Here is a 113,032-nt window from a genome sequence, read left to right as displayed (position 1 = left end):
ACCGGGCCAAATCACGGCCCGTAGTCCGCCGAAAGGCGGTCGAATGCCCGTTTCATGGAGCCGTGAAACCTGCCGAAGATTGTCGCCGTCGCGTACCGCCGGGTACAGTCGCCGCACTGCTCCGCCCCTGCTGTCGAGGCGAAAGAGAAGTTGGTGGTGAACGACCGTCACCCGTCGGGAGACCCCGGCCCGACCGATACCGCTTCCGACTTCTCGTACGCGGCATACGACGCGAACTACGAGCAGGCGGCGTACGGCGCGTACGGCCAGCAGGAGGCACCGCACGGCCACACGGCCGTTTACGACGGTTACTCGACCGGCACTTTCGACGCCCTCGCCGCCTCCTACGGCGACGGCGATCCCCTCTTTGGTTCCCTCCCGGGCGCCGCCGAAAACAACGGCGACGGGAGCGCGGGGGCGTATGGAGCGGGTGCGTACGAGACCGGCTATGACACCGGGCACTACGACACCACCGCCTGGACCCAGGCCGGATACCAGGGCACGCCCGGCATTCCGGCCCAGCAGAGCGGCGAGCAGGCCAACTACGGCTATGCCGCCTCACATTGGGACACGGGCACCTTCGACGCCACGGCATTCGGCACCGGCGCCTACGACACCGGCCAGTGGGACGCCTCCCAGTGGGACACCGGCGCCGGCCAGCCCGCCACCGCCGCCTACGGCGGGCAGGACTACGACGCGACGGGCCAGTGGGACACCAGCGCCTACGCCGCCGAGACGTACGCGCAGCCCGAGCAGTACGCGTCCTACGAGCAGTACCCGCAATACGAGCAGTACGAGACGCCGCAGCACGACACGCCCGGGGCGTACGACACCGGAACATTCGAATCCGGCGCTTTCGACACCACCGGCGCGTTCGACGCGGGCACATTCGACACCGGGTCCTACGAGGCCACCGCCTTCGGCACCGGGACGCATGAGGCGTACGGCGCTTATGCCGCGTACGAGACCCACGAGTCCTACGAGCATCCGCACGATCCGCACGGCTACAGCTACAGCTACGACGACGGCACCGGTGACACCAGCCACAACCACGGTCATGGTCACGGTCACAGCCAGGCGGCCTCGCAGTCCGTGCCCGGTGCGCCCGAGCCCGAGCCGGATCCCGGCGCCGCGATGGACTCCACCGCGGCGATGCCGACCGTCGGCGCCTTCGACGCGTACGGCCACGAACACGAGCACGAGCACGAACCCGCGGGGACCGACGACGACGCGCCCACCCCGGCAGGCCACGGCGACGTCACCCCGCTCGCCTCCGCCGCCGTCCCCCACTCCCGCGGTCGCCGCCGCTCCGTCAAGCCCCGGCGCTCCGCGCTGCTGACGGTCGCGGTGCCCTCGGTCGCCGTGATGGGCGTCGCCGGTGTCGCCGCCGCCTCCGTGATGGGGAGCACGGGCGACAGCGAGGACACGACGGCGCAGTCGGCCTCGGACGCCTCCCCCGTCAAGCCGTCGGCCGCCAACGACAAGCTCGACACCCAGCTCGCCGGACTCTCAGCCGACGCCGACGACTTCGCCGACCGCGCCAACCGCACCCAGGAGCGCATCGACCTCAAGAAGCGTCAGGAGGAGGAGCGCAAGCGCAAGGCCGAGGAGGCCGCGCGCAAGGAGGCGGCACGCCCCAAGTTCGCGCTCCCCGTCGAGCAGCACGGGCTCAGCGCGCGTTACGGCTCGGCGGGCGTCAACTGGATGTCGATCCACACCGGCATCGACTTCCCCGTCAGCTACGGCACCCCCGTCAAGGCCGCCACCGACGGCACCGTCAGCACCAAGTGGGACATGTCCTACGGCAACATGGCCGTCGTCACGGCGAAGGACGGCACGGAGACCTGGTACTGCCACCTCAGCAGCACCAAGATCCGGTCCGGCGAGGTCAAGGCCGGTGAAACGATCGCCTACTCCGGCAACTCCGGCAACTCCACCGGGCCGCACCTCCACTTCGAGGTACGCCCCGGCGGCGGCTCCGCCGTGGACCCGCTGCCCTGGCTCCGCGCCAAGGGCCTCGACCCCACATAGACCTCACGCGCAGACCGCGCCCTGGCGGTGGCCGTCACGGAGAATCCCGTACGGCCGCGAGGGCGCCGTCCGTCGCCGACGACGCCCCCGCCGTCGCCGCTACAGCTTCTCGACCGGCGCGTACCGCAGCAGCAGCCGCTTGGGCTTCTCGCCGCCGAAGTCGACGGTGGCCTCGGCGCTGTCGCCGCTGCCCTTGACCTCGACCACCGTGCCCAGGCCGAAGCTGTCGTGCGTGACCCTGTCCCCCACCGCCAGCGAGACCGTGGGGCGGTCCTTGGCGCGGCGCGTCGCGAAGCCGCTCGGGCCGCCGCGCCGGGCCGCCGTGGACGACGAGAGCGAGGCGCCGACGCCCGAGCCGATCGCGGCGCCCGCGCCAGAGCCTGGGCCCATCGCCGCGCCCATGGAGGCGCCCGTGCGCTTCCAGTCCAGGAAGGAGTCCGGGATCTCCTCCAGGAAGCGGGACTGCGGGTTGTACGAGGGCTGGCCCCAGGCGCTGCGCATGGTGGAGCGCGTCAGATAGAGCCGTTCGCGGGCGCGCGTGATGCCCACGTAGGCGAGACGGCGCTCCTCCTCCAGCTCCTTGGTGTTGCCCAGGGCGCGCATGTGCGGGAAGACGCCGTCCTCCATGCCCGTCAGGAAGACGACGGGGAACTCCAGGCCCTTCGCCGTGTGCAGCGTCATCAGCGTGATGACGCCGGTGGCCTCGCCGTTCTCGCCTTCCTCGTCGTCCGGGATCTGGTCCGAGTCGGCGACGAGCGCGACCTGCTCCAGGAAGTCGGCCAGCGTGCCCGGCTCGTCCTCGCCGCGCTCCTGCTCGAACTCCAGGGCGACGGCGGCGAGTTCCTGGAGGTTCTCGATGCGGGTCTCGTCCTGCGGGTCCGTGGACGCTTGCAGCTCGGCCAGATAGCCCGTCTGCTCCAGCACCGCTTCCAGCACCGTGGCCGGGCCCGCGCCGGACTCGACGATGGTGCGCAGCTCCTCCATCAGCGTGTTGAACCGCTTCACGGCGTTCGCGGAGCGGGCCGCCATGCCGTACGCCTCGTCGACGCGGACCAGGGCCTGCGGGAAGGTGATCTTCTCGCGGAGCGCCAGCGCGTCGATCATCGCCTCGGCGCGGTCGCCGATGCCGCGCTTCGGGGTGTTGAGGATGCGGCGCATGGAGACCGAGTCCTCGGGGTTGGCGAGGACGCGCAGATAGGCCAGCACATCGCGGACCTCCCTGCGCTCGTAGAAGCGGACGCCGCCGACGACCTTGTACGGCAGGCCGACGCGGATGAAGACCTCTTCGAAGACACGGGACTGCGCGTTCGTGCGGTAGAAGACCGCGACATCGCCCGCGCGCGCGTCGCCCGCGTCCGTGAGGCGGTCGATCTCGTCCGCGATGAACTGTGCTTCGTCGTGCTCGGTGTCCGCGACGTAGCCCGTGATGCGGGCGCCCGCTCCGGCCTGGGTCCACAGGTTCTTGGGGCGCCGGTTCTCATTCCGCTCGATGACGGCGTTGGCGGCGCTGAGGATGGTCTGCGTGGAGCGGTAGTTCTGCTCCAGGAGGATGGTGGTGGCGTCCGGGTAGTCCTCCTCGAACTGGAGGATGTTGCGGATGGTGGCGCCGCGGAACGCGTAGATCGACTGGTCCGCGTCGCCGACGACGCACAGCTCGGCCCGCTCGACGGCGCCCGCGCCCACACCCGTATCCGTATCCGTGCCCGCGCCGGCACTGGCGCCCGTGCCCACGAGCTCGCGCACCAGCGTGTACTGCGCGTGGTTGGTGTCCTGATACTCGTCCACCAGCACGTGCCGGAAGCGGCGGTGATAGTGCTCCGCCACGTCAGGGAACGCTTGGAGGAGGTGGACGGTCGTCATGATGATGTCGTCAAAGTCCAGGGCGTTGGCCTCGCGCAGCCGTGCCTGGTACATCGCGTACGCCTCGGCGAGGGTCTTCTCGAAACCGTCCGTGGCCTGGGCCGCGAAGTCCTCCTCGTCGATCAGCTCGTTCTTCAGGTTCGAGACCTTGGCGCTGAACGACTTCGGCGGGAAACGCTTCGGGTCCAGGTCCAGATCGCGGCAGACCAGGGCCATGAGGCGCTTGGAGTCCGCCGCATCATAGATCGAGAAGGACGAGGTGAAGCCGAGCTTCTTGTGCTCGCGGCGCAGGATGCGCACGCACGCGCTGTGGAAGGTGGACACCCACATCGACTGCGCACGCGGCCCGACCAGCTCCGCGACGCGCTCCTTCATCTCGCCGGCGGCCTTGTTGGTGAAGGTGATCGCGAGGATCTGGCCCGGGTGGACCCCCCGCGCACCCAGCAGATGGGCGATGCGGTGGGTGAGCACCCGGGTCTTGCCCGAGCCCGCCCCGGCGACGATGAGCAGCGGGGAGCCGCTGTGCACGACGGCGGCGCGCTGCTGCTCGTTCATGCCCTCCAGCAGCGCGTCCGTGTCCACCACGGTGCGGGGCGAGCCGCCGCGGTGATACGCGTCACGCGCGGCTGCCGCGCCCCCGGCGAAGGTGCCCGCGAAGAGATCGTCCGGGATCTCCTCCTCCGGGTGCTGGTCCTCGGGGGGAGGCGGAGGCGGGTCCTCGGTCTTGGGATCGAGGTTCGCCAGGAAGCTGTCGTCGAAGAGGCTGCTCATCGTCGTCCGAGTCTAGGCGGCCCCACCGACAGACCTCCGCGCGTCCCGGGAATCGCCCCGGGAATCGCCCGGAAATCCGCGCCCCGGCGCGGGTACGCGGCCCGTCGACGAGCGCCTGGCGGCGACCCCGCGCCGGTCTCGTACGGACCCCCGCATGCCCATACCGGACGGATACCGCACCAATCCCGCACGGGTAACGAAGAGATATCGGACGTATCCCTCACCAGCCTTCACAGGAACGGCACACCTTCGCTACCGTGCCGTGCCAGGCAGCCCGCACCCCCGTCGGCGACAGCGTCGGCACGGGCGGCCACCGCCGAGTCCGGCCGCAGGGCCGGAGCCGGGGACCCACTCGCGTACGCCGCGCGACCACCGCGTGCCCGCGTGCCACCCGGGGTGAATCGGCCCGTACGCGCCGCGTGAGCGGAGCGCTCCGGTCCGTAGGGCAGCCTTCCGACGCCCGAACCCGTCAGCTAACCCGGTAGGCGGTTCACGGAAGGAGTCGTCGGCCTTGGCGTCGCATCGCAAGCCGCGCACCCGCGTACTGCACTCCGCAGCCTCCAAGCGGGGCGTCATCGGTGTCACCACCGCGGCCCTCGCGTCCGTCACCCTGCTCTCCCAGAGCGCGACCGCCTCGCCCTCGGACGACGGCGGGGGCGGCGGCGGACGGCAGTCGGTCGAAGAGGTCAAGCAGAAGGTCGACAAGCTCTACCAGCAGGCGGGCGCCTCGACGCAGAAGTACAACGCGGCCAAGGAGAAGACCGACGCACAGCGCGAGAAGACCGACGGCATGCTCGACGAGGTCGCCGAGCGCACCGACAAGCTGAACGAGTCGCGCCGCGTCCTCGGCAACTTCGCCGCCGCGCAGTACCGCACGGGCGGCATCTCGCAGACCGCGACGCTGCTGCTGACCGAGGACCCGCAGAGCTTCTTCGCGCAGACGCACCTGCTGGACCGCATGACCGGCCGCCAGAAGGAGGCCGTCGACGACTACGAGAAGCGGCAGAAGGCAGCCACCGAGAAGCGCGCCGAGGCGACGCGCGAGCTGGAATCGCTCTCCTCTTCACAGAAGGAGCTGAAGGAGAGCAAGCGCGAGGTGCAGTCGAAGCTGGCCGAGGCGCGGCAGTTGCTGTCGAAGCTGACCGCCAAGGAGAAGGCGCGGCTGGCGCAGATCGAGCGCGAGAAGCGGGCCGAGGCGCGGCGCGAGGCGGCCGAGCGGGCCGCGGCGGAGCGCCGTGAGGCGGCCGAGCGCCAGAAGCGGGAACAGGGCGACGGGTCGGGTTCCTCCGAGGGCTCGGGCTCAGGTTCCGGTTCTGGTTCCGGTTCGTCGGGCGGCTCGTACTCGGCCAAGGCCGCGAAGGTGATCGACTTCGCCAAGCAGCAGCTCGGCAAGCCCTACGTGTGGGGCGCCACGGGGCCCAACTCGTACGACTGCTCGGGGCTCACCCAGGACGCCTGGAAGAGCGCGGGGATATCCCTGCCCCGGACCACGTACGACCAGGTGAAGGTCGGCACGCGGGTCGCCAAGTCGGACCTGCGCCCCGGAGACCTGGTCTTCTTCTACGACGACGTCAGCCACGTCGGCATCTACGTGGGTGGCGGCCAGATGATCCACGCCTCGAAGCCGGGCGACGACGTGAAGTACGAGGCGATCGACTACATGCCGTTCCACTCGGGAGTCCGGCCCGCCTGACGCGGGGCGCTCGACGGGAGTACGTCGCGGGAGTACGTCGACGGGGCGCGGAGGCACCAGCGGGTGCGCCGCGCCCCTTCGCGCGCCCGGGGCGTCCCGGGGCCTCCGGGGCGCGCGGATCGAGGGACTACGCGCCGCCGTTCACGTCCACAGCACCGCGATGAAGATGTTGACGGTCGTCAGGGCGCCGACCGTGCCCAGCAGCGCTGACGGGACCTTCTCCTCGTCCCTCTTCACGTAGACCAGCCCCAGGATCACCACCAGCAGCGCCAGCTTGATCCCGATCTTGACGTTGTTCACGGGCTGGTCGTCCGCCTGATTGAGGCCGACGAGGACGATGCCCGTCGCGAGCATGGTCAGCGCGCCGTGCAGCATGCCCGGCAGCATCCGCGCCGTGCCGGAGCGCAGGGCACCCATCTGGAAGAAGAAGCCGCCCAGCAGGGCCGCGATGCCCACGATGTGCAGGCAGACGAAGAGGTTGATGAGGACGTCCATGGCCCGGAGCGTAGCCCGGCTCATAGGGGGTGTCTTCAACGTCCCGTCTGGCCTAACGGCCGGACGACGCTACGTTGAAGACACCCCCTAGCACCGCCCGACGGCCAGGGTGCGCCGATCGCCCGCATCGGTCACGGTCTCGCCGGTTCCCGTTCCGTAGCGGGCGCCCCCGCTCACGCCCGCACGCGCCGCATGGACGAAAGCGGACAGTCCCGGGCAGTCCCGGTCAACCCCACACCTCGCCGCACAGGGCAGGTTTAGCGTCCTCGTCCAGGTGGCCGGGTCCGCCCCGTGCGAGGCCCGGCCGCCCCGCCGAGATCCGGCGGCGGCTCGTCCCCCCTGTGCGGGTCCGCCGCCGGATCCCCACCTCGACGGACGTACAGGCGTCGCACGCGACGCCGCACGGTGTACGGCCGCGACGCGACGCGAAGGAAGTGACGGCCGCACCATGGCCTCGCACCGAAAGCCCAAGCCCCGCCCCCTCACCGGACCCGCAGCGCGCACGGCGCTCACCCTCGCGCTCGCCGCCGCCGCGAGCACCACCGCGTTCCAGGGCTCGGGCCACGCCGACCCCCGCCCCGGCTCCACCGCCCGGGTGAAGGCGAAGGTCGACAAGCTGCACCACGAGGCCGAGAAGGCCACCGAGGCGTACAACGGCGCGAAGGAGAAGGCCGACGAGGCGGCGGAGGAGCTGGAAAAACTGCGCGACCAGGCGGCGCGCAAGCAGGAGCGGCTGAACGCGACGCGGGACGCGCTGGGCGCGCACGCGGCGGCCGAGTACCGGAGTGGCGGCGTCGACCCGTCGCTCCAGCTCGCGCTCTCCTCCTCCCCCGAGAACTACCTGGAGCGTGCGGCCGTCGCCGAGCGCGCGGGTGCGCGGCAGGCCGACTCCGTGCGGCGCGTCGGCGAGCAGGCGCGCGGCGTGCGGCAGCTCCGGGAGGAGGCGGCCGGGACGGCCACCTCGCTCAAGAGCGCGGCCGACAGCGCGCGGCGCCACAAGCGCACCGTTCAGGGCAAGCTCAGGGAGGCGGAGAAGCTGCTGGACCGGCTGACGCCGGAGAAACGGGCCGAGGTGCTGGGCGACGACGGTCACGGCGGCGTGCCCGAAGGCCCTGACGGTTCCGACGGTTCCGACGGGACGGCGCGGGCCGACCGCTCGGGCGGCGGCTCGGGCGACGGCGCCCGTGAGGCCACGGCGCCTGCCACGGGCGTGGCCCCCGACTCGCGCGCCGCCCGTGCCGTCTCCTTCGCGCGGGGCGCGCTGGGCAAGCCGTACGTGTGGGGCGCCACGGGGCCCGACGCGTACGACTGCTCCGGGCTCACCCAGGCCGCGTGGAAGGCGGCCGGTGTCTCGCTGCCGCGCACCACGTACACGCAGATCGACGCGGGCCGCCACATCCCCCGGTCAGGGCTGGCGCCCGGTGACCTGGTCTTCTTCTATGGCAGCGTCAGCCACGTCGGGCTCTACATCGGCGACGGCCAGATGATCCACGCCCCGCGCCCCGGCGCGCCGGTACGGGTCGCCCCGATCGACGAAATGCCCTTCTCCGGAGCGACCCGCCCGGCATGAGCGGGACGGTCCCGCCCCGCCCGCCAGGGGCGCGGGGAACCGCGCGACCAGCCACCGCGCACCCGCAGCCCGCGAAACACACTCAAGCCCGCGAAGCACACTCAGGGGCACGCACTCACGCGCTCGGCGCTCCGAAGTACCCCTGCCCCTGCTGCTGCCCCTGAACGGGCTGCTGCCCGACAGGCGGTGCCCCGTACGCCTGCGGCGGCACGGGCGCCCCGCTGCCGAACGGGTTCGCGTGACCAGGGAGTTGCGCGCCCGGGGGGAGGTAGCGGCTGCGGCCGTTCTCGTCGCGTACGCGCGCGAAGCCCGCCGCCTCAAGGCGGGCCGCGAAGTTCGCGTTGCGCTGCCGCGTCCACAAGAAGCCCGCACCGAGGAGCAGCATCAGCAGGACGTAGCCGATGACGCCGTAGACGAGCGCGTCGTCCTGAAGCGCGTCCCGCACCAGCCCGAGCACCATCATCACGGTGAGCCCCGCCGCCCCGGCCAGCATCCGCTTCTCGGCGCTCTTGCCGGTCAGGTCGAAGTTGATGCGGGCCTTGAGGAGTTCGAGGTGGTCGGCCGCCTCGGGGAGGGGCTTGAGCTTGCCGCCGGGCTGCATGCCGGGCAGATCGCCTCCGTTGCCCGCCTGCGGAAACCGGGCCATGTTGGCCGCGGCGCGCTGCTGGGCCGCGGGACTGGGGTCGCGGTGCAGCAGCATCGCCGTGCTGCCGTTCTGGGCGCCGGTCTGCGCGGCGTCCCCGTACTGGAAGCCGAACTGCTCGGCGATCAACGCCAGCCTGGCGAGCTTCTTCACCGAGGACATGCGGCTGACGACCGTGACGTCGTCCTGCGTGGCGATCTGCTGGAGCATCTTGCTGATCTGGCGGCTGCTCACGAGCCGTCCCTCCCGTTGATGTGTGAGCGCCTGCCCCGGGGGCGGCGCGGAGCGCGCAGCATAGCGGGGACATGTCAGAGATCCGGGCGCACCCCTGGTCACTTGCGCTACCCCCAGGTAGCTTCCGCTCCCGTACGGCCCTGATCAGGAGGAGCAGCCGCATGACGCACCCCTCTCACCCCTCGCACCCTTCTCGCCCCTCACATCCCGACCACCACACCACCCGCCCCTTGGACTTCACGTCGTCGTCCACGCCCTCGACGCGCCCGACGCCGATACCCACCGACCAGCTCCACTTCGCGATGCCCCCGGAGCACCAGTCCGTCGCCGAGGAGCGGCGGCACCGCAAGGAACGGCTCGCGGCGGCGCTGCGCCTGTTCGGGCGGTTCGGGTACGACGAGGGCGTGGCGGGCCACATCACCGCCAGGGACCCGGAGTTCACGGACTGCTTCTGGGTCAACCCGTTCGGGATGCCGTTCCAGCACATCACCGTCAGCGATCTCGTCCTCGCCAACGAGGAGGGACAGGTCGTCGAGGGCCGCTACCACGTCAACCAGGCGGCGTTCGTCGTTCACTCACAGGTGCACCAGGCGCGCCCGGACGTCGTCGCCGTGGCCCACAGCCACTCCGCGCACGGCCGCGCCCTCTCCGCGCTCTGCGAGCTGCTCGATCCGATCACCCAGGACGCATGCGCCTTCTACGAGGATCACGCGCTCCTCAACGACTACACGGGCGTCGCCGTCGACGCCGAAGAGGGCCGCCGCATCGCCTCCGCGCTCGGCCCGTACAAGGGCGTCATCCTGCGCAATCACGGACTGCTGACGGTCGGGGACACGGTGGACGCGGCGGCGTGGTGGTTCCACCAGATGGAGCGGGCGTGCGGCATCCAGCTCGCGGCGAAGGCGGCGGGCAAGCCCGTGCTCATCGACCACAGGAACGCGGTGGCGACCCGCGAACAGATCGGCAGTGATCTCGTCGCGTGGATCAACTACCAATCCCTCTACACCGGCATCACTCGTGAAGAACCGGACCTGCTGAGCTGACGGCCCCGCCCGTAAGGCACAATCCCCTTTCATCGCAAGGCAGTTGAGAGGTTGGGTGGCGCAGTGGCCGTGGACTCGGCACGGGACGGCGCGAGGGGCGCGGGCGACGAAGGCCCCCGTCCAGGGGCGCACGAAGGCCCCGGCGGTACGGGCAGCGATAGGGGCGGTTCCGCTCGTACGGGTGGTTCGGGCGGCACGGGCGGTACCGGCAGCAGCGCCCGCACCGGTGCGGGCGGTTCGGGCGGCCCCAGCGGTCCCGGCGGTCCCGGCGGCCCGGGAGGCCACGGCGGCCCGCCCAAGGGCTACGGCGGCGGCGAAGCGCGCGACGACAGCGCCGACGGCGCCCACCACTCCAACTGCACCTGCGGCGACTGCCCCCACGGCGCCCGCGAGGGCCACCGCCGCGCCCTGGCCGCCTTCGCCCGGCGCCGCGACGCGCTCGCCTCCGGCGAGGGCGTGCCCGCCGCGCTCGCGCACTCCCCTGGCGCCTCGCGCCAGTGGGTCTCCGACGAACTGACCGAGTCGGCCCGCGCCGTCTCAGACCGCGCCCGCGAGGAGGGCGCCGCCTGGCTCGCGCGGCTGTGGCGGCACACGGTCATCGGCGTCTGGGCGGCCGTCGGCGTGCTGCTTCTCGGGCAGCTCCTCACCGCGATCGGCGCGGGCTGGTCCCTCGCGCGCGGCGCCTCCCTGCTCGCGGCCCTGGCGGCGGGCGGGCTGCTGACCGCCGCCGCGTATCTGCACCGCGCCCGCGGCGGCGCCCTCGCGCCCCTCATCGGCGAGGACAACCGACTGTCCACCTCGCGCACCGTGGCCGCCGCCTGGGTACTGCTGGTGGCCTTCGACGTCCTCGTCCTCGCACTCGAACTCGCGGGCACCGGCGGTGCCGCGGACCGGCGCGCCCTGCTCGAAGGGCTGGGCCTGGCGCGCGGCGCCGGACTGGTGACGGTGCTCGCGCTCACCTGCGCCGTGGCCGTCTTCGTGCGCAGGACCGTGACCGTCCGCGTGCAGGGCCAGCGGCTCCAGAAGGTGCGCGCCGACCGCCCCCGCGCGGCCGACCTCCTCACCGACGACGCGGGCCGCGGCTCCTTCTCCGATGTGCAGTACGTGCTGGTCAACGCCGTAGCGCTGCTCTTCACGGCCGTTCGGCTCGCCCGTCAGCCCGAGCGCCTCCCCGATCTTCCCTGGAGCCTGGCGCTGCTGGTCGTCGTCTCCACCGCGACGTATCTCGCGGGCAAGTACGCGGAGGGCGGGCGGCCCGTGGTGCTCTCGGTCGTGCGGGCGCGGGAGGTCGGCGATCTGCACGCGCCCATCCGTACCGGCGACGACATCGAGATCCGCGGCGCTGGCTTCGTCCCGCCGGGCGCGGGCGCGGCCGACCGCCTCTCCCGCATGGTCGTGCGCATCGGGCCCGTCCACGTCAACGTCCCGATGATTCCCGTCGCCGGGGGCTTCACGAGTCCCGCCGACGATGTGCTGACGGTTCCGGTTCCCGTGGAGGTCGAGCCGGGACGCGTCGACGTGCAGGTCGTCACGGCCGCGGGCGTGGAGACGAACCGCTACCCGATCGACGTCGTCGACTAGTCACCCGTCCAGGCCCGGCCCTACGGGGGGGGGCGTGCGGCGGGAGCGAGGGATGCCGCACGTGCTCCGGTCCGCCGTGAGCAATCGGTTTGAGTCGGACGACTCTCGGTTCCGTACTTGCCTTGGGTGGAGTCGGTACGGGAAGAATCGCCTCCGCACACCGAAACACCGAACGCACTTGCGGGCTTCGCGGAAGGCGGTACGTGTATGTCACTGGCGGATCGTAGGGGCGACGACGAGGGCCCCAGGACGCTCAGCGGCTTCGACGGACCGGTCGGGGGCGGGCCCATGGGGCTGCGGGCCACGGCGTCGCGCTACGCGCTGCTGCCTCTGCGGCTCTTCCTGGGCGTCACCTTCGTCTACGCGGGACTCGACAAGCTCACGGACTCCGCTTTCCTCTCCGGGGGCGGGCCCGGATCGCTGGCCGAGATGCTGGACTCCGTGCGGGACGCGGCGGCGGTGCCCGCGCTGGTCGATCTCGCGCAGCACAGTCCGGAGGGCTTCGGGACCGCCATCGCGGTGGGCGAGCTGACGGTGGGGCTCGGCACGCTGTTCGGGCTCTGGGCGCGGGTGGCCGCGCTGGGCGGCGCGCTGATCTCGCTCACGCTGTGGCTGACGGTGAGCTGGGCGAGCGACCCCTACTACTACGGCAACGACCTGCCGTACCTCATGGCCTGGATCCCCCTCATCATGGCCGGCGCCCCCATGTACTCCCTCGACACCCTCCTCGCCCTCCGGCGCCGGAGGAGAGGCCAGCAGATCTTCGGCTGACGGAGCGAGCCGACGGGGCCGTCGCCCGCCCGTTCTCGACGGGAGACTCAGCCGTCCCGCGCGCCCGCGTCCCGCGAGGAGCCGTAGCCCTCGCGGAGGGTGTCCATGGGCATCTGGCCCAGGGGCGGCGCCCCCTTGCCGCGCCTCCGCGCGCGGCGGCGGACCATCAGCGTGACCAGAGCCGTACACGCGGCCAGGACCAGCCCGAACGGCACCAGGACCAGCAGCACCCACAGGGGCACCGTCCACTCGCCGAGCGCGTCCATGACGTAGGCGAGCGCGGCGCCCAGCAGGACGAGCCCGAGCAGCAGCCGCGCCGGTTCGAACCGGTGCCGCACGAGGTGACGCGTCATCGCGCACCCTCCCACTGCCCGGCCCCGGGGACGACTTCCTGGGGCGCGCCGTCGGAGCGTTCGCCGGAGGGCAGCACGCGCACGACCTCTATCTGTCCGACGCCCAGGCGCAGGCTCAGATCGAGCGTGCCCTTGGCCTTGGTCTCGCCCTCCTCCCCGTTCTCGGCCCGGGCTCCGGACCCGTCGGACTCGGACTCGGCTTCGTCGAAGGGTTCCAGTGTCGTCTGGCGGTGCTTGGCGAGGCCGCCGGCGGAGTCGTAGCGGACGGGGCCGCCGTCGGGGTCGTAGCTCAGGGGCAGCCGTATCTCTCCGGCGCCCACGTGCGCGTCGAGCCGGACCTCGGCGCTCGCGGGGACGACGACCTTGAGCTGACCGGCCCCGGCCCGCACCCCCGTGCGTATCGTCTCGTCCTCCTTGAGCTTCAGTTCGCTGAGATCGAGTTCGGCCTCGCCACTGCTTGTGCGGTACTCCTGTCTGACCGCCGAGGCCGAGCCCGGCTTCCAGTGGCTGTCCCGCCAGTCCGTGCCGATGTCCTTGGGCAGCAGCGCCGCGCCCGCGAGCAGTACGGCCGTGAGGACGACCGAGAGGATCGTGCCGCCTCCGACGCGGCCGACGAACGCGCTGATCACCAGGCCCAGCGCGAAGACCGCGAGCGCGAGGCCGAGACCGAGGGTGAGGCTGCTGCTGAGGGAGCGGGTGCCCCACGTCGCCGATGTGCCTATCGCGCCCGCCAGCACGGCCAGGCACAGGACGAGCCCGCCGATCGACTGCCGGTCACCGCGCCTGCGCCGCACGAACGCGGTCGGATCCGAGTCGGTGTACGGGTCGCCGTCGGGACCCCAGAGATAGCCGGTGTCCCGCCAGTAGTCGAAGTTCCCCGTGCCGAACGGCCCCGAGTTCCTGCCCGAGCCGTCCTTCGTCAGCGGCTCGCGCCACCACGAGGGCAAGGAGGGGGCGGGCGGGGCCTGGGTCTCGGGGGGTGCGTCGGCGACGGCGTGCGCGGTCGTCGGATCGACGGGCGCGCCCTCGGCCTCGGCCGCCTCCGCCTGGCGCCTGTGCTGCGACCAGTACGCGGCGCCCGCGACCGCCGCCACCAGCATCAGGGAGAAGATGATGCTGCCGTTGCCGAGGGAGGCGAGGAAGAGGCCGCAGCCGACGAGCGCGACGAGCACGGCCGACAGCGACGTGCCCTCCACGCGCCCGGACAGCAGCCGCCGCGCCTCGTTCTCCTTCTCGCCCTCGGCGGGGATGAACAGCCAGGCGAAGCCGTAGAAGATGAGCCCGAGGCCGCCGACGACGGAGAGCACGACGAGCGGCACGCGGAAGATGACGGGATCGAGGTCGAAATAGCGGCCGAGGCCGCCGCACACGCCGCTGACGACCTTGTGCTTGCGCCCGCGGCGCAGCCTGCGCCGGGGCTCCTCCGGCTCCTCCCCCGCCGCTGCCGCGCCGGGCTCTCCCCAGCCGGGCCACCGGGTTCCGGCCGCGGTGCGCTCGGCACCCTCGGTGCCCTCGCCCCTCTCTTCACGCGAGGGCCCCGGGCCAGGGCGCGGCTGCTGGTCGTCGGTCATACGGCTATGTTCGCTCCCCGCACGCGCCCCTGACATCCGGGGCCGACCCGGACGCGTCCCTGAGATCCGCGTTCCGCTCGCGGGCCGACGCCCGTACGGGTCCGTACGCGCACGGACGGGCGAAAACCTAGGGGCCTCGTCAGGGGCCGACCCTGATGCCCCGACCCGCACACACGTGTGACGATCGATGCATGACCTCCCGCCCTTCGCCCGGCCTCCCCCACGGCCACAGTGCCGGGGAGTCCCCGACCTGCCGGAGGAGGCGCGATGCCCACCAGCCGTAACAGCACCGAAGCGCCGTCCTGGGGCGCCGCCCGCACGGCGGCGGCCGGGCCCACGGCGTTCCCCGAGGAGCCGCCGCTGCGCAAGCTCTACCGCAGCGCCGAGGGCCGGATGCTCGGCGGCGTCGCACGCGGGCTCGCCGGGCACCTCGGGCTGCCCGTCTCCTGGGTACGCATCGTCTTCATGGCGCTGTGCGTGGCCAACGGCCTTGGCGCGCTGCTCTACGCCGCCTTCTGGTTCGTCGTGCCGCTGGGCACCGGCGGCGTCGCGGGCGGCCGCACGCGTCCTGGCGGCGCGGGCGCGGGCGCGGCGGGATCGGGAGCCTTCGGGATAGCCGTAGAGGCCGACGGCAAGCGCAGACGGCGCGTGCGCAAGCCCGACAAGGGCCAGATATTCGCCATGCTGGCGCTGATCGCGGTCATGGTGATCGTCGGCGACAGCCTCCAGTTCGGGCGGGCCAACACCTATCTGTGGCCGCTGCTGCTGATCGGCCTCGGCGTCATCCTCGTCTGGCGCCAGGCGGACAACGCGCGGCGCGCGCACTGGGCGGAGGTCAGCCGCCGCAAGCGGCTGCTGCCGATCGCGCGCGGCGCGGCGGGCGTGCTGCTGGTGGCGGTCGGGGTCAGCGGCATCGTCGTCGTCCAGGGCTCGGCCCGGCACCTGGGGCCCGTGCTCCAGGCGGCGCTGGCGATCCTGGTCGGGGTCGCGCTGCTCGCGGGCCCGTATCTCGTACGGATGATGCAGGACCTGTCCGAGGAACGGCTGATGCGTATCCGCGCGCAGGAGCGTGCCGAAGTGGCCGCGCACGTGCACGACTCCGTGCTGCACACCCTCACCCTGATACAGCGCAACGCCGAGAACCCCCGCGAGGTCGCCCGCCTCGCGCGCGCCCAGGAGCGCGAGCTGCGCGCCTGGCTGTACCGCCCGGAGGGCACGGGCAAGGACGACGAGGACGAGGAGCCCTCGACACTGGCCGAGGCCGTACGCAAGACGGCGGCGGAGGTGGAGGATTACCACGGCGTCCCCGTGGAGGTCGTCTGCGTCGGCGACTGCCCCCTGGACGAGCGCCTCGGCGCCCAGATTCAGGCCGCGCGCGAGGCGATGGTGAACGCCGCCAAGTACGGTGGCGAGGGCGGCGCCGTCCAGGTCTTCGCGGAAGTGGAGGGCCGCACGGTCTTCGTCTCCGTACGGGACCGTGGCCCGGGCTTCGATCTCGACGCCGTGCCGGCGGACCGTATGGGCGTACGCGAGTCGGTCATCGGCCGCATGCAGCGCAACGGGGGCACAGCACGGGTGCGGTCGGCGCCGGGCGAGGGGACAGAGGTGGAGCTGGAGATGGAGAGGGCGACGGATTCGTGAGCGACGAGACAGCAGGCACCCCGGCGGGCACGTCCGGCGAGCCCGCCGGGGACGCGGCGGACGCGAGCGCGCCGGGTCCGGCGGCGGGGCGTCGCGTGCGGGTCGTCCTGGTGGACGACCACCGGATGTTCCGCGCGGGCGTCCAGGCCGAGATCGGGCGTACGGAGACGACGGGCGTCGATGTGGTCGGCGAGGCCGGGGACGTGGACCAGGCGGTCAGCGTCATCGGCGCCACCCGCCCGGACGTCGTCCTGCTCGACGTCCACCTCCCGGGCGGCGGGGGCGTCGAAGTGCTGCGCCGCTGCGCCCCGTTGATGGCCGCCGACGAGCCCGTCCGGTTCCTCGCGCTGTCGGTGTCCGACGCGGCCGAGGACGTCATCGGCGTCATCCGGGGCGGCGCGCGTGGCTACGTCACCAAGACCATCACGGGCACGGATCTCGTCGATGCGATCTTCCGCGTCTCCGAGAACGACGCCGTCTTCTCCCCGCGCCTGGCGGGCTTCGTCCTGGATGCCTTCGCCTCCACGGACGCCCCGCCCGTCGACGAGGACCTGGACCGCCTCACCCAGCGCGAACGCGAGGTCCTGCGGCTGATCGCACGGGGTTACGCGTACAAGGAGGTCGCGAAGCAGCTCTTCATCTCCGTCAAGACGGTCGAGTCCCACGTCTCGGCGGTCCTCCGCAAGCTCCAGCTCTCCAACCGCCACGAACTGACGCGGTGGGCGACGGCACGTCGGCTGGTGTAGCCCTCCGTGAACGGTTCCGCCTTGTGAACGGCTCCGTGCCCTGCTCCGTGCTTCGCCTCGCGGAGCCCTGATCACGCCGCTACTCTGTGCGCGGACGCACAGTGACGGGCGGAAACGGGCGGAAAGCGGAGAGGAGGGCGCATGCTGCTGAAGTTCCGCGTGGCCAATTTCCGGTCACTGCGTGACGAGCAGACGCTTGCCTTCGTCCCGCCACCCGATGAGCCGAGCGCCATGACGCGAGAACTGGGACTGTCCGACGGCAAGAGCCTCCCCGTCTTCCCCGTGCTCGGCATCTTCGGCGCCAACGCCTCCGGCAAGTCCAACGTGCTCGACGCCCTGGCCGACATGCGGGAGGCGGTCCTCACCTCGTACGCGAGCTGGACAGCGCACGAGCGCATCCCGCGCGAGCCGTTCCTGCTCGACCGGAAGCACGCGGCCGAGAGCACCTTCTACGAGGCGGACTTCGTCCTCTCCGGCACCGGCGTCCGTTGGACCTACGGCTTCGAACTGGGCGACCGCCGCGTGGAGTCGGAGTGGCTGCACGCCTACCCCAAGGGGCGGCGCCAGGTCTGGTTCGACCGCGACGCGGCCCGGGACCGGGAGTTCGACTTCCCCGGCGGACGGCTTCGCGACCGCGCCCGCCTGGCGGACACCACCCGCCCCGATGCCCTCCTCCTCACCCGCGCCGCCAACGACAACCACCCGCAGCTCACACCGGTCTTCCAGTGGTTCCAGCAGAACCTCCGGGACGTCGCCCCGGCGACGGAACACCATCAGCGCGAGGCGTACACGGCGGAACGACTGCTGGAGAGGCACGACCGCGAGCGCATCGAAGAACTGCTCCGCGTCGCCGATCTCGGCATCCGCGAGGCGAAGGTCGAGCGGAAACCCGGTGAGCGGCCGAGAGTCGAGCTGCTGCACAGTGGCGACAGCGGTGAGGCCGTCGCGATCGACTGGGCGCACGAGTCCTTCGGCACCCGCTCCTGGTTCGCGCTGATCGGCCCGATACTGCTCGCGCTGGACGACGGAGCGGTCCTCCTCATCGACGAACTGGACGCGAGCCTCCACCCGAAGATGGCCGCCGAGGTCGTCCGCCTCTTCCAGGCCCCCTCGGTGAACGTCAACGGTGCCCAACTCGTCTTCACCTCGCACGACGCCTCGTTGCTGAGCCTGCCCAGGGGCGGCCGGCTGCTCGATCCGGGACAGATCTGGCTGACGGAGAAGGCCGAGGACGGCAGCACGGAGCTGTACCCGGTGGCCGATGTGGAGCCGGGCGTGGAGGAAGACCTCACCGACTCCTACCTGGCGGGGGCCTTCGGCGGCGTCCCACGGCTCCCTCCGGGGAAGCTCGGCCGCAGCCTGCGCATGACGGAGGAAATCCAGCACGCGACGGGGGCCGACAACTCCTGATGGGCAGAAAACGGGGAGAGGACAACGCTCACCGACAGCGGCGGGAGCGGCGAGGGAAGCGCGCACGAGAGGTGTACGTCTTCGCCGAGGGCGAGGTGACGGAAGAGGAGTACGCCGAGATCGTCCGCGCCCACGGGACGCGCGGCACTCCGGGGCTCGACGTCATCTGCGAGTTCCGGACGCCCAGGGACCGCAAGCCGATACCGATGGTCGAGGATGCCGTTGCCTTCGCGCACGGGGTGCGACGTGAGGCGAGGAAGGCGAAGCTCACGGAGGACGACGACCGCTGGCCACAGGTGTGGTGCCTCTTCGACCGCGACGAGCACAAGTTCGTCAGAGAGGCCGTCGCCCTCGCTGAGCGGGAGCAGATCGGTGTGGCGTACTCACATCCCTGCTTTGAGCTGTGGCGGCTCCTCCACTACCAGAACTACACCAGCACCTTCGCAGGCGTGTGCAACGGTGCGCGGGACAAGCTGCGTGGGCAGAACGGCTTCCCGCAGACCTACGGTCCGACGATCGCCAAGGCCGACGACAACCTGGTGAAGCACGTACGCGCCGGTCAGGTGCTCGGTGGGTACCAGCAGGCCAAGAGCTACGCGAAACGCATCAACGCGCAGCACCAGCACCCCGATCCGTGCCGATGGGACCCGTACACGAATGTGTGGACGTTCGTGGAGAGCGCCCTCGACATCACGGACTACTGAGCAGCCGGAGTCTCCTCCGCCGTCGGGAAAGCGGCAGTTCAGGGGCGGGTTTTACGGTACGTGACCATGTGTCGCCACGGCCTCACGCGCCGTGTACTCTGCCGCTTGTCAGCTCGTCTCATTTCGTCAATGAGGCGGCCCCCGTCGGTGCTACCAACACCGGGTCGGGGGCCTTCATCACCAGGTTCAAGGAGGACCCTGGGATGCACCGGCATGTTATCGCGCCTACGCGCTTCTACTCCCAGTTGCCGAACGACATCATCCGGCACCCGCGCCTGTCCGCGAACGCCGTACGGCTTCTGGCCTGGCAACTCTCCCTCCCCGAAGGCTCCGACGAACCGCTGTGGAAGACGGCGGAACGCGCCGGGATCGGGAAGATCGCGTTCCAGCGGGCCAAGTCCCAGCTGCGCGCCGAGTGTTACCTGTACGAGTGGCGCTGCCAGGGTGAGGGCGGGCGGTGGACGACGGTGCAGCTCGTCGCGAACGTGCCGCTCTCGCCCGAGGAAGCGCACGCGGCGCGGTATCCGGCAGCCGTCACACCGGCCGCCGGTGCGCCGACCGGTCGGGAACCCGCCCCTCAACCCCGTAGAACACCCGAGGAGAACACCTCCCACCCCGACGTCGGACACGAAGCCGAGGCCGAGGCCGAAGCGCTGCTGCTCTCGCTCGGACGGGCCGCGCCGCACCTGGCGATGCCTGTCGCCAAGGCACGGCGCTGGGCCCCGCTCGTCGCGCCCTGGCTCGCGCTCGGCCTGCCCGCCGCCGAGTTACGTCGCACGCTCGTCTCCGGGCTGGAGCGGGCCCGTTCGCCGCTCGGGGCCCTGCGCTGGCGGCTGGAACACGCGCTGCCAGCGGTGCCGGACGGTGCGGCCGGGCCGCCGCCTCCGGAACCCCGCGTCGCCGCCATGCGGGAGTGCGCGGGCCCGCATACGCAGCCCCTCCTCTTCACACCCGTCGGCGACGAGGAACAGTGCCCCGGCTGCCGCACCGCGCGCGCCGAATCAGCCAGCGACCGGGGCAGCGGTGCCGGGCTCGCCGCCTTCCGGGCGGCGCGCGGCGCACGGAAGGTCCCGGTCACGACCAGCCCATGACCTCGCCGGTTCAGGCCGTCGCACCCTGGAACCCTTCGTACTCCTCGTCCTCGTACTCGCCCGCCTCGTCGGGCACCCGCAGCACCGCCACCCACAGCGGCGCCAGCCAGTGCAGCAGGAGCACGGCGAAGGACGTGACCGCGAGCGGGACGGAGAGGCCGTGGAACGGGACGTCGAGCAGCGTCGCGACGACGAAGAAGCCCAGCAGCGCCGTGGTCATCGCGCCCAGGGTGAGGCGGTGGGCGCGGGTGTGGACCTCGCCGCGTTCGGCGAGCTGACGTTCGTCGAGTGCGCGGGAGCGCAGCTCCAGCAGGCCGCGCGTGCTGGCGTTGAGCACCCCCGTCACCGGAATCCACGCCGCCATCGGTACGAGGACGGCCGCCGACCACCACGGCTCGTCGCTCAGGAAGAGCAGCACCGCGCCCGTGGCCGCGACCGCCGTCAGCGCGATGTGGCTCGCCACGAAGAAGCGGCGGCGGGCGCGGGTGGCGTGGGCGCGGCGGGTGCGCGGGTCGTTCATCGTCCGGTACAGCCACCTGTCGTGACGCGTGACGTTCATGGCGTATCTGTCCTCCCCGTTGACGGCTTCGCCGCCGTCTTCACAGACGGCTTCCTGCCGTAGACCTCGTCCGTGAGCGAGCGGAACGGCTCCAGCGAGAAGAGCGCCTCGACCGGCAGCTCGAAGTACGCGGCGATGCGCAGAGCCAGATCGAGGCTCGGGTTGTACTGGCCGCGCTCGATGTAGCCGATGGTCTGGTAGTGCGCGCCGACCGCCTCGGCGAGGCGCTGACGGCTCACCTTGCGCTCCGCCCGCACCACCGCCAGCCTGTTGTGCACCTGCTCGCCCATGTATAAGAAGTACTACATTCATGAGCACACCCACAAGCCCGCCTCCGCACAGGCGCTAACCTCGGCGCGTGCTGCTCCCCCGCCTCCGCGCCCTTCCGCGTCGTGCCCGACTCGCCCTGACCACAGGGACCGTGGCCCTCGCCGTGCTGGTCGTCGGCGGCGCCGTGGCGCTCGTGCCGGCGCTGAGCGGCGACGCCGACGCCGCGAGCGCCTGCCGCCAGGCCCCGGACTCGGCCCGTCGGCTCGCCGCCGACCCGCGACGGGCCACCGACGCGCTCGACCCTGGCGAGGACATGCGCCGCACGGAGCCGCTGCGCCGCCTGCTGCGTACGGGCGAAGTGCCGCTCTGCGAGGGCGCGAAGGGTACGGAGGCGGCGGGCCGCGCACTCGTCGCGGCGGCCACGGGCGCCCCGGACGGCGCGCGGGACACACGAGACGCGGGGGACGCGGGGGACGCGAGGGACGCGCAACCGCACACCGCCGCGCAGGCCCGCATCGTGCACGGCGCCGTGGTCCTCCTCGGAGAGGACCCGTACGACGAGGCCGACTTCCCCCTCGCGCTCGCCCCGTACATCGCCCGCGTGCTCGCCGCCTACATCGGCGACGTCCGGCGCGACATCGACTACCCCGCCGAACGCGACTGGCCCCGCCCCACCGCCACCCGGGACGAGGCCCGCTACGAGGACGGCAGCGGCAACTGGTCGGAGCCCTTCCCCAACGGGCGCGACGTGCACGCGGTCTTCAGCGTCGCGCAGGCGAGCCAGCGGCTCAAAGCCGTCGTCCACCACGCCGTCGCGGACCCCCACGCCTACGCGATCCTCTACGACGCCGAACGCGCCCACTTCGCGGCCTACTTGGAGCGCCTGGACGACGACGCCTCGGAGCCGGGCCACAGCGGGCCCGACGGGTTGATGGGCACGGAGGTCGAGTTCAGCCGCACCACCGGCTTCCTGGCCGTCCTCGCGCGATCCCGGACCTCGCACGTCGAGGACGGCACCGTCCCCGACCTCGCCGCCTTCGACCGCGCCGTACTCCGCCACACCCGGGGCACGTACCTCGCGGCGGACCACCGCGTCACCAGCCGCCCGCCCATGGCCACCGTCGCCCAGCGGCGCCCCGACGCCGGGCCGGGGCCGGGGACGGGGCCGGAGAAGGGCGAACGGGCGGTGGCGCGGCTGCTGGACACCAGGGTGCGGCTCTTCGAGACGTTCGACGCGTGGGCGAAGGACCGCGACGTGCCCGAGGGAACCGCGCAACGGCTGCGTACGGCGCTGGAGACGCGGTACACGCGGGCCCTCGCCTACTGATACGGGTCTGCGGACGGGTCCGGGATCAGCTCTGCGCGGTGGGGCGGACAACGACCTCGTTCACGTCGACGTCGGCGGGCCGCTCCACCGCGAAGGCGATGGCCCGCGCGACGGCCTCGGGCGGGATCGAGAACCGGTCACGCATGTCCCCGACCAGCGCCTTCGCCCCGGGGCTGGTCACCCCGTCGCCGAACTCGGTCGCGACGACGCCGGGCGAGACGGTCGTCACACGCAGGGAGTCGCCCGCCTCCTGGCGCAGCCCCTCGCACAGGGCGCGCACCGCGAACTTCGTCGCCGCGTAGACCGCCATGGTGGGCACGATCCGGAACGCGGCCGTGGAGGCGACGGTGACGAAGTGGCCGCCGCCTTGTGCGCGGAAGACCGGCAGCGCGGCGCCGATGCCGTGCAGCACGCCTTTGATGTTGACGTCGACCATCCGGTCCCAGTCGTCGACGCGCAGTTCGTCGAGCGGTGAGATGGGGCCGATCCCGGCGTTGCCGACCAGCACGTCGAGCCGTCCGAACCGCTCGCGGGCCAGGTCGACCAGGCCGTGCAGATCCGCGCGCCGGGTCACGTCCGTACGGGCGTGCACGGCCGTGCCGCCCGCCTCCTCGATGCGCCGCACCAGCTCCGCGAGCCGGTCGGTCCTGCGCGCCCCGAGCACGAGCCGCGCGCCGCGCCGGGCGAGCAGCAGCGCGGTCGCCTCGCCGATGCCGCTGCTGGCCCCGGTGACGGCCACGACCTTGCCGTCGATCCCCTCGATCCCCTCGGTCCTGGCCCCGCTCTGTTCCGTACCGGCTGCCGTCATGGTGGTGGTTCCCTCTTCCATCGCGTCGGCGGGAGCCATGCGCTCCGGATCCCGCCCGAAAGCAGTCTGCGACAGCCTTAGCCTGGTATACAGAGCGCGTTTATCCTGGAATAAGAGGTGCCATCCATCATGCCGAACCCGTCACACAGGCGCGACGAACTGGGCGCCTTTCTGCGCAGCCGCAGGGAGCGGATCTCCCCCGAGGAGGTCGGCCTGCCGCGCACAGGGCGGCGCCGGACGCCCGGCCTCCGCCGGGAAGAACTCGCGCTGCTCGCCGGGATCAGCGCCACTTGGTACACGTATCTCGAACAGGGCCGGGACATCCGCGCCTCCGACCAGGTGCTCGAAGCCCTCGCCTCGACGTTGCGGCTCGACCGGCACGAGCGCGGGCACCTCTTCCAGCTCGCCGGTCACGCGCCCGCGCCCGGGCCCGAGGCGGACGGACCCGAACCGCTCGACCCCGAGGTGGCGGCCGTCCCGCTGCTGCTCCAGCCGCACCCGGCGTACATCATCGACGGCACCTACGACGTGCTCAGCGCCAACCGCGCGGCGCGCGAGCTGTTCCCCGGCCTCACGGCGTCGGAGGACCGCCCGGCGAACTTCGCCCGCTGGACGTTCCTCGAACCGGTGGCCAAGGAGGTGGTCCTCGACTGGACGACGGAGGCCCGCGGCCTGCTCGCCCGCCTGCGCACCCTATCCGCCCGCCACCCTGGCGACCCCCGCTACGCCCGCCTGACCGACGAACTCCACGCGGGCAGCGCCGAGGTCCGCGCCTGGTGGCCGCGCTACGACGTCCAGGACAGACGAGGCGGCCGAAAGCGCCTGCGCCACCCGCGACACGGGTCGACCGTCTTCACGTACACGGCGTTCCACGTAGCCGGACAGCCTGACCACACCCTGGTGATCTACGCCGAGACGGACGGGGACGGGGACGGCTGAGACCTACAGGTACGCCTACAGGCGGTCGATCTCCGTGAGGTCGACGTTGATGGCGTAGGGGAGGTCGACGGAGAGCTGCTTCAGGTGGGTGCCCGTGGACTCGTAGACCTTCTTCACGGGGTCGAGCACATACGTGTGCACCACCGGGGTGTCCGCCGCGCCCGCCATCTCCACCAGCCAGAAGTTCGGGATGCCAGCGCGCGCGTACTTGTGGGGCTTGGTGTCGCGATCGCGCGACTCGGAATCGGGCGAGACCACCTCGACGGCCAGCTCGACATCCGCCACGTCATAGCGCGTCTGCCGCCTGCCGGTCACGGCCTCGGCCCTGACGACGAGCAGATCGGGCCTGGCCCCGTTCCGCACGTCGAGCACGACGGCCATCCCCCTCCGCACCCGCAGGTGGGCGGGAAGCGACCTGCGCAGGCCCTGCTCCAGCAGACAACGGACGACGCTGTGGAAGTCGTTCTGCGGACTCACGAAGATCAGGCTCCCGTCGATCAGCTCGGTGCGCGGCGGGAGGTCTTTCAGGGTCAGCAGATCGTCCACGGTGTAGCCCTCGGGCGGAGGCACCGGCCAGGAGTCCATGGGCGGGATCCTCGGCCGTACGTTCAGCACGGCAGGCGGAAACGCACGCGCCGCCACCCGAAAGAGCGAGTGGCGGCGCGTGGGTGACCGGTGACCGTGCACGGGCGCGGTCAGCGTCAGGGGTGGGGGACCAAGGGCGCGGCGGCCCCCAGGGTCACTCCCACTCGATGGTGCCCGGGGGCTTGCTCGTGATGTCCAGGGTCACGCGGTTGACCTCGGAGACCTCGTTGGTGATCCGCGTCGAGATGCGGGCCAGTACGTCGTAGGGCAGGCGCGACCAGTCCGCCGTCATCGCGTCCTCGGACGAGACGGGGCGCAGCACGATCGGGTGACCGTAGGTGCGGCCGTCGCCCTGGACGCCGACCGAGCGGACGTCGGCGAGGAGGACCACCGGGCACTGCCAGATGTCGCGGTCCAGACCGGCCGCCGTCAGCTCCTCGCGGGCGATGGCGTCGGCCTCCCGCAGGATGTCCAGGCGCTCCCTGGTGACCTCGCCGACGATGCGGATGCCGAGCCCGGGGCCTGGGAACGGCTGGCGCTGGACGATGTTGTCCGGCAGGCCGACCTCCTGGCCCACCATGCGGACCTCGTCCTTGAAGAGCTTGCGCAGCGGCTCGATCAGCTCGAACTCGATGTCCTCGGGGAGGCCGCCGACGTTGTGGTGCGACTTGATGTTCGCGGTGCCCGTGCCGCCGCCCGACTCGACGACATCCGGGTAGAGGGTGCCCTGCACCAGGAAGGCGACGTCCTCGCCCGCCTCGTCGGCCTCGGCGACCAGCTCGGCCTGGGCCTGCTCGAAGACGCGGATGAACTCCCGGCCGATGATCTTCCGCTTCTGCTCCGGGTCGGACACCCCGGCCAGCGCGTCCAGGAACCGCTCCGAGGCGTCCACGATCCGCAGTTGCGCGCCCGTGGCCGCGACGAAGTCCTTCTCGACCTGCTCCGTCTCGCCCTTGCGCATCAGCCCGTGGTCGACGTAGACGCAGGTGAGCTGGCTGCCGATGGCCTTGTTGACCAGCGCTGCCGCCACCGCCGAGTCCACCCCGCCGGACAGGCCGCAGATGGCGCGCTTGCCGCCGACGCGCTCGCGGATGGCCTCGACCTGCTCGTCCACGATGCTCGTCGTGGTCCAGGAGGGAGCGAGTCCGGCGCCGCGGTAGAGGAAGTGCTCCAGCACCTGCTGCCCGTAGGTGGAGTGCATGACCTCGGGGTGGTGCTGCACGCCGTACAGCTTCAGCTCGTCGTTCTCGAAGGCCGCCACCGGGACCATGCTGGTGGACGCGGTGACCGTGAAGCCCTCGGGCGCGGCGGAGCACGCGTCGCCGTGGGACATCCACACCTGCTGCTCGGCCGGGGTGCCCTCGAAGAGGGTCGAGGAGGGCTTGGAGACGCTGAGGTCGGTCCGCCCGTACTCGCGGCTGCCGGTGTTGTCGACGGTGCCGCCGAGGGCCTGCGCCATCAACTGGAAGCCGTAGCACATGCCGAAGACCGGAACCCCGGCCTCGAAGAGGGCGCGGTCCAGGGAGGGTGCGTTCTCCGCGTAGACGGACGAGGGGCCGCCCGAGAGGATGATCGCCTTGGGGTTCTTCGCGAGGATCTCGGACACCGGCATGGTGGACGGGACGATCTCGCTGTAGACCCTCGCCTCGCGCACACGGCGGGCGATGAGCTGGGCGTACTGCGCGCCGAAATCGACGACCAGGACGGTGTCGGGCGTTGCGCTGGGCGGGGTGGGAGCCACGGAGCTGCCTTTCGGCGGTGGAGCTGAGCTGGGTGTGGACCTCGATTCTAACGGGGCCCGGCGGGTCGCCCGCCTGCCCTCTCTCCCGCCTCGCCTCTGCCGGGTGCGCGCCACGACGTACGCGGCCGCGCGACGGCCCGCGGCGGCCCGTGACGGGGATCCCCGGCCCCGGTGGCCGTCCGTACACCCGGGGTCCACCCACGGTACCGATGCCGTTTACCTCCCGCTATTGCCGCTTCGGATCGCCTCTACCGGAATGCCCCGTTCTGGGCAACCGCGCCCCGTAGCAGGGGGTCATACGCGTCACACCACCCCGCACGGCACCGCACCCGGAACCCAGAACCCAGAGAGGAACCGCATGAGCGTGAGAGCGAGATCAAGAGGGACAAGAGGGAGAGGGAGAGCGCGCCCCTGGACGTGCACGACGTTCGCGAGGGCCGTCGCGCTGACGGCGGTCGCCGCCGCGACGGCCGTGGTCGCGCCCGCCACCGGCGCCGCCGCGACGGGCGGCCACGCCCCGGCCTGGGAGGTGTCCGAGGCGGGCGGCCTCTCGACCAACGCGCACCTCAGCTCCGTGTCAGCGGCGGGCCCGCGCGCCGCCTGGGCCGTCGGCCACCAGAGCTTCGACAGCGTGCCCGACGGCGTCATCCTGCGCTGGAAGGACGGCACCTGGCACCAGGACCGCACCGCGGGGCTGCCCCAGGTGAACTACTGGCACTCGGTGGACGCCGTCTCGCCCCGCGACGTGTGGGCCTACGGCTGGAGCCAGACCGAGAAGGTCGCCGCGCACTACGACGGCCGCAGGTGGCAGCGCGTCCCCCTGCCGGACGACGGCGCCGCGCCCCAGCAGGGCTTCGCCGAACTCGCCGCCGTACCCGGCCGCGCCTGGCTGGCCGGTGACCACGGCCTCAGCACCTGGTCGCGCGGCGCCTGGCGGACGACGGACCTGCCCACGGGCGTCAGCGCCGAGGACGTGGACGCGCGCACCGCCGACGACGCCTGGGCGGTGGGCGGCTTCTCGTACGCGGGCCAGGAGTCGCGGCCCGTCGCGCTGCACTGGGACGGCGAGGACTGGACCGAGGTCCCGGTGCCAGGCACCGGGCTGCGCCTCGCGCAGGTCTACGCCGAGTCGGCGCGCAGCGTCTACGCGACGGGCTACGCCTCCCCCGTCGGCGAGGAGGGCTACGAGCCCCGGGTGCTGCACTGGGACGGCCGCTCCTGGAAGGACGTCACGGGACCCGTCGGAGGGCTGATACCCCAGGCCGTGAACGGCGACGGGCGCGGCAACGTCTGGGTCAGCGGCGATCCCGACGGCTGGGAGGGCCCGCCGGTGTTCTGGCGGTACGACGGGAAGCGGTGGACCGAGGTCGACGGCGCGAAGGTGACGGGCGGCGCGACGCAGGCGTACAACATCACCGACCTCGCGCCACTCGGCCGCACGGGGCGGTTCTGGGCCGTCGGCTCGTACGAACTCCTCGTCGGCGAGAGCAGTTCGGAGGGCTACGAGCTGATCGAGCGCTCCACGCGCTGACACGGCCCGGGGCCGGAGGACCCGCCCGGTGGCCCGGTGCGGGGTGGCGGCCACCCCGCGCACGGGGGCATACTGTGCCGCATGTTCGAGCAGACCAGCTTCTGGTTTACCTATGGCACCGGCCCGTCCGGCTGCCATGGTCGAGCTGCTTGAGCCACCACAGACAAGCGACTTCCCAGGCGCCCCGGGCCACACAAGGCCCGGGGCGTCTGTCGTTCCCGCTCCCGGGCCGGGTGGGCTCCGGGGCTCCGACAGAGCCCGAGGAGACGGACCATGACGAACACCAGCAGCACCGGCACCGGAGCCAGCACGAGCGCCAGCGCCACGGCGGAGGAGATCATCAGCGGCGCGAGGGAGCGGATCGACGCGCTCGATACGAGGATCCTCGCGCTCGTACGGGAGCGGATGGCGGTCTCGGAGAGCATCCAGCGCGCCCGCGTCGAGTCCGGCGGACGGCGCGTCCACCTCGCCCGCGAGATGGAAGTCCTGGACCACTACAGGGCCGAACTGGGCCGCCCCGGCACCCAGCTCGCGATGACCCTCCTGGGGCTGTGCCGCGGCCAGTTGTGAGCCGGAGCGGGTCCGGCACCCCCTGCCGGGGCCCCGCGAGGCGGCCCCGTCGAGCGCACCGTAGAGCACCTTGTAGAGCACCCGCCGAGCGTGCCGCCGTCACGTCGCCGGTCGCCCGCGGTCACCCGTACGGCCCGTGACCGGCCCGGACGGGCTTCGTTGGACCCGGTGTCCCGATGTCGGCTGGGTGCCCGGCTGCACTGGGGCGGCGACACCGGAGCGTGAGACGCCCGTGTCTCCCGTGAGGCGGAGACGGCAGCGTCGTGGGACCTCGCTCCGGTGCTGTGACCGGACAGCAGGGGACAGCAGCCCGGTCACCCACCTCCCCGCCTCTGGCGGGGGGACAGCGGCCGGTCGCGGGGACGCCCGGGACCGGCCGCTCCGCGGATCCCGGCCCTCTCGCGACGCGGCGCTCCCGGCCCGTACGAGGGCGGCGACGGAGTCCGTCGAAACGGTTGCGCGGCACGCGGCGCATCCACCACGATGCACGGAAGGTGTCCCGCACCCCTCAACCGCTCGGCGGGCCACGGCGGTTCTCCGCCTCCGGCCGTACCGACCAGCGGCGCTACCCCCCGGCGCCGCCCTCAGCGCGGGCGCTGCCCTGAGCCCGCGCTGACCGCCAAGGGCCCCGAGGAAGCCGCCACCCACCCGGCGGCACCCGGGGCCCTTCGCTGTGCCGGTCACCGTGCCGGCCACCCAGGCCGTGCTGTGACATAGGACACATCAAAACCTGGTGAAGCGTGGGCAACTCTGCACCTTTGTCCCGCGATGCCCCCTTAAGCGGAACAAGGGCCTCCCACAGGCACTCCGCACACCCCTGCCGCGACGCGTGATCCGCCCGTACGCTGCTGCTCCAGCCGGACCGCGCCCCACCGTCGCGACGGCTGCGTCTCTTCTTCGTCTCTTCGCCACGTCGTTACGGATGAGGTCAGCCCCATGAGGATTCGCCGTGCTCTGGTGACCGCGGCAGCGACCGCCGCGATCGTTCCCGCCGCGCTGATGGCCGCGCCCACGGCTGCCGCCACTGACAGCGGCGGCAGCGGCGACCCCGCCGCTTCCACCACCTCCACCGGTTCGACGGGAACGGGCGGCTCGACCGCCACCGAGGGGTCCACCGGCTCGGCGGGCTCCACCGGAACGGGCGGTTCGACGGGCTCGGCCGGGACCGCGGGTTCGGCCGCGACAGGCGGCTCGACCGGCTCAACCGGCACGGCCGGAACAGGCGCGAACGGCGGCACCGGTGGCACCGGGAACACCGGCGGTACGGGCGGCACCAGCGCCGGATCCACCAGCACCGGGAGCACCGGAACGGGCGGCGGCGGCAACGGCGGCACGAGCGCCGGTACCGGCGGCCAGGAGCCCGGCGACAGCACCTCGGGAGGCGGCACCGGCGAACTGCCGGGCGACCTGTGCGAGGACGAGGACGACGAGGCGACGGAGGACGCCGACCTCACCACCACCCTGCACGGGCTGCCCGCCAAGGTCGTCGCGGGCAGCGGCTTCCACACGTTCACGTACCGCCTCACGAACAACTCCGACAAGGACTTCGAATCCGTCGAGTTCGGCCTGTTCGCCGCGACGGTCGCGGAGGACGCGCCGGACGACGAGGGCACCGGCGAGCACCTCACCCTCCAGCACAAGGACCGGGAGACCGGCGACTGGAAGGACATCTCCACGGACGCGGACGACGAGGAAGAGGGCCACATAGGCAGCACCCGCGTCGCCGCGAACGGGAAGACCGAGGTCGAGCTGCGGCTGAGCGTCGACAAGAAGGCGCCCGCGGGCACCGGTTACGCGATCAGCGTCGGCGCGTACCTCGACGAGGAGGACAACTGCGTCGTCTCGGCGGGCGAGTACTACGAGTTCGAGATCGTGGCCGCGGGCGCGGACGAGGAGTCGCCCGAGGCGAAGCCCCAGGGCGGCGCGAAGAAGCCCGCGAGCACGCCAGCGAAGTCCGGGTCCGGCGGCGGCAGCTCCACCGGCGAGCTGGCCTCGACCGGCTCCTCGGACACGCTGCCCGCGATCGGGCTCACCGGCGCCGCCGCGATGGTGGCCGGAGCGGGCGCGGTGCTCGTCTCCCGCCGTCGCGCCGCCGCCGGGCGACGCTGACGGGCGACGCTGACGGGGCGGAACGGATCGGTCTGCCCGACCCCTTCCTGACCAGCGGGCCGACGGCCGTGTCTTCCCGTGCCGGCCGTCGGCCCGCTTCCACGTCCACGCCCGCCGCGCCCGCACCCGCCGTCCCCGCCCGCGCCCGGCCCCGTCAGTCCGCCGGTGTCGGAGCGGAGGCCGAGGCCGGGGGCGACTCGGGCTCGGCGGCCGGGGCCGACTCGAAGGCGGCGGCCGAGTCGTCGGCCGACGTCGGGCGCGAGGCGGGCACGCTCGGCACCGGCAACAGTGGCAGCCGCAGCGCGCCGAAGGCGTCCTCGGGCACGGCCGGACTGCGCGGGGCGACGGGCGCGAGCCGCACGTACGCCTCGCCCTGCGCCGGACGCGCGTCCTCGTCGCCCTTGTTGGGCCACAGCGACATGGCGCGCTCGGCCTGCGCCGTGATCGTCAGCGACGGGTTCACACCGAGGTTCGCCGAGACGGCCGAGCCGTCGACGACGGAGATGCCCGGGTGCCCGTAGAGCCGGTGGTACGGGTCGATGACGCCGCTGTCCGCGTCCCCGCCGATCGGGCAGCCGCCCAGGAAGTGTGCGGTCAGCGGCGTGTTCATCAGCTCGCCGACGTTCGTCCCGGCGAAGCCGTTGATCTCGTCGGCCAGGTGCCTGGCGGCCTCCGCGCCCTCGGGTATGTGCACCGGATTGGGCGCCCCGTGCCCCTGGCGCGCGGTGAGCAAGCCCTTGCCCAGGCCCTTGTCCTTCCGGTACGTGGTCAGCGAGTTGTCGTGCGTCTGCATGACGAGCCCGATGATGATGCGCTCCGACCACTGGCGCGCCGAGAGCGAGCGCGCGAACAGCACGGGGTGCCGCAGACACGTCCCCACGTGCGCCAGCCCCTTGGGGAGACGGCTCGACGTGCGCACCTGGAGGGTGGTCAGCGCGCTCATCGCGTTGGAGCCCTTGCCGTAGCGCACCGGCTCGATGTGGGTGTGGTCGTTGGGGTGGACGGACGAGGTGATCGCGACGCCCTTGGTGAAGTCCAGCTCGCTGTCCTGACCCCACTTCTTGCGGTAGCGGCGCGCGACGGTCTGGGCGCCCACCAGGGCCTCGGAGTTGGTGCGGGTCAGCTCGCCGAGCCGCGCCGATATGCGGGGCAGGCCGCCGCTGTCCTTCATCCGGTGCAGAAGGGTCTGCGTCCCGTACGTACCGGCCGCGACCACCACCTTGCGGCAGCGCAGCACGCGGGGCGCGGCCTTGCGCTTGTCCGTGCGGACACAGGTGACGGCGAAGCCCTCGCCGCCGTCGATCTCCTGGAGCGCGCTGACCGTGGTCAGCGGGTGCACGACGGCGCCCGCCTTCTCGGCGAGGTAGAGGTAGTTCTCGTTGAGGGTGTTCTTCGCGCCGTGGCGGCAGCCCGTCATGCACTCGCCGCACTCGGTGCACCCCTTGCGCGAGGGGCCCGCGCCGCCGAAGTAGGGGTCGGGGACCTCGCCGCCCGGGGACTTCACGCGCTCGCCCCGCGCGTCCTCGCCGTCGCCGAAGAAGACCCCGACGGGCGCCATGTGGAAGGTGTCGCCCGCGCCCATCTTCTCGGCCGCCGCCTTCAGATGGACGTCGGAGGGCGTCATCGTCGGGTTGAGGCGGGCGCCGAGCATGCGCTGGGCCTGGTCGTAGAAGGGCTTCAGCTCCTCCTGCCAGTCGGTGATGTGGCCCCACTGGCGGTCCTGGAAGAACGGGGGCGGCGGCACGTAGAGGGTGTTGGCGTAGTTGAGGGAGCCGCCGCCCACCCCGGCGCCTGCCAGGATCATGACATTGCTGAGCAGGTGTATGCGCTGGATGCCGTAGAGGCCGAGCGCCGGTGCCCAGAGGTAGTTCTTGATGTCCCAGGAGTTCTTGGGCAGCGTCTCGCGCGTGAAGCGCCGCCCTGCCTCCAGCACGCCGACGCGGTAGCCCTTCTCGGTGAGGCGCAGCGCCGAGACCGAGCCGCCGAACCCGGACCCCACGATGAGGACGTCATAGTCGTACGAAGTACGCGAATCACCCTGTTTACGGGCAGACTTCTCCTGTGGCACGGGGGACCTCCGAAAAAACGGTGCGGCTCAGGTCGGCAATATTCGGCAATACAGGGAGCGGGCGGCGGGGTGCGGCGTCTCCGGGTCAGCGGGTCAGCGGGTCAGCGGGTCAGCGGGTCAGCGGGTCAGCGGAAGCGCAGCACCTTGAGCGCCTTGAGCGAGACGCTCATGAAGGCGGCGTACTTCTCGTCGTTCATGCCGAGGGACGGCGCCATGGGGAGCACCCGCTGGTGGGCCACGGTCTGCGGCTCGGTGTACTTGAGGATGCCCTCGGAACCGTGCCTGCGGCCGATCCCCGAGTCCCCCATCCCGCCCATGGGCGCCTGGGCACTGCCGTAGGCGGAGGCGTAACCCTCGTTCACGTTGACGGTGCCGGTGCGCAGCCGGGCCGCGAGGGCGCGGGCGCGGCGGCCGTCGCGGCTCCACACGCTGGAGTTGAGGCCGTACGGCGTCGCGTTGGCCAGCGAGACCGCCTCCTCCTCGTCGGAGAAGCGGTACACCGAGACGACGGGCCCGAACGTCTCCTCCTCGCACACGGCCATCGGCGCGCCGACCCCGTCGAGGATGGTCGGCTCGTAGAACAGCGGGCCGATGTCGGGGCGTGCCCTGCCGCCCGCGAGCACCGTGGCGCCCTTGTCGACGGCCTCGTCGACGTGGCGCGAGACGGTCTCCAGTTGCCGCTGCGAGACGAGGGAGCCCATGTCGGCGCCGTAGGCGAGCGCGGAACCCAGGCGCATCGCCTTCGTACGGGCGACGAACCGCTCCAGGAAGTCGTCGGCGACCGACTCGTGCACGTAGAGCCGCTCGATGGAGATGCAGAGCTGGCCGGCGGAGGAGAAGGCACCGCGCACGGCTCCGGCCGCGGCCTTGTCCAGGTCGGCGTCGGCGAGCACCAGCATGGCGTTCTTGCCGCCCAGCTCCAGCGAGCAGCCCACGAGCCTGGCGGCGGCGCGCTGCGCGACCTCGCGTCCGGTGCGGGTCGAGCCGGTGAAGGATATGTAGTCGCCGCGCTCGATGACCTCGGGGCCGACGACCGGGCCCTCGCCCAGCACGATCTGCCACACGTCCTCGGGCAGCCCGGCCTCGATCAGCAGCGCACGGGCCCACAGCGCGGTCAGCGCCGTCTCCGTGTCGGGCTTCGTGACGAGCGCGTTGCCCGCCACGAGCGCGGGCAGCGCGTCCCCGACGGACAGCTCGAAGGGGTAGTTCCAGGGCGATATCTGGCCGATCACGCCGCGCGGCTGCCGCAGCTCGGTGACCTTCGTCAGGGTGGGTATCGCGCCGGTGTGCCGCTTCGGGCGCAGATACGCGGACGCCTTGCGCCCGTAGTGCCGCGCGGCGACGGCGACCGCCTGCACCTCCTCGTGCGCGTGCAGGCGCGCCTTGCCCGTCTCCAGCTGGATGAGGTCGAGCACCTCGGACTGGCGGCTCAGCACCAGGTCGTGGAAGCGCAGGAGCACGGCGGCGCGCTGCCGCAGGGGCGTCGCGGCCCACGCGTGCTGCGCCTCGCGGGCCCGCGCGAAGGCGGCGGCGACGTCCTCCGGCGTGGACTCCGGCAGATCGGCCAGCTTCTCCCCGGTGGACGGGGTGTGGTTGGCCGTGCTGCCGCTGCCGGTGACACCGCGCGCGAGGCGGGCCACGAGGTCGGGGGTGACCACGTCGGCGGCTGTGCGCACCCCGGTGGGTACGGGGGCGAGAGGGTTACCGGGTGCGGCGTCGGCGCTGCCGCGCGCCTCCTGCGTGTCCGTCATGCGCCAGAGACTACGACCGCGGGCCAGCCCCCGCATACCCAGCGGTAACCACTTTTCACGGAATCTGCCAGTGATTGCTGGCGCGACGGAGGGTGGGCGCGGACCGGTGGGCGGGGGCGGCGAGCAGGGCCGGATGTCAGCCGAAGCCGGTCACGGCCGCGTCGAAGAGGCCCTTGCCGTCCGTCTCCGCGTCGTCCGCGTCCGGCACGGACACCCTGAGCTGGTACATGCCGCCGTCACCGTCCGGCACGACGAGGTTCCGCTGCACCACCAGCTTGCTGGCCTCGCCCGCACGGTCCAGGCTCTGGAGCCGCACCGTGTACCGGGCGGCCTCCTCTCCCCCGTGCTCCGTGCCGCTGAGCGCCCCCGAGCGGGTGCGCACGGTGCGCCGCCCGTCCTCCGGCGCGCCCTTGGCCAGCCACTCGATCTCCCGTTCCGCCCAGTCGCGGGGCGACGCTGAGGGGCCGTCCTGGTCGCGGTAGACCTCGACCCAGACCTGGTCGTCGTCGGGGTCCTCGTAGACGACCCGGTCGGCTCCCGGCTCGCGTACGAAGTGGTCGGGGACCGCGATCCGGTAGCCGAACCGGTCCTCCTCGTACGTCCGGGTGTCCTTGCCCCAGTCCGGCGCGGCGGAGCCGGAGGGGTCGGCGCCCGGGGAGGCGGAGCCGCCCGCGAGCGGTGGGCCGTCGCCCGTTCCGGTGCCCCCGTCGAACGCGCGCAGTACCAGCCACCCCGCGAGCGCGGCTGCCAGCACGGCGCCGGACACCGCCACGACGGTCCTCTTACGGGGGCCGCGCGCCGTGCGGGCCGTTTCCGCTTCCGCCTCCACCGCCGCCTCCGCTTTTGGCTCGCGGGGGCTGTGGCTGTCCGGGGTGGCCCGCACGGTGGTGGCGGTGGCGGAGTGCGCGGGCTCCGGTTCGGGATCTGCTTCGGGTTCCGCGAGCGCGGAGACGTCGAGTTCGGGGCCGATGAACTCCGGCTCCGGCTCCGGTTGGGGGTCCGGCTGAGGGTCCGGTTCGGGCTGGACGTCCGCCGCGTCGTCGCCGTCGGCGCCCTCCCCCGCGACCTCCCGCAGCACCGTCAACACCGCGTCCGCTTCCGGGCGTTCGCCAGGGTCCTGCGCCAGGAGGCACCCGACCAGGGGCCCGAGCCGCTCCGCGCGGGCAGGGGGCACGGCGGCGCCGGAGAGTACGGCGGCGACCGTGGCCTCCATGGTCTCCCTGCGGAAGGGCGACCAGCCCTCGACCGCCTCGTACAGCAGCACCCCGAACGACCACAGGTCGGACTCGGGTCCCGGACGGCGTCCCCCCATCCGCTCCGGCGCGCAGTAGCGCAGCGACCCGAAGAACTCGCCGCTGACCGTCAGCGAGGTCTCCCCCTCGATGCGCGCGATGCCGAAGTCCGTGAGCACCACGCGCCCGTCCCTGCCGAGGAGGACGTTGGCGGGCTTGACGTCCCTGTGCAGCACGCCGCGTTCGTGCGCCGCGCGCAGCCCCTCCAGCACGGGCAGCGCGATCCGCGCCGCCTCGCGCTCGGGCAGCGCGCCCTCGCGGTCCAGCAGGTCGGCCAGGGTCTCGCCGCGCACCAGCTCCATGACGATCCAGGGGCGGCGGCCGTGCACGACCACGTCGTGGATGGTGACCACGGACGGGTGGTCCACCCGGCCTGCGGCGCGCGCCTCGCGCCGCATCCGCTCCACGGCCGCCGAACGGGCCCCGGTGTCCGCGTCCGTGCCCGTGCCCGGGTCCGGGTCCGGGTCCGGGTCGGCGGCGAGCACCAGATGCGCGGGCACGTGCATCTCCTTGAGCGCGACCTCGCGCCCCGTCTCCACGTCCCGCGCCGCCCACACGGCACCCATGCCGCCTGCCGCGATCCGCTCCAGCAGCTCGTAACGGCCCGCTACCAGGCGGGCGTCGTCGTCCGTCACAGCCGGTGTACGTCGAAGTGCGCGACCAGGTCCTCGAACATCCGCTTTGCCTTCTCCCGTGAACCCGGGTCGCCGTCCGCTGCGAAGAGAGCCAGGTGCCACTCGTCGGCGGATCCCCCGTCGTTCGTCATGGCCCCATCATTATCGCGGAGAGTGCCGTGATTGCTACCGGCATCGCTCACCCGTGACCTCAGTGCGGCTTCGTGCGGACGAAGGTCTTCAGCGCGGTGTCGAAGTGCCGCTTCGCGTCGGGCCGACGGTCGCTCGGCGCGGAGACCCACAGGTCGTACATCTTCCCCGCCTCGTCCCAGCTCTGGTCGAAGGTGTGCCGGGGGCCGCCGTCCGCCGACTCGCCGTTCCATGTGAACTCCCACAGCGCGCCCGGGAATTCGTTCTTCGGGGACTTCCTGACCACCCCGCCCCGGTAACCGGGATACCGGTGTGGCCCCTCCTCGTCCGCCTTCTTCATCGCGGAAACCGGACCACCGGGTTCCTGGTCCTGGATGTAGACGCCGAGCCGGAACTCCTTGCCGGGCGAGTAGTAGAAGACGCGGGGCGGCTCGTACGAGCGCGTGAAGCCCTTGGGGACGGCGACCTTGAAGCCCGCCGGATCGTCGACGGTGCGGTAGCCGCTGGGAGCGGGCTCGGGCTTGGACGTGGGCGTGGTCCCGGCTCCGCCGGCTTCCCCCTTCTTGTCCCGTGCGTCGTCCGGCGTCTTCTCCTGGCCCTGGTCCTGGCCCTGGCTATGGTCCGCGCCCGGCGCCTTGCCGCCTTCGTCCCGGTCCGCGACGGCGAGCCCGATGGCCACGCCCCCGCCGACGAGCGCGAGGACGAGGACGGACGCGAGTACCCACCTACGGGCACGGGCCCGCTCCTTCGCGGCGCGGGAAGCGGGGGCGGGGGCGGAGGTGGGGGCCGTGCCGGGGTGCGAGTGCGGGTGGGAGTGCGGGTGGGAGTGCGGATGCGGATGCGGGTGGGGCTCGGGCACCGCGCCGGTCACCGGCTCGGGCTCCGGTGCGGACACGGGCACGGGCTCGCTCCCCGGCACGGGCTCGGGCGCGGGCTCAGCCGCGGGCTCGGGCCCGGAAACCCCCTCGGCCACCGAGGACGGCTCGGCCCCCTCCTCCCCCATGCGCCCCGTCTCCACGTACGCGCACAGCAGCCGTTCCGCCTCGTCCAGACCCGTCCGCCTCGCCGGGTCCCGCTCCAGCAGCCCGCGTACCAGCGGCAGCAGCGGCTCGACGGACGCGGGCGTGCGGATCTCGTCCAGCGCGACGGCGTGCAGCACGCCGCCCAACGAGTCCCGGTGGAAGGGCGTCTCGCCCTCGACGGCCGCGCACAGCAGCACGCCCAGCGACCACAGGTCCGCCTCGGGCCCGGTGCGGTCGTCCGTCATCCGCTCCGGCGCCGTGTACTCGGGCGACCCCACGAAGGCCCCCGTCTCGCTGATCGTCGTCATACCGGCGACCTGCGCGATGCCGAAGTCCGTCAGCACGACGCGTCCCGTGCCCTCCTCCAACAGGACGTTGGCGGGCTTGAGATCGCGGTGCAGCACGCCGCGCGCGTGTGCCGCGCGCAGTGCGCGGGTCAGGGCCACGCCCACCCGGGCCGCCTCGTGCGCGGTGACGGGGCCGCCGCGCGCGATCCGGTCGGCGAGCGACTCCCCCTCCACCAGCTCCATCACGATCCACGGGCGCCCGTCCTGCTCCACGACGTCGTGCACGACGAGGATGCTGGGATGCCCGACCTGCGCGACGGTACGGGCCTCGCGCAGCGTCCGGCGGTGCAGCTCGCGCGCGGCGCCCGCCGGCACGCCCTCTTCGAGGTGTATCTGCTTCACCGCGACCGATCTGCCCAGCAGTTCGTCCTCGGCGCGCCAGACCGTACCCATGCCGCCCCGGCCCAGCCGCGCACCCACGCGGTAGCGGTCCGCGAGCAAGAGGCTGTCACCGTCGTTCGTGTCCCCCATGGCCCACATCATGGCAGCCGGGACGGCCCGTTTGCCCCGGGATCAGCGGGAGCGTGCCGTCACGCGGTAGGTGTCGGCGACGGCCTCGAAAGTACGGTCGATCTCCTTCTTCTTGTTCTCCGAGCCCATGACGAGCAGCACGTGGTAGCGCCCGTCGAGGATCATCGCCCGGTTGCGCGCGTACACCTGCCGCCCGCTGTCGCGCCAGCCGAACGTGCCCTCGGCCATGGCCGTGTCCCCGACGTCGATACGGCGCAGCCCGGACGTCGTCGCCCAGTCGGAGGAGCGGTAAGCGGCCAGCTCCGGCTCGTCGTCGCTCTGGTAGGCCGAGGGGTCCTTGCCGTACTTCTTCGTCGTGTCCCGGCCGTTGACGATCACCATCTCGACCTGGCCGCCGTTGTAGCGCACCTGGCCACGCCCGTTCGTCGAGCGCCGGTCCCACTCCTCGGGCACCGCTATCTGGAAGCCCGCCGGGTCCTTGCTCAGCTTGTAGCCCTCGGGGACGCGCTCTGCGGGCGGCGCTGTGGTCTGCGGTGCCTCGGTGTTGGGCGGGTTCTTGTCCTCGCCCTCGCCCTTGCTCCCGCCCTTGTCCGCGTCCTGACCCTTGTCGCCCTGGTCCCCTTCTTCCTGGCCGCCGGGCGCCTCCACCGAGCCCTTCTGCTGGGTGGCCCCTCCGCCCTCGCCCTTGGGCATGAACCACATCGCGAACAGCACCGCCGCCGTCAGCGCGAACAGCACCAGCCCGAGGAGCAGCCGCCCCAGACTGCGCGGGCTCCCCGTACGCGGCTGCCGTGCGCGCTTCTTCTCCTTGGGCCGCTGCTGCCTCTGCCTGACGGGACCGTCGTCGACGGGTACCTCGTAGAGCGGTGCGTAGGGCTGTGCGTCGTAGGGCCGCTCGTCATGGACGGGTGCCTCGCGCGGCGGCGGCAGGTCACGCAGCGGCGGCTCGCGGAAGGGCGTCGCCTCGTGGGAGCGCGCGTCCTCGCGGGCCGGGGGCACATGGTGGCTCTGTCGTTCCGCGCGTTCCGCCCGATCGGGCGACGGCGGCATGTCGCGGTCCGTGGACCGCACCCGCGCGGGAGGCATCTCGTAAGCCGAGGGGGTCTCCCGCGCGGGGGGTACTGGGGGCATCTCGTGGACGCGGCGCGTGCCGCTCCCGGTCCGCCGCTCCCGCCGCGCCCGCTGCTCCCGCCGCTCAGCGGACTTCTCGCGGCTCTTCTTGTGCCGGTGCCGCTCAGCACCGGCGGCGCCTAAAAGGCGGCGGTCGGCCTTGCGCCTGCGCACCAGCCAGCCGCGCCGCCGCACGATCGGCAGCCGTCTCGGGTCCGAGGAAGCGCCCGAGTCCAGCGACGGGGGACCGAGCAGGGTCCGCCGTCCGACGTCGGGCTCGGGCGCCGAACGGGTCAGGGAGCGCAGCCAGCCGCGCAGCTCCTCGAAGTCCGGGCGCTCGGTGGGGTCCTGGCGCATCAGCGACTCGACGACGGGGCGCAGCGGCCCGCAGTCCTCGGCGAACGCGGGCGGCTCCGAGCAGACCATCTGCGCCAGCTCGGCCGCACTGTCCTCGGGGTAGGGCGCGTGGCCCTGCACCGCGCGGAAGAGCAGCACGCCCAGCGCCCACAGGTCGGCCGCCGGGCCAACGGGCGGGGCCAGCCGCCAGTTCTCGTAGACGGGCCCGGCCTGCTCGGGCGCCCAGCGCTCGGTGACCGGGCCGACCACGGTCATCCGCGCCTGACGTGCCCGCTCGGCGGCCAGCGCGGTGGCGGGCCCCCGGTACCGGCCCTCGTCGGCCCCGTCCGCGCCGCCCCACGGACGGCTCGCGTCGTCCTCGGGCTCGGGCTCGACGGGGGCGGGGTCCGGGCTAGGAGCGGGGGCGGGGGCCGCGTCCGGTGCGGTGTGCGGCTCGGGTGCCGGGCTGTGCGAGTCGGCGGTGCGCCAGGTCGCGCGGACGGGGTGGCTGGTGCCGTGGCGTGCGCCGGGGAGCGAGGTCGGACTCACCTCGTCGCCCGCGGGCGGCAGCCAGCGGACGTCGTCGTCCGGCGCGGGTGCCGGGCCCGACGGCGGTGTACGGTCCGGCAGCGCGCGCTCCGGAGCCGTCGACCACCACTCCCCGGCGCCTCCTCCGCGCCCGGCCCTGTCCGCCGCGCGCCGGTCGCTCTCGCGGGCCTCGACCGCGCGGCGCGCGCCCGCGCGGTAGGCCGCGATGGCACCGCGCCGCGCGGCCCGTACGTGTGCGGGGGACGCGCTCGTGCTCTCCGTAGCGCCGCCGTGCCCGTAGCCGTGCCGGACCGGTCCGCCGCCCTGGCCGGGGTGCCCGGCGCCGTGCGGGGGTGGGGGCTGTGGCGACGGAGCGGACGCGGAGGCTCCCGTTTCCGGCGGGCCCGTCTGCCCCCGGCCTCCGGGCGCCTCCTCCCACTCCGCCTCCGGCTCGTAGGCACCATCGCGCTCGTCGGGCTCGTCGGGCGGCAGCCCCTCGAAGCCGAAGATGCCCCGGCCGCGCCGCTCCCCCGCCGCTTCCTCGCCCTCGTATCCGTCCTCGTACCCGTCGTCGTGGGAGTAGGACGGCTCGTCGTCCCACTGACCGGCGCCGTCGTCGACGCCCGGGCGCACCGGGTGGTCCCTGTACGGCGCGTACTCCCCGTATCCGCCGCGCGCCGCGCGCTCGTCCTGCCGCGCCTGGAAGCCGTCGGGCAGCGCCTCGCCCGTCCACGTCGCCGGATCGCGGCTCTCGCGGCCGCCGGTCCACGGGGCGCCGGGCGCCTCCGTGCCGTACGGGTACGAGTCCGGGTCCTGGCCCCGTACCCCGGCCCGCTCCTCGTCGCGCGCCTCGGCGAGCGCCGCGCGTGCCGCGCCCGGCGGCACGGGGACGCCCGGCGGCACGGCCGTCCCGACCCCGGGCACGCCCGGAACGCGGCCTCCCGGAGGCACAGGCCGCGCGGCCTCGACGGGCGGTACAGGACCCCGCAGCGCCGGAGGCACCTGCGCGGCGGCCCCGGCCCCCGTGGCACCGTTCGCGCCGCCCGCACCTGCCGGGCCACCGGAGCCACCGGCGTCACCGGAGCCGTCGCCCGGCCCCTCACCCGAAGCCGATGCCGAAGCAGGCCCAGGCGGAAACGGGTCGTACCCGCACAGCGCTTCCTGCGCCGCGCCCACCGCGAGACCCGAGAGGAGGGCCCGCCCGTCCTCGCAGATGAGAACGGTGCGCGCTGTGATGTTGCGGTGCGTCCAGCCGTGCCCGTGCACCGTGCGCAGCGCGGCCAGCAGATCGGCCGCGATCTCCGCGGCCCGGTGCGCGCTCAGCGGGCGGTCGGCCAGGAGCGCGGAGAGCGGGCGCGCGGGCACCAGTTCGCTGACGATCCACAGTCCGTCGCCCTCGACGAAGACGTCGAAGACCTGGTCCAGGCGGGGGTGGTCGGGGATACGGGAGGCGGCCAGCGCCGCCTCGACCGCGCGCCGGACCGTGGGATCCGCGGGGCTGCGGGTGGCTCTTCCGGGGCCGCCGCCCGGCCTGCCGCCCGACGCCGCGCCATAGCCGCCGGGATCGCCGTCCTCGACGACCTCGCCCTCGACGACCTCGGGCAACGGCACCTGGCGCACGAGGACCCGCTGCCCGCTCGCGGTGTCGTAGGCGACGGTCTCGGCCAGCTCGAACTCGTCGGAGAGGGGCCGGGGCAGGCGGTAGCGATCGGCCAGCAGCCGCCCCGCGTCACCCGCGTAGTCGTTCACGACGCCTCCCCACAGCGTGCGAGACCGTCAAATCCCTGTCTCATCCGCGCTATTGCGGACGTATACGGCCCGCGGTTCTTCACGATACGTGCCCATGCGGTCTCGCGCCGCGAGACCGGTGACTCCGGCCGTGACTCCGTTCGGTGAGCCTGCCCGCAAAGGCGGTTACCCCAACGCACCCGCGAGGAACCCCGGGAGCGCAGGGGTGGAAGGCCGGGAGCACAAGGGCTCAGCCCCCGGAGCACGACCGGAGCGGAGGGGCGTACGGAGACGGTACGGAGTCGGTACGGGCCCGTACGAGGGCGGTACAGGGGTCGTACGGGAGTGGTACAGGGTGGTACGGGGCGGCCGGGACCCGGAGGGAACGGGCCCGTCGGTGAAGCCGCCTCAGTCGGCCACCTTGAAGGTCTTGAACGCCGTCTCCCGCAGATCGCGGCACTTCTTCTCGTCCCAGCCTGACGCCTTGCAGGTGATCATGATCGCGTAACCGTGCGTGCTGTCGACCTTGAAGCCGCGGTTGAGGACCCGCACCTTCGTGCCGCCCTCCGTCCGCGTGAACTGCCAGTCCGCGACGGTCGGATAACCGCGCCAGCTCACCTTCTCGATGCCGATGCGGTGGTAGCTGGGGCTGTTGCGCTTGACGGCGCCCTCCAGCGAGCGCCAGGCAGCGGCGGCGTCGGAGGTCGGCTTGGGGTTGTAGTCGACCTGGATCTTGGGGAGGCCGCTGCCCCCCGTCGCGTACTTGCGGCCGGAGTTCTGGCCCGCTATGCCCGCCTTCTCCATGTCGCCCGGCATCGCCATGCTGAAGTGGAACTGATCGTCCTCGACGTTCTCGTAGCCGTCGGGCAGTGCGGGCTTCCCGGACTCGTCGTCCTTGTCCTCGTCCTTCGACGGGGAGGACTCCGGGGAGGTGGAGGGGCTGGACTTGCCGCCTTCCTCCTTCTCCTTGTCCTCGTCCGCGCCCTTGTCCTCGGACTTGCCGCCGTCCGTCTTCTCGTTCTGGCCGGCCGCGGCTCCCGACGAGGCGCCGGTCTCCTGACCGGCGCTGCCGCCGCCCTCTTCGCCCGAGGCGTTCACCAGCACGGCGCCGAGCAGCACCAGCACGGCGACGACCGCCGCCGCGGCCACCAGGAGGGTGCGGCGCGAGAAGCGCTCCGTGAGCGACGCCAGCGCGGCGGACGCGCTGCCGCCCCCGCCCCCGCCCGTACCGGAACCCGCGCCCGCGCCGGAGGCGGTACGCGCACCCGCGCGGGACGCCGACGCCGGCGAGGCCGCCGGAGCCTCCTCGGGAAGCTGACGCGCACGCCCCGGGGCGAGCCGCCCACCGGCAGCACCGGCACCACCGGCCCCGGCGGCACCCGAACCCTTCGCGGACGCCGGGGACTTCGCCCCCGCGCCCCCCTTGCCCGCGCCCGCACCCGAACCTGCACCCGCACCGGAGGCGGACGACGCGGGCTTTGCCGCCTTCTTCTTCGTCGTCGCGGAAGCCGCCGCGGCACCCGCGGCGGCACCGGCAGCCGCCGCCTTGCCCGTCCAGGAGGAGCCCTTGCCGGACCTGCCGGTTCCCTTCCCGGAACCCTTGCCGCTCCAGGGGGCCTTGCCGCGCCCCTCCCCCGACGCCGCCGGGCCGTCCTCGTCCGGCGGGGACGGCAGGACGGTCGTACGGGTGGCGTCCGAGGGCTCGGCCACGGCCGACGCGCCCTTCGCGCCGTGGGCCACCGGCTCCAGCAGCACGCGGGCACCGTCCACGTCGAGCCGCTTGGCCGGGTCCTTGATCAGCAGCCCGTAGATGGCCTCGCTCAGCTCACCGGCCCGCTCCGTCGGCGGCACCGGTTCCGTCATGACGGCGGTCAGCGTGGAGATCGCCGAGCCCTTGTCGTAGGGCGGGTGGCCCTCGACCGCCGCGTACAGCAGGCCGCCGAGCGACCACAGATCGGCGGGCGGGCCCGGGGGCTTGCCCCGCGCGCGCTCCGGGGAGATGTACGAGGGCGCGCCGACCAGCATGCCCGTGGAGGTGACCGAGGGATCGCCCTCGACCTTCGCGATGCCGAAGTCCGTCAGGACCACGCGGCCCGTCCCGTCCTCCAGCAGCACGTTGGACGGCTTCACGTCACGGTGCAGGATGCCCTCGCGGTGCGCGGCGCGCAGCACGTCCAGGATCGCGAGGCCCACCTCGGCGGCGCGCTGCGGAGTGAGCGGGCCGTCCTGGCGGATGTGATCGGCCAGGGAGCTGCCCTCGACCAGCTCCATGACGATCCAGGGGCGGTCGTCCTCGTCCACGACATCGAAGACCGTGACGGCGCTGCCGCTGCGGATGCGGGCGATCGCCTTCGCCTCACGCAGGGTGCGGGTGATGAGCCGCTGCTTCTCGTCCTCGTCGACGCTGGAGGGGAACCGCAGCTCCTTCACCGCGACCGTGCGGCCCAGGATCTCGTCCCTGCCCCGCCACACGGTCCCCATGCCGCCGCGCCCGAGGACCTCCCCGAGCCGATAGCGACCTCCTACCAGCCGTCCCGTGTCCTCGCTGCCCATGAATCCCCTTGTGTCCCCTCTGCGATGAGCCCACCCCCAGCAGAGCCTTCATTGTGGACCATCCTTCTGACAAGACGTGTACGGGGGCTCCACACCTGCCGCACAGCCTTCTCACGAGTCACTGCCGTCCCCGAACTGCCCAGCCCACAGGGGTGAAAGACCTCACAGGGGCCGCCCGGACGAACACCGGACGGCCCCCGAACGACCACCGGACGGCCCCTCGGCGGCCCCCGGTCACGTCACGGGACCCGTCACAGCGGCACGATGTCCTCGGCTCCCAGGCGGGCCGCGTCGGCGGTCTGGTCGTCGGGCTGGAGCTGCGACTCGCGCTCCGCCTCGACCCGCTTCTCGTAGTGCGCGACCTCCCTGTCGATCTGGTCCGGCTCCCAGCCCAGCACGGGCGCCATCAGCTCGGCGCACTCCCGCGCGCTGAGGGTGCCGCGGTCGAAGGTCTCGATGGAGATGCGGGTGCGCCGCGTCAGCACGTCGTCCAGGTGGCGCGCGCCCTCGTGCGTGCAGGCGTAGACGATCTCGGCCTTCAGATAGTCGTCGGCGGCGGGCAGCGGCTCGCCCAGCTTCGCGTCGGCGGCGATCAGTTCGAGCACCTCGTCGGCCAACGTGCCGTAGCGGTTGAGCAGATGCTCCACGCGCGCCTCGTGCAGCCCCGTGCGCTGGGCGATGCGGGCCCGCGCGTTCCACAGCGCGTGGTAGCCCTCGGCGCCCACGAGCGGCACGTCCTCGGTGACGCACTCGGCCACCCGCTGGTCAAGACCGTGCACGGCCTCGTCCACCGCGTCCTTGGCCATCACGCGGTACGTCGTGTACTTGCCGCCCGCGATGACGACCATGCCAGGCACCGGGTGCGCCACGGTGTGCTCGCGAGAGAGCTTGCTCGTCGCCTCCGACTCGCCCGCCAGCAGCGGGCGCAGGCCCGCGTAGACGCCCTGCACGTCGTCGCGCGTCAGCGGCACGGCGAGCACCGAGTTGACGTGCTCCAGCAGATAGTCGATGTCGGCGCTGGAGGCGGCCGGGTGCGCCTTGTCCAGGTCCCAGTCGGTGTCCGTGGTGCCGATGATCCAGTGGCGGCCCCACGGGATCACGAACAGGACGCTCTTCTCCGTACGGAGGATGAGCCCGCTCGTGGAGTTGATCCGGTCCTTGGGGACGACGAGATGGATGCCCTTGGACGCGCGCACATGGAACTGGCCGCGCTCCGCGATCAGCCCCTGGGTGTCGTCCGTCCACACGCCCGTCGCGTTGACGACCTGCCTGGCCCGCACCTCGAACTCGCCGCCCTGCTCCAGGTCCTGCACCCGCGCCCCGACGACCCGCTCGCCCTCGCGCAGGAAGCCGATCACCCGCGACCGGTTCGCGGCGTGCGCGCCGTAGGCGGCGGCCGTGCGCACGAGGTTCGTCACATAACGCGCGTCGTCCATCTGCGCGTCGTAGTACTGGAGCGCGCCCACCAGCGCGTCCTTCTTCAGACAGGGCGCCACCCGCATGGCGTGCTTACGGGACAGGTGCCGGTGCGTGGGCAGCCCCCGGCCGTGCCCCGAGGAGACGGACATGGCGTCGTACATGGCCACGCCCGTGCCCGCGTACAGCCGCTCCCAGCCCTTGTGCTGGAGGGGGTAGAGGAACGGCACGGGCTTCACCAGATGCGGGGCGATGCGCTGGAGCAGCAGGCCGCGCTCCTTGAGCGCCTCCCGTACGAGGGCGAAGTCGAGCATCTCCAGATAGCGCAGCCCGCCGTGGATCAGCTTGCTGGAGCGGCTGCTGGTTCCCGACGCCCAGTCGCGGGCCTCGACGATGCCCGTCGACAGGCCGCGGGTGGCGGCGTCGAGCACCGTCCCCGCTCCGACGACACCGGCGCCCACGACCAGCACGTCCAGCTCGCGCTCCGCCATGTTCGCCAGCGCCTCGGCACGCTGCTCCGGTCCCAGTGTCGCTGTCCTCATACCGCTGCCTCCCGTGTGGTGCTGCCCGATACCTGACACTGCGCTCCCTGCCGATGGTCCCCCATCGGCAGGACTTTGGCCGCGCGCGGACAGCACCACGCGCGTAATACCGCATATCTGTCATATTGGCCCTTAACCTGACAGGGCACCGCGCACAACTCGTCGCGTCCACCCGGGGCACTCCCCGGCACCACGCAGCCGGGGCCCGGGGCTCGGGGCGCCGTCAGGCTGGGGGTTTCCCGGCGAAGCGCTGGGGTCTCCCGGCGAAGCAAGGCTGGGGCACCCCAGCGAAGCGAGGGGAAGGACGTCACGCACCATGCCCGCAGATCTCGCCGTCATCGGAATGGGCCAATCGGGTCTCCCGGTGAGCCAGGCCGCCACAGCCGCCGGCATCGGCACAATCGGCTTCGACCCGGACGAGCACACCGTCGCCGAACTCAACGCCGGCCGCCCGCCCGCCGACGGCTCCCTCACCGCGGCCGAGATCCGCCGCATGCTCTCCCACGGCTTCCGGGCGAGCGCCGATCCGACGGTGCTGAGCCGCGCCCGTACGGTCCTCATCTGCGCGCCCACCCCACTGGCCCCGGACCGCGCGCTGGACCTCACAGCGCTGCGCGCCGCCGCCCACACCCTCGCCTCCCGACTGCGTCCACGTACGACGGTGATCCTCGAATCGACGGTGTACCCGGGCAGCACGGAGGAAATCCTCCGCCCCCTGCTCGAAGAGGGCTCGGGGCTGCGCGCGGGCCGCGACTTCCACCTCGCGTACTCGCCGGACCGCGTCGACCCTGGCGGGCGCGGCCACCGCTACGCGGGCATCCCCAAGGTCATCGGCGGCCTCACCCCGGCCTGCACGGAAGCCGCGGCGGCCTTCTACGGGCGGCTGACCGACAAGGTCGTGCGCGCCCGCGGCCCGCGCGAGGCGGAGACGGCCAAGCTCCTGGAGACCAACTACCGCCACGTCAACATCGCCCTCGTCAACGAGATGGCCGTCTTCTGCCACGACATCGGCGTGGACCTGTGGGACGTCATCCGCTGCGCCGAGACCAAGCCCTTCGGCTTCCACGCCTTCCGCCCAGGGCCCGGCGTGGGGGGCCACGGCGTTCCCGTCGACCCCAACCACCTCTCCAGCCGGGGCCGTTCGCCGGGCTACCCGCTGCGCATGACCGAGGTCGCTCGGGAGATCAACTCCCGGATGCCGCGCTACGTGTCACAGCGCGCCGCGGCCCTACTGAACGAGCACGGCAAGTCCGCGCGCGGCGCCCGCGTCCTGCTCCTGGGCGTCACCTACAAGCCCGACCTCGCCGACCAGGAGGGGGCGCCCGCGCGCGAGGTGGGCACCCGGCTGAGGGAACTGGGCGCGCAGCTCAGCTACCACGACCCTTACGTGTCACGCTGGCGCGTGTCGGGGCAGCCCGTGCCCCGCGCCGACTCCCTCTACGAGGCGGCCGGCGCCGCCGACCTCACGGTGCTGTTGCAGCACCACAGGACGTACGACCTCCAGGGCCTCGCCGCGAAGGCCCAACTCCTCCTCGACACCCGCGGCGCCACCCCAACGGGCGCGGCCCACCGCCTTTGACCCCTGCGGGGTCAGAATGAAACGCAGGGTTGCCGCTTCACGGGGGTGTTGCGCGGGACGGCTGGCCTCTCAGGTGGGCACCGTAGGGTCCCGCGCTGATTTTTGCGCCGCAGCACGGTGCGCTGCGCTGGGCTTGGCGCCGTCTCCGGGTGCGGCTGCGTGGCTACGGCGCGGCGTATGGACCGGTGCTTCGCGGCTGGCGCCGCGTGATTCCGGGTGCCTGTTGGGGTTATGGGCGCGTGGGTGCGGGGTGCCCGGTGCCGGGGTGGGGTGTCTCCTCGGCGTGAAGCTTTCGTCGTCGCCTCCCCGCCGGTGACTTTCTCGACCTGCGGGGACACCCCACCCCGTCCCCGTCCCGCCGGTGGCCCACTGCTCCTCCGGGTCCGCCGGGGTCGGCTCCATGACGTGCGGCGGCACGCATCCAGCGCGGGACCTACGGTCCCCACTCCACGGGCCAACCGTCCCGCGCAACACCCCCTTGGCAGGGGGCGCCTACCCGATTGCCCCTTGGGGGTTCGTTCGCGTGCTGCGGGCCGGTGGGTGGGTTGTGCCCACCCTCCCCCAGCTACCGCTGGGAGGTGCCCCCTCGCCGAGCGGGACGCTTGCCCACAACAAGGGTGACCGGGCCCCTCCGGCGCGGCGCCCGGGGCGGGCGGACACCGGTGGTGGAGCCGTCGTCGTCAGTTCCCCCGACAGGGGCGGAGCCCCTCCGGCACGGCACCGACACACAGCATGGGAACAACCGAAGCGGTCACCGGCCGGAGGCTGGCCACCGAGTGGGAGGGGACGCGGTGGGGTGTCCCCGCAGGTCGAGAAAGTCACCGGCCGAAAGGCGAACACGAGACCTTCACGCCGAGGAGACACCCCACCGCGGCGCCGACCCCCACCACACAGCAACCCCACACGGCCACCGGCACAAGCCAAGAACCACGCGGCCCTGGCCGCGTCGTACCGGTCCATAGGCCGCGCCGAAGCCACCGGCCAGGCAGCCGAACACGGCGCCAAGCCACACGACAGCACCCCGTGCAGCGGCACAAAAATGTTGTGGGCAATCGTCCCGCTGGCGAGGAGGCACCTCCCAGCGGTAGCTGGGGGAGGGTGGGCACAACCCGTGCCACCGGCCCGCCACACGCGAACGAACCCCCCAAGGGGCACCCACACCAGGCGCACCCCCACAAGAAACACGCACCCCGTGTGACCATCACCCCGCACCCCGCGAAGGGGCACACCAGCGTGAAGGGGCAACCCTGTGTTTCATGGCGCACCCCGCGAAGGGAGCCGCGCCCCGCGAAGGGGTCAGCGGGCGACGGTGACCTCGATGCGCTGGAACTCCTTCAGGTCGCTGTAACCCGTCGTCGCCATCGCGCGCCGCAGCGCCCCGAAGAAGTTCATGGACCCGTCAGGCGTGTGCGAGGGCCCGAGCAGCACCTCTTCGATCGTGCCGACCGCACCGAGATCCATCCGCTTCCCGCGCGGCACATCCTCGTGCACGGCCTCCATGCCCCAGTGGTGCCCGCGCCCGGGCGCATCCGTCGCACGGGCCAGCGGCGAGCCGATCATCACCGCGTCGGAGCCGCAGGCGATGGCCTTCGGCAGGTCGCCGGACCAGCCGACACCGCCGTCGGCGATGACGTGCACGTACCGGCCACCGGACTCGTCCATGTAGTCGCGGCGCGCCGCGGCCACGTCGGCGACGGCCGTCGCCATGGGCACCTGGATGCCGAGCACGTTCCGCGTGGTGTGCGCGGCGCCGCCGCCGAAGCCCACCAGCACACCGGCCGCACCGGTCCGCATCAGGTGCAGCGCCGCGGTGTAGGTGGCGCAGCCGCCGACGATGACGGGCACGTCCAGCTCGTAGATGAACTGCTTCAGGTTCAGCGGCTCGGCCGCGCCCGACACGTGCTCGGCGGACACCGTGGTGCCACGGATGACGAACAGGTCGACGCCCGCGTCCACGACGGCCTTGGAGAACTGCGCGGTGCGCTGCGGCGAGAGCGCGGCGGCGGTCACGACGCCCGAGTCCCGGACCTCCTTGATCCGCTGGCCGATCAGCTCTTCCTTGATCGGCTCGGCGTAGATCTCCTGCATCCGGCGCGTCGCGGCGGCGTCGTCCAGCGCGGCGATCTCCTGGAGCAGCGGCTCCGGGTCCTCGTAGCGCGTCCAGAGCCCTTCCAGGTTCAGTACGCCGAGGCCGCCGAGCTGGCCGATGCGGATCGCCGTGCGCGGCGAGACGACCGAGTCCATGGGCGCCGCGAGGAACGGCAGGTCGAAGCGGTAGGCGTCGATCTGCCAGGCGATCGAGACCTCCTTCGGGTCGCGGGTGCGCCGACTGGGCACCACGGCGATGTCGTCGAAGGCGTACGCCCGCCGTCCGCGCTTGCCGCGCCCGATCTCGATCTCAGTCACGTGTCTAGCCCTTCGCCCTTCACTGTGGTGTGCCGTTCCAGTATCGCCGACCCACCCCGCATGCCTGAGCCCGCGGCCCCTCGGTGGGGCCGCGGGCTCATGGAGGCTCCGCTTCGGCGGCGCCTCAGCGGCGCGAGTAGTTCGGCGCCTCGGTCGTCATCTGGATGTCGTGCGGGTGGCTCTCCTTGAGGCCCGCCGCGGTGATCCGTACGAAACGGCCGCGCTCCTTCATCTCCGGGACGGTCCGGCCGCCGACGTAGAACATCGACTGCTTCAGCCCGCCGACGAGCTGGTGGACGACGGCCGAGAGCGGGCCGCGGTAGGGCACCTGGCCCTCGACGCCCTCGGGGATGAGCTTGTCGTCGCCGCTGACCTGCTCCTGGAAGTAGCGGTCCTTGGAGTACGACCTGTCGTCGCCGCGGGTCTGCATCGCGCCCAGCGAGCCCATGCCGCGGTACGACTTGAACTGCTTGCCGTTGATGAACAGCAGCTCGCCCGGCGACTCCTCGCAGCCCGCGAGAAGGCTGCCGAGCATGACCGTGTCGGCGCCAGCGACGATCGCCTTGGCGATGTCGCCGCTGTACTGGAGGCCACCGTCGCCGATGACGGGGACGCCCGCCGCCTTGGCGGCCTCCGCCGCCTCGTAGATCGCGGTCACCTGCGGGACGCCGATGCCCGCGACGACGCGCGTGGTGCAGATGGAGCCGGGGCCCACGCCCACCTTGACGCCGTCGGCACCGGAGTCGATCAGCGCCTTGGCGCCGTCACGGGTGGCGATGTTGCCGCCGATGACGTCGACGGACGTGTTCGACTTGATCTTGGCGACCATATCGCCGACGAGCCGGGAGTGGCCGTGCGCGGTGTCCACGACGATGAAGTCGACACCGGCCTCGACCAGCGCCTGCGCCCGCTCGTACGCGTCACCCGCGACACCGACGGCCGCGCCGACGACGAGACGGCCCTCGCCGTCCTTGGCCGCGTTCGGGTACTGCTCGGCCTTGACGAAGTCCTTGACAGTGATGAGGCCCTTGATCACGCCCGCGTCGTCGACCAGCGGCAGCTTCTCGATCTTGTGCCGCCGCAGCAGCTCCATGGCCTCGTCGCGCGAGATCCCGACCCGGCCCGTGACCAGCGGCATCGGCGTCATGACCTCGCGCACCTGACGGCCGCGGTCCAGCTCGAAGGCCATGTCGCGGTTGGTGACGATGCCGAGCAGCTTCCCGGCCGGGTCCGTGACCGGCACGCCGCTGATGCGGAACCGGCCGCACAGCTCGTCGGCCTCACGGAGCGTGGCGTCGGGGCGGATGGTGATGGGGTCGGCGACCATGCCGGACTCCGAGCGCTTGACCCGGTCGACCTGCGTGGCCTGGTCCTCTATCGAGAGGTTGCGGTGCAGGACGCCGACGCCGCCCTGCCGGGCCATCGCGATGGCCATGCGCGCCTCGGTGACCTTGTCCATCGCCGCGGAGAGCAGCGGGACGTTCACCTTGACGTTGCGGGAGATGTGCGACGCGGTGTCGATGTCCTGCGGTGCCATGTCCGACTCGCCTGGCAGCAGCAGCACGTCGTCGTACGTCAGCCCGAGCATGGCGAATTTGGCGGGCACTCCGTCGACGTTTTCTGTCATGACACCTTTCCAATGCTTGCCACGGCGGGACGTCCATGCTAACGGCACGGAAGGACTGCTCGCGTGCGTCTTCGGCCACAGTGCGGACGCCGTCGGCCGTACGGTCCGTACGCCCCGTGCGGCACCGCGCGCTCCGTCCGGGGTACGGGTTACTGCTCCGCCAGCGCCCGCAGCCTGCTGAGCGCCCTGTGCTGGGCAACACGCACGGCCCCCGGGGACATTCCGAGCATCTGCCCCGTCTCCTCGGCCGTCAGGCCGACGGCGACGCGCAGCAGCACCAGCTCCCGCTGGTGCTCGGGCAGGTTGGACAGCAGCTTCTTGGCCCACTCGGCGTCGCTGCTGAGCACCGCGCGCTCCTCGGGCCCCAGCGAGTCGTCGGGCTGCTCCGGCATCTCGTCGGAGGGCACGGCGGTGCTGCCGGGGCCGCGCATGGCGGCGCGCTGGAGATCGGCGACCTTGTGCTGGGCGATGGCGACGACGAACGCCTCGAAGGGCTTGCCCGTGTCGCGGTAGCGCGGAAGCGCGCAGAGAACGGCGATGCAGACCTCTTGCGCGAGGTCGTCCACGAAGTGGCGAGCGTCACCGGGAAGTCGTGTGAGGCGGGTGCGGCAATAGCGCAGCGCCAGTGGATGTACGCGGGCGAGCAGATCGTGGGTGGCCTGTTCGTCACCCTCGGCCGCGCGCTGGACGAGGGCGCTCACGGCGGCGTTCTCATCGTGCCCGTCGTCCCGCATCGGTCCATGGTGCACCGACGACTTACGATCCGCCGCACCGCGTCCGTAGTTGTGCACCGAAGCGTTATGAGCTGGCGCACTGGCCCTCATGTCCCGCGCCCTCCCCTCACGCATGACCGGCTGGTCCCCGAGGAACTCCATACTCCAAGCATGCGGCACGCGCGGAGTAACCGTGCCGCCCCGGCCGCCCCGCCCCTCCCCTGACGGCCCCCTCCCGGAGAGAGAAGGCCCGGTCGGGGGCGGGCGGGCACCGTGTGAACGTGAGTTATCGAACGAGTCCCCAGCGGAAGCCGAGGGCCACCGCATGAGCGCGGTCCGAGGCGCCGAGCTTCTTGAAGAGCCGCCTCGCGTGGGTCTTCACCGTGTCCTCGGACAGGAACAGCTCCCGGCCGATCTCGGCATTGGAACGCCCGTGACTCATGCCCTCCAGGACCTGGATCTCACGGGCCGTGAGCGTGGGCGCCGCGCCCATCTCCGCCGAGCGCAGCCGCCGTGGGGCGAGGCGCCAGGTCGGATCGGCCAGCGCCTGGGTGACGGTGGCCCGCAGTTCGGCGCGCGAGGCGTCCTTGTGGAGATAGCCGCGGGCACCCGCGGCGACCGCCAGCGCGACCCCGTCGAGATCCTCGGCGACGGTGAGCATGATGATGCGGGCACCGGGGTCGGCCGACAGCAGCCGCCGCACGGTCTCGACCCCGCCCAGGCCGGGCATCCTCACATCCATCAGGATCAGGTCTGAACGATCGGCGCCCCAGCGGCGGAGAACTTCCTCGCCGTTGGCCGCCGTCGTCACACGCTCCACACCGGGCACGGTCGCGACCGCGCGGCGGAGCGCTTCTCGGGCAAGCGGGGAGTCGTCGCATACGAGGACGGAAGTCATGACCGCCCTCCGCAGCTGATGCGCATCACCTTGAGCCTCCAGGCTGTTACGAATCGTCACCTGTGCGATTGACAGCCTCGGACATCAGTGCCCGAGCTGACTTCCGCCAACCGCTTCCGACCTCTCAACGACGGTCACCCAAAAGAGTTACGGCTTTCAGCGGTCGCCTTCGACACTCTACGTGATTGCGCAGACACAGATCAGCCGCATCGCAGGGTCCCGCCGCAACAACTGGCAACTATCCCTTTTTGCCCCATTTGGTGATCCTTCCTTCCGTTTCGAGGCATCTATCGTTAGATTCGCAATGAGTCATATTTTCGCACCAGTGACCTGCGAGCCTCAGCACGCTTCCGAGAGGACACGCAATGGCAGACTTCTCCCGCCTTCCGGGCCCTAACGCCGACCTGTGGGACTGGCAGTTGCTCGCCGCCTGCCGCGGAGTCGACAGCTCCCTCTTCTTCCACCCGGAAGGGGAGCGCGGCGCGGCCCGCAGCGCGCGCGAGACATCGGCGAAAGAGGTGTGCATGCGCTGCCCCGTACGTTCGGAGTGCGCGGCGCACGCCCTGGCCGTACGCGAGCCCTACGGGGTCTGGGGCGGGCTCACCGAGGACGAACGCGAAGAACTCATGGGCCGCGCCCGCACCCGCCTGGTCGCCGTCCCGGACAACTAGCGCAGAAACGGTTCCCCTTCGCGGGGTGCGGAAGGAAACGGGGGTGCGCCGTTCGTCGGGGGTGTTGCGCGGGACGGTCGGCCGGTGTGGTGCGCGCTGTAGGGTCCCGCGCCAATTTTTGTGCCCCTGTCCGGGGGTGCGGTCGTGTGGCGGGGCGCCGTTTCCGGGTGCGGCTGTGTGGCTACGGCGCGGCATATGGACCTGTAGTTCGCGGCTGGCGCCGCGTGATTCTGGGTTTCGGCCGTGGTTGTGGGCGCGTGGGTGGTGGGTGTCCGGTGCCGGGGTGGGGTGTCTCCTCGGCGTGAAGGTCTCGTTTACGGCTTTCCGCCGGTGACTTTCTCGACCTGCGGGGACACCCCACCCCGTCCCCGTCCCGCCGGTGGCCCGCTATCCAGCTCCGGGTCGGCCGACGCCCACCCCGTGCCCTCGCCCGTGGGGCGCCATCCCCCGGTTGCCCCTTGGGCTCTCGTTCGCGGCTGCGGGCCGGTGGCACGGGTTGTGCCCACCCTCCCCCAGCTACCGCTGGGCGGTGCCCCCTCGCCATGCGGAACGCCTGCCCACAACGGTTGGAGCGGACCGGAAGCTGGCCGCGACCGGGAGGGGACGTGGTGGGGTGTCCCCGCAAGTGGTGGCGACGAGGGGGCACCGACCTGCTGGTGGCCACCGGGTGGGAGGGGACGTGGTGGGGTGTCCCCGCAAGTGGTGGCGACGAGTATGTGCAGGCAGCCGAAAAGCCGACCCGCACTTGTCGCCGCCCGAGGAGACACCCCGGCACGGCACCGACCCCCACCACACACCAACCCCACAACCACCGGCACAAGCCAAGAACCACGCGGCGCCAGCCGCGACGCACCGCAACCACACGCCGCACCGAAGCCACCCACCCGCACCCGAAAACGGCGCCCCGCCACCCCCACTGCGTGCAGCGGCACAAAAATCAGCGCGGGACCCTGCGGTGCCCACCTGAGACGTCAGCCGTCCCGCGCAACACCCCCGTGAAGCGGCAACCCACCGTTTCAATCCGCCCCCGCGAAGGGAGCCGCCCCCTCCAAACGATCCAGCATGGCCGCGACCGCCGGGACCTGGGCCAGGTCCGGGAGGGTCAGGGCGACCACCTCGCGGCGGACCTCCGGGGTGACCCGGACCGCGCGCGTGCCCTTGGGGCGTACCGACTCCACGGCGAGTTCCGGCAGCACCGCCACCCCCAGCCCCGCCCCGACGAGCCCGACGACGGCCGGATAGTCGTCCGTCGCGAAGTCGATGCGCGGCGTGAAGCCCGCCGCCTCGCACACTTCCACGAGGTGGCGGCGGCAGCGCGGGCAGCCCGCGATCCACGGTTCCTCGGCGAGCGTGCCGATCCCCACCTCGTCGGCGTCCGCGAAGGGGTGCCCCTCGGGCACCAGCCCGACGAGCCGGTCGGTGAGCAGCGGACGTACGACGAGGTCGTCCCACTCGGGCGACGCCTCATAGCGGAAGGCCAGCGCGATGTCGCACTCTCCTTCACGCAGCATCTCGACCGACCGAGGCGGCTCGGCCTCCACGAGCGAGACCCGGGTACCGGGGTGGTCTGCGCGCATGGCGGCGACGGCGGTCGGCACGAGCGTCGAGCTGCCGCTGGGGAAGGAGACCAGGCGCACGCGCCCCGCGCGCAGGCCCGCGATGGCCGCGACCTCCTCTTCGGCGGCCGTCAGCCCGGCCAGGATGCCCGCTGCGTGCCGTACCAGGGCCTCGCCCGCCTCGGTGAGCCGCGTCTCGCGTCCCGTACGCACCAGCAGCGGGGTTCCCGTCGACTGTTCCAGTGCCTTCATCTGCTGGCTGACGGCCGGCTGGGTGCAGCCCAGTTCGCGGGCCGCGGCGGAGTAGGAGCCGCTGGTGGCGACCGCGCGGAGCACGCGGAGATGGCGGGCCTCGATCATGCTTCGAGCATAAGCGGGCCTTGGGTGGAGCGGGAAAAATCCGTTCGGGGCTTGGGGGCTGCCGCCTTAGCCTGGCGTCATGAAGCTGCTCTCAGTGAACGTCGGCAAGCCGCTGCGCGCGGAGTACACCGACGCCGAGGGGAATCTGACCGGAATCGACAAGCGGCCGGCCGAGGGCGCGGTGGCCGTCGCCGCGCCGGGCCCCAAGGGGGTCGGCGGGAGCGGGCTCGCCGGGGACACGATCGGGGACAAGCGGCACCACGGGGGCGACGATCAGGCGGTGTACGCCTATGCGCGCGAGGATCTGGACGCGTGGGGCCGTGAGCTGGGCCGCGATCTCGCCAACGGCGCCTTCGGGGAGAACTTCACCACCACGGGCCTGGACGTGAGCGGTGCTCTGATCGGTGAGCGCTGGCGCGTCGGGCCCGATCTGGTGCTGGAGGTCGATTCGGCGCGCATCCCCTGCCGTACGTTCGCGGGCTGGCTCGGCGAGCGGGGGTGGGTGAAGCGGTTCACGGCGAAGGCGGCGCCGGGTGCGTATCTGCGGGTGATCGAGCCCGGTGAGGTGCGCGCGGGCGACGCCGTGGAGGTCGTCCACCGCCCGGAGCACGAGGTCACCGTCAGCTTCCTCTTCCGGGCCGTGACCAGGGAGTCCGAGCTGCTGCCGCGCGTCCTGGCGGCCGGGGAGGCGCTGGACCCCGAGGTGCGCGAGATCGTCGTCAAGCGCATCGGCTGACGGGGCTGACGCACCGGCCGCCCGCCGAAGACCGTTCCCGACCGGTCGTGTCCGGATCGCGGATGGCCGGTGACCGTTCGCCGCGCGGGACGGATAGCGTTCGCCCCATGACGACTGCGTTGATCACGGGAGCGACAGCCGGTATCGGGGCCGCCTTCGCGCGGCGGCTCGCACGGGACGGACACAACCTGGTGCTGGTCGCCCGGGACACCGAGCGGCTCCGGCGGCAGGCGACGGAGCTGCACGACCGGCACGGCATCGAGGCGTCGGTCCTCAGCGCCGATCTCGCCACGGAGGCGGGCATCGCGTCCGTCGAGGCGCGCCTCGGGGACGCGGAGCACCCGGTCGACCTGCTCATCAACAACGCGGGGTTCGGCAACAAGGGGCGCTATCTCGACGTCTCCATGGCGGACGAGCTGACGATGCTGAAGGTGCACTGCGAGGCGGTGCTGCGGCTGACGTCGGCGGCTGCGGCGAGCATGCGCGAGCGGCGCAGGGGCGGCGTCGTCAACGTCGCCTCGGTCGCCGCCTTCGTGCCCCGGGGCACGTACGGGGCGAGCAAGGCGTGGGTCGTGCAGTTCACGCAGGGCGCGGCGAAGGACCTGGCGGGCTCGGGCGTGCGGCTGATGGCGCTGTGCCCGGGCTTCGTACGTACCGAGTTCCACGAGCGTGCCGGGATGGACACCGGCAACATCCCGTCCTGGATGTGGCTCGACGCGGACAAGCTGGTGGACGCGGCGATGAAGGACCTGGCGCGCGGCAAGCCGCTGTCCATTCCCGATCCCCGCTACAAGGCCCTCATGGGCGCCTCGAAGCTGGTGCCGCGCGGGATGCTCTCGCGGGTCTCCTCGACGACGGGGCGCCGCTACGGGCCGCAGTGACGCACGAGTGACGCAGCGGCGCCGCACCCGAACCGCCGCGCGCACGCGTGAGGCCCGGCACCCCTCTCGGGGCGCCGGGCCTCAGCGCGGATGAGCCGTACGGGAGGTACGGGCCCCGCGCGTCAGTGCGAGTGACCGTGGCCGTGACCGCCCGCGGCGGCCTCGTCCTCCTCGGCGGGCTTCTCGACGACCAGGGTCTCGGTCGTGAGCAGCAGCGAGGCGATCGACGCGGCGTTCTCCAGCGCCGAGCGGGTGACCTTCACCGGGTCGATGACGCCGGCCTTGATCAGGTCGCCGTACTCGCCCGTCGCGGCGTTGAAGCCCTGGGTCTTCTCCAGCTCGGCGACCTTCGAGGTGATGACGTAGCCCTCGAGGCCCGCGTTCTCGGCGATCCAGCGCAGCGGCTCGACGACGGCGCGGCGGACCACGGCGACACCGGTGGCCTCGTCGTCGGCCTTGCCGAGCGAGCCCTCCAGCACCTTCGCGGCGTGGACGAGCGCGGAGCCGCCACCGGAGACGATGCCCTCCTCGACGGCGGCGCGCGTCGCGGAGATGGCGTCCTCCAGGCGGTGCTTCTTCTCCTTCAGCTCGACCTCGGTGGCCGCGCCGACACGGATGACGCACACGCCGCCGGCCAGCTTGGCCAGGCGCTCCTGGAGCTTCTCGCGGTCCCAGTCCGAGTCCGTGGACTCGATCTCGGCCTTGATCTGGGCGACGCGGGCCTGGACGTCGTCGCTCTTGCCGGCACCGTCGACGATGGTGGTGTCGTCCTTGGTGATGGTGACGCGGCGGGCCGTGCCCAGCACGTCGAGACCGGCCTGGTCGAGCTTGAGGCCGACCTCTTCGGCGATGACCGTGGCGCCGGTCAGCGTCGCCATGTCGCCCAGCATCGCCTTGCGGCGGTCGCCGAAGCCGGGGGCCTTCACGGCGACGGCGTTGAAGGTGCCGCGGATCTTGTTGACGACGAGCGTGGACAGGGCCTCGCCCTCGACGTCCTCGGCGATGATCAGCAGCGGCTTGGAGCCACCGGCCTGCATGATCTTCTCCAGCAGCGGCAGCAGGTCCTGGATGGACCCGATCTTGCCCTGGTGGATCAGGATGTACGGGTCGTCGAGGACGGCCTCCATACGCTCCTGGTCGGTGACCATGTAGGGCGAGAGGTAGCCCTTGTCGAAGGCCATGCCCTCGGTGAAGTCCAGCTCGAGGCCGAAGGTCTGCGACTCCTCGACGGTGATGACACCGTCCTTGCCGACCTTGTCCATGGCCTCGGCGATCAGCTCGCCGACCTGCTTGTCCTGGGCGGACAGACCGGCGACAGCGGCGATGTCCTCCTTGGAGTCGATCGGCTGGGCCGAGGCCAGCAGGTCGTCGGAGACGGCCTTGACGGCGGCGTCGATGCCCTTCTTCAGGGCGGCCGGGGAGGCGCCGGCGGCGACGTTGCGCAGGCCCTCGCGTACGAGCGCCTGGGCGAGCACGGTGGCGGTGGTGGTGCCGTCACCCGCGATGTCGTTGGTCTTGGTCGCCACCTCCTTCACGAGCTGGGCGCCGAGGTTCTCGTAGGGGTCCTCGACCTCGACCTCACGGGCGATGGTCACGCCGTCGTTGGTGATGGTCGGGGCGCCGAACTTCTTGTCGATAACGACGTTGCGACCCTTGGGGCCGATGGTGACCTTGACCGTGTCGGCAAGGCTGTTCACGCCGCGCTCAAGGGCGCGACGGGCGTCCTCGTCGAACTTCAGGATCTTCGCCATGGGAGCTGTTAAGTCCTTTCGTTGCGATCCTCGGCCGCCGGACACGGCAGCCGCCATCGCTCAAACGAACCGCGCCCTGGCCCCGGCCATCTCGTATTCGGATGCGGGAACCAGGGCGCGGATCAGAAGCAATATTCCGGCTTCGCGGCTTCGGAAAGCCTCGATGACCGCTTCGGGCCGACGGCCGTCGGGCCTGGGCCCATGGCCGGTGGCCTTACAGGTGAATTACTTCTCGACGATCGCGAGAACGTCGCGAGCCGAGAGGACGAGGTAGTCCTCGCCGCTGTACTTCACCTCGGTACCGCCGTACTTGCTGTACAGCACGATGTCGCCGACCTTGACGTCGAGCGGCAGGCGGTTGCCGTCCTCGAAGCGGCCCGGGCCCACGGCAAGGACGGTGCCCTCCTGGGGCTTCTCCTTCGCGGTGTCCGGGATGACCAGGCCAGAGGCCGTGGTCTCTTCAGCGTCGAGCGGCTGGACCACAATGCGGTCCTCAAGCGGCTTGATGGCAACCTTGGAGCTGGCGGTCGTCACGATCCGACCTCCCCCTTCGGAGATCTCATCACGGGGTCATATGTCTGGGGTGGCGACCTGGTAGATCCGTCGTCGCGGGTGCCGGATCTGCCTGTCGCGACTAGCTGGCACTCACCAGGGGAGAGTGCCAAGGTTGAGATTATGCCGCGGTTAGCACTCCGTCAACCAGAGTGCCAGCGAGCCGCCCGCGCCCCCCGTCGGCGCCGGGACGTGGCAAGGGAATTCCGCCAGGGAGAATGGAGGCGTGGATCTTGACGCTTTCTCCCGGCTCCTGGGCGACGAGGGGCAGTCCCTCCTCGCCGGGCTGCGCGACTTCGACCCGGCGCACGAACTCTCCGTCGCGACGAGGCTGCGCCGCGACCACCCCGCCGAACTGGTCTCCGCGGCGCTCGCGCAGGCGCGGCTGCGGCAGCGCGCCGTGGCGAAGTTCGGTACCGAGGACGCGGCGCGGATGTATTTCACGCCCAACGGCCTGGAGCAGTCGACCCGCGCGAGCGTCGCGGCGCACCGGGCCCGCCGCTTCACCGGGGAACTGGGCGTGCGGCGGCTGGCCGACCTCTGCTCGGGTGTCGGCGGCGACGCGCTCGCGCTGGCCCGCGCCGGGGTGTCGGTGCTGGCCGTGGACCGGGACCCGCTGACCTGCGCGGTGGCCAGGGCCAACGCCGAGGCCCTGGGGCTGGCCGACCGCATCGAGGTGCGGTGCGAGGACGTGACCGAGACCGACATCTCGGGGTACGACGCGGTCTTCGTGGACCCCGCGCGGCGCGGCTCGGGGCGGGGCGGACAGGGCGGACGGGGCGGCTCCGGGAAGGGCGGCGGCGCGGGGCGCGGCGGGGCCCGTATCTTCGATCCCGAGGCGTACTCGCCCCCGCTGAGCTGGGCCGTCGAGGTCACCCGTCGCGTCTCGCACGCGGCGCTCAAGGTCGCGCCCGGCATCCCGCACGAGGTCGTGCCGTCCGACGCCGAGGCCGAGTGGATCTCGGACGGCGGCGACGTGAAGGAGGCCGTGCTCTGGTTCGGCGCGGGGCTGGCGGACGGTCTCTTCCGGGCGACGCTGCTGCCCGGCGGGGACACCCTGCCGGGGACCGGGCTCCCCGACCCGGAACCCGGGGACGTCGGGCGCTATCTGTACGAGCCGGACGGCGCCGTGATCAGGGCGCACCTGGTCTCCGAGGTCGCGGCACGGGTCGAGGGCCGTCTTCTCGATCCGACGATCGCGTATGTGACGTCCGACGCGCTGGTCCCGACGCCGTACGCGACCGCCTACGAGATCACCGACGTGCTGCCCTTCAACGTCAAGAAGCTGCGCGCCCTGCTGCGGGAGCGCGGGGTGGGCGTGGTCACCGTGAAGAAGCGGGGCTCCGCCGTCGAGCCCGAGGAACTCCGCCGGAAGCTGAAGCCCGAGGGGCCGCACGCCTGCACCGTCTTCCTCACCCGCGTCGCGGGTGCCCCGATGACGCTGCTGGGGCACCCGGCGGCACGGGCGGCGTGAGCGGCCGTCGGACTGGCTCAGCAGTTCTTGTAGCCGCTCCCCGTGCGGCTCCACGAGCAGGTGTCCAGGGAGCTGCCGGAGGCGGAGCGCAGCGTGGCCTTGTCCCCGCTGTTGTTCCACACGTACCAGCTACGGCCCCAGTAGCGGTCGGTGCTCTTGTTGGTGCCCTTGCCCGTGTGCACGCGGACGCTCTTGCCTGACTTCAGGGTGAAGGTGCCGAAGGTGTACTTGTAGCCCGTCTTGTCCTTCACCGTGTAGCCCTTGAGGCTGACGCTCCTGCTGGAGACGTTCTTCAGGGTGAAATATTCGGCGTTGACGCTGGAGTTGCCGCCCCTGTCGCTGCCGGGCGAGTCGTAGCGGAAGTAGCGGAACTGGACGGCCGAGGCCGCCTGCGCGGGCGCAGCGAGCGTGAGCGCGAGCACGGCGGCGGCCCCCGCCGCCGTCGCCGGTATCAGGGCATGCCGGATCTTCATGGTGGTCCCCCCTAGGACACGGCCCGGCTTCGCACGCCGGGCAGGATCGATACTTTAAGCCGCAACATCCCCTGTGTCCGCACACTTACGGAGAATCGGTCACATCCGTACCGGCGCCCTCCGCCTTCTCGGCGTGTTCCCCGGCACTCCCCACGTCTCACTCGTCCGGGTGAAACCATCGCGCGGGCGGGGTCAGTGGACGTTCAGGCGCTCCCTCACCTGATCGACGAGCCGGTCGACGGAGACCGCGCCCGCGCTGGAAGCAGCGCCGAGAGAACCGGACAGCCGGTCGAAGGGCACGAAGGGCCCTGACCGCTCCTCGCGCAGCCGCAGCAGCCGGTCCACGGGCGCCGTCAGCGACTTGACGGGATCGGCCAGCGCCTCGTGGCACGACGGGCACACCGGCCGGTTGCGGGCGCTGGTGTCGTCGGGGTGGGCGAACCTGCCGCTCGCGGTGGCGGGCCCGTGCAGCGGGTTGAGCGCGCACAGGGTGGCGCTCACGGTCTGTCCGTGCCCCGCGTCGAGGACCGCCCGTCCGGCGCGCAGCAGGGCGAGGGCCGCCGCGAGGGTCGGCGGGTCCTGGTCAGGCCCGTGCTGCCCTTCCCCCTCCCTGCCCAGGAGGAGGGCCGCCGTGTCCAGGTACGCCCGGACGCGGGTGCGTGCGGCCTCGGGCAGTCCGACGTCGGGCAGTTCGCCGTCGGTGCGCGCGAAGTCCGCCTCCAGCCAGTCGCGTTCGCGGCGCGCGGCCCTGCGGAGCCAGCCGGTGCCGGGCAGCGCGGGCGCGCTCATCGCCTCGCCCGGGTCCGGCCTGGCCCCTCCGGAGCGCCGGCGCCGTATGCGCCCGGCCGCCGCGAACGCCGCCGCCGTCAGACCGAGCGCCGCGAGGGCGCCGACGGGCCCCAGCGCCAGGCCGCCCCAGAACGCGCCCGAGTACAGCGCCGGCAGCGCCTCCTGCGCGACGGGGTCCTCCGCCGGGACCGGATCGAGGCGGGGCTCACCCGGCGGGCCGGGACGGGTCCCGTCGATGTGGGTGAGCAGCGCGTCGAGCCCGTCGTAGAGCCCGGGCTTCTTCGCGTTCGCGCCATCGCCATGGCCGATGGACTCGGTGTACGCGTACAGCTCCTCGTCGTCCAGCCTGGCGCCGTAGTTGACGACTTCGTACGCGTCACCGGACGGTCCCGCGACGACATAGACGCCCTCCTCGTCCAGCGCCTCGTGCAGCTTCCCGGCGAGGAGCGCGCTGTCGCCGCCCGACTCGTCCTCGGGCGTGCTCGGCACGACCGCCACGCGGACCGGCACGCCGAGCGATCGCTCTGTGAAACCCAGGGTTCCCCCCTTCACTGGTCCGCTCCCCTTCACGGGGTGCGCGGTGATGGCTTCACGGGGCGCCCGGTTCATTGGGGGTGCACTCTGTGGGTGCCCCTTGAGGTTTCGTCAGCGATGCTCAGGCCAGTGGCACGGGTTGTGCCCACCCTCCCCCAGCTAACGCTGGGAGGTGCCCCCTCGCCAGCGGGACGCTTGCCCACAACTTTTTGGCGCCGTCGCCCGGCGCGGGCGTCCCTGGGTGCGCCTTGGGGTCGTTGCGCGGGTGCGGGCCGGTGGCTTCGGCGCGGCGTATGGACCGGTAGTTCGCGGCTGGTCCCGCGTGATTCTTGGTTGCGGCCGTGGATATGGGCGCGTGGGTGCGGGGTGTCCGGTGCCGCGCCGGGGTGTCTCCTCGGCGTGAAGCTTTCGTTGTCGGCTTTACGCCGGTGACTTTCTCGACCTGCGGGGACACCCCACCACGCCCCCGTCCCGCCGGTGGCCCACTGCCACTCCGAGTCCGCCGGGGCCGACTCCATGACGTGCGGCGGCACAAATCCAGCGCGGGACCCTACGGTCCCCACTTCACGGGCCGACCGTCCCGCACAACACCCCCGGCGCAGGGTGCGCCCAGCCGATTGCCCCTCAGGGGTTCGTTCGCGTGCTGCGGGCCGGTGGGTGGGTTGTGCCCACGCTCCCCCAGCTACCGCTGGGAGGTGCCCGCTCGCCATGCGGAACGCCTGCCCACAACAGGGGTGGCTGAGCTGGGCTCCTCTGGCACGGTGCCGGTCCACAGCGTGGTGACAACGGGAGTGGTCACCGGCGGATAGTTGGCCACCGGGTGGGAGGTGGTGTGGCGGGGTGTCCCCGCAGGGCGAGCAAGTCACCGGCCGAAAGCCGAGAAACATACCTTTACGCCCGAGGAGACACCCCGGCGCGGCGCCGACCCCCACCACACAGCAACCCCACAACCACGGTGGAAACCCGGAATCACGCGGCGCCAGCCGCGTACTACCGGTCCACACGCCGCGCCGAAGCCACCGGCCCGCACCCGAAAAACGGCCAACAGCCCCGCGCAGCGCTACGCGCGTTCGAAGCGCCAGCGGTGTACCGGGCGTGCGGCGAACTCCGGGGGCGGGTCCGGGAGTTCGGGCAGCTCGGCGTCGTAGGGCGCGTCCCACCAGGTGATGACCAGGACGCGGTCCCCCGGAGCCGTGAACGTCTCGCGGCGCAGCGGCTCGGGGCCCGGTGGGGTGTCGTGGTCGTGAGCGGGGGCGTGGGTGCGGGTCCAGGCCAGCAGGTCGGGGCCGTGGCCCGGGGTGGCCTTGGCCTCCCACATCAGCGCGACGGTCATGAGGAGTACAGGTTCTTCCGGCTCAGCTCGTGCACGTGGTCATGGTCATGGCTGTGGCCGCGTCCCGGCACGTGGGGGTCGGTCACCGGCAGGGAGGAGTCGGCGGGGAGGTCCCAGTCGGAGGCGGCGCGGTTGCGGGCCACCATCTCCGCGCCGAGCGCCGCGACCATCGCGCCGTTGTCGGTGCACAGCTTGGGACGCGGCACGCGGAGCGTGATGCCCGCATCGGCGCAGCGCTCCTCCGCCATGGCGCGCAGCCGCGAGTTCGCCGCGACCCCGCCGCCGATCATGAGGTGGTCCACGCCCTCGTCCTTGCAGGCGCGGATGGCCTTGCGGGTGAGCACGTCCGTGACGGCTTCCTGGAAGGAGGCGGACACGTCCCGCACCGGCACCTCCTCGCCCGCCGCGCGCTTCGCCTCGATCCAGCGTGCGACGGCCGTCTTGAGGCCGGAGAAGGAGAAGTCGTACGGGGCGTCGCGCGGCCCCGTGAGGCCGCGCGGGAAGGCGATGGCCCGGGGGTCGCCCTCGCGCGCGTACTTGTCGATCACCGGGCCGCCGGGGAAGCCCAGGTTGAGCACGCGGGCCACCTTGTCGAACGCCTCGCCCGCCGCGTCGTCGATCGTCGAGCCGAGGGGACGCACGTCGGAGGTGATGTCCGGCGCGAGGAGCAGCGAGGAGTGCCCGCCGGAGACGAGGAGCGCCATCGTCGGCTCGGGCAGCGCGCCGTGCTCCAGTTGGTCGACGCAGATGTGGGATGCCAGGTGGTTGACGCCGTAGAGCGGCTTGCCCAGCGCGTACGCGTACGCCTTCGCCGCCGAGACGCCCACGAGCAGCGCCCCGGCGAGTCCGGGCCCGGCCGTGACGGCGATGCCGTCGAGGTCGCGGGGCGAGACGCCCGCCTCGCGCAGCGCCCGCTCGATGGTGGGGACCATGGCCTCCAGGTGCGCGCGGCTCGCGACCTCGGGGACGACGCCGCCGTAGCGCGCGTGCTCGTCCACGCTGGAGGCGATCGCGTCGGCCAGGAGGGTGTGCCCGCGGACGATGCCGACACCGGTCTCGTCGCAGGACGTCTCGATACCGAGGACGAGGGGTTCGTCAGCCATGGATCTGTGTTCCTTGGGAGGAGGGGTCGGAAGCGGAATCAGAAGTGGGGCCGGTCGCGGCCGTGGTGTCGGCGGTGGTGTCGGCGGTGAGGCCGAGGCGCATGACGAGCGCGTCGACGTTGCCCGGCTGGTAGTAGCCGCGCCGGAAGCCGATGGGGGCGAACCCGAAGCGTTCGTAGAGCCGCTGGGCCCGCGCGTTGTCCACCCGGACCTCCAGCAGCACCTCATGGCACTCGAAGTCCGTGGCGGCCGAGATCAGCTCGCCCAGCAGCCGCGCGCCGAGCCCGGTGCCCTGGTGGGAGGGGAGGACGCCGATGGTCTGCACGTCGCCCGTGCCGTCGACGGCGGCGAAGCCTCCGTAGCCGACGATGCCGTCCGTGCCGTGCGCGCCCGGGGGCGCTTCGGGGTCGACGGCGACGAGATAGCGGCGGGTCGCGTACGGGCCGCGCGCGTGCGCCAGCTCCGACCAGAACATGCCCGCCGACCACGCGTCGTCCGGGAAGAGCGCGCGCTCCAGCGCGAGCACGTCGTCGATGTCCCACCAGCGCATCTCGCGCAGCCGCACACCACCGGCCCCCGCGCCCGTCGGGTCCGCCGGGGCCTTCGGGTCCGTCACGCCCGTCGGGCGCGCGCCACCGTCCGCCGTCACTTCGGGGTGACCACCTTGTAGCTGGCGGGGACCTGCGCGTCCGGGCGGCGCAGATAGAGGGGGCGGGGCGGCGGGAAGTCCTCGCCGCGCGCGAGCTTCTCCGCCGCGAGCCGGGCCAGCGCGGGCGCCGACTGCTCGGCGGGCAGGTCCTTGCGCACGCCCTGGAAGACGTCCTCGTACAGCACGGCGCCCGCGCCCACGGCGGGCAGCCGCGTCACCTCGTCAGGGAGCGCGGCGGGGCGCTCGACGCCGGGCTCGTCCAGGCGGGTGCGCGCGTCGGCGTACCGCGCCCAGTAGACCTCCTTGCGGCGGGCGTCCGTGGCGACGACGAAGGGGACGTCGAGCCCGGAGGCGTAGGCGATGCCGTCCAGCGTGCACAGTCCGTGGACGGGGATGCCGAGCGCCGAGCCGAAGACCTCGGCCGTGGCGAGGCCGACGCGCAGCCCTGTGTACGGGCCAGGGCCGACGCCGACGACGATGCCGGAGACGTCCCGCAGCACATGGCCCGCCTCCGTCAGCACGCGGTCGACGGCCGGGAGCAGCAGTTCGCCGTGCCGCCTGGCGTCCACCTGGTGGGAGGCGGCGAGGGTGCGGTCGCCGTCGGCGTCGTGGAGGGCGACGGTGACGGCCGGGGTTGCGGTGTCAAGAGCGAGCAGCAGCACACGGCCAGCCTACGGCGGGCGGGGACCGGGATGCGCGGGGGTGGCGACCACGGCCCGATCGGGTGACCCCCGCGACCCCCGCGCCTCAGCGGATCACTTCTTCGCGGTCTCGCCGAACGGCACGTCCACGCCCTCCAGATCGGCCCTGATGCCGTCCTTGGCCACCGAGATGCCCGTCAGCCGCACGTCGCCCGGCATGTCGGGGAGCTTCTGCGAGAGGGAGAGCTTGTCCGCCAGCTTCGGCTCCTCGATCTTCTTGAGCCCCTCGATCAGCGACGGGTCGATGCCGATCTTCTTCAGCAGCTCGGGGTGCTCCATGAGCACGTCGAGCATGTTGACCTTCATCATCTTGTCGACGAACTTCGGGGTGCCGGTCACCTCGTGCAGCTTGTCCTCGCTCTGCCGCACCTGCGCGGCCCGCTCCGGGGTGAGCCCGAAGCGCTTGGCGATGGAGCCGACGCCGAAGAGCGCCTTGGCCTTGGCCGCGTCGTGCTGGATGCGCTTGGCCAGGGGCCGCGAGAGCTGGAGGCCGCCGCGCTCGCCCGGGGTGTACGAGAAGAGCTTCGGCACCTCCAGGCGCATGTCGTCGACCGTCGTCCCGATGCCGTGGTCGCTGGTGCGCTCCAGGTGCGCCCGCGCCCGCACCTTGACCTCCGTACCGGCCACGGGCAGCTTGCCGTCGGCCATGACGGTGTTCTTGCCGCCCGCCGTGAAGCGGACCTGCGAGGTGCCCAGTTCGCGGTCCAGGTCGTCGAAGTCGAGCAGGACGTGTCCGCGCATCTGCCCCAGCACCGCGCCCTTGATGGAGGTGGGCGCGTCGCCGACGATCCGTACGTCGTTCACCGACCCCTTCACCTGCGCGACCGAGACCCGGCCCGCCGGCATGTCGGGGATGGTGATGTCCACGTCGTCCAGGCGCTCCGACGCGAGCTGCGTCAGGAACGGGAAGCCGTTGATGTGCACCTCGGGCTCGGCGTGCAGCTTCAGCGCGCCCTGGACCTTCTCGGCCGCCTTGTTCTCCGCGTACAGCACGGCCCAGCGGTCGCCGACGCCGAGGAAGGCGAGCAGCACGGCGAGCGCGATACCGATCTTGAGGCTGGTCCTGATGCGCGAGCGCCGCCGCCTGCGCACGGCACGCAGATACGGCATCCGGTCCTCGTACTCGCGCTCGTCGTAGTCGGAGCGGAGCGTGAAGCCGAGGGGTCCGTCGTCCGCAGATCCGCTGTGGGGAGCGGGAGCGGGGCCTTCGGCGGGATCCGGGTCTGCGGCGAGCGCGTCGTACGGGTTGGGAGCGGCCGACGGCGGGGGCGCCGGGGCATCGGGGGAGGCCAACTCCTCGTAAGGATTCCGTGCCACTGGTATGCGACGTGTAGAACTTGTCGATGAGCCGTGGGGGGTCATCGCCTTATGCGAACACAGGGGCGCCGCTTACTCCAAGTACTTCCTCTCCCGAACGATCGCTCTCGGGCACGGCAGGCATGGTCTGTCCTGATCTCCGTGCCCGGCTGCTACCGTCAACGGCGTACGGCCCCGATGATCAGTCCGGACGGCGGAAGTCCGGGCGAAAGAGTCCGGGCGGGAGAGTCCGGGCGAAGGACCGGGCACACACGCGGACATCACGAGAGGTGGCGGCGCACGGTGGCACGCAGCGGGAGCAGCGCGGGAGCGGTCGTGGCCGGTCTGACGGCGGCGGCACTCGCCGTCATCGGCTTCTTCGCCTTCCAGGCCAACGCCGCTCAGGACCGCGCCGAGTCGCAGGCCCGCAAGCCGGGCGCCTCCGGCTCCCCCTCCCCCGGCGCCTCCTCGGGCACGTCCGAGAAGGAGCGTCCCGACGACGCGCTTCCCGCCCGCTCGGGCACGGGCACCCGGGTCGTCTACTCCCTCGACAGCGAGCGCGTCTGGCTCGTCGGCAAGGGCGACAAGGTCAGCCGCACGTACGAGGTCGAGCCCAGCTCGGTCCACCCGGCGCCGGGCACCTACAAGGTGACGTCGCGTTCGTCACACATCACGGGCTCCGACGGCGTTCCCGTCGAGAACGTGGTGCGCTTCACGACCGTCGGCAACACGACGATCGGGTTCAGCGCGGCGCTCGACGGTTCGACGCCGAAGGCCGACTCCGCGCGGAAGACCGGCGGGATCAGGGAGCAGCGCAAGGACGGCGAGGCGCTGTGGCTGTTCGCGCCGATCGGCACGAAGGTCGTCGTCGTCGACTGACCGGGCGTCCGGCGCTCCCCCCCTTGCCCGAATCCCGTGCCGAACCGGCTCAGGCCGCATCCCGGCCCGGACGCTGGTCCGGCACGGGCTGCGTAGCGGCGGGAACGGAAACGGGCGCGGGGCGGTCCGTGCGGGCCGGTGCGTCGGCCGGGGCCGACGGCGGCTGCGACACCGCGTCCGCGGCGGCACAGGAGGCCAGCAGCTCGCGCATCGAAGGCATGCCCTGCTTCTGCTCGCGGTCGTGGGCCGTCATGGGTCCCTCCCGGGGGCTCCTGGTGCGGGCGTGGTTAGGTAGACCTAACCCACGTCTCGGCCTCCATCTGACCATGGCCCCGGCCACGCGCGCAACATCTTCCCGACAACATGTCGGGAATCTGGTCACGCCCGGCCGGGGCACCGTCCGGAGCCCGCGCCAGGGTTCACGCCAGGACGGAGAAGTCCTCGTCCGCCCAGCGCTCGCCGAAGCCCGCGAAGGTGAGGGTGCGCGCGTCGGCGTCATCGGCGTCGGCGTCGGCGTCGGCGTCGGCGGGGTCACCCGTGCCCGCGTCCGTGCCGGTACCCGTGCCCACCGCGCGGTCGATGACGACGTGCAGCCGGTCCTCCGACAGCTCCTCGACCTTGCCCTCGCCCCACTCCACGACCACCACCGACTCCGGCAGCGACACGTCCAGGTCGAGGTCCTCCATCTCCTCCAGGCCGCCGCCCAGCCGGTACGCGTCCACGTGCACCAGCGGCGGGCCCTCGCCCAGCGGGGGGTGGACGCGCGCGATGACGAACGTCGGCGAGGTGACGGCCCCGCGCACGCCGAGCCCTTCGCCGAGGCCGCGCGTCAACGTCGTCTTGCCCGCGCCCAGTTCACCCGTGAGGAGCACGAGATCGCCGGGCCGCAGCAGCTTGGCCAGGGCCCGGCCGAGGTCGCGGGTGCGCTCAGGAGTCGGAGCGGCGACGGTGAGCGCGCTGCGCGGAGCCGGTCCGTGCGGCACGGTGACCGTCGTGGCCGTCGCCGAATCGGTCGGGGGAGCCGTCGAGGGGTCCGTCGTGAGGTCCGTTGTGGGGTGCTGTGGTGCTTCCTTGCCCATGCGTCCGGATGGTACGCGTCAGCAGCTCCGCGACGTGTTCGTTGACCGTCTCCGGACGCTCCAGCATCGCCAGGTGTCCCGTCCGCTCCAGGATCACCAGCTCCGCAGCGGGCAGCGCCGCCGCGATGGCCTCGCTGTGCGCGTGCGGGGTGAGCAGATCGCGGTCCCCCGCGAGGACGAGCGCGGGGCGCCCGTCGAACGCGGCGAGCGCCGCCGTCTTCTCGTGCGCCTCGAAGGCCGGGTAGAACTCGGCCACGACGTCGATCGGCACCGACTCGATCAGCCGCTCGGCGAACCTCGCCACCCCGGGGTCTATATCGCGGGCGCTGCCGAACGAGTACCGCTTGACGAGCCCGGCGAAGAGGTCGGCCGCCGCACGGCGCCCCCGCTCCACCAGCTCGGTCTGCGCGACCAGCGCCTTCAGCACCCCCGGCACCACGCGCCGCACGGCCTTCACGCCCAGCGCGGGCAGCGGCAGCCCGTAGGAGACCTCGCTCAGCCCGCCCGCGCTCGTGCCCACGAAGGCGGCGCCGACGACGCGCTCCGCGACGAACTCCGGGTACTGGTCGGCGAGCGCCATCACCGTCATCCCGCCCATCGAGTGCCCCACCAGCACGATCGGGCCCTCGGGCACGGCCGCGTCCAGCACGGCCTTCAGATCGCGGCCGAGCTGGTCGATGCTGACCGGCTCGCCCACGGGCGCGCGGCCCGAGCGGCCGTGGCTGCGCTGGTCCCAGTACACGGCGCGCACGGCGCCGCGCAGTGCGGCGCGCTGGAAGTGCCATACGTCCTGGTTGAGGCAGTAGCCGTGCGAGAAGACGACCGTCGGGCGCTGCGGCGCCCGGGCTCCCGCACGGCCCGCCGCCGCGTCCGACTGCCTGCGGCGGCGGCTCAGCAGCCGCAGCAGCCTGTTGCGCTGCGGGGTGCGCGGCTCGGGCGGCACCTGCACCGGCATCAGCGCGGCCTCGTCGATGCGGATGGGGCCGACGCTCGGGCCGCCCGCGCCGTCGCCGCCCTTCGCGGCGCGCACCGTCTCCGGGTCCGCGTCCCCGCGCGGGTCCCCTGCGTGGTCCTCGATCTCGTCCGTCTCGAAGTACAGCTCCGTGCCGTCCTCGGCTGACGCCGTGCCCGGGGTGCCGCGCAGCGAGCCGTACGGGCCCGCCGCGTCCAGCGCCAGGCGCGCGCTGCGGCGCACCGTGCGGTGCATCGTCAGCCGCTCGACGGCGACGCCCGCCGCGACCACGCCTATCGCCGCGCCCGCGAAGCCGGCGCGGCGCGCCCATCCGGCGGCGCCCGCCGAGCCCGCCGCGCTGCCACCCTGCGTCATGGTGCCGACCGCTCTCGCGGCGCCGGGGTGACCGACCGTGTCGGCCGCGCCGATCGCCGCGATGGCTCTCGCGGCAGCCGCTGACGCCTCCCTGCTGTTGCCCGCACCGTCCCCCTCGCTCAAACCCTCAGCCCCCCGTGCTCCCGCTGTCGCTCCGGTTCACATACGCCCGGGGTACCCGGGCGCTGACGCGCGTGACGATCTCGTACGAGATGGTGCCCGCGGCCCGCGCCCAGTCCTCGGCGGTGGGCTCGCCGTGGTCGCCGGGGCCGAACAGCAGGGCCTCGTCGCCCGCCTCGGCCGCGTCGCCGCCGAGGTCCACCACGAACTGGTCCATGGCCACCCGCCCCGCGACCGTTCGCCACTTGCCCGCGACCAGCACAGGCCCGGTGCCCGACGCGTGGCGCGGCACGCCGTCCGCGTAGCCGAGCGGGACGAGCGCGAGCGTGGTCTCGCCAGGGGTGCGGTAGTGGTGCCCGTAGGAGATGCCGTGGCCGCCCGGCACCCGCTTGACCAGCGCGAGCGAGCCGGAGAGCGTCATCGCCGGGCGCAGCCCCAGCTCGGCGGCGACGCCGACCTCGGGGGACGGGGACAGCCCGTAGACGGAGACGCCCGTCCGTACGAGGTCGAAGTGCGACTCGGGCAGTGTCAGCGTGGCGGGCGAGTTCGCGTGGTGCCGCACCTCCGGATCGAGACCGGCCCGCCCGGCGACGGCCAGCACCTCGTGGAACACCTCCAACTGGGCCGCGATGGAGGGGTGACCCGGCTCGTCGGCGCACGCGAAGTGCGACCAGATCCCGGTGACCTTCACCGCGCCCTCCGCCTCGGCCGCGCGCGCAGCGGCGACGAGTGCGGGCCAGTCAGCGGGCTGGCAGCCGTTGCGCCCGAGGCCCGTGTCGGCCTTGAGGTGCACGCGTGCCGTACGGCCGCAGGCGCGGGCAGCGGCGACGATCTCGTCCAGCGCCCAGTGGGCGCTCGCCGAGACGTCGATGTCCGACTCGATGGCCTCGCGCCAGGGCCCGCCCGGTGTCCACAGCCAGCTCATCAGGCGGCCCGTGTCACCGGCGGCGCGCAGCGCGAACGCCTCCTCAGGGGTGGCCGTGCCCAGCCAGGTGGCGCCCGCCTCGCGGGCCGCGCGGGCGCAGGGGACGGCGCCGTGACCGTACGCGTCCGACTTGACCACGGCCATCAGTTCCGCCCGGGGCGCGCGGGCACGGAGCGCGCGGACGTTGGCGCGGACCGCGCCGAGATCGATCTCGGCGCGCGCCCGTGGTGTGGCCTGCGCGTCGGCCTGCGCGTCGGCCTGTGCGGCGCCCGGGGCTGCGCCGGGCTGAAGCGGGTACGTCACATCCCCAGTGTCCCAGGTCGCTCCGCGACCCCGGGTCGCCTTCACGGGGGCGTTGCGCGGGACGGGTCCCCTTCGCGGGGTGCGGAAGGAAACGGGGGTTGCCGGTTCGTCGGGGGTGTTGCGCGGGACGGGTCCCCTTCGCGGGGTGCGGAAGGAAACGGGGGTTGCCGGTTCGTCGGGGGTGTTGCGCGGGACGGTTGTCCGGTGTGGTGGGTGCCGCAGGGTCCCGCGCCAATTTTTGTGCCCCTGCGCGGGGGTGCCGTCGTGTGGCTTGGCGCCGTTCCTCGGGTGCGGGCCGGTGGCTACGGCGCGGCGTGTGGTTGCGGTGCGATGCGGCTGGCGCCGCGTGATTCCGGGTTTCCACCGTGGTTATGGGCGCGTGGGTGCGGGGTGTCCGGTGCCGCGCCGGGGTGTCTCCTCGGCGTGAAGCTTTCGCTTTCGGCTTTCCGCCGTCGTTCGTCTCGACCTGCGGGGACACCCCACCGCGTCCCCGTCCCGCCGGTGGCCCACCTCCCGTTCCGGGTCGGCCGGGGCACGAAAACCAGCGCGGGACCTACGGTCCCCACTCCCCGGGCCAACCGTCCCGCGCAACTCCCCCTGTCGGGGGTGCGCAGCCCGGGGGTGCCCCTGGGGGTTTCGTTCGCGGCTGCGGGCCGGTGGGTGGGTTGTGCCCACCCGTTCCGCCATGCGGAACGCCTGCCCACAACGGTGGTGCAGGTGGCCACCGGGTGGGAGGTGGTGCGGTGGGGTGTCCCCGCAGGTCGAGAAAGTCACCGGCCGAAAGCCGACGACGATGGCTTCACGCCGAGGAGACACCCCACCGCGGCACCGACCCCCACCACACAGCAATCCCACACGGCCACCGGCACAAGCCAAGAACCACGCGGCGCCAGCCGCGAACAACCGGTCCACACGCCGCGCCGTAGCCACCGGCCCGCACCCGGCCCCGTACCGCAGGGCGACGGCGCCAAAAGTTGTGGGCAAACGTCCCGCAAGGCGGGACGGGTGGGCACAACCCGTGCCACCGGCCCGCACCCGCGTGACGAAACCCCAAGGGGCACCCACAGAGCGCACCGCTACAAGAACCGGGCACCCCGTGTGGCCTTCACCCCGCACCCCGTGAAGCGGCACATCCCGGTGAAGGGGCAACCCTTCGTTTCATGGCGCGGCCCGCGAAGGGCTACGTGCCGGGCTTGCGGCCCCACACGTAGACGCGGTCGTTCTTGCGGAGCACCTTCCAGGCGCGTTCCGCGTCGCCGTACTGGAGGTTGACGCAGCCGTACGAACCGCCGGGGCTGAAGATGCTCTTGTAGATGCCGTGCAGCGCCTGCCCTCCGCTGAAGAACTGGCTGAACGGCATGGGCGAGCCATAGATCGACGACCGGTGGTCCCGGTCCCGCCAGTAGATCCGGAACCATCCCGTCCGCGTCCGGTACCCCTTGCGCCCGGAGCGGATCAGTACCGGCTCGTAGATCATCTTGCTGCCCTTGCGCACCCACATGATCTGACGGGTCAGATCCACGCACACGACCCGCCCGGCCCGCACGGGGCAGCCCTTCAGCTTGCCGTAGTTCCTGCGGGCCCAGTCCAGCATCAGCAGCCGGTACGTCACCGGCCCGGCGAAGCCGTTGGCGGGGCTGATGTCGTGGGTGCGCTGGTACTTCTGGATCGCCAGGCAGTCAGCGGGCGACTGCTTGCCGTCGGCCTTGAGCCCCAGATACCGCTCGACCTGCTTCTGGTACGGGCCCGTACTGGTGCTGCACTCCTCCCGCTCGTCCGGGTCCGACGGATCCTTCGGGTCCTTGGGCTCCGTCGGGTCCGTAGGGTCCGTCGGGTCCGGGGAGGCGGCGGGCCCGGGCTCGACGCGGGCGTCCTTGCGCTGGTCGACGGGGAGGCGCCGCACGTTCTCGCCGGGCGGCACGTACTCGATGTGCTTGCCCGACAGGTCCTGCTCGGCGCCCGGCGTCCGCGCCGGGTGCTTGCCGCCGCTCTCCCTCTGGCGCGAGGGCGCGAGTGCCTGGTCGGGGGTGTCCCTGTCGATGGGGCGCTCGGCGGGGACGGGGAGGCCGGGGACGAGCTTGTCCTCGGGCACGGGTGCGGGGTCGGAGGCGGAGGAGGAAGCGGAGGCGGGTGGGCCGACGGCGCTCGGCACGCCCGCCGCGTCGGCCGTGCCCGTGCTCCCGAGGGCGAGAGGCACGAGCGTCGCGGCTGCGAGGAGGGCCGCACCGAGGCGGCACCGCGGAGACTGCTTATATGAAGACACGCTCTACGGATGCACCTCCGCACCCCGAGCGCCCTCCTTCCCCCGCCCGAGTCCACCCACGCGCCCGCGCAATTCGCCCGGTGGGACCAGCGGACGCACCCGGCACACCCCGCGCACAGGGCCCGTGGGAAATCCGCTTGCGCGCCCGTACCCCGCTCTCCGTCAATGAGCGCATGAACTGGAACATCGCACCGGCCTCCGTGGGCACGGCCGAGGCCGACGCCGTACTGCGCGCGTACATCGACGACATCGCCGGCCGCTACTACGGACGTCCCGCCACCCCCGAGGAGATCGACACAGCCCTCGCCGAGAGCCCCAGCGACGACCTGGCCCCGCCGCACGGCGCGTTCCTCCTCGCCAGGGAGGCGAACGGCACCGGCGGCGCGAACGGCGCGAACAGCACAGCCGGTGCCGTGCTGGGATGCGTCGGCGTGCGGCTGCTCAGCGCGAAGACCGCCGAGCTGAAGCGGGTCTGGGTGACCCCGGCCGCGCGTGGCCGCGGGCTCGGCTCGGCGCTGATCGGCGCTGCCGAGCACGCGGCGCTGGACCTGGGCGCGACGACGATGCGCCTGGACACCCGCACCGATCTCGTCGAGGCGCGACGGCTGTACGGGCGCCACGGCTATGCGGAGATCCCGCCGTACCACCACGGCAAGTACGCGGACCACTGGTTCGAGAAGCGGCTCGCCTGACCGGGCACAGCCCCTCGGCCTCGGTCTCAGCCCTCCGTGACGTCCCGCCACGCGGCCGTCAGCGCCCCCGCCACCTCGCTCGCGCCGGGCGGCTGCGGGGCGAAGCGGCCCGCGAGGCCGTGGAGGTAGGCACCGGCCGAACCCGCGTCGCGCGCGGCCAGCCCGCCCGCGAGCAGCGCCCCCACGAGGCCCGAGAGCACATCGCCGGTCCCGGCCGTGGCCAGCCACCCCGTCCCCGTCGGATTCACCCGCACCGGCACCCCGGACCCGCCCGCGCCCGCGTCCCCGTCCGGGTCGGCGATCAGCGTCGTCGAGCCCTTGAGCAGCACCGTCGCACCCGTCGCCCCGGCCAGTTCCCGTACGGCAGCGAGGCGCCCCGACTCGACGTCCTCGCGCTGCCGCCCGAGCAACGCGGCGGCCTCCCCGGCGTGCGGGGTGAGCAGGGTGGGGGCCGTGCGCGCGCGCAGGGCGGCGCGGGCCATCAGCCGCAGCCCGTCCGCGTCGACGAGGACGGGCACGTCGGAGGCGAGCACCTCGCGCAGGTGCTCCTCGGCCTCCTTGCCGTCGCCGAGCCCCGGCCCGACGACCCACGCCTGCACCCGCCCCGCCTTGGCGGGCGGACCCGGCGAGACCAGCGTCTCGGGGAAGCGCGCGAGCACGGCGTCGGCGGCGGGTCCCACGTAGCGCACGGCACCCGCGCCCCCGCGCAGCGCGCCCGCGACGGCAAGCACGGCAGCGCCCGGATAGCGCGCGGACCCGGCGACGACGCCGACCACGCCCCGCCGGTACTTGTCGCTCTCGGCGGCCGGGCGCGGCAGCAGCGCGTCCACGTCGGCGTGCTGCAACGCCTCGGCCTTCGCCGCGCCCGTCCCGTCCGGCAGATGCGGGCCGAGCCCGATGTCGACGAGCCGCAGCGCGCCCGCGTACTCCCGCGCCGGGTCGATGAGCAGCCCCGGCTTGTACGCGCCGAACGTCACCGTCGCGTCGGCCCGTACGGCAGCGCCGCGCACCTCGCCCGTGTCCGCGTCCACCCCGCTGGGCAGATCGACGGAGACGACCGGCACCCCGGCCTCGCGCACCAGGTCCATCAGCTCGACGGCGACGGGGCGCAGCCCGCCCTTGCCGCCGATGCCCACGATGCCGTCCACGACGAGATCGGCGCGCGCGAGCACGGGCCCCACCGGGACCGCCTCGCCCTCGACCACCGCGCCCGGCGCCGCCACAGTGCGGCCACCGGCGGCGCGCAGCGCGGCGAGGCCGCCCTCGTGCGCGCGCTCGGGCGAGAGCAGCACCGCGGTCACCCCGGCCCCGCGCCGGGCGATCCTGGCCCCGGCGTAGAGGGCGTCGCCCCCGTTGTCACCGCTGCCGACGAGCAGCACGACGCGGGCCCCGTAGACGCGCCGCAGCATTCCGGCGCATGCGGCGGCCAGCCCGGAGGCGGCGCGCCGCATCAGCTCCCCTTCGGGCAGCAGCTCCATCAGTTCCCGCTCGGCGGCCCGTACGGTCTCCACGCTGTACGCAGTCCTCATGCCCCCAGTCTGGCGGACACGGCACGAGCCTTCCCGTTCCCGGGGGCGCGCCCGGGCCGCCCCGGGGCCGCTACCCCTCGGCGATCACGACGGCCGAGGCGACCCCCGCGTCGTGCGACAGGGACACGTGCCAGCCACGCACCCCCAGCTCCGCCGCACGGTCCGCGACCGTGCCGCGCACGACGAGGGACGGCCGGCCCGAGTCGGCCGTCACCACCTCCGCGTCCGTCCAGCGCAGTCCCTTCGGCGCGCCCAGCGCCTTGGCCAGCGCCTCCTTCGCCGCGAAACGGGCCGCCAGCGAGGCCATGCCGCGCCGCTCCCCGCTGGGCAGCCACAGCTCGGCGTCGACGAACAGCCGCTCGCCCAGCGACGGCGTGCGCTCCATCGCCTCGGCGAAGCGGTCGATGCCCGCGACGTCGATCCCCACCCCCACGATCACGCGCTCCCCCTCACACTCACTCGCTCGCTCCCCCGCGAATTCACTCGCCCGCTCACTCCACCGTGACGGACTTGGCCAGGTTGCGGGGCTGGTCCACCTCGTTGCCGCGCGCCGTCGCCAGCTCGCAGGCGAAGACCTGCAACGGCACCGTCGCCACCAGCGGCTGGAGCAGCGTCGGGGTGCGCGGGATCTCGATGAGGTGATCCGCGTACGGGTGCACCGTCTCGTCACCGCGCTCCGCGATCACGATGGTGCGGGCGCCGCGTGCCCTGATCTCCTGGATATTGGAGACGATCTTGTCGTGCAGCACGGACCTGCCGCGCGGCGACGGGACGACCACGACGACCGGCACGTCCTGCTCGATCAGCGCGATCGGCCCGTGCTTCAGCTCCCCTGCCGCGAAGCCCTCGGCGTGCATGTACGCGAGTTCCTTCAGCTTCAGCGCGCCCTCCAGCGCCACCGGATAGCCCACGTGCCGCCCGAGGAACAGCACCGTGTTCTTGTCCGCGAGGGAACGGGCCAGCTCACGGACCGGCTCCATCGTGCCGAGGACCTCCTCGACCTCGTTCCCGATCTCGGACAGCTCCTCGATGACGGTGCCGATCTCGTCGCCCCACTTCGTGCCCCGCACCTGCCCGAGGTACAGCGCCACCAGATAGCAGGCGACGAGCTGCGTCAGGAACGCCTTCGTCGAGGCGACGGCGACCTCGGGGCCCGCGTGCGTGTAGAGGACGGCGTCCGACTCGCGCGGAATCGTCGAACCGTTCGTGTTGCAGATGGCCAGCACCTTCGCACCCTGCTCCCGCGCGTGGCGCAGCGCCATCAGGGTGTCCATCGTCTCGCCCGACTGGCTGACCGCGATCACCAGCGTCCTGGAGTCCAGGATCGGGTCGCGGTAGCGGAACTCGCTGGCCAGCTCCGTCTCGCAGGGGACGCGCGTCCAGTGCTCGATCGCGTACTTGGCGATCATGCCCGCGTGGTAGGCCGTGCCGCAGGCCACTATCACCACCTTGTCGACCTCCCGCAGCACCGAGACGGGGATGCGCACCTCGTCCAGCGTCAGCGAGCCGGACGCGTCGATCCGGCCCAGCAGGGTGTCGGCGACGGCCTTGGGCTGCTCGGCGATCTCCTTGAGCATGAAGTAGTCGTAGCCGCCCTTCTCGGCGGCCGAGGCGTCCCAGTCCACGTGGTACGTGCGCACCTGGGCCGGTGCGCCGTCGAAGCCGGTGACGGTCACCCCGTCCCTGCGCAGCTCGACGACCTGGTCCTGGCCCAGCTCGATCGCCTCGCGGGTGTGCGCGATGAACGCGGCGACGTCCGAGGCGAGGAACGCCTCGCCCTCCCCCACCCCGACGACCAGCGGCGAGTTGCGGCGGGCTCCGACCACCACGTCCGGCTCGTCGGCGTGCACCGCGACCAGCGTGAACGCGCCCTCCAGCAGCCCGCACACCTGGCGCATGGCCTCGGCCAGATCGCCGCACGAGGAGAACGCCTCGGCGAGCAGATGCGCGACGACCTCGGTGTCGGTCTCCGACCCCAGCTCGTGCCCCCGGTCCGTCAGCTCGGCCCGCAGCCCGGCGAAGTTCTCGATGATGCCGTTGTGCACGACGGCGACCCGGCCCGAGTTGTCCAGGTGCGGGTGCGCGTTGACGTCGTTCGGGGCGCCGTGGGTGGCCCAGCGGGTGTGCCCGATGCCCGTGGTGCCCGTGGGCAGCGGGCGCTCCGCCAGCTCCTTCTGGAGGTTGGCGAGCTTCCCCTCCTTCTTCGCCGCGGCGAGACCGCCGTCGGCGAGGACGGCGACACCCGACGAGTCGTAGCCCCGGTACTCCAGCCGCTGCAAACCGGCGAAGACCACATCGAGGGCCGCCTGCCCTCCTACGTAACCCACGATTCCGCACATGCGGGGAAGCCTACGCCGCACCCTCCGCCACGACGGTCAACCGCGTGTCAGTCGCCCCAGGCGATCCGCTCGATGGCCTCCTCCACCAGCTCCAGATACTCCGCTTCCTCGCACCGCGGCTTGCTGCCCAGCACATACAGGTCCAGCGCCTCGTCGAGATCCTCCGCCAGATCCTCGTCCGGAAGATCGACGGCCAGCTCGCCCGCGACATCGGGTAACGGAAGTGAACGGCGTCTTCGGACGCGGTACTTGCGGCTCAAGCGGCTCATGCGGTCGGACATGACGGGAAGGTAGCGGTAAACCCATCTGGCGTACACCATCCGGGCACCCCGCATTCACGCTACGCGCCACCCCCGACGTGAACGCCGCAGGCCAGCGGCGCAGAATGGCCGCGTGTCAACGAAGCCCTACGTGGATCTCACGCGCGCCCAGTGGAGCGCGCTCCGGGAACGCACACCGCTCCCGCTCACCGCCGACGAGGTCGAGCGGCTGCGCGGGCTCGGCGACGTCATCGACCTCGACGAGGTGCGGGACATCTACCTGCCGCTCTCCCGGCTCCTCAACCTCTACGTGGGCGCCACCCACGGCCTGCGCGACGCGCTCAACACCTTCCTCGGCGGCGCACAGCGCGGCACCCCTTTCGTCATCGGCGTCGCGGGCAGCGTGGCCGTCGGCAAGTCCACGGTCTCCCGGCTCCTCCAGGCGCTCCTCGCCCGCTGGCCGGAACACCCCCGCGTCGAGCTGGTCACGACGGACGGCTTCCTGCTGCCCAAGGCCGAACTGGAGCAGCGCGGTCTGATGTCGCGCAAAGGCTTCCCCGAGTCCTACGACAGACGCGCGCTGACCCGCTTCGTCGCGGACGTCAAGTCCGGCAAAGAGGGGGTCGCGGCCCCGGTCTACTCCCACCTGACGTACGACATCGTCCCCGGCGAACGCCTGACGGTGCACCGCCCCGACATCCTGATCGTCGAGGGCCTGAACGTCCTCCAGCCCGCCCTCCCCGGCAAGGACGGCCGCACGCGCATGGCCGTCTCGGACTGCTTCGACTTCTCCGTCTACGTGGACGCCCGTACGGACGACATCGAGCGCTGGTACCTCAGCCGCTTCCGCAAGCTCCGCCAGACGGCGTTCCAGGACCCGCGCTCGTACTTCCACACGTACACGGGGGTGTCCGAGGAAGAGGCGCTGGACTACGCCCGCAACACGTGGCGCACGATCAACCGCCCCAACCTGGAACAGAACATCGCCCCCACCCGCGGCCGGGCCACGCTCCAACTCCACAAGTCCCCGGACCACAAGGTCGAACGCCTCAGCCTGCGCAAGCTGTAAGGGGGACGCGGCCCGGGTGCCTCCTGGGGTTTCGTCCGCAGCAGGGGCGGTGCCCCGGAGTGAACCTTCCAGGCCGAAAAGTCGTTATCGCTGCGTAACACCTACAGCAACAGACGACAGGGAGGGAGGCGGAAACATGCCAGGTCCAGATTCCTCTGGCAACTCGGAGGAGCTACCGCTGGCGGACGTGGCCACCTCGATGATGAGCTCCATCGGTGCAGGTGACAGGTACGCGACTCAGGTTTTCGCTCAAGAAATAGTGCGACAGATCGACGCCCGTCGAGCAGGTGTGTCGCAGCCCCATGCGGCACCTGCTCCGGGGACATCCGCTGCACAGCCCAGATCGAATCCGCAGGCGGCCGTCGCTCACTACGCTCGCACCGCCGCGCCCTCGCCGCGGACAACCGGCCCGAGCCATTCCGACGCCGATTACCGCCAACTTGCAAACCGTCTCGTCCATGGGCAAGTAGCGAAAAGCAACTCAGCAGGGCAAACCCGACGGTGAAGCAGCCGTGGTGGTAGCGCTGTGCAGCGATCGCTGAAGGAGGATGCGCCTGATCTCCCACGCGTGGCCGTACAGCGTCTGCCGCCGCTCGGTGTACCGCGCTGCACGCACGACGGGACCTCGACGTGGCCACCGGCCAGACAGCCGGAAACGGCGAACCGCACCCCGCGCAGGGGTCCCGCACCACGTGCCACGGCACAAAAACCAGCGCGGGCCCCTACGGCACCCACCTCACGGGCAAACCGTCCCGCGCAACACCCCCGACGAAGGGCGCACCCGGAAGACGGCGAACCGCACCCCGCGAAGGGGCCCCGCGCCCCCGTGAGGCCGGACACCCCGTGTGGGGGTCAGCCTCGCGCCCGGTGAGGGAGCGCACCCGGGGAAGGGGCGACCCTGGGTCTCCTTCCGGCACCCACGAAGGGGGCCGTCAGCCCAGCGCGCTCTTCACCACGTCCGCGAGCCGCGCCGCCGCGGAGCGGGCCTGTTCGCTGTCCGCCGCCTCCACCATGACCCGCACCAGCGGCTCCGTCCCGGACGACCGCAACAGCACCCGCCCCGTCTCCCCCAGCTCGCGCTCGACCTCGGCCACCGCCGCGGCCACCTCCGCGGACGTCCCCACCCGCGACTTGTCCACGTCCCGCACATTCACGAGCACCTGCGGCAGCCGCTCCATGACCCCGGCCAGCTCCAGCAGCGGCGTCCCCGTGACGGCGACCCGTGCCGCCAGCATGAGCCCGGTCAGCGTGCCGTCACCGGTCGTCGCGTGATCGAGCACGATGACGTGCCCGGACTGCTCGCCCCCGAGCGAGTACCCCCCACGCTTCATCTCCTCCAGCACATAGCGGTCACCGACGGCCGTCTGCGTCAGCCCGATCCCCTCGCGCCGCATCGCCAGCTTGAAGCCGAGGTTGGACATGACCGTGGCCACCACGGTGTCGTGCCGCAGCCGCCCTGCCTCCTTCATGGCCAGGGCGAGCACGGCGAGGATCTGGTCCCCGTCGATCTCCTCGCCGCCCGCGGCCACCGCGAGGCACCGGTCCGCGTCACCGTCGTGCGCGACGCCGAGATCCGCGCCGTGCTCCACCACCGCCGCGCGCAGCCCGTCGAGGTGCGTCGAGCCGCACTCCTCGTTGATGTTGAGCCCGTCGGGGTCGGTTCCGATGGTGATCACTTCAGCGCCCGCGCGCGCGAAGGCCTCGGGCGAGACCCGCGCCGCCGCGCCGTGCGCGCCGTCGATGACGACCTTCAGACCGTCCAGCCGGTTCGGCAGGACGCCGACGAGGTGGGCGACGTAGTTGTCAAAGCCCTCGTCGTAGTCCCTGACCCGGCCCACGCCCGCGCCGGTCGGGCGGTCCCAGGACCGGCCCGACTCGTGCTCGTGGTACAGCGTCTCGATGCGGTCCTCCAGCTCGTCGGCGAGCTTGTGCCCGCCGCGCGCGAAGAACTTGATGCCGTTGTCCGGCATGGGGTTGTGGCTCGCGGAGAGCATGACGCCGAGGTCGGCGCCGAGCGAGCCGGTCAGATACGCGACGGCGGGGGTGGGCAGCACCCCGACCCGCAGCACGTCGACGCCCGCGCTGGCGAGGCCCGCCACGACGGCGGCCTCCAGGAACTCTCCGGAGGCGCGCGGGTCCCGTCCGACCACGGCCACCGGCCTGTGATCGTCGAAGGAGCCCGCCTCGGCCAGCACATGGGCCGCCGCGACCGAGAGTCCGAGGGCCATCTCGGCCGTCAGTCCCTCATTGGCGACACCGCGTACGCCGTCCGTACCGAAGAGTCGTCCCACCGTCGTTCCTCCGAGAGTTAGAACTTGGCCGGAGGGCCTCCCGCCCGTCCGGCCTTTCCAGGTATACGCCCCGTGGTCCCCGTGCGACGGCCGCGTGAACGGCGGCACGCCGTACGTCCCCGTACCGGACCCCGCGCGCCCCCGAAGAGCCCCCCAAAGGGAATGCTCCGGCGCCCCCAAAGGGAACGCCCCGGCGGCACTTTTCGTGCCGCCGGGGCGTCGACGCTACGGGCGTCCGGGCGCGAACCCGGGCGCGCGGAAGCGGTCCAGCAGGCGCAGGGTCAGCGCTTGCTGTACTGCGTGCCCTTACGGGCCTTCTTGAGACCGGCCTTCTTGCGCTCGACGGCGCGAGCGTCACGGGTCAGGAAGCCGGCCTTCTTGAGCGGGCCGCGGTTGTTGTCCACGTCCGCCTCGTTCAGCGCACGGGCCACGCCCAGGCGCAGCGCGCCCGCCTGGCCCGAGATGCCGCCGCCGGCGATGCGGGCGACGACGTCGTAGCGGTCGTCGAGCTCGAGCACCTTGAAGGGCTCGTTGACTTCCTGCTGGTGCACCTTGTTGGGGAAGTAGCCCTCAAGGGTGCGACCGTTGATCTTCCACTTGCCGGTGCCCGGGATGATCCGGACGCGGGCGATGGCGTTCTTGCGGCGCCCGGTGCCGGCGGCCGGCTGCGGGTCACCGAAACGGGACGCCATCGACTCGGAGGTGTACTCCTCCAGGGCGCCGTCCGGGGTCTCGGTGGTGTACTCCTCGACGCCCTCGACGGGGGTCTCAGCGGTGGTCTCGGCCACGATTCTCCTCAGCTTCTCTTCGTCTTAGGGGGTGGCCGGACTTACTGCGCGACCTGAGTGATCTCGAACGGCACCGGCTGCTGGGCGCCGTGCGGGTGCTCGGGGCCCGCGTAGACCTTGAGCTTGGAGAGCATCTGACGGCCCAGGGTGTTCTTGGGGATCATGCCCTTGATGGCCTTCTCGACGGCCTTCTCGGGGCTCTTCTCCAGCAGCTCGTCATAGCGGACCGACCGCAGACCACCCGGGTAGCCGGAGTGGCGGTAGGCCATCTTCTGGGTCCGCTTGTTGCCGGACAGGTGCACCTTGTCGGCGTTGATGATGATGACGAAGTCACCGGTGTCGACGTGGGGCGCGTACACCGGCTTGTGCTTGCCCCGGAGAAGGGTGGCGGCCTGAGAGGCCAGACGGCCCAGGACGACGTCCTGCGCGTCGATGATGTGCCACTGGCGCTGGACGTCGCCGGGCTTGGGGCTGTACGTACGCACGGTCGTAGCCTTCGCTTCTTCAGTGAGTGGGTCTCCCCAAGCCCGTGAGGGCCGTGGGGACGGGTCCTGACAAGGCCACCTGGCGATCACAACAGTCTTGTCCGCACTACGGTGACGCAGGCCGCATGTGCTGATCACTGGTGCTCGACCGGTGGGCCGGTGTAAGGGCCCTCTCACGTGAGAATGAGCAAGCCAATACACACAACGAACTCGCAGAATACCGGCGCGCCCCCGTACGGGTCAAAACACGTGTCCACTGCACCCCTGGCCAGCCCGGACCCCCTCCCCCGCTAGCGCGCCCGCGCGACCCGCCCCTCCTCCCACACCGGCTCCGGCACCTCGCGCAGCCGCCCGTCGGCGCCGAAGACGAGGAAGCGGTCGAAGGAGCGGGCGAACCAGCGGTCGTGTGTGACCGCGATCACCGTGCCCTCGTACGCCTCCAACCCCTCCTGGAGCGCCTCGGCCGACTCCAGGTCCAGGTTGTCCGTCGGCTCGTCCAGCAGCAGCGCCGTCGTCCCGGCCAGCTCCAGCAGCAGGATCTGGAACCTGGCCTGCTGTCCCCCCGACAGCCGCTCGAACCGCTGCTCGGCCTGCCCCGTCAGCTCGTAGCGCCGCAGCGCGGACATCGCCGCGCCACGGTCGCGGGCGTGCTCGGTCCACAGGATGTCCAGCAGCGTGCGCCCCTCCAGCTCGGGGTGCGCGTGGGTCTGCGCGAAGTAGCCGGGCACCACACGCGCGCCCAGCTTCCAGCTCCCCGTGTGCGCGACGGGCTCCCCCGCGAGGAGCCGGAGGAAGTGGGACTTGCCCGAGCCGTTGGAGCCGAGCACCGCGACCCGCTCCCCGTAGAAGACCTCCAGCCCGAAGGGCCGCATCAGACCCGTCAGCTCCAGGTTCTCGCAGGTCACGGCCCGTACGCCGGTGCGTCCGCCGCGCAGCCGCATCGTCAGCCGCTGCTTGCGCGGCGGCTCGGGCGGCGGTCCGGCCTCCTCGAACTTGCGCAGCCGCGTCTTCGCCGCCTGGTAGCGCGAGGCCATCTCGTCGCTGCGCGCCGCGTACTGCTGCATGTCCAGCACCAGCTTCTTCAGCTGGGCCCGCTTCTCGTCCCAGCGCCGCCGCAGCTCCTCGAAGCGCGCGAAGCGCTCCTGGCGTGCCTCGTGGTAGGTGGCGAAGCCGCCGCCGTGCACCCACACGTCGCTCCCGGCGGGGCTCGGCTCGACGCTGACGATCTTGTCCGCTGCTCGGTCCAGCAGCTCCCTGTCGTGCGAGATGAACAGGACCGTCTTACGGGTGCTCCGCAGCCGCTCCTCCAGCCAGCGCTTGCCGGGGACGTCGAGATAGTTGTCCGGCTCGTCGAGGAGCAGCACCTCGTCGTTGCCGCGCAGCAGCGACTCCAGGACGAGCCGTTTCTGCTCGCCCCCGGAGAGGGTGTTCACCTGGCGCCACTGGGCCCGTTCGTACGGGATGCCGAGCGCGGCCATGGTGCACATGTCCCAGAGCGTCTCGGCCTCGTACCCCTGCGCCTCGGCCCAGTCGGCGAGGGCCTGCGCGTACTGGAGCTGGGCCGCCTCGTCGTCGCTGTCGGCCTCCATGACGCGCAGCTCGGCCGCGTCCACGGCCTCGGCAGCGGCGCGGATCCGGGGCTGTGCGACGGAGACCAGCAGATCGCGCACCGTGCGCCCGTCCCGTACGGAGCCGACGAACTGCGGCATCACCCCGAGCCCGCCGCTCATCGTGACGGTGCCCGCGTCGGGGCGCAGCTCGCCCGCGATCAGGCGGACCAGCGTCGTCTTGCCCGCGCCGTTCGGTCCCACGAGGGCGACGGAGGCGCCCTCACCGACCCGGAAGGAGACATCGGCGAGCAGAGCGCGCCCGTCCGGCAGGTAGTAGTCGAGATGCGCGGCCTCCAGATGTCCCATGACCGTGATTCTGGCGGGACGCCCGTGGCGAAACCAAGCGAATATGATGCGCCCCATGAGCTTTGGGCAGGGGGGACCCGGATGGGGTCCCGGGGGTTCTTCCACTCCGGACTGGGCGGCACTGGCCGACGAGAGCGAAGACCGGCGCAGGCGCCGGAAGCGCTGGCTGATGATGGGCGGTGCGGCGCTGGCCGCTGTGCTGGTCGGGGGCATCGTCGCGGTCGCCGTCGTCAACGAGGGCGGGGGCTCCGGCGCGTCCGACAAGCCCTCCGAATCGCTGCCCACCCCGGAGGACATACCCTCCAGCACACCGGGGCAGCCGGAACCCACCTTCAAGGACGAGCCGCCGCCCCCGCCGCCGCCCGGCGACTTCATCGCGGACACGAAGCGCGACACTGCGCCGCTGAGCGTGGACACCCTCTTCCCCGGCGAGAAGGTGACGATCAACGGCCGCCCGTACACCCGGGCCAAGACCGACGCGAGCACGGACTGCACGGACGCGGCGCACTCGGGGCTCGGCCCGGTGCTGAAGGAGCACGACTGCACGGCCATCTACCGCGCGACGTTCACCAATGACGGCCTCGCCGTGACCATCGGCATCGCCGTGTTCGCCGACACGAAGACGGCGGCCGCGGTGAAGAAGGACTACGAGCCGAACCTCGTCGCCCTCCCCGGCAGCGGCGTCCCGGACTTCTGCCGCACGGTGACCTGCCGCACGACCGCCAACTCCCTCGGCCGCTACGCCTTCTTCACCATCGCGGGCCGCACGAACGGCAAGCCCTCGACGGACGCCGACGAGAAGGCGGTCCGCGCGGGCCTGGACGGCTCGGACTACGCGTACGCGCGCGTCCTCCAGCGCGGCAAGGACCAGGCGGCACAGGCGGCCTCGGGCTCCCCGACCCCGACCCCGGGCGGCCAGGCCCCGCCACAGGGATAGCCGGAGAGGCGGGGCGGCCGGCCCCGCACCGGGCCACGAACGCAACCGCCCTCCCCCGTGCCCGCGTGCTCACCCACGCGGGCACGCGCACACGCACGGCGGCGGGCGGACACACCACAGGGGGGACCAGCCATGGCAGGCGACGCGGGATGGGGCGGCGGCCCGGGGACGCAGGGGCAGCACGGGCCGTGGCGCGGCGAAGGGCCGGGGCCTTACGCGTACGGGCCCGGTCCCTACGGCGCAGGCCCACCGCCGCCGCCCCCGCCCCCGTACGCGCCCAAGCCCGGCGTCATACCCCTGCACCCCCTCGGCGTCGGCGACCTCCTCGGCGCCGTCTTCAGCACCGTCGGCCGCTACTGGAAGCAGCTCTACGGCCTCACCTTCGCCCTCATGGGCGCGGCCCTCGTCGCGGGTGCGGTAGTGGTCGGGGGCGCGCTGGCCGTCGTGTGGGGGACGGTCGACGAGGTCTTCCGGGACGTCGACCACCCCGAGGCCGATGGCGACCAGCTCCTGACCCTCATCTCGGCGGGCGTGATCGCCGCGCTGCTGCTGATCGCGATCGGCGTCTACGTGATGTCCGCGCTGACCGCAGCGCACGCCGTCACCGTCTCGCACGCGGTCACCGGCCACCCGCTCACTCTCGGCGCCCTGTGGCGGCAGACCCGGCCGCGGGTGGCGTCCGTCCTCGGCGTGCAGTTGCTGCGGGCGCTGATCGTCTGCGGGCTGCTCGTGGTCGGCTACGGGACGGTCATCGGCATGATCGTCGGCACCATCGCGAGCGCGGGCGAGAGCAGCATGACCGGGCTCACCGTCGTCGCCGTCCTGGCCGGAGTGCTGGTCTTCCTGGGCGTGGCCGTGGCGGGCACGTACCTCTACGTCCGCTACGCGCTCGCCCCCTCCGCCGCCGCCCTGGAGGGGACCGGCGCCGGTGCCTCGATGAGCCGCTCCGCCGTGCTGGTGAAGGGCGCGTGGTGGCGGGTGCTGGGGATCACCCTGCTGATCGCGATCATCGTCGCGATCGTCGATCAGATGGTGCAGTACGCCGTGGTCTTCCTCGGCATCTTCTCCGCCGCGGCAGCGGGCCAGGACCCGCACATCGGCTCCATGATCACGGTGTTCGCGATGATGGTGGTCCTGCTGGTGCTCGGCTCGGTGCTGACGGTGCCGTTCCCCTACGTCGCGGCGACCCTCCTCTACGTGGACCGCCGCATCCGCCGCGAGGGCTTCGACCTCACCCTCGCCGCCTCAGCGGGCCTGCCCCCGCACCGCCCGCCGCACCCTCCGGCGTACTGAGGGAGCGCCGCGAGGGGCCGGAGCGCCGGACCGGGCCCCCTCAGCAGCACCCCGCCCCACCAGCCGCCCCCGGCAACGTGCGCCTGTTCCGCGCCGTCAGATTACGCGCCGCCAGCTCGTCGTCCGCCGGATAGCCGACCTCCTCCAGGGTCAGCCCGTGCGGACGCACCACGTGGACGGCCGAGTCGCGGACGCCCGCCGCCAGGACCTTGCCCGGCCACTCGGGCGTCCTGTGCCCGTCGCCGACGAACAGCATCGCGCCCACCAGCGAGCGCACCATGTTGTGGCAGAACGCGTCGGCGAGCACCGTCGCCTCCAGGACGCCGTCCGCGTGCCGCTCCCAGCGCAGCTCGCGCAGGGTACGGATCGTCGTCGCGCCCTCGCGCTTCTTGCAGTACGCGGCGAAGTCGTGCTCCCCCAGCAGCTCACGCGCCGCCGCGTTCATGGCGTCCAGGTCGAGCGGCCAGTTGTGCCACAGCACGTGCCCTCGCCGCAGCGGGTCCACGCCGCCCGGGTGGTCGCTCACCCGGTACGCGTAGCGGCGCCAGATCGCCGAGAAGCGGGCGTTGAAGTGCGCGGGCGCCTCCGCGACCCGCCACACCCGCACATCCATCGGCAGCCGCCCCGCCAGCCTCCGCAGCAGGTGCTCCCCGTGCTCGGCCCACACCGCTTCCGGCAGGTCGACGTGCGCCACCTGCCCCCGCGCGTGCACCCCCGCGTCCGTGCGCCCCGCGACCGTCAGCTCCGGAGCCTCGTCCTCCGGCAGCCGCAGCACCACCCGCAGCGCGTCCTCCAGCTCGCCCTGCACGGTGCGCCGCCCCCGCTGTCTCGCCCAGCCGGAGAAGTCCTTGCCGTCGTACGACAGGTCCAGCCGCACGCGGGTACGTCCCGCCTCTACCGCGTCACTCACGCAACGGATCCTCTCAAAGGCTCAAAAGGGAGCGGGCCCGCTCCCCCGAAGGGAAACGGGCCCGCACAAGACGCTTCAGGCGCTGCTTCAGGCGTCCTTGGACTCTTCCTTGGAGTCGTCCTTGGGCTCCTCGGAAGCGGCCTCGGCCTCGGCCGGGGTCTCGTCCTTCTTGAGGTCCGCCACGGCCTCGTCACCAGCGGCGTCCTTGGCGGAACGCTTGGTCGCGGCCTCGGCCTCACCGACAGCCTGCTGCTGCACGGTCAGGGCCTCCACCAGCTCGATGACGGCCATGGGCGCGTTGTCGCCACGGCGGTTACCGATCTTGGTGATGCGGGTGTAGCCACCCGGGCGGTTGTCGTAGCGCGGGCCGATCTCGGTGAAGAGGGTGTGCACGACGCTCTTGTTCGTGATCGTGCGCATGACCTGACGACGGTTGTGCAGGTCGCCGTTCTTCGCCTTGGTGATCAGACGCTCCGCGACCGGACGCAGACGGCGGGCCTTCGCCTCGGTCGTGGTGATGCGGCCGTGCTCGAAAAGGTCGGTGGCGAGGTTCGCCAGCATGGCCTTCTGGTGCGCGGCGCTGCCGCCCAGACGGGCACCCTTGGTGGGCTTCGGCATGGTGTCTCTCCTTCGTTGTCCCTGCACCGGCCGTACGAGGTACCGGTGGCAGTCCCGGCCGTATCAGGTACCGGATTTCCTGTGACCCCGCCCCGTCCAGGAGCGAGGGGATGCCCCCGTCAGGGGGCCGCGCCCCGAAGGAACGCGGGTGCCCCGTCAGGCAGCGCGCCCGAAGGGACGCGGGTGCCCCGATAGGGGCGCGGGGAACTGCGCGACCAGCCGAAGCGGACCCGCAGCTCCCCAACAACAGCACGGGGCAGACGCTCAATCCCCAAAGGACCAAGTGTCAGCGCTCAGTACTGCTCGGTCTCCACGCTGCATTCTCGCGGGGGACGACCCCCGCACCCCCAGCCGGAGGCGCGGGCGCCAATATCTCAGTACTGCTCGGTCTCCACAAAACCGGCGTCCGCGTCGTCGTCGGCGCCGAAGGCGTCGGCCGCGGCGGTCGGGTCGAACCCGGGAGGCGAGTCCTTCAGCGCCAGGCCCATACCGGCCAGCTTCGCCTTGACCTCGTCGATCGACTTCGCACCGAAGTTGCGGATGTCGAGCAGGTCCGCCTCCGAGCGGGCCACCAGCTCGCCCACGGAGTGGATGCCCTCGCGCTTGAGGCAGTTGTACGAGCGGACCGTGAGCTCCAGCTCCTCGATCGGCAGCGCCAGATCCGCGGCGAGCGCGGCGTCCGTCGGCGACGGGCCCATGTCGATGCCCTCGGCGTCGACGTTCAGCTCGCGCGCCAGACCGAACAGCTCGACCAGCGTCTTGCCGGCCGACGCCATCGCGTCACGCGGACGCATGGCCTGCTTGGTCTCGACGTCGACGATCAGCTTGTCGAAGTCGGTGCGCTGCTCGACACGGGTGGCCTCGACCTTGTACGTGACCTTGAGCACCGGCGAGTAGATGGAGTCGACCGGGATCCGGCCGATCTCCTGGCCCACCTGCTTGTTCTGCACGGCCGAGACGTAGCCGCGACCGCGCTCGACGGTCAGCTCCATCTCCAGCTTGCCCTTGCCGTTCAGCGTGGCGAGGACCAGGTCCGGGTTGTGCACCTCGACACCGGCGGGCGGCGCGATGTCCGCCGCGGTGACCAGCCCTGGACCCTGCTTGCGCAGGTACATCACGACCGGCTCGTCGTGCTCAGAGGAGACGACGAGGGACTTGATGTTGAGGATGAGGTCGGTCACGTCCTCCTTGACGCCCGGCACGGTGGAGAACTCGTGCAGGACACCGTCGATCCGAATGCTGGTGACAGCAGCGCCGGGGATCGAGGAGAGGAGCGTGCGACGCAGGGAGTTGCCGAGGGTGTAGCCGAAGCCCGGCTCCAGCGGCTCGATCACGAACCGGGAGCGGAACTCGTCGACGACCTCTTCGGTCAGAGAGGGACGCTGAGCGATCAGCATGAGAGGTGTACTCCAGTCTTCGGCACCCGCTATTTGATGCCGAGCCAGACAACGGTGCTTTCAAGGATACGGGCGGAACCACCCTTTTGCGCGGCTCCGCCCGTGTCCGGGGTGAGATCTGCTCCGGATTACTTGGAGTAGAGCTCGACGATCAACTGCTCCTGCACCTGGGTGTCGATCACCGGGCGCTCGGGCAGCGAATGCACGAGGATCCGCAGCTTCGACGGAATCGACTCCAGCCAGGCCGGAACCGTCTTCTCGCCGGCCTCCGCAGCCGCCACCTGGAAGGGGGTCAGGTTACGGGAGGACGCGCGGACCTCGATGATGTCGTTCACGGACACGCGAGCCGACGGGATGTCGGTCTTGCGGCCGTTCACGGCGATGTGGCCGTGCTTGACCAGCTGACGTGCGTGGTCGCGGGACTTGGCGAAGCCGGCCCGGTAGACCACGTTGTCCAGACGGGTTTCGAGGATCCGCAGCAGGTTCTCACCAGTCTTGCCCTGCTGACGGTTGGCCTCGTTGAAATACCCGCGGAACTGCTTCTCAAGAACCCCGTAAATACGAGCGGCCTTCTGCTTCTCACGCTTCTGGAGAAGGTACTCGGAGTCCTTGGTGCGCCCGCGACCGTGCTCACCCGGGGGGTAAGGACGGATCTCGATCGGGCACTTCGCGCTCTCGCACTTGCTCCCCTTGAGGAAGAGCTTCTGCTTCTCCCGACGGCAACGCTTGCAGTCGGCCCCGGTGTAACGCGCCATTATCTACTTGTCTCCTACGTCAGTGGGTCAGACTCGGCGGCGCTTCGGCGGGCGGCAGCCGTTGTGCGGGGTCGGGGTGACGTCCTGGATGGACCCGACCTCGAGGCCGGTGGCCTGGAGCGAGCGGATCGCGGTCTCACGACCGGAACCCGGACCCTTGACGAAGACGTCGACCTTGCGCATGCCGTGCTCCTGCGCGCGGCGGGCGGCGTTCTCGGCCGCCATCTGCGCCGCGAACGGCGTCGACTTGCGCGAGCCCTTGAAGCCGACGTGGCCGGCCGAGGCCCAGGAGATCACGTTGCCCGTGGGGTCAGTGATCGACACGATGGTGTTGTTGAACGTGCTCTTGATGTGAGCGTGCCCGTGGGCAACGTTCTTCTTTTCCTTGCGGCGCACCTTCTTGGCGCCCGCCGTACGGCCCTTCGGAGGCATAAATGAACTCTCCCGTGGAGGTGGTCGGTCCTACTGCGCGGACCGCTTCAAAAGCGTCCGGCGTGGACTACTTCTTGCCCGGCTTCTTCTTGCCGGCGATTGCGCGACGCGGACCCTTGCGGGTACGGGCGTTGGTCTTCGTGCGCTGACCGTGGACCGGGAGGCCGCGCCGGTGGCGCAGACCCTCGTAGCAGCCGATCTCGACCTTGCGGCGGATGTCGGCCTGGATCTCCCGGCGGAGGTCACCCTCGACCTGGAGATTGTTGTCCACGAACTCGCGGATCTTGACCATGTCCTCCTCGGACAGGTCACGAACGCGGGTGTCCGGGTTGATACCGGTCTCACTCAGGGTCTGCTGGGCACGGGTACGACCAATGCCGAAGACGTAGGTGAGGGCGACCTCGACGCGCTTTTCACGCGGGAGATCGACGCCTGCGAGGCGTGCCATTGATGTGGCTCCTGATTGCTCGTCGGAGGTCTTCCACAGCACCGTCCCTTGCGCGTACACGCCGTACGGGCAAGGTCCCCGGCCTCCGACCGGGGGTGTCGTCCCCACCGACATGAAAACCGATCACGGCGGGGGGTCGGGCGTCTGCGTATGTACTTTTCGCTATGCGTCGCGCGAAGAGTGCGAAGTGCGTAGGAAAGGGGTCTGGAAGCTTCAGCCCTGGCGCTGCTTGTGGCGCAGGTTGTCGCAAATGACCATGACCCGGCCGTGGCGGCGGATCACCTTGCACTTGTCGCAGATCTTCTTGACGCTCGGCTTGACCTTCATGGGATTGAGGCTCTCCGGGTCAGGCCGCACCCTCACGGGACCCTCATGGGAGGCGAGGCCGCGGCTCGATCTGTCGGTCTACTTGTAGCGGTAGACGATCCGCCCGCGCGTCAGGTCGTACGGAGAAAGCTCCACTACGACCCGGTCGTCGGGAAGGATACGGATGTAGTGCATCCGCATCTTGCCGCTGATGTGCGCGAGGACCTGGTGCCCGTTCTGGAGCTCCACCTTGAACATCGCGTTCGGGAGAGACTCGACGACGGTGCCCTCGATCTCGATGGCCCCTTGTTTTTTGGCCATGCTCTAGCGCTTCACCTTCCGGGATCGGCTACCTGGGGTGGTCCGGGCATACGGATACACCTGGACCGACGAGCCAGTCTACGCCACAACCACCCGGAAAGACGAATTCGTGGATTCTCCCCGAACTCCAAGATCAATAACCGTCGAACGGCCGGATTCCGGCCAAATCATCACTCGACGTGACCGGTCCGGCGCATTACGCGGCCCGCCGTCACCCGGCGTCACGCCGCCCCCACGCCGCCGCTCCCACGACACCTGCGGGGCCCGCGAAGGGGGCGCTCGGCCCAGCGGGTCAGCCCAGCGGGTCGGGAGCCGCCGTCACGCCCAGCTCCGCCAGCTTCGCCTTGCCGCCGTCCGGAGCCGTCAGCACGACGGGCCCCTCCTCGGTCAGCGCGACGGAGTGCTCCCAGTGGCTGGACCAGGTGCCGTCGTTCGTCTTGACCGTCCAGTCGTCCTCGAGGACGTGGGTCTTGGCCGTGCCGAGGCTCACCATGGGCTCGATGGCCAGGCACATCCCGGGCACCAGCTTGGGGCCTCGGCCACGGCGGCGGTCCACGTAGTTCAGCAGGTGCGGGTCCATGTGCATCTGGGAGCCGATGCCGTGGCCGCCGTAGTCCTCGACAATCCCGTACTTGCCGGAGGCCGGACGCGGCTGGCGGCGGATGTAGCCCTCGATGGCCTTGGAGACGTCCACCAGGCGGTTGCCCTTGCGGACGGCGGCGATGCCCGCCCACATCGACTCCTCCGTCACCCTGCTCAGCTCGTGCAGCTCGGCCGCGTGCCCCTCGCCGACGAAGACCGTCAGCGCCGCGTCGCCGTGCCAGCCGTCGATGATCGCGCCCGCGTCGATGGAGAGCAGATCGCCGGACTTCAGCACGGTCTCGCGGTCCGGGATGCCGTGGACCACGACGTCGTTGACGGAGGTGCAGATGTTGCCGGGGAAGCCGCCGTACCCCAGGAAGTTCGGCTTGGCGCCGTGGTCGGCCAGCACCTTGGCCGCGACCTCGTCCAGGTCCTTCGTCGTCGCGCCCGGCACGGCGGCCTCGGCACACGCCTTGTGCATCGCGGCGACCACCAGCCCGGCCGCGCGCATCTTCGCGATCTGCTCGGGGGTCTTGATCTCCACCATGCGGCTGACGCCTTCCTGGACTTCCTGGAACCGACTACGTCGCACTTCCCGCGCGCACCCGCGCACGGACGTGCCCCTTACACGATACGGCCGCGGCACCCCGAAGGGCACCGCGACCGTGGCCGGACGGACCGCGCGGCCCCGCAGGGCCGTCGCGTCAGTCCCGTCCCAGAGCGCGCATGGCGCGCTCCGTCACCTCGCCGACCTTGCCCAGCGCGGAGATCGTCGTGACCAGATCCTGCGCCTTGTAGTGGTCGATGATCGGCTCGGTCTCGCTGTGGTAGACCGCGAGGCGCTTGCGCACCGTCTCCTCGCGGTCGTCGTCACGCTGATACAGCTCGCCGCCGCACGCGTCGCACACGCCGTCCTTCTTCGGAGGGCTGTACTCGACGTGGAAGACGTGGCTGCTGTCGCTGCGGCAGATGCGCCGTCCGGCGATCCGCTTCACGACCTCGTCCTCGGGGACCTCCAGGTCGAGAACGGCGTCGAGCTTCGTGCCCTTCTCCTCCAGAAGCGCGTCGAGCGCCTCGGCCTGGGCGATGTTGCGCGGGAAGCCGTCGAGCAGGAAGCCGTCCTCGGCGTCCGACTCCTCCATGCGGTCGCGCGCCATCCCTATGGTGACCTCGTCCGGTACGAGCTGACCCGCCCGCATGTACTCCTGCGCCTGCTGCCCGAGCGGGGTGCCCTGGCTGATGTTGGCGCGGAAGAGGTCGCCCGTCGAGATGTGCGGGATCGACAGGTTCTTGGCCAGGAACGCCGCCTGCGTTCCCTTACCCGCGCCAGGCGGTCCGACGAGGACGATACGCATCAGCGGAGGAACCCTTCGTAATGGCGCTGCTGAAGCTGGCTCTCGATCTGCTTCACGGTCTCAAGCCCGACACCCACGATGATCAGGATGCTCGTCCCGCCGAACGGGAAGTCCTGCTGAGCGTTGAACATGATCAGCGCGACCGTCGGAACCAGTGCGATCAGACCCAGATAGAGCGACCCCGGCCACGTGATGCGGTTCAGCACGTAGCTCAGGTACTCCGCCGTGGGACGACCTGCCCGGATACCCGGGATGAAGCCACCATACTTCTTCATGTTGTCGGCAACTTCTTCGGGGTTGAAGGAGATGGCGACGTAGAAGAAGGCGAAGAAGACAATCAGCAGGAAATACGTGGCGATGTAGATCGGGTGGTCGCCCTTGACGAAGTGGGCTTGAATCCACTCGGCCCAGCCCGCCTGGGATCCGCTGAACTGAACGATCAGTGCCGGAATGTAGAGCAGCGACGACGCGAAGATGACGGGAATCACACCCGCCTGATTGACCTTCAGCGGGATGTAGGTGGACGTACCACCGTAGCTGCGGCGGCCGATCATGCGCTTCGCGTACTGCACGGGAATCCTGCGCTGTGCCTGCTCGACGAAGACGACGAGCGCCACCATGGCGAGACCGCAGACGATGACGGCGCCGAACTCGATCCAGCCGTCGGCCAGCTTGCCCTGCTTCTTGATGGCCCACAGAGCCCCGGGGAAGCCCGCGGCGATCGAGGTGAACATGAGGATCGACATGCCGTTGCCGATGCCCTTGTCGGTGACCAGTTCACCGAGCCACATGATGAGCGCCGTACCGGCCGTCATCGTGATGACCATGGTGATGGTCGTGAAGATGGACTGATCGGGAATGATCTGGTCGCGCACCTGGCACTGGGGGAAGAGGGAGCCGCTGCGTGCCGTCGCCACCAGGCCGGTCGCCTGGAGGACGGACAGCGCCACGGTGAGATAACGCGTGTACTGCGTGATCTTCCCCTGGCCCGCCTGGCCCTCCTTCTTGAGGGCTTCGAGACGCGGGATGACCACGACGAGCAGCTGGAGGATGATGCTCGCCGTGATGTACGGCATGATGCCGAGCGCGAAGATGGTCAACTGCAGCAGCGCACCACCGCTGAACATATTGACCAGCCCGAAGAGCCCCTGGCTTCCTGAGGCCTCCTTCATGCACTGGTTGACGTTCTCAAAGCTGACGCCTGGAACCGGAATGTGTGCCCCGAGCCGGAAGAGCACCATGATGGCCAGCGTGAAGAGCAGCTTCTTGCGCAGGTCGGGCGTCTGAAACGCCCGGGCGAACGCGGTGAGCACGGTGCCTCCTGCGCCCCCCGCGTTCGCTACGCGAGAGGTGACGGTCTTGAGGATCGACAGATATCAACAGTGCACGCCACCTTACCGGCGACCGTGCCCGCCGTGGAACGACTGACCGGGGATGCCCCGTTGGGACATCCCCGGCCTGTCAGTCAACGAACTCAGACAAGTTCGGTGACGGTGCCACCGGCTGCGGTGATCTTCTCCTGCGCGGAGCCGGAGACCTTGTCGACGGTCACCTGCAACGCGACGGAGATCTCGCCGGTGCCGAGCACCTTCACGAGCTCGTTCTTGCGAACAGCGCCCTTGGCGACCAGATCGGCCACCGTGACCTCGCCACCCTCGGGGTAGAGCGCGGCCAGCTTCTCCAGGTTCACCACCTGGAAGTGCTTGTGGGCGGGGTTCCGGAAGCCCTTGAGCTTGGGCAGCCGCATGTGCAGCGGCATCTGCCCACCCTCGAAGCGCTCCGGCACCTGGTAGCGGGCCTTGGTGCCCTTGGTGCCACGACCAGCGGTCTTGCCCTTGGACGCCTCACCACGACCCACGCGGGTCTTGGCGGTCTTGGCGCCAGGAGCCGGCCGGAGGTTGTGGACCTTCAGCGGGTTGTTCTCCGCCATCTCAGTCGACCTCCTCGACCGTGATGAGGTGCCGCACGGTGTGCAGCTGACCCCGGACCACGGGGCTGTCCTCACGCACGGCCACGTCGTTGACGCGCTTCAGACCGAGGGTCCGCAGCGTGTCCCTGTGGTTCTGCTTGGTCCCGATGACGGAACGCGACTGCGTGATCTTCAGGCGAGCCATTACGCACTCACCCCGGCACGCGCCCGCAGCAGAGCGGCGGGTGCAACGTCCTCGAGCGGCAGACCGCGACGGGCGGCGATCTCCTCGGGGCGCTGAAGCCCGCGAAGAGCACCCACCGTGGCGTGCACGATGTTGATCGGGTTCGACGAGCCGAGCGACTTGCTCAGCACGTCGTGGATGCCCGCGCACTCCAGCACGGCACGCACCGGGCCACCGGCGATCACACCGGTACCGGGCGAAGCCGGCTTGAGCAGCACGACGCCCGCGGCTTCCTCACCCTGGATCGGGTGGGGAATCGTGCCCTGGATACGGGGGACCTTGAAGAAGTGCTTCTTGGCCTCCTCAACGCCCTTGGCGATGGCGGCCGGCACCTCCTTGGCCTTGCCGTAACCGACACCCACGGTGCCGTCACCGTCGCCCACCACGACCAGCGCGGTGAAGCTGAAGCGACGACCACCCTTCACTACCTTGGCGACGCGGTTGATCGCGACGACGCGCTCGACGTACGCGGTCTTCTCGGCGGCGGCGCCGCCGTCCCGGCCCTTACGGTCCCGCCGCTCGCCGCCACCGGCGCCGCCACCGCGGCGCTGGGGTCCAGCCATTGGAATTACCTCTCTCGTTTACGTCCGCTAGCTCGGAACCTGGCTCAGAACTTGAGCCCGGCCTCGCGGGCGGCGTCAGCCAGAGCGGCAATCCGCCCTGCGTACTTGTTGCCACCGCGGTCGAACACGACGGCCTCGACACCCGCGGCCTTCGCACGCTCGGCGACCAGTGCGCCGACCTGCTTGGCCTGCTCGCCCTTGCCGGACTCGCCACCGCGGACAGAGCTGTCCAGGTGCGAGGCCGAGGCCAGCGTGTGGCCCGCGACGTCGTCGATGACCTGAGCGGTGATACCGCGGTTCGTGCGCGTCACGACCAGGCGAGGGCGCTCGGGCGTGCCCGAGACCTTCTTGCGGATGCGGATGTGACGGCGCTTGGCGGCGGCGCGCTTGTAGGCGTCGCCCTTAGCGATCTTCACGCCGTATGCCATGGCTACTTACCAGCCTTTCCGACCTTGCGGCGGATGGTCTCGCCCGCGTACTTGACGCCCTTGGCCTTGTACGGGTCGGGCTTCCGCAGCTTGCGGATGTTCGCGGCGACCTCGCCGACCTGCTGCTTGTCGATGCCCTCGACCGAGAACTTGGTCGGCGACTCGACCTTGAAGGAGATGCCTTCCGGCGCCTCAATCAGGATCGGGTGGCTGTAGCCCAGCGAGAACTCCAGGTTGGAGCCCTTGGCCTGGACGCGGTAACCCACACCGCTGATTTCGAGGTCCTTGCTGAATCCCGCGGTCACGCCAGTGATCATGTTCGCCACCAGCGTGCGGGACAGGCCGTGCAGGGCCTTGTTCCGGCTCTCGTCGTTGGGCCGGGTGACGACGATCTCGCCGTCCTCGCCCTTGGCGATCTCGATGGGCGCGGAAACGGTGACCGAGAGGGCGCCCTTGGGGCCCTTCACGTTGACCGTCTGGCCATCGAGGGTGACGTCCACACCGGCGGGAACCTGGATGGGGAGCTTGCCGATTCGCGACATTGCTTTGCCTCCGTTCCCTTCCGTTACCAGACGTAGGCGAGGACTTCCCCACCCACGCCCTTCTTCTGCGCCTGCTTGTCGGTGAGGAGACCGTGCGACGTGGAGATGATCGCCACGCCCAGGCCGCCGAGCACCTTCGGCAGGTTGGTGGACTTTGCGTAGACCCGCAGACCCGGCTTCGAGATCCGCTTGATGCCTGCGATCGAGCGCTCGCGGTTCGGGCCGAACTTCAGCTCGAGAACGAGGCTCTTGCCCACCTGGGCGTCCTCGGTCTTCCAGCCGGTGATGTAGCCCTCCTGCTGGAGGATCTCCGCGATGTGCGACTTGATCTTGCTGTGAGGCATCACGACGGTGTCGTGGTACGCCGAGTTCGCGTTTCGCAGACGCGTCAGCATGTCTGCGATCGGATCGGTCATGGTCATGTGATGGCCTTCGGCCTCTCTCGCCGGGGTTTCCTGTATGCGCCCTCCCTCTCCCCGTGCGAGGACGGGACGGGTGGGGTGCGGGGACCTACGGCGTAGTAAGACGGTCATGGGCGGCGGGCGCCCAACCCCACAAGGCTAAGCCATGCGGGATCGGACTCCGCGCCGTCCTTGATGCTCTTACCGAGAGTCCTGGCTGGCCCTCCTGCCGCCATCCGGCTCCCGCTCAGGGGCGGTTCACCGGTCGGCGGACATTGTGCGGAGGGTTACCAGGAGCTCTTGGTCACGCCCGGCAGCTCGCCACGGTGAGCCATCTCACGAAGGCACACGCGGCACAGGCCGAACTTGCGGTAGACAGAGTGCGGACGGCCGCAGCGCTGGCAGCGCGTGTAGCCACGCACCGCGAACTTCGGCTTCCGGCTGGCCTTGGAGATCAGAGCCTTCTTCGCCATGATCAGTTCTCCTTGAACGGGAAGCCGAGGTGACGAAGGAGGGACCGACCCTCGTCGTCGTTGGACGCCGTCGTGACCACGGTGATGTCCATGCCCCGGACCCGGTCGATCTTGTCCTGGTCGATCTCGTGGAACATGACCTGCTCCGTGAGACCGAAGGTGTAGTTGCCCCTGCCGTCGAACTGCTTCGGCGACAGACCGCGGAAGTCGCGGATGCGCGGCAGCGCGAGCGACAGCAGGCGGTCGAGGAACTCCCACATGCGGTCGCCGCGAAGCGTCACGTGGCAACCGATCGGCTGGCCCTCACGCAGCTTGAACTGCGCGATGGACTTACGGGCCTTGGTCACGGCGGGCTTCTGGCCGGTGATCGTGGTGAGGTCCTTGATGGCACCCTCGATCAGCTTGGAGTCGCGGGCGGCGTCGCCCACACCCATGTTGACCACGATCTTGGTCAGGCCAGGGATCTGCATGACGTTCTCGTACGAGAACTCGTCCTGGAGCTTGCCCTGGATCTCGGAGCGGTAGCGCTGCTTGAGGCGCGGGGCTTCAGTGGTGGCAGTCATCAGATGTCCTCACCGGTCCGCTTGGCAACGCGGATCTTGTTGCCGTCCTCGTCGAAGCGGTAACCGACGCGGGTCACGACCTTCGAGCCGTCCTTCTCCACGACGAGCTGAACGTTGCTCACGTGAACGGGGGCCTCGGTCGTCACGATGCCGCCGGTCTTCGAACCACGAGCGGTCTGGCCGGCCTTGGTGTGCTTCTTGACCCGGTTGACACCCTCGACCAGGACGCGGTCCTCGCGGGGGAAGGCCGCGATGACCTTGCCCTGCTTGCCCTTGTCCTTGCCGGTGATGACCTGAACCAGGTCGCCCTTCTTGATCTTCATGGTCACAGCACCTCCGGCGCGAGGGAGATGATCTTCATGAACTTCTTCTCGCGCAGCTCACGGCCCACCGGGCCGAAGATACGGGTGCCGCGGGGGTCGCCATCGTTCTTGAGGATGACGGCCGCGTTCTCGTCGAAGCGGATGTACGAGCCGTCGGGGCGGCGGCGCTCCTTCACGGTGCGCACGATGACAGCCTTGACGATGTCGCCCTTCTTCACGTTCCCGCCCGGGATCGCGTCCTTGACGGTAGCGACAATGACGTCACCGATGCCCGCGTAGCGCCGGCCCGAGCCGCCGAGCACACGGATGGTGAGAATTTCCTTCGCACCCGTGTTGTCGGCGACGCGAAGCCGAGACTCCTGCTGGATCACGTCTATCTCCTGTGTGTCTGCCGGTTCCCCCGGGGCCGACTCTCAGCGAGCCGGCCCCGGGAGCCTGGCGGAACGAACTCCGAGGGGCCCCCATGTACTTTTCTGGGGCCTCGGAGAATTACTTGGCCTTCTCGAGGATCTCGACGATGCGCCAGCGCTTGGTCGCGGACAGCGGCCGGGTCTCCATGAGGAGGACGCGGTCGCCGACGCCAGCGGCGTTCTGCTCGTCGTGCGCCTTGAGCTTGTTCGTACGGCGGATGACCTTGCCGTACAGCGCGTGCTTGACGCGGTCCTCGACGGCGACGACGACGGTCTTGTCCATCTTGTCGCTGACGACCAGACCCTCGCGGGTCTTGCGGAAGCCGCGGTCCTGCTGCCTCTGTTCAGTCACATTCGTCTCGCTCATCAGGCGCTCTCCACCGTCTCGATGCCCAGCTCGCGCTCACGCATCAGGGTGTAGATCCGGGCGATGTCCTTGCGCACGGCCTTGAGACGGCCGTGGTTCTCAAGCTGTCCGGTCGCCGCCTGGAAGCGGAGATTGAACAGCTCCTCCTTGGACTCGCGAAGCTTGCCGACAAGCTCCTCGTTGCCCAGCTCGCGCAGCTCGGACGCCTTGGTTCCGGCCGCCATCACGACTCACCTGCCTCGCGCCGAACGATCCGGCACTTCATCGGAAGCTTGTGGGCGGCGCGGGTCAGCGCCTCCTTGGCAATCTTCTCGTTCGGGTAGGACAGCTCGAACATCACCCGACCGGGCTTGACGTTCGCGATCCACCACTCCGGCGAACCCTTACCGGAACCCATGCGGGTCTCAGCGGGCTTCTTGGTCAGCGGGCGGTCCGGGTAAATGTTGATCCAGACCTTGCCGCCGCGCTTGATGTGACGGGTCATGGAGATACGAGCTGCCTCGATCTGCCTGTTCGTCACGTACGCGGCGGTGACGGCCTGGATGCCGTACTCACCGAAAGCAACTTCGGTGCCACCCTTCGCCATGCCCTTGCGCTTCGGGTGGTGCTGCTTGCGGTGCTTGACCCTGCGAGGGATCAGCATTGTGGTCAGGCCTCCCTTCCGGCGGAGCCGGACAGACCAGCGGAGTCGGTGCTCTCAGCCCCGGCGCCAGCCGGCGCGTCGGCCTTGGGGGCCTCGGCAGCGGCGCCATTCTGCTGCTGCGGCTTGCGGCCACGACCGCCACGCTCGCCACCACGACGGGGGCGGTCGTTACCGCCACCACGCGACGGGCGGTTGCCCGCCCGGGCGGCGGCGTTCTCGGCGCGGACCTCAGCGATGTTCTTGACGTCGCCCTTGTAGATCCAGACCTTCACGCCGATGCGGCCGAAGGTGGTCTTGGCCTCGAAGAAGCCGTAGTCGACGTTCGCGCGGAGCGTGTGCAGGGGCACACGGCCCTCGCGGTAGAACTCCGAGCGGGACATCTCGGCGCCGCCGAGACGGCCGCCGCACTGGATCTTGATGCCCTTGGCCCCGGCCTTCATCGCCGTCTGCATGCTCTTGCGCATGGCGCGACGGAACGAGACGCGGGAGGACAGCTGCTCGGCGACCGCCTGGGCCACGAGCTGCGCGTCCGTCTCGGGGTTCTTGACCTCGAGGATGTTGAACTGGATCTGCTTGCCGGTCAGCTTCTCCAGGTTGCCCCGGAGACGGTCGGCCTCCGCGCCGCGGCGGCCGATGACGATGCCCGGCCGGGCGGTGTGGACGTCGACGCGGACGCGGTCACGCGTGCGCTCGATCTCCACCTTGGAGATGCCGGCCCGCTCCATGCCCTGCGTGAGCATCTTGCGGATCGCGACGTCTTCCTTGACGTAGTCCTTGTACAGCTTGTCGGCGTACCACCGCGACTTGAAGTCGGTGGTGATGCCGAGCCGGAACCCGTGCGGGTTTACCTTCTGGCCCATTACCGGGTTCCTTCCTTGCTGCTCACGACCACGGTGATGTGGCTCGTCCGCTTGCGGATCCGGTAGGCGCGGCCCTGGGCGCGCGGCCGGAACCGCTTCAGGGTCGGGCCCTCGTCGACGTACGCCTCGGAGATGTAGAGGCTGTCGGCGTCCGTGTGGTCGTAGTTGTGCGCGGCGTTGGCGATGGCGCTGTCCAGCACCTTGCCCACCGGCACGCTCGCGGCCTGCGGGGCGAAACGCAGGACCGCCTGAGCCTCCGTGGCAGCCATGCCACGGACGAGGTCCACCACCCGGCGGGCCTTCATGGGCGTGACACGCACGTAGCGCGCCTGGGCCCTGGCTTCCATGGTTGTCCCTTCGGTGTCAGTCATGTCTTCACACCCCGCCCATCAACGACGACGCGACTTGCGGTCGTCCTTGACGTGGCCGCGGAAGGTGCGGGTCGGCGCAAACTCGCCGAGCTTGTGGCCGACCATCGACTCGGTGATGAACACCGGGACGTGCTTACGGCCGTCGTGCACCGCGATCGTGTGGCCCAGCATCGCCGGGACGATCATCGAGCGGCGAGACCAGGTCTTGATGACGTTCTTGGTGCCCGCTTCGTTCTGCGCTTCCACCTTCTTCATGAGGTGGGCGTCTACGAAGGGCCCCTTCTTGAGACTGCGCGGCATCGAAAACCCCGCCTCCTAGCGCTTCTTGTTCGTCTTGCGGCGGCGGACGATGTACTTGTTGCTGGCCTTCTTCGGCGAGCGCGTACGGCCTTCCTTCTGGCCCCACGGCGACACCGGGTGACGACCACCAGAGGTACGACCCTCACCACCACCGTGCGGGTGGTCGATCGGGTTCATCACGACACCGCGAACGGTCGGGCGGACGCCCTTCCAGCGCATGCGGCCGGCCTTGCCCCAGTTGATGTTCGACTGCTCGGCGTTGCCGACCTCGCCAACGGTGGCGCGGCAGCGGACGTCGACCAGGCGGATCTCACCGGACGGCATGCGCAGGTGGGCCATGCGGCCCTCCTTGGCCAGGAGCTGCACGGACGCACCGGCGGAGCGGGCGAACTTCGCGCCGCCGCCGGGCCGCAGCTCGATGGCGTGGATGGTCGTACCGACCGGGATGTAGCGCAGCGGCAGGTTGTTCCCCGGCTTGATGTCGGCGCCCTGGCCGTTCTCGATCCGGTGGCCCTGCTCGATGCCGCGCGGCGCGAGGATGTAGCGCTTCTCGCCGTCGGCGTAGTGCAGGAGCGCGATGCGCGCGGTGCGGTTGGGGTCGTACTCGATGTGCGCGACCTTCGCCGGCACGCCGTCCTTGTCGTGCCGACGGAAGTCGATCACGCGGTAGGCGCGCTTGTGCCCACCACCCTGGTGGCGAGCGGTCACACGACCGGCGTTGTTACGGCCGCCCTTGCTGTGCAGCGGGCGGACCAGCGACTTCTCCGGCGTGGACCGCGTGACCTCGACGAAGTCGGCGACGCTGGAGCCACGACGGCCCGGAGTCGTCGGCTTGTACTTGCGGATACCCATTTCTCAGTCCTCGTCCGATATCGGACGGCTCCTGTCTCCGTTAGGAGACGGGGCCGCCGAAGATGTCGATACGGTCGCCCTCAGCGAGGGTCACGATGGCGCGCTTCGAGTCGGCGCGCTTCCCGTAACCGGTGCGGGTGCGCTTGCGCTTGCCCTGCCGGTTGATCGTGTTGACCCCGGTGACCTTGACCGAGAAGACCGCCTCGACGGCCTGCTTGATCTGGGTCTTGTTGGCGCGCGGGTCGACGATGAACGTGTACTTGTTCTCGTCCAGCAGCGCGTAGCTCTTCTCCGAGACCACCGGCTTGATCAGAAGGTCACGGGGGTCCGTGAACGTCTTGCTGGTGACCTCGGCGACAGTCTGCTCGCTCATCAGGCGTCGCTCCCTTCGAGCTCAGCCCCGGCCTGCTTCGGGCCGGTCACGAAGGACTCGAAGGCGGCCTTCGTGAAGACCACGTCGTCGGAGACGAGCACGTCGTACGTGTTGAGCTGCCCCGGCTCCAGGATGTGCACCTGGGGCAGGTTGCGGGCGGAGAGCCACGCGGCCTCGTCGGCGCGCTCGGCGACCAGCAGCACGTGCTTGCGCTCGCTGATCTTGCCCAGCAGCGTCTTCGCCGCCTTCGTGGAGACCTCGCCCTCGACCACGCCGGAGACGACGTGGACGCGGTCGTGGCGGGCCCGGTCCGAGAGGGCACCGCGCAGCGCGGCGGCCTTCATCTTCTTCGGGGTCCGCTGCGAGTAGTCACGCGGCTGCGGGCCGTGGACGACGCCACCGCCTGCGAACTGCGGAGCGCGGACCGAACCCTGACGGGCGCGGCCTGTGCCCTTCTGGCGGTACGGCTTCTTGCCGCCGCCGCGGACCTCGCCGCGCGTCTTGGTCTTGTGCGTGCCCTGACGGGCAGCGGCCAGCTGGGCGACGACGACCTGGTGGATCAGCGGAACGCTGACCTGCACGTCGAAGATCTCCGAGGGGAGCTCGACGGTCCCGGCCTTGTCGCCTGCCGGCGAAAGGATGTCAATGGTGCTCATCGGTTACCTCAGGCCCCCTTGGCCGCGGTACGGACCAGGACGAGGCCGCCGTTCGGACCGGGGACTGCGCCCTTGATGAGCAGCAGGCCCTTCTCCGCGTCAACGGCATGGACGGTCAGGTTCTGGGTGGTGACCCGCTCATTGCCCATACGGCCAGCCATGCGGGTGCCCTTGAAGACGCGGCCCGGGGTGGCGCAGCCACCGATGGCGCCCGGCTTGCGGTGCACGCGGTGGGCACCGTGCGATGCCTTGCCGCCGTGGAAGCCGTGCCGCTTCATGCCACCTGCGAAGCCCTTGCCCTTGGACTTTCCGGTGACGTCGACCTTGCCGCCTGCCTCGAAGGTGTCGGCGCTGACTTCCTGGCCGAGCGTGTACTCGCTGGCGTCGGAGGTGCGCAGCTCCACCAGGTGGCGGCGCGGGGTGACGTCGGCCTTGGCGAAGTGGCCCTTGAGGGGCTTGTTCACCTTGCGCGGGTCGATCTCGCCGAAGGCGATCTGGACGGCCTCGTAGCCGTCCTTGTCTGCGGTGCGGACCTGGGTGACGACATTGGGTCCGGCCTTGACTACGGTCACGGGGACAACGCGGTTGTTGTCGTCCCAGACCTGGGTCATGCCGAGCTTCTCGCCCAGGACGCCCTTGATCTGCTTAGCCATCTTCAGCGCACCCCTCAGAGCTTGATCTCGATGTCGACGCCGGCCGGAAGGTCCAGGCGCATCAGCGAGTCAACGGTCTTCGGCGTCGGGTCGAGGATGTCGATCAGGCGCTTGTGGGTACGCATCTCGAAGTGCTCGCGCGCGTCCTTGTACTTGTGCGGCGACTTGATGACGCAGTACACGTTCTTCTCAGTGGGCAGCGGCACCGGGCCCGCGACCGACGCACCAGTGCGGGTCACCGTCTCGACGATCTTCTTCGCCGAGGTGTCGATGACCTCGTGGTCGTAGGCCTTGAGCCGGATGCGGATCTTCTGTCCCGCCATGGCTACTTCGTAGTCCTGTCTCTCGTAACGCTCTGGACCCCGTGGGTCCCGTGCCCCCTCACCCCGTCGGGCCGACCCACGCGGTCGGGCGTGTCGTGCCCCTACTCGAATTTCTCCGAATGAGGTTTTCCTGGGGAGGAAGAGGCGGTATGACCCACCGGGTGCCCTGGCTGGAAGCCCCTCCTGCGCTTCCCGGAAGATTCCCGTATTTCCGTCCCTGATAAGGGACGACGAATACGCTGGGACTCGCTTCCGGTCCTCCCGGCGGGAGGCGCACAGCATCGGCACTCAACCGAGCAACCTGGACAGTGTGCCACAGTGCGTTTGGGTCACGCCAACCGGCGTCACGCCCGGGTTGACCGGCACCCACGGGCCTCGTCGGCCCCTACGGAGCCCGGCAGCGACCCGGTGACGGGCCGACGGCGCTCCAGCCGCGCAGCATTACCAGACTCCCCCATACCTCCGCAAGCCCTCGATGCCGTGACAGAGAGATACGGCCGACCGCTTTTCGGGTACGGGCGCGGGGTGCGGGTGTGACGGACGTTACGGCGCGGGGCGGGCGCGGGCGGTGGTGACATCGTGCCGGGAACACCCTTGCGCGGTGTCGCACGTACTTGCCTAGCGTGACTCCTTGAGACGGGCCAGGGGCGGGCAGAAACCGGGCAGGGGGGAGGCGCGCGCGATGGGTGCCGGAGACGGCGAGGGCCGCGGGGGCGGTCAGGGCGGCGGTCAGGGCGGCGGTCAGGGCGACGTCAACTGGAACAAGGAGTCCCTCGATCTGATCGAGAAGGGGCTCAAGAAGGCCATCGGCGAGCTGAAGGAGTCCGGCAGCTCGGCGACCTCCTCGCTCCAGGGCGCGGGCTTCGAAGAGCTGTCCCTCACGCACATGGAGGCGGGGCACCCCGGTCTGGCGGGGGACTTCGAGGACTTCTGCGAGAGGTGGGAGTGGGGCGTGCGCGCCCTGGTCCAGAACGCGAACGGCCTGGCGCAGCGCCTCGGGCTGGCAGCGGGCATGGCCTACGAGGAGGACCGGTACGCGGCGGGGACGTTCAAGATCGCGCTGAACTCGGTCTCCTACACCGGCAACCCGCACGCGAGCGAGGAGGACGTCGCCGAGCAGGGCTGGGGCGACATCATGACGCCCGACGCGCCGGACTACAGCGCCGAGTCCTTCGAGCGTGCGGGCGACGACATCGGCCAGGACTGGAAGGACACCGCCAGGGAGGTCACCTCCACGGGGCGCGGCGGCATGTACACGGATCTCGCCCAGGAGATGTCCGGCGTCAGCGACGAGCAGGTCGAGGAGCAGCGGGACGAGTGGTTCGGCCCCTCCCCCGAGGAACGGGCGGCGGAGCAGCAGGGGCGGGGACAAGGGGGCGAGGGCTGATGGGGTGGCGTGACTTCGTACCGGACTCCGTCGAGGACAAGGGCGAGGAGCTCGTCGAGGACGCGGGCGACAGCATCGAGGGCATCGGCAACTGGGGCGCCGACCGGCTCGACGAGGCGGGCTGGGAGGGCGGCGCCGACTGGGTGCGGGGCACCTCGCGCTCGGCGGCGAACAGGCTCGGCGCCGACGTGGCCGAGCTGCAACTGGACCAGAGCGACGACCCCGCGAAGCTGGTCTACGGCAGCCCAGGCAAGCTGCGCGCGACCGCAGGGCACCTCGCGGACTTCAAGTCCGCGTTCGACGACGTCGCCAAGGGCCTGGGCGGCCTGCACGAGGGGACGCTGAGGGGCAAGGCAGCGGACGCCTTCTGGGAGAAGGTCGGGCTGGAACCGGCCAAGTGGATCAAGGCCGCTGACGCCTGCGAGAAGGCCGCCGGAGCGCTGGAGGACTTCGCGCACACCGTGGAGTGGGCCCAGGGCCAGGCCCGCGAGGCCATCGCCAAGTACAAGGACGACAAGAAGAAGGAGGGAGCGGAGCAGCTCAACGAGGCCCGCGCCCAGCGCGACGCGGCGGCGGCCCGCGCGCGCAGCGCCGTACAGGCCGCCCGAGACGCTGCCCCGCCCAAGCCCGACTACGCGGACCAGGTCGGCGACGGCCTCACCGGCATGCAGCTCGACGCCACCCACCTCGCCGGGGGCATCGTCAAGGGCACCGCGGGCCTCAACAACTTCGTGCGCGGCATCAACCCGCTGGACCCGTACAACGTCACGCACCCCGCCGAGTACGCCACCCACCTCAACTCCACGGTCACAGGGCTCGCCCGCGTCGCCAACGACCCCGTCGGCACCGGCAAGCAGATGTGGGACACCTTCCAGAAGGACGGCGCCGAGGGCCTGGGCCGCCTCTTCCCCGAGCTGCTGGGCACAAAGGGCCTCGGCATGGCGACGAAGGCGGGGCGGGCTGGGAAGCTCGCGAAGGAGGCGTCGGATGGGCGCGGCGCGCTCCAGGAGAAGGGGCCCGCGCAGTCGGCGCGGAAGACCGAGGAGACCCCGTCCAAGAACTCCGACCCCATCGATCTGTCCACGGGGCGCATGTATCTGCCCCAGACCGATCTGGCACTCGCCGGAGCCCTGCCGCTCGTCTTCACCCGCCGCGTGGAGTCCGGCTACCGGCTGGGGCGCTGGTTCGGCCCGTCCTGGTCCTCGACGGTCGACCAGCGGCTGGAGATCGACGCGGAGGGCGTCGTCCTCGTCGCGGAGGACGGGCGCCTGCTGTCGTACCCGCACCCGGCGCCCGGCGTCCCCACCCTGCCGTCGGCGGGCGCGGCCCGCATGCCCCTGGAGCGCACCCCGGACGGCGGCTACACGCTCACGGACCCCGACACGGGGTGGACGCGGCACTTCGCGCCACCGGAGGACACCTCGTACGCGGGCGGCACGGGCGGGGACGGCACCGGCGGGGACGGCACGGCCCGGATCGAGCAGCTCACCGACCGCAACGGCGACAGCATCACCTTCGAGTACGACCCGGCCACGGGCGCGCCCGCGCGGCTGGTCCACAGCGGCGGCTACGAGGTGACGCTGACGACCGAGGACGGCCGCGTCACGGCGCTCGGCCTCGTACAGCCCGACGGCACCGTCCAGCGGGTCATGTCCTACGCCTACACCGACGGCGGCCTGACCGCCGTCACCAACTCCTCCGGGCGCCCCCTGCGCTTCGAGTACGACGACGAGCGCCGCGTCATCGCCTGGACCGACACCAACGGCCGCCGCTACGACTACGTCTACGACAACCTGCACCGCTGCATCGCCGAGGGCGGCACCGAGGGTCATATGCAGGTCCGCGTCGACTACGACGGCACCGACGCGGCGACAGGGCACCGGGTCACCACGCTGACGACCGCCTCCGGACACGCGACGCGGACCCTCTTCGACGGGCACGGCCTGGAGTCCGGCGAGATCGACCCGCTGGGCCACCGCACCGCCACGGAGCGGGACGCGCACAACCGCCCGCTGTCCCACACCGACGCACGGGGCGGGACGACGACGTTCACGTACGACGAGGCGGGCCGCCCGGCCGGGGTGACACGCCCCGACGGCACGACGACGTCCGTCGTCCGGAACCGTCTGGGCCTCCCCACGGTCGTCACGGACCCGGACGGCGCCGTCTGGCGCCAGGAGTGGGACGAGCGCGGCAACCGCACCTCCCTCACGGACCCCGCGGGCCACACCACCCACTACACGTACGACGGCCGCGGCCACCTCGCGACGGTGACCGACGCCCTGGGCGCGGTGACGCGCGTGCGGTGCGACGCGGCGGGCCTCCCCGTCGAGATCACCGACCCCCTGGGCGCGGTCACCCGCTACGCGCGCGACGCCTTCGGCCGCCCCGTCCGCGTCACGGACCCGCTGGGCGCGGTCACGGAGCTGTCCTGGACCGTCGAGGGCAAGCTGCGCCACCGCACCACGCCGGACGGTGCGACGGAGCGCTGGGAGTGGGACGGCGAGGGCAACTGCACGCGCCACGTCGATGCGGCGGGCGGCGCGACGACGTACGAGTACACCCACTTCGACGCCGTGACAGCCCGCACGGGCCCGGACGGCGTCCGGCACGAGTTCGCGTACGACGCCGAGCTGCGGCTGACGGAGGTGCGGAACCCACAGGGCCTGACCTGGTCCTACACCTACGACCCGGCGGGCCGCCTGGTCGCGGAGCGCGACTTCGACGACCGCGAGCAGCGGTACGAGCTGGACGCGGCGGGCGCGCTGGTGCGCCGTACGACCCCGCTCGGCGAGGAGATCGCGTACGAGCGGGACGCGCTGGGACGCATCTCGCGCAAGGACGCGGCGGGCGCGGTCACCACGTACGCCTATGACTCGGCGGGCCGCCTCATGGAAGCGGCCGGTCCCGATGCCTCGATCCGCTATCAGCGCGACAAGCTGGGCCGCGTCAGAACGGAGCTGGTCAACGGCCGCGCCCTCACCCACACGTACGACGCGCTGGGCCGCCGCGTCCGCCGCGTCACCCCGACCGGGGCCGTCTCCACCAGCACGTACGACGCGGCGGACAACCGCACCTCGCTGACGGCCTCCGGCCACACCCTGGACTTCGCCCACGACGCGGCGGGCCGCGAGACGGAGCGCCGCATCGGCCCCGAGGGCCTCACCCTCACCCAGACGTGGGACCCGTCGGGCCTGCTGACCTCCCAGTCACTGACCGCGCCGCACACGGCCCAGGTGCAGCACCGCGCGTACACCTACCGCCCCGACGGCTACCTCACGGCCGTGGACGACCTCCTCGCCGGGCGCAGCACCTTCGACCTGGACGCGGTCGGCCGCGTGACGGCGGTCCGCGCGCGGGGCTGGACGGAGCGGTACGCGTACGACGAGGCGGGCAACCAGACGGACGCGTCCTGGCCCGCTGACCACGCCGCGCCGGAGGCGACAGGGCCCCGTACGTACGCGGGCACGGCGATCACGTCGGCGGGCCGGGTCCGCTACGAGCACGACGGCGCCGGGCGCATCACCCTCCGCCAGAAGGCCCGCCTCTCGAAGAAGCCGGACACCTGGCGCCACACCTGGGACGCGGAGGACCGCCTCACGTCGGTGACCACGCCCGACGGCACCGTCTGGCACTACGCGTACGACCCCCTGGGCCGCCGCGTCGCGAAGCACTCCGCGACGGAACGCGTCGACTTCACCTGGGACGGCCCCACCCTCGTCGAACAGACCACCCACGCCCCTGCCCTCCCCCACCCCGTCACCCTCACCTGGGACCACCGGGGCTTCACCCCGCTGACCCAGACGGAACGCCTCACCGACGAGACCACCCAGCGCGAAATAGACGCCCGCTTCTACGCGATCGTCACCGACCTGGTGGGCACCCCCACCGAACTGGTCGACGAACGGGGCACCATCGCCTGGCGCACCCGCACCACCCTCTGGGGCACCACGACATGGAACACCGACGCCACGACGTACACCCCTCTCCGCTTCCCAGGCCAATACCACGACCCAAATGCTTTGCCAACCGGGGAAGGTCGGCGGACTGTGGAGGCATGGACATAACCACAGGTCAGACAGTCAGTGCAGGTTCCACCGTGCCCGCCTCGCTCC

General features: G+C 71.5%; 105 protein-coding genes and 1 riboswitch. Of the genes, 28 read left to right on the top strand and 77 right to left on the bottom strand.

Going from position 1 to position 113,032, the window contains the following annotated elements; all coding sequences use genetic code 11:
* The first annotated feature begins 156 nt into the window (after positions 1-156).
* Complete coding sequence (locus ACYVOO_RS16095; RefSeq protein ID WP_461016320.1) at positions 157-2,031, top strand: M23 family metallopeptidase; 1,875 nt, start codon at positions 157-159, stop codon at positions 2,029-2,031.
* Positions 2,032-2,130: 99 nt separating this feature from the next.
* Here ACYVOO_RS16095 and pcrA read toward each other — a convergent pair whose 3' ends face one another.
* Positions 2,131-4,662: a DNA helicase PcrA gene (gene pcrA, locus ACYVOO_RS16090; RefSeq protein WP_461016319.1), complete on the bottom strand. Its 2,532-nt coding sequence runs from the start codon at positions 4,660-4,662 to the stop codon at positions 2,131-2,133.
* Between the two features lie 304 nt (positions 4,663-4,966).
* A riboswitch (cyclic di-AMP (ydaO/yuaA leader) is annotated at positions 4,967-5,165 on the top strand.
* Positions 5,166-5,173: 8 nt separating this feature from the next.
* Here pcrA and ACYVOO_RS16085 point away from each other — a divergent pair.
* The gene (locus ACYVOO_RS16085; RefSeq protein WP_461016318.1) at positions 5,174-6,355 is read left to right on the top strand and encodes a C40 family peptidase; all 1,182 of its coding nucleotides are present in this window, start codon (positions 5,174-5,176) and stop codon (positions 6,353-6,355) included.
* 141 nt (positions 6,356-6,496) lie between these two features.
* Here ACYVOO_RS16085 and ACYVOO_RS16080 read toward each other — a convergent pair whose 3' ends face one another.
* Positions 6,497-6,850 carry a hypothetical protein gene (locus ACYVOO_RS16080; RefSeq protein WP_453348882.1) on the bottom strand — a complete coding sequence of 118 codons (354 nt, stop codon included), beginning with the start codon at positions 6,848-6,850 and terminating at the stop codon, positions 6,497-6,499.
* A 448-nt stretch (positions 6,851-7,298) separates the two neighbouring features.
* Here ACYVOO_RS16080 and ACYVOO_RS16075 point away from each other — a divergent pair, with 448 nt between their 5' ends.
* Positions 7,299-8,420: a C40 family peptidase gene (locus tag ACYVOO_RS16075; RefSeq protein WP_461016317.1), complete on the top strand. Its 1,122-nt coding sequence runs from the start codon at positions 7,299-7,301 to the stop codon at positions 8,418-8,420.
* Positions 8,421-8,535: 115 nt separating this feature from the next.
* On the opposite strand, the gene ACYVOO_RS16070 is transcribed toward ACYVOO_RS16075, so the two are convergent.
* Positions 8,536-9,297, bottom strand: a complete 762-nt coding sequence (locus ACYVOO_RS16070) for a hypothetical protein (RefSeq protein WP_461016316.1) — start codon at positions 9,295-9,297, stop codon at positions 8,536-8,538.
* Between the two features lie 161 nt (positions 9,298-9,458).
* Here ACYVOO_RS16070 and ACYVOO_RS16065 point away from each other — a divergent pair, with 161 nt between their 5' ends.
* From ACYVOO_RS16065 to ACYVOO_RS16055, 3 genes are all read left to right on the top strand, one after another.
* Positions 9,459-10,340, top strand: a complete 882-nt coding sequence (locus ACYVOO_RS16065) for a class II aldolase/adducin family protein (protein WP_461016315.1) — start codon at positions 9,459-9,461, stop codon at positions 10,338-10,340.
* Positions 10,341-10,403: 63 nt separating this feature from the next.
* A complete protein-coding gene (locus ACYVOO_RS16060) occupies positions 10,404-11,921 on the top strand; it encodes a hypothetical protein (RefSeq protein ID WP_461016314.1) in 1,518 nt (505 codons plus the stop codon).
* Between the two features lie 288 nt (positions 11,922-12,209).
* A complete protein-coding gene (locus ACYVOO_RS16055) occupies positions 12,210-12,692 on the top strand; it encodes a DoxX family protein (protein ID WP_461016337.1) in 483 nt (160 codons plus the stop codon).
* A gap of 47 nt (positions 12,693-12,739) precedes the next feature.
* On the opposite strand, the gene ACYVOO_RS16050 is transcribed toward ACYVOO_RS16055, so the two are convergent.
* The gene (locus tag ACYVOO_RS16050; RefSeq protein WP_461016313.1) at positions 12,740-13,045 is read right to left on the bottom strand and encodes a hypothetical protein; all 306 of its coding nucleotides are present in this window, start codon (positions 13,043-13,045) and stop codon (positions 12,740-12,742) included.
* Positions 13,042-14,616: a PspC domain-containing protein gene (locus ACYVOO_RS16045; RefSeq protein ID WP_461016312.1), complete on the bottom strand. Its 1,575-nt coding sequence runs from the start codon at positions 14,614-14,616 to the stop codon at positions 13,042-13,044. The genes ACYVOO_RS16050 and ACYVOO_RS16045 overlap by 4 nt, the downstream gene beginning before the upstream one ends.
* 267 nt (positions 14,617-14,883) lie before the next feature.
* On the opposite strand from ACYVOO_RS16045, the gene ACYVOO_RS16040 reads away from it, so the two are divergent.
* The 5 genes from ACYVOO_RS16040 to ACYVOO_RS16020 all read left to right on the top strand — a co-directional run bounded on the left by ACYVOO_RS16040 (position 14,884) and on the right by ACYVOO_RS16020 (position 20,208).
* Positions 14,884-16,257: a PspC domain-containing protein gene (locus ACYVOO_RS16040; protein WP_461016311.1), complete on the top strand. Its 1,374-nt coding sequence runs from the start codon at positions 14,884-14,886 to the stop codon at positions 16,255-16,257.
* Positions 16,254-17,003 carry a LuxR C-terminal-related transcriptional regulator gene (locus tag ACYVOO_RS16035; RefSeq protein ID WP_461016310.1) on the top strand — a complete coding sequence of 250 codons (750 nt, stop codon included), beginning with the start codon at positions 16,254-16,256 and terminating at the stop codon, positions 17,001-17,003. Before ACYVOO_RS16040 ends, ACYVOO_RS16035 begins: the two co-directional genes overlap by 4 nt.
* 141 nt (positions 17,004-17,144) lie before the next feature.
* The gene (locus tag ACYVOO_RS16030; RefSeq protein ID WP_461016309.1) at positions 17,145-18,413 is read left to right on the top strand and encodes an AAA family ATPase; all 1,269 of its coding nucleotides are present in this window, start codon (positions 17,145-17,147) and stop codon (positions 18,411-18,413) included.
* 71 nt (positions 18,414-18,484) lie between these two features.
* Complete coding sequence (locus tag ACYVOO_RS16025) at positions 18,485-19,117, top strand: RloB family protein (protein ID WP_461016308.1); 633 nt, start codon at positions 18,485-18,487, stop codon at positions 19,115-19,117.
* Positions 19,118-19,320: 203 nt separating this feature from the next.
* The gene (locus ACYVOO_RS16020; protein ID WP_461016307.1) at positions 19,321-20,208 is read left to right on the top strand and encodes a hypothetical protein; all 888 of its coding nucleotides are present in this window, start codon (positions 19,321-19,323) and stop codon (positions 20,206-20,208) included.
* Positions 20,209-20,218: 10 nt separating this feature from the next.
* Here the strand turns inward: ACYVOO_RS16020 and ACYVOO_RS16015 are convergent, their stop codons facing one another.
* Positions 20,219-20,767 carry a hypothetical protein gene (locus ACYVOO_RS16015; RefSeq protein ID WP_461016306.1) on the bottom strand — a complete coding sequence of 183 codons (549 nt, stop codon included), beginning with the start codon at positions 20,765-20,767 and terminating at the stop codon, positions 20,219-20,221.
* Positions 20,764-21,057, bottom strand: coding sequence for a helix-turn-helix transcriptional regulator (locus ACYVOO_RS16010; protein WP_461016305.1), 294 nt, complete (start codon positions 21,055-21,057; stop codon positions 20,764-20,766). The genes ACYVOO_RS16015 and ACYVOO_RS16010 overlap by 4 nt, the downstream gene beginning before the upstream one ends.
* A gap of 68 nt (positions 21,058-21,125) precedes the next feature.
* On the opposite strand from ACYVOO_RS16010, the gene ACYVOO_RS16005 reads away from it, so the two are divergent.
* Positions 21,126-22,364, top strand: a complete 1,239-nt coding sequence (locus ACYVOO_RS16005) for a hypothetical protein (protein WP_461016304.1) — start codon at positions 21,126-21,128, stop codon at positions 22,362-22,364.
* A 25-nt stretch (positions 22,365-22,389) separates the two neighbouring features.
* Here ACYVOO_RS16005 and ACYVOO_RS16000 read toward each other — a convergent pair whose 3' ends face one another.
* Positions 22,390-23,127 (bottom strand): SDR family oxidoreductase, encoded by a 738-nt coding sequence (locus ACYVOO_RS16000; protein ID WP_461016336.1) that lies wholly within the window; start codon positions 23,125-23,127, stop codon positions 22,390-22,392.
* Between the two features lie 174 nt (positions 23,128-23,301).
* Between ACYVOO_RS16000 and ACYVOO_RS15995 the strand changes: the two genes are divergently transcribed.
* Complete coding sequence (locus ACYVOO_RS15995; protein ID WP_461016303.1) at positions 23,302-24,111, top strand: helix-turn-helix transcriptional regulator; 810 nt, start codon at positions 23,302-23,304, stop codon at positions 24,109-24,111.
* A gap of 15 nt (positions 24,112-24,126) precedes the next feature.
* Here the strand turns inward: ACYVOO_RS15995 and ACYVOO_RS15990 are convergent, their stop codons facing one another.
* Together ACYVOO_RS15990 and guaA are read right to left on the bottom strand one after the other, a co-directional pair.
* The gene (locus tag ACYVOO_RS15990) at positions 24,127-24,696 is read right to left on the bottom strand and encodes a Uma2 family endonuclease (RefSeq protein WP_461016302.1); all 570 of its coding nucleotides are present in this window, start codon (positions 24,694-24,696) and stop codon (positions 24,127-24,129) included.
* Between the two features lie 154 nt (positions 24,697-24,850).
* Positions 24,851-26,437 (bottom strand): glutamine-hydrolyzing GMP synthase, encoded by a 1,587-nt coding sequence (gene guaA / locus ACYVOO_RS15985; RefSeq protein WP_461016301.1) that lies wholly within the window; start codon positions 26,435-26,437, stop codon positions 24,851-24,853.
* A gap of 358 nt (positions 26,438-26,795) precedes the next feature.
* Between guaA and ACYVOO_RS15980 the strand changes: the two genes are divergently transcribed.
* The 3 genes from ACYVOO_RS15980 to ACYVOO_RS15970 all read left to right on the top strand — a co-directional run bounded on the left by ACYVOO_RS15980 (position 26,796) and on the right by ACYVOO_RS15970 (position 30,647).
* Positions 26,796-27,968, top strand: coding sequence for a hypothetical protein (locus ACYVOO_RS15980; RefSeq protein ID WP_461016300.1), 1,173 nt, complete (start codon positions 26,796-26,798; stop codon positions 27,966-27,968).
* 273 nt (positions 27,969-28,241) lie between these two features.
* Positions 28,242-28,538, top strand: a complete 297-nt coding sequence (locus ACYVOO_RS15975; protein ID WP_461016299.1) for a chorismate mutase — start codon at positions 28,242-28,244, stop codon at positions 28,536-28,538.
* Positions 28,539-29,474: 936 nt separating this feature from the next.
* Positions 29,475-30,647 carry an LAETG motif-containing sortase-dependent surface protein gene (locus tag ACYVOO_RS15970; RefSeq protein WP_461016298.1) on the top strand — a complete coding sequence of 391 codons (1,173 nt, stop codon included), beginning with the start codon at positions 29,475-29,477 and terminating at the stop codon, positions 30,645-30,647.
* Positions 30,648-30,801: 154 nt separating this feature from the next.
* On the opposite strand, the gene ACYVOO_RS15965 is transcribed toward ACYVOO_RS15970, so the two are convergent.
* From ACYVOO_RS15965 to ACYVOO_RS15930, 8 genes are all read right to left on the bottom strand, one after another.
* Complete coding sequence (locus tag ACYVOO_RS15965; protein WP_461016297.1) at positions 30,802-32,715, bottom strand: GMC oxidoreductase; 1,914 nt, start codon at positions 32,713-32,715, stop codon at positions 30,802-30,804.
* A gap of 125 nt (positions 32,716-32,840) precedes the next feature.
* Entirely contained in the window at positions 32,841-34,466 is a 1,626-nt protein-coding gene (locus tag ACYVOO_RS15960) for a succinic semialdehyde dehydrogenase (protein ID WP_461016296.1), read from the bottom strand.
* Positions 34,467-34,602: 136 nt separating this feature from the next.
* A complete protein-coding gene (locus ACYVOO_RS15955) occupies positions 34,603-36,393 on the bottom strand; it encodes a serine/threonine-protein kinase (protein WP_461016295.1) in 1,791 nt (596 codons plus the stop codon).
* Positions 36,390-36,524 (bottom strand): hypothetical protein, encoded by a 135-nt coding sequence (locus ACYVOO_RS15950; RefSeq protein ID WP_461016294.1) that lies wholly within the window; start codon positions 36,522-36,524, stop codon positions 36,390-36,392. The genes ACYVOO_RS15955 and ACYVOO_RS15950 overlap by 4 nt, the downstream gene beginning before the upstream one ends.
* 59 nt (positions 36,525-36,583) lie before the next feature.
* Positions 36,584-38,362 carry a serine/threonine-protein kinase gene (locus tag ACYVOO_RS15945; protein WP_461016293.1) on the bottom strand — a complete coding sequence of 593 codons (1,779 nt, stop codon included), beginning with the start codon at positions 38,360-38,362 and terminating at the stop codon, positions 36,584-36,586.
* A gap of 42 nt (positions 38,363-38,404) precedes the next feature.
* Positions 38,405-42,085, bottom strand: coding sequence for a hypothetical protein (locus ACYVOO_RS15940; RefSeq protein ID WP_461016292.1), 3,681 nt, complete (start codon positions 42,083-42,085; stop codon positions 38,405-38,407).
* A gap of 387 nt (positions 42,086-42,472) precedes the next feature.
* Complete coding sequence (locus ACYVOO_RS15935; protein WP_461016291.1) at positions 42,473-44,617, bottom strand: protein kinase domain-containing protein; 2,145 nt, start codon at positions 44,615-44,617, stop codon at positions 42,473-42,475.
* Between the two features lie 251 nt (positions 44,618-44,868).
* Positions 44,869-46,575, bottom strand: coding sequence for a glycerol-3-phosphate dehydrogenase/oxidase (locus tag ACYVOO_RS15930; RefSeq protein WP_461016290.1), 1,707 nt, complete (start codon positions 46,573-46,575; stop codon positions 44,869-44,871).
* Positions 46,576-46,891: 316 nt separating this feature from the next.
* Here ACYVOO_RS15930 and ACYVOO_RS15925 point away from each other — a divergent pair, with 316 nt between their 5' ends.
* Positions 46,892-48,154 carry a nucleotide sugar dehydrogenase gene (locus tag ACYVOO_RS15925; RefSeq protein WP_461016289.1) on the top strand — a complete coding sequence of 421 codons (1,263 nt, stop codon included), beginning with the start codon at positions 46,892-46,894 and terminating at the stop codon, positions 48,152-48,154.
* 1,296 nt (positions 48,155-49,450) lie between these two features.
* Here the strand turns inward: ACYVOO_RS15925 and ACYVOO_RS15920 are convergent.
* The 4 genes from ACYVOO_RS15920 to ACYVOO_RS15905 form a co-directional block, all read right to left on the bottom strand.
* Positions 49,451-50,560, bottom strand: coding sequence for a GuaB3 family IMP dehydrogenase-related protein (locus tag ACYVOO_RS15920; protein ID WP_461016288.1), 1,110 nt, complete (start codon positions 50,558-50,560; stop codon positions 49,451-49,453).
* A gap of 124 nt (positions 50,561-50,684) precedes the next feature.
* A complete protein-coding gene (gene guaB, locus ACYVOO_RS15915) occupies positions 50,685-52,187 on the bottom strand; it encodes an IMP dehydrogenase (RefSeq protein WP_461016287.1) in 1,503 nt (500 codons plus the stop codon).
* Positions 52,188-52,336: 149 nt separating this feature from the next.
* Positions 52,337-52,921, bottom strand: a complete 585-nt coding sequence (locus ACYVOO_RS15910) for a sigma-70 family RNA polymerase sigma factor (protein WP_453348914.1) — start codon at positions 52,919-52,921, stop codon at positions 52,337-52,339.
* Positions 52,922-53,186: 265 nt separating this feature from the next.
* Positions 53,187-53,798, bottom strand: coding sequence for a response regulator transcription factor (locus ACYVOO_RS15905; protein ID WP_003948568.1), 612 nt, complete (start codon positions 53,796-53,798; stop codon positions 53,187-53,189).
* A gap of 365 nt (positions 53,799-54,163) precedes the next feature.
* Here ACYVOO_RS15905 and ACYVOO_RS15900 point away from each other — a divergent pair, with 365 nt between their 5' ends.
* A complete protein-coding gene (locus ACYVOO_RS15900; protein ID WP_453348915.1) occupies positions 54,164-54,469 on the top strand; it encodes a WhiB family transcriptional regulator in 306 nt (101 codons plus the stop codon).
* 1,016 nt (positions 54,470-55,485) lie between these two features.
* Here the strand turns inward: ACYVOO_RS15900 and ACYVOO_RS15895 are convergent.
* The gene (locus tag ACYVOO_RS15895) at positions 55,486-56,385 is read right to left on the bottom strand and encodes a LysR family transcriptional regulator (protein WP_461016286.1); all 900 of its coding nucleotides are present in this window, start codon (positions 56,383-56,385) and stop codon (positions 55,486-55,488) included.
* Between the two features lie 79 nt (positions 56,386-56,464).
* Between ACYVOO_RS15895 and ACYVOO_RS15890 the strand changes: the two genes are divergently transcribed.
* Positions 56,465-57,121, top strand: a complete 657-nt coding sequence (locus ACYVOO_RS15890; RefSeq protein ID WP_461016285.1) for an MOSC domain-containing protein — start codon at positions 56,465-56,467, stop codon at positions 57,119-57,121.
* Between the two features lie 107 nt (positions 57,122-57,228).
* Positions 57,229-58,002, top strand: a complete 774-nt coding sequence (locus ACYVOO_RS15885) for an SDR family NAD(P)-dependent oxidoreductase (protein ID WP_461016284.1) — start codon at positions 57,229-57,231, stop codon at positions 58,000-58,002.
* A 122-nt stretch (positions 58,003-58,124) separates the two neighbouring features.
* Here the strand turns inward: ACYVOO_RS15885 and groL are convergent, their stop codons facing one another.
* Complete coding sequence (gene groL, locus ACYVOO_RS15880; RefSeq protein ID WP_461016283.1) at positions 58,125-59,753, bottom strand: chaperonin GroEL; 1,629 nt, start codon at positions 59,751-59,753, stop codon at positions 58,125-58,127.
* A 225-nt stretch (positions 59,754-59,978) separates the two neighbouring features.
* Positions 59,979-60,287 carry a co-chaperone GroES gene (gene groES, locus ACYVOO_RS15875; RefSeq protein WP_114023449.1) on the bottom strand — a complete coding sequence of 103 codons (309 nt, stop codon included), beginning with the start codon at positions 60,285-60,287 and terminating at the stop codon, positions 59,979-59,981.
* 244 nt (positions 60,288-60,531) lie between these two features.
* On the opposite strand from groES, the gene ACYVOO_RS15870 reads away from it, so the two are divergent.
* Positions 60,532-61,779: a class I SAM-dependent methyltransferase gene (locus ACYVOO_RS15870; RefSeq protein WP_461016282.1), complete on the top strand. Its 1,248-nt coding sequence runs from the start codon at positions 60,532-60,534 to the stop codon at positions 61,777-61,779.
* A 17-nt stretch (positions 61,780-61,796) separates the two neighbouring features.
* Here the strand turns inward: ACYVOO_RS15870 and ACYVOO_RS15865 are convergent, their stop codons facing one another.
* The 7 genes from ACYVOO_RS15865 to ACYVOO_RS15835 form a co-directional block, all read right to left on the bottom strand.
* On the bottom strand, positions 61,797-62,252 hold the full coding sequence (locus ACYVOO_RS15865) for a lamin tail domain-containing protein (RefSeq protein WP_461016281.1): 456 nt from the start codon (positions 62,250-62,252) through the stop codon (positions 61,797-61,799).
* Positions 62,253-62,444: 192 nt separating this feature from the next.
* Positions 62,445-63,530 carry a hypothetical protein gene (locus ACYVOO_RS15860; protein ID WP_461016280.1) on the bottom strand — a complete coding sequence of 362 codons (1,086 nt, stop codon included), beginning with the start codon at positions 63,528-63,530 and terminating at the stop codon, positions 62,445-62,447.
* Positions 63,531-64,635: 1,105 nt separating this feature from the next.
* A complete protein-coding gene (locus ACYVOO_RS15855) occupies positions 64,636-64,908 on the bottom strand; it encodes a hypothetical protein (protein WP_461016279.1) in 273 nt (90 codons plus the stop codon).
* Positions 64,905-66,011, bottom strand: coding sequence for a tRNA (adenosine(37)-N6)-threonylcarbamoyltransferase complex transferase subunit TsaD (gene tsaD / locus ACYVOO_RS15850; protein ID WP_461016278.1), 1,107 nt, complete (start codon positions 66,009-66,011; stop codon positions 64,905-64,907). Before tsaD ends, ACYVOO_RS15855 begins: the two co-directional genes overlap by 4 nt.
* A complete protein-coding gene (gene rimI / locus ACYVOO_RS15845; protein ID WP_461016335.1) occupies positions 66,004-66,561 on the bottom strand; it encodes a ribosomal protein S18-alanine N-acetyltransferase in 558 nt (185 codons plus the stop codon). Before rimI ends, tsaD begins: the two co-directional genes overlap by 8 nt.
* Positions 66,562-66,656: 95 nt before the next feature.
* Positions 66,657-67,322 carry a tRNA (adenosine(37)-N6)-threonylcarbamoyltransferase complex dimerization subunit type 1 TsaB gene (gene tsaB, locus ACYVOO_RS15840; protein ID WP_461016277.1) on the bottom strand — a complete coding sequence of 222 codons (666 nt, stop codon included), beginning with the start codon at positions 67,320-67,322 and terminating at the stop codon, positions 66,657-66,659.
* Between the two features lie 93 nt (positions 67,323-67,415).
* On the bottom strand, positions 67,416-68,678 hold the full coding sequence (locus ACYVOO_RS15835; protein ID WP_461016276.1) for an LmeA family phospholipid-binding protein: 1,263 nt from the start codon (positions 68,676-68,678) through the stop codon (positions 67,416-67,418).
* A gap of 282 nt (positions 68,679-68,960) precedes the next feature.
* On the opposite strand from ACYVOO_RS15835, the gene ACYVOO_RS15830 reads away from it, so the two are divergent.
* A complete protein-coding gene (locus ACYVOO_RS15830) occupies positions 68,961-69,536 on the top strand; it encodes a L,D-transpeptidase (RefSeq protein ID WP_461016275.1) in 576 nt (191 codons plus the stop codon).
* A gap of 49 nt (positions 69,537-69,585) precedes the next feature.
* On the opposite strand, the gene ACYVOO_RS15825 is transcribed toward ACYVOO_RS15830, so the two are convergent.
* The 5 genes from ACYVOO_RS15825 to ACYVOO_RS15805 form a co-directional block, all read right to left on the bottom strand.
* Positions 69,586-69,789: a hypothetical protein gene (locus ACYVOO_RS15825; RefSeq protein WP_461016274.1), complete on the bottom strand. Its 204-nt coding sequence runs from the start codon at positions 69,787-69,789 to the stop codon at positions 69,586-69,588.
* A gap of 166 nt (positions 69,790-69,955) precedes the next feature.
* Entirely contained in the window at positions 69,956-70,519 is a 564-nt protein-coding gene (gene tsaE, locus ACYVOO_RS15820) for a tRNA (adenosine(37)-N6)-threonylcarbamoyltransferase complex ATPase subunit type 1 TsaE (RefSeq protein WP_461016273.1), read from the bottom strand.
* On the bottom strand, positions 70,464-71,942 hold the full coding sequence (locus ACYVOO_RS15815; protein ID WP_461016334.1) for an alpha/beta fold hydrolase: 1,479 nt from the start codon (positions 71,940-71,942) through the stop codon (positions 70,464-70,466). The genes tsaE and ACYVOO_RS15815 overlap by 56 nt, the downstream gene beginning before the upstream one ends.
* A gap of 127 nt (positions 71,943-72,069) precedes the next feature.
* The gene (gene alr, locus ACYVOO_RS15810) at positions 72,070-73,197 is read right to left on the bottom strand and encodes an alanine racemase (protein ID WP_461016333.1); all 1,128 of its coding nucleotides are present in this window, start codon (positions 73,195-73,197) and stop codon (positions 72,070-72,072) included.
* 1,273 nt (positions 73,198-74,470) lie between these two features.
* Positions 74,471-75,553 (bottom strand): L,D-transpeptidase, encoded by a 1,083-nt coding sequence (locus ACYVOO_RS15805; RefSeq protein WP_461016272.1) that lies wholly within the window; start codon positions 75,551-75,553, stop codon positions 74,471-74,473.
* Positions 75,554-75,726: 173 nt separating this feature from the next.
* Here ACYVOO_RS15805 and ACYVOO_RS15800 point away from each other — a divergent pair, with 173 nt between their 5' ends.
* The gene (locus ACYVOO_RS15800) at positions 75,727-76,245 is read left to right on the top strand and encodes a GNAT family N-acetyltransferase (protein WP_461016271.1); all 519 of its coding nucleotides are present in this window, start codon (positions 75,727-75,729) and stop codon (positions 76,243-76,245) included.
* Between the two features lie 26 nt (positions 76,246-76,271).
* Here ACYVOO_RS15800 and ACYVOO_RS15795 read toward each other — a convergent pair whose 3' ends face one another.
* From ACYVOO_RS15795 to ACYVOO_RS15780, 4 genes are all read right to left on the bottom strand, one after another.
* Positions 76,272-77,774 (bottom strand): NAD(P)H-hydrate dehydratase, encoded by a 1,503-nt coding sequence (locus ACYVOO_RS15795; RefSeq protein WP_461016270.1) that lies wholly within the window; start codon positions 77,772-77,774, stop codon positions 76,272-76,274.
* Between the two features lie 70 nt (positions 77,775-77,844).
* The gene (locus ACYVOO_RS15790) at positions 77,845-78,213 is read right to left on the bottom strand and encodes a holo-ACP synthase (protein ID WP_461016269.1); all 369 of its coding nucleotides are present in this window, start codon (positions 78,211-78,213) and stop codon (positions 77,845-77,847) included.
* A 52-nt stretch (positions 78,214-78,265) separates the two neighbouring features.
* Positions 78,266-80,113 (bottom strand): glutamine--fructose-6-phosphate transaminase (isomerizing), encoded by a 1,848-nt coding sequence (gene glmS, locus ACYVOO_RS15785; RefSeq protein WP_461016268.1) that lies wholly within the window; start codon positions 80,111-80,113, stop codon positions 78,266-78,268.
* Between the two features lie 47 nt (positions 80,114-80,160).
* Positions 80,161-80,394 carry a hypothetical protein gene (locus ACYVOO_RS15780; protein ID WP_453346765.1) on the bottom strand — a complete coding sequence of 78 codons (234 nt, stop codon included), beginning with the start codon at positions 80,392-80,394 and terminating at the stop codon, positions 80,161-80,163.
* A 112-nt stretch (positions 80,395-80,506) separates the two neighbouring features.
* Here ACYVOO_RS15780 and coaA point away from each other — a divergent pair, with 112 nt between their 5' ends.
* Positions 80,507-81,442: a type I pantothenate kinase gene (gene coaA, locus ACYVOO_RS15775; RefSeq protein ID WP_461016267.1), complete on the top strand. Its 936-nt coding sequence runs from the start codon at positions 80,507-80,509 to the stop codon at positions 81,440-81,442.
* A 932-nt stretch (positions 81,443-82,374) separates the two neighbouring features.
* On the opposite strand, the gene glmM is transcribed toward coaA, so the two are convergent.
* The 4 genes from glmM to ACYVOO_RS15755 form a co-directional block, all read right to left on the bottom strand.
* A complete protein-coding gene (gene glmM, locus ACYVOO_RS15770) occupies positions 82,375-83,733 on the bottom strand; it encodes a phosphoglucosamine mutase (protein ID WP_461016266.1) in 1,359 nt (452 codons plus the stop codon).
* 281 nt (positions 83,734-84,014) lie between these two features.
* Positions 84,015-84,521, bottom strand: a complete 507-nt coding sequence (rpsI, locus tag ACYVOO_RS15765) for a 30S ribosomal protein S9 (protein ID WP_453346768.1) — start codon at positions 84,519-84,521, stop codon at positions 84,015-84,017.
* 41 nt (positions 84,522-84,562) lie between these two features.
* Entirely contained in the window at positions 84,563-85,006 is a 444-nt protein-coding gene (gene rplM / locus ACYVOO_RS15760; RefSeq protein ID WP_461016265.1) for a 50S ribosomal protein L13, read from the bottom strand.
* A 290-nt stretch (positions 85,007-85,296) separates the two neighbouring features.
* Positions 85,297-86,922 (bottom strand): ABC-F family ATP-binding cassette domain-containing protein, encoded by a 1,626-nt coding sequence (locus ACYVOO_RS15755; RefSeq protein WP_461016264.1) that lies wholly within the window; start codon positions 86,920-86,922, stop codon positions 85,297-85,299.
* A 55-nt stretch (positions 86,923-86,977) separates the two neighbouring features.
* On the opposite strand from ACYVOO_RS15755, the gene ACYVOO_RS15750 reads away from it, so the two are divergent.
* Positions 86,978-87,859 (top strand): hypothetical protein, encoded by an 882-nt coding sequence (locus ACYVOO_RS15750; RefSeq protein ID WP_461016263.1) that lies wholly within the window; start codon positions 86,978-86,980, stop codon positions 87,857-87,859.
* Between the two features lie 132 nt (positions 87,860-87,991).
* Complete coding sequence (locus ACYVOO_RS15745; RefSeq protein ID WP_461016262.1) at positions 87,992-89,152, top strand: hypothetical protein; 1,161 nt, start codon at positions 87,992-87,994, stop codon at positions 89,150-89,152.
* A gap of 40 nt (positions 89,153-89,192) precedes the next feature.
* Here the strand turns inward: ACYVOO_RS15745 and truA are convergent, their stop codons facing one another.
* From truA to rpsJ, 32 genes are all read right to left on the bottom strand, one after another.
* Positions 89,193-90,062, bottom strand: a complete 870-nt coding sequence (gene truA, locus ACYVOO_RS15740; RefSeq protein ID WP_461016261.1) for a tRNA pseudouridine(38-40) synthase TruA — start codon at positions 90,060-90,062, stop codon at positions 89,193-89,195.
* 87 nt (positions 90,063-90,149) lie between these two features.
* Positions 90,150-90,680 carry a 50S ribosomal protein L17 gene (gene rplQ, locus ACYVOO_RS15735; protein WP_461016260.1) on the bottom strand — a complete coding sequence of 177 codons (531 nt, stop codon included), beginning with the start codon at positions 90,678-90,680 and terminating at the stop codon, positions 90,150-90,152.
* 374 nt (positions 90,681-91,054) lie between these two features.
* Positions 91,055-92,077, bottom strand: a complete 1,023-nt coding sequence (locus ACYVOO_RS15730) for a DNA-directed RNA polymerase subunit alpha (protein ID WP_019354927.1) — start codon at positions 92,075-92,077, stop codon at positions 91,055-91,057.
* 128 nt (positions 92,078-92,205) lie between these two features.
* On the bottom strand, positions 92,206-92,832 hold the full coding sequence (gene rpsD, locus ACYVOO_RS15725; protein ID WP_453346775.1) for a 30S ribosomal protein S4: 627 nt from the start codon (positions 92,830-92,832) through the stop codon (positions 92,206-92,208).
* A 27-nt stretch (positions 92,833-92,859) separates the two neighbouring features.
* Complete coding sequence (gene rpsK / locus ACYVOO_RS15720; protein ID WP_016473404.1) at positions 92,860-93,264, bottom strand: 30S ribosomal protein S11; 405 nt, start codon at positions 93,262-93,264, stop codon at positions 92,860-92,862.
* A 67-nt stretch (positions 93,265-93,331) separates the two neighbouring features.
* Positions 93,332-93,712, bottom strand: coding sequence for a 30S ribosomal protein S13 (gene rpsM, locus ACYVOO_RS15715; RefSeq protein ID WP_453346776.1), 381 nt, complete (start codon positions 93,710-93,712; stop codon positions 93,332-93,334).
* 213 nt (positions 93,713-93,925) lie between these two features.
* Positions 93,926-94,039 (bottom strand): 50S ribosomal protein L36, encoded by a 114-nt coding sequence (rpmJ, locus tag ACYVOO_RS15710; RefSeq protein WP_003956441.1) that lies wholly within the window; start codon positions 94,037-94,039, stop codon positions 93,926-93,928.
* A gap of 78 nt (positions 94,040-94,117) precedes the next feature.
* Positions 94,118-94,339 (bottom strand): translation initiation factor IF-1, encoded by a 222-nt coding sequence (gene infA, locus ACYVOO_RS15705; protein ID WP_003948620.1) that lies wholly within the window; start codon positions 94,337-94,339, stop codon positions 94,118-94,120.
* Between the two features lie 292 nt (positions 94,340-94,631).
* A complete protein-coding gene (map, locus tag ACYVOO_RS15700; RefSeq protein WP_461016259.1) occupies positions 94,632-95,468 on the bottom strand; it encodes a type I methionyl aminopeptidase in 837 nt (278 codons plus the stop codon).
* A gap of 157 nt (positions 95,469-95,625) precedes the next feature.
* Positions 95,626-96,276: an adenylate kinase gene (locus tag ACYVOO_RS15695; protein WP_461016258.1), complete on the bottom strand. Its 651-nt coding sequence runs from the start codon at positions 96,274-96,276 to the stop codon at positions 95,626-95,628.
* Positions 96,276-97,589: a preprotein translocase subunit SecY gene (gene secY, locus ACYVOO_RS15690; protein WP_453346779.1), complete on the bottom strand. Its 1,314-nt coding sequence runs from the start codon at positions 97,587-97,589 to the stop codon at positions 96,276-96,278. The genes ACYVOO_RS15695 and secY overlap by 1 nt, the downstream gene beginning before the upstream one ends.
* Positions 97,590-97,750: 161 nt before the next feature.
* Positions 97,751-98,206 carry a 50S ribosomal protein L15 gene (gene rplO, locus ACYVOO_RS15685; RefSeq protein WP_453346780.1) on the bottom strand — a complete coding sequence of 152 codons (456 nt, stop codon included), beginning with the start codon at positions 98,204-98,206 and terminating at the stop codon, positions 97,751-97,753.
* Between the two features lies 1 nt (position 98,207).
* Complete coding sequence (rpmD, locus tag ACYVOO_RS15680; protein ID WP_453346781.1) at positions 98,208-98,390, bottom strand: 50S ribosomal protein L30; 183 nt, start codon at positions 98,388-98,390, stop codon at positions 98,208-98,210.
* Positions 98,390-98,992 (bottom strand): 30S ribosomal protein S5, encoded by a 603-nt coding sequence (gene rpsE / locus ACYVOO_RS15675; protein ID WP_453346782.1) that lies wholly within the window; start codon positions 98,990-98,992, stop codon positions 98,390-98,392. The genes rpmD and rpsE overlap by 1 nt, the downstream gene beginning before the upstream one ends.
* 44 nt (positions 98,993-99,036) lie before the next feature.
* Positions 99,037-99,420, bottom strand: a complete 384-nt coding sequence (gene rplR / locus ACYVOO_RS15670) for a 50S ribosomal protein L18 (RefSeq protein WP_453346783.1) — start codon at positions 99,418-99,420, stop codon at positions 99,037-99,039.
* A gap of 2 nt (positions 99,421-99,422) precedes the next feature.
* The gene (gene rplF / locus ACYVOO_RS15665; protein ID WP_453346784.1) at positions 99,423-99,962 is read right to left on the bottom strand and encodes a 50S ribosomal protein L6; all 540 of its coding nucleotides are present in this window, start codon (positions 99,960-99,962) and stop codon (positions 99,423-99,425) included.
* A gap of 23 nt (positions 99,963-99,985) precedes the next feature.
* Positions 99,986-100,384: a 30S ribosomal protein S8 gene (gene rpsH, locus ACYVOO_RS15660; protein ID WP_453346785.1), complete on the bottom strand. Its 399-nt coding sequence runs from the start codon at positions 100,382-100,384 to the stop codon at positions 99,986-99,988.
* A 266-nt stretch (positions 100,385-100,650) separates the two neighbouring features.
* On the bottom strand, positions 100,651-100,836 hold the full coding sequence (locus ACYVOO_RS15655) for a type Z 30S ribosomal protein S14 (protein WP_208876095.1): 186 nt from the start codon (positions 100,834-100,836) through the stop codon (positions 100,651-100,653).
* Between the two features lie 2 nt (positions 100,837-100,838).
* A complete protein-coding gene (gene rplE, locus ACYVOO_RS15650; RefSeq protein ID WP_461016257.1) occupies positions 100,839-101,399 on the bottom strand; it encodes a 50S ribosomal protein L5 in 561 nt (186 codons plus the stop codon).
* Complete coding sequence (rplX, locus tag ACYVOO_RS15645; protein WP_453346787.1) at positions 101,399-101,722, bottom strand: 50S ribosomal protein L24; 324 nt, start codon at positions 101,720-101,722, stop codon at positions 101,399-101,401. The genes rplE and rplX overlap by 1 nt, the downstream gene beginning before the upstream one ends.
* A 2-nt stretch (positions 101,723-101,724) precedes the next feature.
* Complete coding sequence (gene rplN / locus ACYVOO_RS15640) at positions 101,725-102,093, bottom strand: 50S ribosomal protein L14 (RefSeq protein WP_016473418.1); 369 nt, start codon at positions 102,091-102,093, stop codon at positions 101,725-101,727.
* Positions 102,094-102,211: 118 nt separating this feature from the next.
* A complete protein-coding gene (rpsQ, locus tag ACYVOO_RS15635) occupies positions 102,212-102,499 on the bottom strand; it encodes a 30S ribosomal protein S17 (RefSeq protein WP_461016256.1) in 288 nt (95 codons plus the stop codon).
* The gene (rpmC, locus tag ACYVOO_RS15630; RefSeq protein ID WP_345748018.1) at positions 102,499-102,723 is read right to left on the bottom strand and encodes a 50S ribosomal protein L29; all 225 of its coding nucleotides are present in this window, start codon (positions 102,721-102,723) and stop codon (positions 102,499-102,501) included. The genes rpsQ and rpmC overlap by 1 nt, the downstream gene beginning before the upstream one ends.
* Positions 102,723-103,142 (bottom strand): 50S ribosomal protein L16, encoded by a 420-nt coding sequence (gene rplP / locus ACYVOO_RS15625; protein ID WP_453346789.1) that lies wholly within the window; start codon positions 103,140-103,142, stop codon positions 102,723-102,725. The genes rpmC and rplP overlap by 1 nt, the downstream gene beginning before the upstream one ends.
* A gap of 5 nt (positions 103,143-103,147) precedes the next feature.
* Positions 103,148-104,002 (bottom strand): 30S ribosomal protein S3, encoded by an 855-nt coding sequence (gene rpsC / locus ACYVOO_RS15620; RefSeq protein ID WP_461016255.1) that lies wholly within the window; start codon positions 104,000-104,002, stop codon positions 103,148-103,150.
* Positions 104,002-104,349 (bottom strand): 50S ribosomal protein L22, encoded by a 348-nt coding sequence (gene rplV / locus ACYVOO_RS15615; protein WP_453346891.1) that lies wholly within the window; start codon positions 104,347-104,349, stop codon positions 104,002-104,004. Before rplV ends, rpsC begins: the two co-directional genes overlap by 1 nt.
* A gap of 42 nt (positions 104,350-104,391) precedes the next feature.
* Complete coding sequence (rpsS, locus tag ACYVOO_RS15610; RefSeq protein ID WP_453346791.1) at positions 104,392-104,673, bottom strand: 30S ribosomal protein S19; 282 nt, start codon at positions 104,671-104,673, stop codon at positions 104,392-104,394.
* A 15-nt stretch (positions 104,674-104,688) separates the two neighbouring features.
* Positions 104,689-105,525 (bottom strand): 50S ribosomal protein L2, encoded by an 837-nt coding sequence (rplB, locus tag ACYVOO_RS15605; RefSeq protein ID WP_453346792.1) that lies wholly within the window; start codon positions 105,523-105,525, stop codon positions 104,689-104,691.
* 40 nt (positions 105,526-105,565) lie between these two features.
* On the bottom strand, positions 105,566-105,898 hold the full coding sequence (gene rplW / locus ACYVOO_RS15600) for a 50S ribosomal protein L23 (RefSeq protein WP_453346793.1): 333 nt from the start codon (positions 105,896-105,898) through the stop codon (positions 105,566-105,568).
* Complete coding sequence (rplD, locus tag ACYVOO_RS15595) at positions 105,898-106,554, bottom strand: 50S ribosomal protein L4 (protein ID WP_453346794.1); 657 nt, start codon at positions 106,552-106,554, stop codon at positions 105,898-105,900. The genes rplW and rplD overlap by 1 nt, the downstream gene beginning before the upstream one ends.
* A gap of 8 nt (positions 106,555-106,562) precedes the next feature.
* Positions 106,563-107,207 carry a 50S ribosomal protein L3 gene (gene rplC, locus ACYVOO_RS15590; RefSeq protein WP_453346795.1) on the bottom strand — a complete coding sequence of 215 codons (645 nt, stop codon included), beginning with the start codon at positions 107,205-107,207 and terminating at the stop codon, positions 106,563-106,565.
* A 14-nt stretch (positions 107,208-107,221) separates the two neighbouring features.
* Positions 107,222-107,530: a 30S ribosomal protein S10 gene (gene rpsJ, locus ACYVOO_RS15585; RefSeq protein ID WP_159481494.1), complete on the bottom strand. Its 309-nt coding sequence runs from the start codon at positions 107,528-107,530 to the stop codon at positions 107,222-107,224.
* Positions 107,531-108,212: 682 nt separating this feature from the next.
* Here rpsJ and ACYVOO_RS15580 point away from each other — a divergent pair.
* Together ACYVOO_RS15580 and ACYVOO_RS15575 are read left to right on the top strand one after the other, a co-directional pair.
* The gene (locus tag ACYVOO_RS15580) at positions 108,213-108,917 is read left to right on the top strand and encodes a hypothetical protein (RefSeq protein ID WP_461016254.1); all 705 of its coding nucleotides are present in this window, start codon (positions 108,213-108,215) and stop codon (positions 108,915-108,917) included.
* Positions 108,917-112,984 (top strand): putative T7SS-secreted protein, encoded by a 4,068-nt coding sequence (locus ACYVOO_RS15575; RefSeq protein ID WP_461016253.1) that lies wholly within the window; start codon positions 108,917-108,919, stop codon positions 112,982-112,984. The genes ACYVOO_RS15580 and ACYVOO_RS15575 overlap by 1 nt, the downstream gene beginning before the upstream one ends.
* Positions 112,985-113,032: the final 48 nt, after the last annotated feature.

It is taken from the genome of Streptomyces daliensis, assembly GCF_054782395.1.
Note: the sequence above shows the minus strand (reverse complement) of the source record. Positions and strands in the feature narration are given on the sequence as shown.

Excerpts from the sequence above, each read along its gene's own strand:
- pcrA (WP_461016319.1), bottom strand. The coding sequence starts at position 4,662 with ATGAGCAGCCTCTTCGACGACAGCTTCCTGGCGAACCTCGATCCCAAG.
- ACYVOO_RS16080 (WP_453348882.1), bottom strand. The coding sequence starts at position 6,850 with ATGGACGTCCTCATCAACCTCTTCGTCTGCCTGCACATCGTGGGCATC.
- ACYVOO_RS16075 (WP_461016317.1), top strand. The coding sequence starts at position 7,299 with ATGGCCTCGCACCGAAAGCCCAAGCCCCGCCCCCTCACCGGACCCGCA.
- ACYVOO_RS16065 (WP_461016315.1), top strand. The coding sequence starts at position 9,459 with ATGACGCACCCCTCTCACCCCTCGCACCCTTCTCGCCCCTCACATCCC.
- ACYVOO_RS16055 (WP_461016337.1), top strand. The coding sequence starts at position 12,210 with ATGGGGCTGCGGGCCACGGCGTCGCGCTACGCGCTGCTGCCTCTGCGG.
- ACYVOO_RS16050 (WP_461016313.1), bottom strand. The coding sequence starts at position 13,045 with ATGACGCGTCACCTCGTGCGGCACCGGTTCGAACCGGCGCGGCTGCTG.
- ACYVOO_RS16045 (WP_461016312.1), bottom strand. The coding sequence starts at position 14,616 with ATGACCGACGACCAGCAGCCGCGCCCTGGCCCGGGGCCCTCGCGTGAA.
- ACYVOO_RS16040 (WP_461016311.1), top strand. The coding sequence starts at position 14,884 with ATGCCCACCAGCCGTAACAGCACCGAAGCGCCGTCCTGGGGCGCCGCC.
- ACYVOO_RS16030 (WP_461016309.1), top strand. The coding sequence starts at position 17,145 with ATGCTGCTGAAGTTCCGCGTGGCCAATTTCCGGTCACTGCGTGACGAG.
- ACYVOO_RS16020 (WP_461016307.1), top strand. The coding sequence starts at position 19,321 with ATGCACCGGCATGTTATCGCGCCTACGCGCTTCTACTCCCAGTTGCCG.
- ACYVOO_RS16015 (WP_461016306.1), bottom strand. The coding sequence starts at position 20,767 with ATGAACGTCACGCGTCACGACAGGTGGCTGTACCGGACGATGAACGAC.
- ACYVOO_RS16010 (WP_461016305.1), bottom strand. The coding sequence starts at position 21,057 with ATGGGCGAGCAGGTGCACAACAGGCTGGCGGTGGTGCGGGCGGAGCGC.
- ACYVOO_RS15995 (WP_461016303.1), top strand. The coding sequence starts at position 23,302 with ATGCCGAACCCGTCACACAGGCGCGACGAACTGGGCGCCTTTCTGCGC.
- ACYVOO_RS15990 (WP_461016302.1), bottom strand. The coding sequence starts at position 24,696 with ATGGACTCCTGGCCGGTGCCTCCGCCCGAGGGCTACACCGTGGACGAT.
- ACYVOO_RS15980 (WP_461016300.1), top strand. The coding sequence starts at position 26,796 with ATGAGCGTGAGAGCGAGATCAAGAGGGACAAGAGGGAGAGGGAGAGCG.
- ACYVOO_RS15975 (WP_461016299.1), top strand. The coding sequence starts at position 28,242 with ATGACGAACACCAGCAGCACCGGCACCGGAGCCAGCACGAGCGCCAGC.
- ACYVOO_RS15970 (WP_461016298.1), top strand. The coding sequence starts at position 29,475 with ATGAGGATTCGCCGTGCTCTGGTGACCGCGGCAGCGACCGCCGCGATC.
- ACYVOO_RS15960 (WP_461016296.1), bottom strand. The coding sequence starts at position 34,466 with ATGACGGACACGCAGGAGGCGCGCGGCAGCGCCGACGCCGCACCCGGT.
- ACYVOO_RS15950 (WP_461016294.1), bottom strand. The coding sequence starts at position 36,524 with ATGACGAACGACGGGGGATCCGCCGACGAGTGGCACCTGGCTCTCTTC.
- ACYVOO_RS15945 (WP_461016293.1), bottom strand. The coding sequence starts at position 38,362 with ATGGGGGACACGAACGACGGTGACAGCCTCTTGCTCGCGGACCGCTAC.
- ACYVOO_RS15935 (WP_461016291.1), bottom strand. The coding sequence starts at position 44,617 with ATGGGCAGCGAGGACACGGGACGGCTGGTAGGAGGTCGCTATCGGCTC.
- ACYVOO_RS15930 (WP_461016290.1), bottom strand. The coding sequence starts at position 46,575 with ATGAGGACAGCGACACTGGGACCGGAGCAGCGTGCCGAGGCGCTGGCG.
- ACYVOO_RS15925 (WP_461016289.1), top strand. The coding sequence starts at position 46,892 with ATGCCCGCAGATCTCGCCGTCATCGGAATGGGCCAATCGGGTCTCCCG.
- guaB (WP_461016287.1), bottom strand. The coding sequence starts at position 52,187 with ATGACAGAAAACGTCGACGGAGTGCCCGCCAAATTCGCCATGCTCGGG.
- ACYVOO_RS15910 (WP_453348914.1), bottom strand. The coding sequence starts at position 52,921 with ATGCGGGACGACGGGCACGATGAGAACGCCGCCGTGAGCGCCCTCGTC.
- ACYVOO_RS15905 (WP_003948568.1), bottom strand. The coding sequence starts at position 53,798 with ATGACTTCCGTCCTCGTATGCGACGACTCCCCGCTTGCCCGAGAAGCG.
- ACYVOO_RS15900 (WP_453348915.1), top strand. The coding sequence starts at position 54,164 with ATGGCAGACTTCTCCCGCCTTCCGGGCCCTAACGCCGACCTGTGGGAC.
- ACYVOO_RS15895 (WP_461016286.1), bottom strand. The coding sequence starts at position 56,385 with ATGATCGAGGCCCGCCATCTCCGCGTGCTCCGCGCGGTCGCCACCAGC.
- ACYVOO_RS15890 (WP_461016285.1), top strand. The coding sequence starts at position 56,465 with ATGAAGCTGCTCTCAGTGAACGTCGGCAAGCCGCTGCGCGCGGAGTAC.
- ACYVOO_RS15885 (WP_461016284.1), top strand. The coding sequence starts at position 57,229 with ATGACGACTGCGTTGATCACGGGAGCGACAGCCGGTATCGGGGCCGCC.
- groL (WP_461016283.1), bottom strand. The coding sequence starts at position 59,753 with ATGGCGAAGATCCTGAAGTTCGACGAGGACGCCCGTCGCGCCCTTGAG.
- ACYVOO_RS15865 (WP_461016281.1), bottom strand. The coding sequence starts at position 62,252 with ATGAAGATCCGGCATGCCCTGATACCGGCGACGGCGGCGGGGGCCGCC.
- ACYVOO_RS15855 (WP_461016279.1), bottom strand. The coding sequence starts at position 64,908 with ATGACCGTCGCGCTGATGTGGGAGGCCAAGGCCACCCCGGGCCACGGC.
- tsaD (WP_461016278.1), bottom strand. The coding sequence starts at position 66,011 with ATGGCTGACGAACCCCTCGTCCTCGGTATCGAGACGTCCTGCGACGAG.
- rimI (WP_461016335.1), bottom strand. The coding sequence starts at position 66,561 with ATGCGCTGGTGGGACATCGACGACGTGCTCGCGCTGGAGCGCGCGCTC.
- ACYVOO_RS15825 (WP_461016274.1), bottom strand. The coding sequence starts at position 69,789 with ATGACGGCCCACGACCGCGAGCAGAAGCAGGGCATGCCTTCGATGCGC.
- ACYVOO_RS15815 (WP_461016334.1), bottom strand. The coding sequence starts at position 71,942 with ATGACGCAGGGTGGCAGCGCGGCGGGCTCGGCGGGCGCCGCCGGATGG.
- ACYVOO_RS15800 (WP_461016271.1), top strand. The coding sequence starts at position 75,727 with ATGAACTGGAACATCGCACCGGCCTCCGTGGGCACGGCCGAGGCCGAC.
- ACYVOO_RS15795 (WP_461016270.1), bottom strand. The coding sequence starts at position 77,774 with ATGAGGACTGCGTACAGCGTGGAGACCGTACGGGCCGCCGAGCGGGAA.
- glmS (WP_461016268.1), bottom strand. The coding sequence starts at position 80,113 with ATGTGCGGAATCGTGGGTTACGTAGGAGGGCAGGCGGCCCTCGATGTG.
- ACYVOO_RS15780 (WP_453346765.1), bottom strand. The coding sequence starts at position 80,394 with ATGTCCGACCGCATGAGCCGCTTGAGCCGCAAGTACCGCGTCCGAAGA.
- ACYVOO_RS15755 (WP_461016264.1), bottom strand. The coding sequence starts at position 86,922 with ATGGGACATCTGGAGGCCGCGCATCTCGACTACTACCTGCCGGACGGG.
- ACYVOO_RS15750 (WP_461016263.1), top strand. The coding sequence starts at position 86,978 with ATGAGCTTTGGGCAGGGGGGACCCGGATGGGGTCCCGGGGGTTCTTCC.
- ACYVOO_RS15745 (WP_461016262.1), top strand. The coding sequence starts at position 87,992 with ATGGCAGGCGACGCGGGATGGGGCGGCGGCCCGGGGACGCAGGGGCAG.
- rplQ (WP_461016260.1), bottom strand. The coding sequence starts at position 90,680 with ATGCCGAAGCCCACCAAGGGTGCCCGTCTGGGCGGCAGCGCCGCGCAC.
- ACYVOO_RS15730 (WP_019354927.1), bottom strand. The coding sequence starts at position 92,077 with ATGCTGATCGCTCAGCGTCCCTCTCTGACCGAAGAGGTCGTCGACGAG.
- rpsD (WP_453346775.1), bottom strand. The coding sequence starts at position 92,832 with ATGGCGCGTTACACCGGGGCCGACTGCAAGCGTTGCCGTCGGGAGAAG.
- rpsK (WP_016473404.1), bottom strand. The coding sequence starts at position 93,264 with ATGCCTCCGAAGGGCCGTACGGCGGGCGCCAAGAAGGTGCGCCGCAAG.
- rpsM (WP_453346776.1), bottom strand. The coding sequence starts at position 93,712 with ATGGCACGCCTCGCAGGCGTCGATCTCCCGCGTGAAAAGCGCGTCGAG.
- rpmJ (WP_003956441.1), bottom strand. The coding sequence starts at position 94,039 with ATGAAGGTCAAGCCGAGCGTCAAGAAGATCTGCGACAAGTGCAAGGTG.
- infA (WP_003948620.1), bottom strand. The coding sequence starts at position 94,339 with ATGGCCAAAAAACAAGGGGCCATCGAGATCGAGGGCACCGTCGTCGAG.
- map (WP_461016259.1), bottom strand. The coding sequence starts at position 95,468 with ATGGTGGAGATCAAGACCCCCGAGCAGATCGCGAAGATGCGCGCGGCC.
- ACYVOO_RS15695 (WP_461016258.1), bottom strand. The coding sequence starts at position 96,276 with ATGCGTATCGTCCTCGTCGGACCGCCTGGCGCGGGTAAGGGAACGCAG.
- rplO (WP_453346780.1), bottom strand. The coding sequence starts at position 98,206 with ATGGCGGAGAACAACCCGCTGAAGGTCCACAACCTCCGGCCGGCTCCT.
- rpmD (WP_453346781.1), bottom strand. The coding sequence starts at position 98,390 with ATGGCTCGCCTGAAGATCACGCAGTCGCGTTCCGTCATCGGGACCAAG.
- rpsE (WP_453346782.1), bottom strand. The coding sequence starts at position 98,992 with ATGGCTGGACCCCAGCGCCGCGGTGGCGGCGCCGGTGGCGGCGAGCGG.
- rplR (WP_453346783.1), bottom strand. The coding sequence starts at position 99,420 with ATGGCATACGGCGTGAAGATCGCTAAGGGCGACGCCTACAAGCGCGCC.
- rplF (WP_453346784.1), bottom strand. The coding sequence starts at position 99,962 with ATGTCGCGAATCGGCAAGCTCCCCATCCAGGTTCCCGCCGGTGTGGAC.
- rpsH (WP_453346785.1), bottom strand. The coding sequence starts at position 100,384 with ATGACCATGACCGATCCGATCGCAGACATGCTGACGCGTCTGCGAAAC.
- ACYVOO_RS15655 (WP_208876095.1), bottom strand. The coding sequence starts at position 100,836 with ATGGCGAAGAAGGCTCTGATCTCCAAGGCCAGCCGGAAGCCGAAGTTC.
- rplE (WP_461016257.1), bottom strand. The coding sequence starts at position 101,399 with ATGACTGCCACCACTGAAGCCCCGCGCCTCAAGCAGCGCTACCGCTCC.
- rplX (WP_453346787.1), bottom strand. The coding sequence starts at position 101,722 with ATGAAGATCAAGAAGGGCGACCTGGTTCAGGTCATCACCGGCAAGGAC.
- rpsQ (WP_461016256.1), bottom strand. The coding sequence starts at position 102,499 with ATGAGCGAGACGAATGTGACTGAACAGAGGCAGCAGGACCGCGGCTTC.
- rpmC (WP_345748018.1), bottom strand. The coding sequence starts at position 102,723 with ATGGCGGCCGGAACCAAGGCGTCCGAGCTGCGCGAGCTGGGCAACGAG.
- rplP (WP_453346789.1), bottom strand. The coding sequence starts at position 103,142 with ATGCTGATCCCTCGCAGGGTCAAGCACCGCAAGCAGCACCACCCGAAG.
- rpsC (WP_461016255.1), bottom strand. The coding sequence starts at position 104,002 with ATGGGCCAGAAGGTAAACCCGCACGGGTTCCGGCTCGGCATCACCACC.
- rplV (WP_453346891.1), bottom strand. The coding sequence starts at position 104,349 with ATGGAAGCCAGGGCCCAGGCGCGCTACGTGCGTGTCACGCCCATGAAG.
- rpsS (WP_453346791.1), bottom strand. The coding sequence starts at position 104,673 with ATGCCGCGCAGTCTCAAGAAGGGGCCCTTCGTAGACGCCCACCTCATG.
- rplB (WP_453346792.1), bottom strand. The coding sequence starts at position 105,525 with ATGGGTATCCGCAAGTACAAGCCGACGACTCCGGGCCGTCGTGGCTCC.
- rplW (WP_453346793.1), bottom strand. The coding sequence starts at position 105,898 with ATGAGCGAGCAGACTGTCGCCGAGGTCACCAGCAAGACGTTCACGGAC.
- rplD (WP_453346794.1), bottom strand. The coding sequence starts at position 106,554 with ATGAGCACCATTGACATCCTTTCGCCGGCAGGCGACAAGGCCGGGACC.
- rplC (WP_453346795.1), bottom strand. The coding sequence starts at position 107,207 with ATGGCTAAGCAGATCAAGGGCGTCCTGGGCGAGAAGCTCGGCATGACC.
- rpsJ (WP_159481494.1), bottom strand. The coding sequence starts at position 107,530 with ATGGCGGGACAGAAGATCCGCATCCGGCTCAAGGCCTACGACCACGAG.
- ACYVOO_RS15580 (WP_461016254.1), top strand. The coding sequence starts at position 108,213 with ATGGGTGCCGGAGACGGCGAGGGCCGCGGGGGCGGTCAGGGCGGCGGT.
- ACYVOO_RS15575 (WP_461016253.1), top strand. The coding sequence starts at position 108,917 with ATGGGGTGGCGTGACTTCGTACCGGACTCCGTCGAGGACAAGGGCGAG.